This is a genomic window from Rhodococcus sp. PvR099, assembly GCF_017833315.1.
Lineage (GTDB): Bacteria > Actinomycetota > Actinomycetes > Mycobacteriales > Mycobacteriaceae > Rhodococcus_G > Rhodococcus_G oryzae.
Genome location: NZ_JAFIBV010000001.1, coordinates 2,613,931 through 2,725,398, shown reverse-complemented (window position 1 = coordinate 2,725,398; position 111,468 = coordinate 2,613,931). Strand labels below are relative to the sequence as shown.

Here is a 111,468-nt window from a genome sequence, read left to right as displayed (position 1 = left end):
CTGATCGTGCTCGTGCACGCCCCGGACCCGGACCACATCGACCGGACCCTGCGGTGGGCCCTTGTCACCGACGAGGAACTGCGGCACGAGTCCGACTGGGGGAACTGGCCGGACCCGTTCGGGGAATGGCACGAGGACCCCTGCGGGGACGGGGACACCGACGGCGGGCCAGGACAGCAGGCAATCGACTCGCTACCCGGCGAGACCAACAGAGAGGATCGCGCATGAAGAACGGCATCCACCCCGACTACCACCCGGTGGTCTTCCAGGACTCGGCCACGGGGTCGACCTTCCTGACCAGGTCCACCGTCGTCAGCGACCGCAGCATCGACTGGGAGGACGGCAACCGCTACCCCCTCGTCGTGGTCGACGTGACCAACGAGTCGCACCCGTTCTGGACCGGAGCCGCCCGGCTGATGGACACCGCGGGCCGCGTCGAGAAGTTCGAGCGCCGATACGGCAAGCGCGCTCGCTGACGGCCTCACCTGACACAACAGAAGGAGCGAACAGGAAATGGCAGTCCCGAAGCGACGCATGTCGCGCTCGAACACCCGCAACCGCCGAGCCCAGTGGAAGGCCACCGCACCGGACCTGGTCGAGGTGACCGTCGGTGGGGTGTCCCACCGGGTGCCGCGGCGACTGGTCCGTGCGGTGCGGCTCGGAGTCTACGAACCCGGCGCGCGCTGACCCGATGGCCGTCGGCCGGTCCCGGACCGGCTGACGGCTGACCGCCCGCCGCCGTGGCACCCTGGACCGGTGCTGCTCAAGGTGCTGGAGTTGATCGGCGTCGTGGCGTTCGCCGCCTCCGGCGCCCTCGTCGGTGTCAGCAAGCGCCTCGACATCTTCGGGGTCTGTCTGCTCGGGGTGTTCACCGCCATCGGCGGCGGTGTCATCCGCGACGTGCTCCTCGGCATCCACCCGCCGACCGCGCTGAACACCTGGCCGAACTTCACCACCGCGTTGGTCACGTCCGTGATCGTGTTCTTCCTGCACCCGGCGGTCTCGAAACTGCGCCGCGAGATCCTGGTGCTCGACGCCATCGGCATGGGGCTGTTCGCCAGCAGCGGCGCGGTCATCGCGCTCGCCGTGGGCGCCAGCAATCAGGCCGCGTGCCTGATCGGGGCGACCACCGCGATCGGCGGCGGCGTGCTGCGCGACATGCTCGTCAACGAGATGCCGCTGCTGCTGCACCGCGATCTGTACGCGGTGCCCGCGCTGATCGGGTCCACCGTCACGGTGGCGTGCCTGGAGTTCGGGCTCACGCCGAACCTCGGGCTCGTGGTGGGCACGGTGTCGGCCTCGACGGTACGACTGCTCGCGCTGTGGCGGCACTGGAACCTGCCCGGCCCCCGGGTGTCCGAGAGCTGAGGGGTCACAATTGACCGCCGCCGCTCAGACCCCTCTCAGCGTGATCTCAGTTCGTGGGGTCAAACTGTGACCATGCGCATCCTGGTGGTCGACGACGACCGTGCCGTGCGGGAATCCCTCCGCCGATCCCTGACCTTCAACAGCTACACCGTCGACCTCGCCGTCGACGGCGTCGACGCGCTCGAGAAGGTCGCGGCGGCGCGACCCGACGCGCTGGTGCTGGACGTGATGATGCCGCGCCTCGACGGGCTCGAGGTGTGCCGGCGGCTGCGCAGCACGGGTGACGACCTGCCGATCCTCGTTCTGACGGCGCGGGACTCGGTGTCGGAGCGCGTCGCGGGCCTCGACGCGGGTGCAGACGACTACCTGCCCAAGCCATTCGCGCTCGAGGAGTTGCTCGCCCGGCTGCGCGCGCTGCTGCGCCGTGCCACGCCCGACGTGGGGGCCGAATCGGAGGCGATGACCTTCGAGGACCTCACCCTCGACCCGGTCACCCGCGAGGTCACCAGGGCGGGCCGCTCGATCAGCCTCACTCGCACCGAGTTCTCACTGCTCGAGATGTTGATGGCGAATCCGCGCCGGGTGCTCACCCGCAGCCGCATCCTCGAGGAGGTATGGGGCTACGACTTCCCGACCTCGGGCAACGCACTGGAGGTGTATGTGGGCTATCTGCGGCGAAAGACCGAGGCGGAGGGGGAATCCCGCCTCATCCACACCGTGCGCGGTGTGGGCTACGTGCTCCGGGAGACGCCCCCGTGATGGTTGCCCCCTTCGGTCGGAACGGCACGGCCACGAACGGCACTGGCGTCAACGGCGAGCAGGCACCGATGCCCGAGATGCGGCCACCGATGCCGCTGACGCGGTCGGTGTCGCTGCGCTGGCGCGTCACCCTGCTCGCGGCCTCGGTGGTGGCGATCGCGGTCGCGGTCATGGCCATCGCCGCGTACGCGGTGGTCTCCCGCGCGCTCTACGCCGAGGTCGACTCGCAGCTGCGTACCCGCTCGGCCACCCTCATCGACAACAACCTCGACGCGATGGACTTCCGGTACATCTCGCTGGCCACCTTCTACTCGGACGACATCAGCGTCGCGCTGATCTTCCCGGACCAGAACGTGTACATGCCGCCCGGCTCCAACGCGCCGATCGGGAACGCCGAGATGTCGGTGGCCAAGGGCGAACACGACAGCTCGCTGCGCACCGTCGACGGCCAGCGCGTGCTCACCCAGCGGACGAATCTCGGCAGCACCCTGGTGATCGCGCAACGCCTGGCCACGACGGGGGAGGTGCTCGATCGGCTCGCGTGGGTGCTGTTCACCGTCGGCGGTTGCGGAGTCGGACTCGCCGCCCTGGCCGGAATGGCAGTGGGACGAACAGGATTACGACCGATCGCGCGTCTCACCGCGGCCGCCGAGCGGGTCGCCAAAACCGACGACCTCACCCCGATCCCGGTTACCGGCAACGACGAGTTGGCGCGGCTGACCGTGTCGTTCAACACGATGCTGCGGGCGCTCGCCGAGTCGCGAGACCGGCAGAGCCGGCTGGTCGCGGACGCGGGCCACGAACTGCGTACACCTCTGACCTCGCTCCGCACCAACATGGAATTGCTCATCGCGGCGGGACGCCCTGGGGCGCCGCAGATTCCGGACGAGGACATGGCGGAACTGCGCGAGGACGTGGTCGCGCAGATCGAGGAGCTCTCCACCCTGGTGGGCGATCTCGTCGATCTGGCCCGGGAGGATGCGCCCGAGACCGTGCACGAGCGGATCGATCTCAGCGACACCGTGGAACGCTCGCTCGAACGGGTCCGTAGGCGGCGCAACGAGGTCGACTTCGAGGCACACACGACGCCGTGGTTCGTCTACGGCGACGGTGCAGGCCTCGCGAGGGCCGTGCTGAACGTGCTCGACAACGCGGCCAAGTGGAGTCCGCCCGGCCAGGCAGTCCAGGTCCGGATGCAGCAGCTCGACGGCGGCCACCTCGCGCTGACCGTCGCCGACGCGGGCCCCGGCATCCCGGAGGAGGACCGACAGCTGGTGTTCGAGCGGTTCCACCGGTCGACCGCCGCCCGGTCGATGCCCGGATCCGGGCTGGGGCTGGCCATCGTCCGGCAGGTCGTGGTCAAGCACGGCGGCACCGTCGAGGCGGGCCCGTCCGAGCTCGGGGGCGCGCTCATCACGATCGTGCTGCCGGGAGAGGCCGAGTTCGTGCCGGGCGGACAGGCGACAGGAAGGGTCTCGGCAAACTGACAGCCTGATCTCAGCGCCCTCTCAGACCGCTCGTGCAGAGTCGTGAGTAACGAGATCGAACACAGTGCGCCGAGGGCGCGCAGGGGAGAAACGGATACCAAACGCGATGACCGACGACCGCAGCAGTCAGCCGAACCAGCCGCAGCCGGGCCATGAGCCGGCGCAGCCCAGCCACCAGTCGACCCCGCCGACCGTCGGAATGCCGCAGGCGGGCCACGAGCAGGCGTCGGCCGAGCCGACCGCGGCGTACCCGCAGTACCAGCAGCCCTATCAGCAGCAGGGGTACGCGCAGGCGCCGTATGGCGCCTACCGGCCGACCGAGCAGTACCCGACCGCGGGGGCAGGCGCCACCGCCCCGACCGCGGACGCGGCCACCGCTCTCGGTGCGTCCACGACCACCAAGCCCCGGCCCTCCCGCGTCGCCCTCGCCACCGGTGCGATCGCGCTGGCCCTGGTCAGCGGCGGTATCGGCGGCCTCGCGGGCGCCTGGGCCGCGGGCGACAGCTCCGGGCCGGTCACGAACTCGCTGAACGCCCCGCAGGCCAACGCCAAGCCGGCGGCGAACGCGCCCGCGGGCTCCGTGCAGGCGGTGGCGCAGAAGGTGCTGCCGAGCGTGGTGCAGATCCAGGTCGCGGGCAGGCAGGCCGAGGGCGAGGGCTCGGGCGTCATCCTGTCCTCGGACGGGCTGATCCTGACCAACAATCACGTCGCGGCGGGCGCAGGGCCGGACGGCAAGATCATGGTCGCGTTCTCCGATGGATCCACCGCCTCCGCCAAGCTGGTCGGCACGGACCCGATGTCGGACCTCGCGGTGATCAAGGTCGACGGCAAGAACGACCTGACCCCGATCGAGCTGGGCAACTCCGCCGACCTCCAGGTCGGTCAGGGCGTCGTGGCGATCGGCTCGCCGCTCGGTTTGGCCGGCACCGTCACCAGCGGCATCATCTCCTCGCTGAACCGGCCGGTGTCCACCAGCGGGGAGGCCGCGAACCAGAGCACGGTCATCGACGCCATCCAGACCGACGCGGCGATCAACCCCGGCAACTCCGGTGGGGCGCTCGTCGACATGGAGGGCAAGCTGATCGGCATCAACACGGCGATCGCCACGCTCGGCGGCGCCCAGGCGGGCGGCCAGCAGGGCGGCTCGATCGGCCTCGGATTCGCGATCCCGGTCGACCAGGCCCGGCGCATCGCCGACGAGCTGAGCAAGACCGGCAAGGCCTCGCAGGCGATCATCGGTGTCACGGTTCCCTCCAAGGATGATTCGCACGGGGCAGGCGTCAAGGACGTCTCGCCCGGTGGTCCCGCCGAGCAGGCCGGGATCCCAGGGGGCGCGGTGATCACCCGGGTCGACGATCGAGTCATCGACAGCGGTGACGCCCTGATCGCGGCGGTCCGCTCGCACGCGCCGGGGGACAAGGTGAAGATCACCTACACCGACGCCAAGGGACTCGGCGAAAAGACCGTCGAGGTCACCCTCGGCACCGCGCCGACGCAGGGCGGTCGCTGATGTACCCGACGAACGGCCGTGCCGACAGGCACGGCCGTTCGTCCGTCGCGGTCCGGCGGATTCACGGGCGGTCGGGGCCGGCCGTGGTGCCGGGCACTACCGTAGGAGTCATGGACATCGAAGCCACACTTGCCGGGCGGGCCCTCGTCGTGATCGTCGACGACCGCGCTGCCCACGGTGCAGAGGTCGACGCGATCGGACCGCTGGTCACGGAACTGCTCGGAGAGGCGGGCTTCCTCGTCGACGCGACCGTCGCGGTGTCGGCGGACGAGGTGGAGATCCGCAACGCACTCAACACCGCGGTGATCGGTGGTGTGGATCTGGTCATCTCCGTTGGCGGAACCGGGGTCTCGCCCCGCGACGTCACCCCGGACGCCACCGCGGCGGTGCTCGACCGTGAGATCCCGGGCATCAGCGAGGCGCTGCGCTCGTCGGGCCTGGCGGCGGGAGCGCTCGACGCCGGGCTGTCCAGGGGACTCGTCGGGGTCTCCGGCAGTACCCTCGTGGTGAACCTGGCATCGTCCCGAGCGGCCATCCGCGACGGGATGGCCACACTCAGCCCGCTCGCCGGTCACGTGATCGGGGAGCTCTCCGGGATAGAGGACTAGTCATCGCCGACCGCGCCGAGAACGCACCCAGCCGGGACCCGATCGATCGGGCCCGGCTGGCGCGCGTTTTCGGCGATGTCCTGCCCGAGACCACCCGGGACGAACGTTCCGAGGGCTCGGCCGATGACTCCTCGTCGGCCGACGATTGGCTGCGGCGACAGGTTCCCCCTCACCACGGCTGATCCCGTTTTGTCCGATTGCGAAAATCGGCCGAGGAAGCCGCGACATTGACGGCGATGAAACGCCGGGTGAACACCTTCCCCCGCGAAATTGTCAACCCTTCCGTCGCACGTTTCGCCGAATGGCGAAACACAACCTTGACGAAGTGGTGCGGCTCACCGGGTTCTGCGGTTCTCCAAACGTTGCCATGCTGGTCAGGCGTGGTTAATCTCCTCCGCGAGTCAGTACAGGAACAGGGTCGGCGGAGCTCAGAAATGCGCGTCTGCCGGGAGCTTTTCCCCCGAATTCGGGGGAAATATCTCCGGCGAATCTCAGCCCCGCATTGATCACCTCGAGTTCACCTCGTGGTCACCATTGTTGGCAATACTTCGCCGGGCCGTATGGACCACTCATCAGCCTCGGCGGTCGAGGTTGAGAAGTAGCAGAACCTTTGAGGGGAACGAATGAGCGAGAACCGCAAGTCCGGCCTGCGCCGTGGCGCCCGCATCGCAGGCGCAGGCGCCGCTGCGGCGGTGGCGATCGGCCTGATGTCCACCGGTGCGGCGCAGGCCGACACCCTGGTGCCGCTGCCCGACGGGCAGAAGGCCGGACCGGGAGCGGTCGTCTCCCGCACCGGAGAGAGCGCCCTGATCTCTCCGTCGCTGGCCGCCAATGGCGCCGGCCGCACCGCGTGGGTCTCGGGCACCGTCACGGCGGACGTCAAGGGCATCACCAAGGAAGGCGAGGTGGGGCCGTTCAACGGTGCCACCAACGACAAGGGCACCAACAACTCCTCGACGCACGGGGTCTCGCGGATCAGCACCGGCTACATCGTCGGGTGCCAGGTCGACATCACCGGCCTCGGCGGCTCCATCGGCGCAGGCATCGACCTCTCCGGTCCCTCGATCTCCGGTTCGCTGACCGTTCCGGTCTCGGCCGGCCAGGTCAAGTTCGTGAATGTCGCGGGCAAGGACATCAAGAAGAACGGCAAGTACTCGGTCCAGTACCAGGACACCCAGCTCGAGATCCAGAACTGCGGCGGCTTCGCCCAGGCTCGTTCTTACACGGTGGTCGAGATCGTCGGCGACAACTACTCCAAGACCACCCTGTACGGCCAGCCGTTCAGCATCGGCTGACCTGACCTTCTTCGCCCACACACTTTCTCGCATTCGCGAACCCAGACCCTCAGAGGGGAACAATGAACGCCAGTAAGAACGGCCTGCGCCGCGGGCTGCAGACCGCCGCCGTCGGTGCCACCGCCGCGATCGCCCTCGGCTTCCTGTCCGCAGGCGCGGCAAACGCCGACACCTTCGTCCCGCTGCCCGACGGCTCGATCACCGAGACCCTCGTCGACGGCACCGTCGTCACCGTTACCCGCACCGGCGAGTCCGCCAACATCTCCCCGGCGATGGGATCGACCCCGCTGCACCGCAACGTGTGGGTCTCCGGCTCCACCAAGGTCGAACTCTCCGGCGCCAACGCCGACGGCGGCAAGATCGAGCCCGGCTACGTGGTGGCCTGCCAGCTGACCCTCGGCGGCAAGGGCGGCGCCGACACTGGCATGTCCTCCAACTGGGAGGGCGAGAGCGTCAAGCAGACCGCCAAGAGCGCGGGCAACCTGTCCATCGCCCCCGGCCAGGCCAAGAACGTCAAACTCCTCGACCTGGAGAAGGCCGACGACTTCGGCGGCGAGTCGCACTCCGGCGCCAACAGCTTCAAGGGCAAGAGCGGCAGCGTCACCTGGGCCGACTCCACCCTCGGCGTCGAGGGCTGCGCCGGCTACGCGCAGGCCCGCTCCTACGTGAAGGTCACCGCCAACACCAAGAACGTCAGCAGCACCATCACCCTGTGGGGACAGCCGTTCAGCCTCGGCTGATCTCAGACCCAACGAACCATCGGTGAGATGAATCACAAAACAGTCAAGGCCCAATCACGAACGGGATGAGACCTAATCACGCTCGTGTGATCGGCCGGCAGAAGCCGGGGACGAAACGGACATTTCCGTCGTCCCCGGCTTTTTGCTGTTACCTGGGTCACCCCCTCAGTTAATGATGTGTAAAAGTGAGGTTTCCGATCTATTCGTGGGGTGTTCAACCATTTAGCTTTGCGGGGCAACCGTGCTCACCGCCTGGTCAGGCGAGAGGTGAGCGCTAGACCTGTGAGGGGATTCAATGAGCGAGATCCGTAAGCGCGGCATCCGTATTGCTGGCGTCGGTGCTGCCGCGGCCGTGGCGATCGGCCTGATGTCGACCGGTGCGGCGCATGCCGACACGTTTGTGCCGCTGCCGGACGGGCAGAAGGCCGGGCCGGGTGCGGTGGTCTCCCGTACCGGTGAGAGTGTCCTGATCTCGCCGTCGCTGGCCGCCAATGGTGCCGGCCGCACCGCGTGGGTCTCGGGCACCGTCAGCGCCGATGTCACCGGTGTCTCCGGTGAGGGCGAGGCGGGTCCGTGGAACGGTGCGACGAACGACAAGGGCACCAACAACTCCTCGACGCACGGGGTCTCGCGGATCAGCACCGGCTACATCGTGGGCTGCCAGGTCGACATCACCGGTCTCGGTGGGTCGATCGGGATGGGCGTGAGCATGGACGGCCCGTCGATCTCCGGGTCGCTGACGGTCCCGGTCTCGGCCGGCCAGGTGAAGTTCGTGGGTGTCGCGGGCAAGGACATCAAGAAGAACGGCAAGTACGCCGTGCAGTACCAGGACACCCAGATCGAGATCCAGAACTGCGGCGGCTACGCGCAGGCCCGCTCATACACGGTGGTCGAGATCGTCGGCAACGACTACTCCAAGACCACCCTGTACGGCCAGCCCTTCAGCATCGGCTGACACGCGCCGTCCACTCTTCCTTTCGTCCATCCCTTTGCTCGCGGTGACGCGAGCTGACCGACCCTGAACAGGGGAAACATGAACGTCTCCAGCATCGGCCTGCGTCGCGGGCTCAAGACCGCCGCGCTCGGCAGCGCCGCCGCCATCGCTCTCGGCTTCTTCTCCGCGGGTGCGGCGAACGCCGACACCTTCGTGCCGCTGCCCGGCGGCACCATCACCAAGACGCTCGCCGATGGCACCGTCGTCACCGTCACCATGTCCGGCGAGTCCGCGAACATCTCCGGCTCGATGGGCGCGACCCCGCTGCACCGCAACGTGTGGGTGTCGGGCTCGGCGAAGGTCGAGATCTCCGGCGGCTCCGGCGCCGAGGGCGGCGACATCGAGCCCGGCTACATCGTGGCCTGCCAGCTCACCCTCGGCGGCGAGACCGGCCACAACGTCGGCGGCGGCACCACATGGGCCAACGAGGACGGCGACGCCGAGATGACCGCCGACAGCGCAGGCAACATCTCCATCGGACCCGGCGAGGCCGCCAGCTTCGCGGTCCTCGACCTCGAGTCCGCCGACGACTTCGGCGGCGAGTCGCACTCCGGCGAGCACTCCTTCGAGGGCGCCACCGGCAGCGTCACCTGGGCCGACTCCACCATGGGCGTCGAGGGCTGCGCCGGCTACGCGCAGGCCCGCTCCTACGTCAACGTCACCGTCGACACCGAGAACGTCAAGGGCACCGTCACCCTCTGGGGACAGCCCTTCAGCATCGGCTGATCAGACGCCGCTAGCGACTGCTTGCATGTCGCTCGAAACTACGCCGCTAGCGACTGCTTGCATGTCGCTCGAAACTACGCCGCTAGCGACTGCTTGCAGGTCGCTCGAAACTACGCCGCTAGCGACTGCTTGCAGGTCGCTCGAAACTACGCCGCTAGCGACTGCTTGCAGGTCGCTCGAAACTACACCGACCTGATCTGGAAACGTTGGGCCCGTACCGAATTCGGTACGGGCCCAACGTGTGTCCGCCTCCTCAGCTCCGATGTCTTGCGGTGTCGCTGCCCAGCAGGTCGCGGATCTCGGTGAGCAACTCGATGTCCGTTGCCTCCTTCTCCTCCTGCCTCATGTACCGCTCCTTGGTGTGGTTGTAGGGAACGATGAGGATGAAGTACACGACGGCCGCGATGATGATGAAGTTGATCGCCGCGGTGATCACGGCGCCGATGTTCACGAACGTCTCCGGGCTGTCGGTGATCTGGAAGCCGAAGCCCATTTCGTTCGAGCCGCCGAGAGCGGCGATGAGGGGTTCGACGATATTTGTGGTGAATGCGGTGACGATGGCGGTGAAGGCCGCACCGACGATCACCGCGACGGCCAGGTCGAGCACGTTTCCCTTGAGCAGGAAGTCCTTGAAGCCCTTCAACATGAGTTGGGTCTCCGTTCCGTCGGCTGGTGATGCTCTCGGACAGGGAAATGCTATGGACACCGGACCTCGCGGGGCAACCGGACGACCGTCCGGGCGTCAGTGGAACGTGACCGTCAGCGCTGTCGACAACGAGGCCGCGGCGACCGTGGTCGCCTCGCCTGCGGGCAGCGCGAGCATCACAACCCGCTCGCGTGCACCTCGGGCGGAATCATTGGGGGACACCAGGATCACCGTCGCGGCGGAGGCCAGTACCCGGGCGTCGGGCTCGGGCCCCTCGGTGTCGGAGTTCACGGTCAGCACGTCCACCCGGTCGCCCTCGCGTAACAGGTCGGTCACTTCGGGGTCGGCGAGTCGGATCGGAACCACGCGGGAGTCGGGCGAGTTGGTGGCCGCGTCGGCCAGACGGGGACCGAGCATGCGGAGGTCGGTCAGGGTCTCGCCCGCCCTGGCGGGGCCGGTCAGGGTGTGGCCAATGGCGTCCTCGATGCCGCGCAGGGCGCCCGTGGGCACCGTCGCGGCGCCCAACTGCACGAGCCGCACGTCGTCGGCGCGCAGGACCAGGCCGGGCGTCAGGTCGCGTGCGGCCGTGACGACGGCCACCTGATCGTCTGACGGGTCGCCGCGCAGCAGCAGGATCACGGCGGTCAGGGCCAGTGCGCCGGCGAGCACCCGGCGGGCGACGGCGACGCGGGCCGATCCCGGCCGGGTCAGTCGGGAGAGCCGGTCGGCCCATGTCGGGTCGAGCCGGTCGGCGCGACGGCTGCCGGGGATCGGTGCGCGGTCCATGGGGCCACGCTAGGGGCCGTGGCCGGCCGTCGGAGTCGCCGCAGGGCGCGCCTGTGGAGGGATCGGATGGCTGTGGAGAACCTAGGGGGCTAGGTGGCAGACGAGGTCGCGCTCGCGGTGGACGTCGACGTGCTGGTCGACGGGCTGCTCGCGGGGGTCGAGGACGCCGACGAATCGGACTTGGCGGGCTCGCTGGCTGTGCCGCCGCTACCGCGGCTGTCGGTGCGGTAGAAACCGCTGCCCTTGAAGACGATGCCGACGGAGTTGAACAGCTTGCGCAGCTTGCCGGAGCACTCGGAGCACACGGTCAGGGTGTCGTCGGTGAAGGACTGGACGATGTCGAACCGGTTGCTGCATTCGGTGCAGGCATACGAGTAGGTGGGCACTGAAGGATCCTCCGCACGGGGTACTCAGGCCTGGGTGGTGATACGGCAGGCGTTAGCACTTTACAGTCAGGAGTGCCAACGCCGGTAATCAGCTTCCTATTCCCAGTGCACGAAGCCCGCCGACCGGGGTGAGGACCCAGCCGACCCGGATGTCGTGTGACTCGTCGGGCAGCTCGCCGACTACTTCGTCGTCGCGGACCACCGCGATCAGGCGGGCGGCCGGATCGGCGAGGTCGAGGGTCCGGTCGTAGAAACCCGCGCCCCGACCGAGACGGACCCCCCGTTCGTCGACCGCGAGCGCCGGGATCAAGATCGCCTTCGCCTCCGAGATCGCCGAGGGCGGTAAGTGCGGCTGCCCGGGTTCGCGCAGGCCGAACGGTGCGCTGACCAGGGCCTCGGTGCCGTGATACTCCGCCCAGTACAGCGGGCCGGGATCCCTGGCCACGGGCAGCAGGACCCGTCCGACCCGAGGCAGGAGGGCGTCGAGGAGCGCCGTCGATCCCGGTTCGACCCCGACCGGCACATATGCGCAGACCGTGGCGTCGGGTCCGAGCGTGTCGCCGAGCGCCGTCGCTGCAGCGGCGAGGGCGCGGTCTTCCGCCTCCCTGGTCACGGCGTCGCGTGAACGACGCGCGGCGAGCACCCTGGCCCGCCACTGCGCTTTCGTCGTCACCTCGGTCACCGATGCCACCCTGTTCCCCTGATCCGCGTTCCCATCGTGCTCACCCTAGAATCCGGTGCGCACGGACGAGATGGATAGGGTGTGCTCATGACACAGGCCGGCACCAACAAGAACAGGCACTTCCGCACGGCGGTGGTGCCCGCGGCGGGTCTGGGCACCAGGTTCCTGCCCGCGACCAAGACGGTGCCGAAGGAATTGCTGCCGGTGGTGGACACGCCGGGTATCGAGCTGGTCGCCGGTGAGGCCGCCGATTCCGGTGCCAGCAGGCTGGTGATCGTCACCTCGGAGGGCAAGGACGGGGTCGTCGCGCACTTCGTCGAGGACCTGGTGCTCGAGAGCAAGCTCGAGGCCAGCGGCAAGTCGCACCTGCTCGAGAAGGTCCGCAAGGCGCAGGGCCTGCTCGAGGTGGAGTCGGTGATCCAGGAGGAGCCGCTCGGGCTCGGTCACGCCGTCGGGTGCGTGGAGTGCGTGCTCGACGACGACGAGGATGCGATCGCGGTCCTGTTGCCCGATGACCTGGTGATGCCGCGTGGGGTGCTCGAGACGATGGTCCGGGTCCGGGAGAAGCGCGGCGGCAGCGTGTTGTGCGCGATCGATGTGCCCAAGGATCAGGTCAGTGCGTACGGCGTCTTCGATGTCGAGGAGGTGCCGGACGCTACGAATCCGGACGTCCTCAAGGTCGTCGGGATGGTGGAGAAGCCGAAGCCGGAGGATGCGCCGTCGACGTTCGCGGCGGCGGGCCGGTACCTGTTGGACCGGGCCATCTTCGATGCGTTGCGCCGGATCACCCCGGGTCAGGGTGGCGAGTTGCAGTTGACCGATGCGATCGCGTTGCTGATCTCGGAGGGACACCCGGTGCACGTGGTGGTGCACCGTGGGTCGAGACACGACCTCGGAAATCCCGGAGGCTACCTGCGGGCTGCGGTTGACTTTGCCCTGGACAGTGACGAATACGGTCCTTCACTGCGCGACTGGCTCACCCAGAGACTGCGGCAGACGGGACATTAGTGGGGTCGGGAGGCAGTGACTACATGCGCTCGGTTGAGGAGCAGCAGACGAGAGTGACGGCCGCCGCGGTCGCACCCCGGCCGGTCCGGGTGGCGATCTCGGAGGCTCAGGGTCTGCTGTGTGCCGAAGAGGTGGTCACCGAGCGCCCGCTGCCGGGATTCGATCAGGCCGCGATCGACGGTTACGCGGTGCGCAGCGTCGATGTCGCCGGTGCAGGCGGGGAGAACCGGGGCGAGGACGACGAGCCCGTCGAGGTGACCCTGCCCGTGGTCGGCGAGGTCGCCGCGGGTTCGCGCCAACCGATCCGGCTGCAGCCGCGTCAGGCGGTGCGCGTGGACACCGGGGCGCCGCTGCCGACCCTCGCCGATGCGGTCCTGCCGCTCGACCGCACCGATGGCGGCCTGAACCGCGTGAAGGTGCTCTGGCCGGTCCGTTCCGGTGACTACGTCCGGCGCATCGGCGACGATGTGCAGCCCGGCGACGTCGCGGTGCGCGCGGGCACCATCATCGGCGCCGCCCAGGTCGGTCTGCTCGCCGCGGTGGGGCGCGACAAGGTGCTGGTGCATCCCCGACCGCGGCTGTCGGTCATCTCCGTCGGCGGCGAGCTGGTCGACATCGACCGCACCCCCGGTCCCGGCCAGGTCTATGACGTGAACTCGTACGCGCTCGCCGCGGCCGCGCGTGACGCAGGCGCCGACGTGAACCGGGTGGGCATCGCCGGCACCGATCCCCGTCGCCTGCGCGAGGTGGTCGAGGGTCAGCTGATCCGTTCGGAGATCGTCGTCATCGCGGGCGCGGTCGGCGGAGGGGCCTCCGATCAGGTCCGGGAGGCGCTGCGCGACCTCGGCGACCTCGAGGTGGAGCGGGTGGCGATGCACCCGGGATCGGTGCAGGGGTTCGGTCAGCTCGGCCGCGACGAGGTGCCGACGTTCCTGTTGCCGTCCAACCCGGTCAGTGCGCTGGTCGTGTTCGAGGTGATGGTCCGGCCGCTGATCCGGATCGCCCTCGGCCGTAGGCAGCCGATGCGCCGGGTGGTGACCGCGCGCACGGTGGCACCGATCACCTCGATCGAGAACCGCAAGGGCTTCCTGCGTGGGCAGCTGATGCGCGACGAGTCGACGGGGGAGTACCTGGTGCAGGCCCTCGGTGGGGCGCCAGGCGCCTCCTCGCACCTCCTGGCGACGCTGGCGGAGGCGAACTGCCTCGTCCTGGTCGCTCCGGAGGTCACCGAGGTCCGGACCGGCGACGAGGTCGACGTGGCCTTCCTTGCGCAGCGAGGCTGAGGGTTGGGCACATCGCTGCGCAAGTACTCGATTCACCCGGGTTGGCCGGCGCATCTGGGTCCGCTGACGGTGGGCGCCGGACGGGTGACGTTGCGCCCGATCCGGCTGCGTGACGCCGCGGCCTGGAGCCGTATCCGAATTCGCGACCAGGAGCATCTCGAACCGTGGGAGCCGACCGGTGAGGGCCCGTGGGAGGACCGCCATCACATGGGGAACTGGCCCGGGCTGTGTGCCTCGCTGCGCTCGGAGGCGCGCAAGGGCCGGATGGTGCCACTGGTCATCGAACTCGACGGAAAGTTCTGTGGGCAGCTGACGATCGGAAACGTCGTGCGCGGGGCGCTGCGGTCCGCGTGGATCGGCTACTGGGTGACCAGGGAGGTGGGTGGTCAGGGGGTGGCCACCGCCGCGGTGGCGCTCGGGCTCGACCACAGCTTCGGCGCGCTCGGGTTGCACCGGGTCGAGGCCACCGTCCGCCCGGAGAACCTGGCCAGTCAGGCGGTGCTGCGCAACGTCGGGTTCCGCGAGGAGGGACTGTTGCGCCGGTACCTGGACGTGGACGGTGCGTGGCGCGATCACCTGCTGGTGGCGATGACGATCGAGGAGGTCGAGGGCACCGTCAGCGACCGGTTGGTCCGGGCGGGCAAGGCCGCCTGGGGGTGACCGCCTGACCCGGGCGGATCCGCTTGGTGACGGGTAGTGCAAAACACCACTGGAGCGAGTGACTATTGTGACAGTTGGGAAAGTTGAGTCGGCGCGTCTGCGGGGAACTGCGCGCCGTGGCAATTAGCCTGAATGGGCTGATTGAGTCATATGTGCTGGTAGACGACTGGGAGGGAGGTCGCCGGTATGCCGAACTCGATCCTGTGGATCGCCTTGGTCGGGATGTGGCTGTTCGTCCTGCTGCCCATGCAGGTGAAACGTCGCCCCAGAATCCGTCAGACCACCGATGCAGCACTGGCGACCCGTGTGCTCGACCGCGACCAGCTCGCGCGTCAGCAGCACCGCGGACCCGCCTCAGGACACCGCAGCGACCCGAACTGGCGCCGCGAACCCACTCGCCCCAGGTATGCGGAGGACCGCATGGACACCCAGGTAGAAGTCGACGAGTTGGACGACGAGCGGGCTGCGGCTCGTGAGTACGTCCCACAGCGCCGCGGTCGCGGCGGGTTCGACCCCGAGGCCGATGCCCTCGCGCGGGCCGCGCGGTACGGATTCCGGCAGCGTGCCGTCCTCGGTCTGATCCTGCTGACGATCATGTCGGCGGCGCTCGCGCTCATTGTGACGCCGATGCTGTGGTGGGTCGCTGCGGCCGCCTTTGTCGGCCTCGGCGGGTACCTGGCCTACATGCGCAGGCAGGTCCAGTTCGAGCAGGAGATCCGACGTCGCCGCATGGCACGCCTGAGCCGCTCCCGGCTCGGGGTGGAGTCCCGCGAGGACGACGAGCTGCGGTTGATCCCGTCGCGGCTGCGCAGGCCTGGGGCGGTGGTGCTCGAGGTGGACGACGAGGACCCGGTGTTCGAGCACCTCGAGCACTACGACATCCGGTTCGAGGAGGAGGCGGCTCCTCAGGAGATGCGCCGAGTCGTCGGTCAGTAGCCTGACGCGGATGGCGGACGGAGCCGTGCAGGAGAGGATCGTGCTGCTCCGGCACGGCGAGTCCGAGGCGAACATCGATCCGGGGATCTACGAGCGGGTGCCCGACTACCGGATCCCGTTGACCGCGCGCGGCGTGGAGCAGTCCAGGGTCGCGGGGGAGCGACTGCGCGAACAGTTCGACGGGCAGAAGGTCTGTGTGTACGTCTCGCCGTACCTGCGGGCCTACCAGACCCTCGAGGCGCTCGGCATCGACGATCTGATCGAGCGTCGGATCGAGGAACCGCGCCTGCGCGAGCAGGACTGGGCTAACTACCAGGACCCGGACGAGATCGCCCGGCAGACCGGGCTGCGCAACACCTACGGGCACTTCTTCTATCGGTTCAACGAGGGTGAATCGGGCGCCGACGTCTTCGATCGCGTGAGCACCTTCATGGAGACGCTGTACCGGCATCGCGCCAAGCCCGGGTTCCCGCCGAACACTCTCGTGGTGACGCACGGGCTGACCATGCGGCTGTTCTGCATGCGCTGGTTCCACTGGTCGGTCGAATACTTCGAGTCGTTGAACAACCCGGGCAACGCCGAGACCCGGACGCTGGTACGGCAGGCCGACGGCCGGTTCGCACTGGAGCAGCCGTTCGATCAGTGGCGGGCCGTCCCGGAGGGACAGACCATCCTGGACACCACTCGGGCGGGCGTCGCCTGCCCCGAGTGACCCGCGTTCGGCAGGGTCGGAAACGCCGCCGTTGCGAGGTGAATCCCCTCCGGACCGGGCGATTTTTTCTGTGGCGGGCCGGGCTGCTACAGTTGCCGAGCGTTCCTACGGGAGCGTGGTTCGGGGCTGTGGCGCAGTTGGTAGCGCGCTTCGTTCGCATCGAAGAGGTCAGGGGTTCGATTCCCCTCAGCTCCACCAGTCGAAAGGCGCTTCTCCTCCGGGAGGGGCGCCTTTTGCGTTGCCGGCCCACCCCGCGGGGAAGCGCTCGGCCGACAGGCTATCGGACAGCTGTCCATGTCATTCACGAAAGAGACATTCGGCGCATGTTGAATGTGATCTACTTCATCTCGCCTCAGCGGCCCGGGACGTCATCGCCGGTGCGACGGAGGGGCGCTGGTCATTTACAAAATCTGGACGGCCTGGACGTCTTTCTGTGTCCGCGGTCTGCCGCATAGAGGGGAAATGTATGTCTGACAAGAGCATTCGTCGCGTGGTTGGCGGGGCCGGCGTGCTGGCGTTGTCGGCCGGGTTCGCGGCAACGGTGGGCGCGGGTGTCGCGGGCGCGGCGCCTGCGAGCGTGACGTGGGACGACGGCAGCGAGCGGATCACCCGCACGATCAGCGACACCACCCCCGCCGAGGGCGACATCATCACCTCGACCACCCAGTTCGACAGGACCGGCGGCGTCGTCGAGTACATCTACGAGGTCAAGGACGTCCACCCGACCTGCCTGACCTACGTGGACGGTTCGGCGAAGGTGGACGGCTCGCCGCGCGGCCTGGACAGCCAGGGCGCGGACTTCGCGAAGGTGAAGGGCAGCAGCGTCGAGTGGCCGCTGTACCCGCACATCAGCCCCAACCTGCGGACGTTCGAGTTCTCCTACAAGGTCGGCGCGAACTGTGACCGCACCGTCCCGCTGATGACGACGGTGCATTACGGCGGCTCGCTCGGTTCCGGCACCTACCAGGACAAGGGACCCACGGTCTCGGTGCGGATCAACACCTCCACGACCGCTCTGGCCACGCCGCCCAACGTGCAGGTCGGCCAGTCGGTTCCGCTGAAGGCGACCGTGACCGGTGGTGCCGAGGGCAATCCCGTCGAGTTCTTCGACGGAGCGGTGAAGATCGGTCAGGCCGCGCTCAACGGTGCAGGCGAGGCAACGTTCAACTGGACGCCCGCCACCCGGGGCGCGCACGGCCTGTCCGCGAAGTTCCTGGCGACCCCGCGGGCCGAGGGCTCGCAGTCGCCGGTGCAGACCGTGCAGGTCTCGCAGGCAGATGCGGTGTCCTCGACCGTGCTCGCCCCGATCTCGGGCGCTGAGGTCGGTCGGTCCACCGTGCTGAAGGCGACCGTGTCGCCCACGGGCGCAGGCGGCACCGTGGCGTTCAAGGACGGCGCGGCGACGCTGGCTGACGTGCCGGTCGATACCAATGGCGTGGCCACCTACACGTGGGTGCCGTCCACCGCGGGCAGCCACTCGATCGCCGCGACGTTCTCCGGGCGCTCCGGCGTCACGGGGTCGACCGCCAACGCGACGGTGACCGTCGCGGAGGCGCCTGCGGGTAACACCAACTCGACCACGGTGCTCACCCTGGGTGGCGCTCCCAAGGTCGGCGCGGCGCAGACGATCTCGGCGCAGGTCACTCCCGGCGACGCGGGTGGCACGGTCACGTTCAAGGACGGCGACATCGTCATCGGCACCGCGCCGGTGAACGCGGGCGGCCAGGCCGGCCTCTCGTGGACTCCCGCGAACGAGGGTCAGCGCGTCATCACCGCCGAGTATTCCGGTTCGGGCACCGTGAACGCATCCGCCGACCAGGAATCCGTCGTGGTGACGGGCACCGGCGGTGGCACCCCCGGCGGCGCAGGCAGCCTTGGATCGATCTTCGGATCCTGATCGGGTTCCGCCGGGCTGTCCCCGGCGGAGCGAGCTGAACACCGGAAGTGGCCCCCGACGATTCGTCGTCGGGGGCCACACCCGTATGGAGCCCCGTCGGCGTCGACCTTCAAACCCCGAGCATCCTGTGCATCAGCTTGATCGTCCGGTCGGTGTAGGGCGGGTAGAAGAACCGGGGATCGGGTTTGAACGGCTTGAGCAGCACAGCCTTTCGGTGGCTGAGGGTCTCGAACCCCCACCTACCGTGGTATCGCCCCATCCCGCTGGCGCCGACGCCGCCGAACGGGAGCTGGGGCACCACCTCCTGGAGGGTGAGGTGATTGACCACCGCCCCGCCCGAGCTGACTTCGGACAGCACCCGACGGCGAGTCCGCGCCGACCTCGTGAAGACATAAGCGGCCAGGGGTTTCGGCCGCGCGTTGACGAATGCGGTCGCCTCGTCCAACGAGTCGACGGCAAGCACCGGCAGGATCGGGCCGAAGACCTCCTCGCGCATGACCGGATCCTCGGGGCTCGGGTCCACCAGCACGGTGGGCTCGACCGTCAGTGTGGCCCGATTGGTACCGCCGCCGAACGCGACCGTGGCCCCGGTGCTCGCGAGGTACCCGGCCAACCTGTCGAACTGGCGCTCGTTGACGATGCGAACGCCCCGCGTAGTTGCCGCAGACCGGAACTCGGTGAGACTGCGGACTATTCGATCGACCAGCTCGTCCCGGACGGCGCGCTCGACCAGCACGTAGTCGGCCGCGATGCAGGACTGGCCCGAGATGAACACCTTCGTCCAGGCGATCCGGCGGGCGGTGACGGCGAGGTTCGCGTCCCGCATGACGATCGCCGGGTTCCTGCCGCCGAGCTCGAGGGTCACCGGGGTCAGGTGCGGCGCGGCCCCGGCCAGGATCTTCCGGCCGATCTCGGTGCCGCCGGTGAAGAACACATGATCGAAGCCCTGGGCGAGCAGGGTCTGGGTGGTACGCCCGTCGCCCTCGACCACGGCGATGGCCTCGGCGTCGAGGTACTTCGGGAGCAGCCGGGCCAGCAGGCGAGACGTCGCCGGGGTCAGCTCCGACGGCTTGACGACAGCGCAGTTCCCCGCCGACACGGCACCGACCAACGGTCCGAGGGTTACCGTCAGCGGAACGTTCCAGGACCCGATGACGAGCACCACCCCCAGCGGCTCGTACTGCACCCATCCCAGCGCGGGCATCTGGTTCAGCGGCAGCGGCCGCGGCCGGGGGCGCATCCACCGGCGCACCCGTTTGCGTGCGTAGGCGGCCTCGCTCTTGGCGGTGAGGATGTCGGACATCCACGTCTCGAAGGCGTCGCGCCCGAGATCCTCGGCGAGGGCCTGTGCGATCTCGCCCTCACGCTCGTCCAGCAATCGCTCGATGCCGCGCAGTTGCTCGATCCGCCACGCCGCGGGCCTGGTGCGGCCCGAGGCGTAGGTCGCGCGCAGCGCCGCGACCACCTCGGGAATCGGGACCGGCGAATGGGTGACTTCGGGTGCTGCGTGCAGATCGCTCTTCATGGCTGCCTCTTCCTTGCGTGCGAAGAAGGCCGGACTCACCACATCGGTTGCGGGAGCGCGGGCGAAACGGCGGAGGCCGCGGTCGAGGCGGGTGCGGACTGCGCGGGAGCCGGTGGTCTCCACGCTGGTCAAGGGGTGCCCGCACGAGCCGTGGCGCGGTTCGTACGTATGCGACTTCGCGAATGTCCTCGCGACCCTTCCATCGGGGCGCGAGGCCCCCGAATACATGTGATCAACACTCGTCGCGTGCGGCGTGAGCGTCAAGGCTCGCCATCGCGCATCGTGCCGGATTCAGCACTGGCCTCGAGTCGCCGAGCCGGGCACACTTGGTGATATGGATCACAGGATGACCGACAACGAATTGCGCAAGGCGATCAGGACGTTGCGGGATCGCGCGGACGAGGCTCGCCGCCATGGGGATCCGGAGGATGCCGACACCATCGAGAAGACGATCCGGGACTACCAGGACGAGATGTCCACCAGGCTGTGACGCCTGTGACGGGCGGGACGCGCGCGCCGTAGCTGCGCAGATGCGTTCCGTTCGAGCGCCCGTTCGCGGCCGCTCGGCGCCGTGCGCGACCGGGTCGCGATGACTTGCACAACCGTCCACTTTCTTATGCCAAAACGACGTCGGGCGCGGGACCGGCGTGGTCTACTTCTGCTCGATTCTGTGCACGCCGACGGCTCCGCTGCGGGTGAGTCGGATTCCGTGACGACACAACGTGACGACACAACAGGGCAACCCCAACACGTGTGGGAGCCCTCGTCTTTGGGAGGAAATGCATGTCGGGGAGGTCTGTGCGCCGCACCATTGCGATGGGAGGCGCTTTCGCGGTCATCGCGGGGTTCGCGGTGACGCTGGGAGCGGGTGGCGCGAGCGCCGCGCCCGCGACGATCACATGGGCGGACGGGGGTAAGAACTTCACCCGCACGATCAGCAACGTCGCACCGGCCGAGGGTGAGGTGGTCACGGTGTCCACCACGATCGCCGGGACCGACACCGTCAACTGGTTCGAGGATCACCGCAACACCTGCCTTACCTACAAGAAGGACTCGGCGAAGGTCGCCGGCCTCCCCGTGCCGCTGGCGAGCAACGGTGCGGGCCTGCTCCGGGTCGCGGGCAGCTGGGATGCGTCCACCTCGCCGACCTTCGAGTTCCAGTACGTGATCGGGGCCAACTGCGCCAGGGAGGTGGCTCTGAACACCGGCATCAAGTACGGCGCCGTCGCGTCCTCGGGGGAGAACCTCACCCTCGGTCCGGCGTACGTGGTGACCAAGAACGTCAGCACCACCGTGCTCGAGCCGGTCGGTCCGCTGAAGGCGGGCGTCGAGTCGACGCTGAAGTCCAAGGTGCTCGGCGGCCGCGCGGGCGACCTCGTGAAGTTCTTCTCGGGCACGAACGAGATCGGCTCAGGCGCGCTTGATGCCGCGGGGGCTGCCTCGTTCAAGTGGAAGCCTGCCGCCAACCAGGCCGGTCCGCACGATCTGACCGCGAAGTTCCTCGCGACGCCGTTCGCGACCGAGTCGGTGTCGGCCGTGCAGTCGGTCACCGTCGACCCGGGCGATCAGACGACGCAGACGACGCTCATCATGCCCGCCTCGTCCCCGATCAATGTCGACGTGATCATCGAGGCGCAGGTTTCCCCGTTCCCCGGTGCAGGCACGCTCACCTTCAAGAACGGCCTCACCGTGCTGGGGACCGCGCCGGTCGGTGCCGACGGCAAGGCCAGCGTGACCCAGAACTTCACGGTGCCCGGCAACAAGACGATCACCGCGGTGTTCTCCGGTGCCCCCGGGTTCGCCGGCTCCACCTCCGTCGCCCAGACCCTGAACATCACGGATCCGGGTGCGGCTGACGTCGCGACCACGACCACTCTGAATGTCCCGGCGGTCGCGCAGAAGGGTGTGTACGTGTTCCTGCGGGCCAACGTCGCCCCGAGGGCGAACGGCGGCACCGTCCAGTTCTTCAGCGGCGCGGAGCCGCTCGGCAACCCCGCTGGGGTGAAGGACGGGCAGGCCAGCGTGAGCTACCTGTTCACCACCAGCGGCGTGCGTGACGTCCGCGCGGTGTACTCGGGTGCGCCGGGATACCTCGGTTCGGAGGCGTCCACGACGGTCACCGTCCAGGACGAGCCGGTTCCCGGTGACGGTGGCGGCTCGCTCCCGGCCTTCGGTTCCTGATCGCTGACAGCTGACGGCGCCCCGCCCCGGATCTCCCTGGGCGGGGCGCCGTTGTCGTTAGACTCCGCGTGAGCGACCGGGACGACGTGAGGGAAGGCCATCGTGAAGGACCTGCGGGGGAAGAAATGCCTGATCACCGGGGCTGGTAGCGGGATCGGCCGGGCGACGGCCCTTGCCTCCGCGGCGGAGGGGGCCGAGCTGTTCCTCACCGACATCAACGCGGTCGGCCTGGCCGAGACGGTGGCCATGGCAGGAAGCGCGGTGACCGCCTCGAAGGCGCTGGACGTGTCCGACTACGACGCCGTCACCGTGTGGGCGACGGAGATCGACGATGCGCACGGCGCCATGGACGTGGTGATGAACGTCGCGGGAATCTCCGCCTGGGGCACCGTGGAGAACCTCGAACACCGGCACTGGAAGTCGATGGTCGACGTCAACCTGATGGGGCCCATCCACATCATCGAGAACTTCGTGCCGCCGATGGTGCGCGCCGGCCGCGGCGGGCACCTGGTCAACGTCTCCTCCGCTGCAGGCCTGCTCGCGTTGCCGTGGCACGCCGCCTACAGCGCAAGCAAGTTCGGCCTGCGCGGCGTTTCCGAGGTCCTGCGCTTCGATCTCAAGCGGCACGGCATCGGCGTCAGCCTCGTGGTGCCGGGGGGAGTGAAGACCCCGCTGGTCGGAACCGTACAGATCGCCGGGGTGGACCGGGATGATCCGCGGATTCGAAAGCTGGTGCACCGCTTCGAGAAGCGTGCGGTCTCGCCGGAGAGGGTCGCGGAGTGCATCGTCCGCGGCATCAAGAAGAACCGCTATCTGGTCTACACCTCGAACGACATCCGGTTCGGCTACTGGTGGGCGCGCAAGTTCGCCCCGCCGTACGAGTTCGTGATGCAGAAGGCCAACGACCAGTTCAGCAAGCTCCTGCCGCCGGTCTGAATCCGGCGGTCAACTGATCGCGTTCGAAGCATCCGCTCGGTCCTCGGGGTGGGTGGCGGTGAACCTTGGGTGCCTATCTGGACGGCGGGTGGTGCCGGAGGCTGGTTGTAGGAGCCCACCAGCTCCCCGACACCCAGGAGGCACTCCATCACTCGCAACATCACTTCCCGCAACACGCTCGCCGCACTCGCCGTGGCGGGGTTCGCGCTCGCCGGTATCGCCACACTGTCGGCGTGCGGCAGCAGCACCGGCGGTGCGCCCGTACCGGGTCAGGGGCAGAGCGCGCCGCGGCAGGTTGAGCAGGGAAACGTGGTGAACCGCGACGGTGGTCAGGAAGAATCGGGCGGCTCCGTCCCCGATGCCGACGCCGCCGGGAACCCGGGCTCGTACAACACTGATCCCGGCCCCGTCTTCGCTCCGCCGGTCGCGGCTCCCGCCGCTCCTCTCGCGCACCAGCCGGTCGTCGAGCCGCCGGTCGTCGAGCCGCCCCGCGGTCCCAAGGGCCCGTTCGAGGGTCCGGGCAAGGTCGGCGATACGGATGTTCTCGATCCCGGCCAGGCCGAGCCGCCGGTCGGTCCGAAGGGCCCGTTCGAGGGTCCGGGCCACGTCGTCGATTCGGATGTTCTCGAACCGGGCCAGGCCCAGCCGCCGGTCGTTCCGAACCCGCCCAGTGGTCCCGCCGGGCCTGTCATCGGTCCCGCCGGTCCTGTCATCGGCCCCTGAGATCAGACGGATCAGGTCACCGCGCTTCGGCGCAGCAGATGAGCCCCCGCCCACGCGGGGGCTCATTCGCGTGCAGCTATGCAGGCACTGTCGCCGTCGTCAGCATCCCGCTGTGCATCTCGTAGACGCCGTCGACCAGGTCGAGCTGGCTGAGGTCGTGGGTGACCATCACGGTCGCAACGTTGCGTTCGTGGCTGAGGGTGGCCAGCAGCGCGACGATCTCGCGGCTGCGGTCCTCGTCCAGCGCCGAGGTCGGCTCGTCGACGAGCAACACCGACGGATCGTTCATCAGGCTGCGCGCGATCGCGACCCGCTGCCGTTGTCCGCCGGAGAGCTGGTGCGGTCGCCGGTCCAGCTGCTTCTCGAGCCCCAACGTGGACAGCAGGTCCCTGGCCCTGGCGCGCTGGCCGCGAACGCTGCCGCCGCCGAGATGGGTGATCATCAGCAGCTGCTCCGTTGCGGTCAGCGAGGCCATCAGGTTGGCCTGCTGAAAGACGAATCCGAGCTGCTTGCGGCGCACGGTCGTGCGGGCCGTCCGGTCCAGGCCGGTGACGTCGGTGCCGTCGATGGTGACGGTGCCCGAGTCGGGGGTGATCAGCAGGCCCGCGACGGCGAGCAGGCTGGATTTGCCCGAGCCGGACGGCCCGGTGATCGCGGCGAGTTGGCCGCGCTCGACCGTGAGGGACACGTCGTCGAGGGCGCGCAGCCGGGTGTCGCCGTCGGGGTAGGTGAGGACCGTGTTCTTCAGTGTGATGCTCATGGATACTCCTGGAGGCGTGGGGTTTACGTGTGCCTGCGGTGCGGTCGGCGGTTACCTGGCCGCGCCGAGCGCGGTCAGCGGGTCGACCTTGACGATGCGGGTCAGGGCCGCCGCGGCGCCGAGCATGCCCAGCGCGATCAGCGCGAAGAACGGGACGAGTGTGCCGGTCACCGTGAGGGTGAACGGGACCGCACTCGCGGCCACCGAGCCGAGCCCGATCGCGGCGAGGGTGCCGAGGCCCGCGCCGAGGGTGAGAACGATCAGCCCCTGACCGAGTGCGTCGACGAGCAGGTACCGGGTGGAGGCGCCGACGGCCTTGAGGACCGCCAGGTCCTGGCCGCGCTGGATCGTCCAGATGGTGAAGAAGGCACCGACGACCAACGCGCTGATCGCCAGGAGCATGCCCTGCATCAGCAGCAGCGAGCCGCGCTCGGAGGAGTATGCGCCGATGGCGTTGAGGGCGCCCTTCTCGTCGGTGATGGCGGTACCGGTGAGGGATTCGGCGGCCGCCGCGTCGAAGTCGGAGGAGGTGCGCAATGCGATCGTCGTGCCCTCGCTGTCACCCGCGGTCGGCAGCAGGCGCCAGTCGGCGAGGTCGAGCCACACCACCGACTGGTGGCTGTAGTACGAGTCGTCGACGAGCGTTCCGATCGTGAGCGGGTGTCCTGCGATGTCGACGGTGGTGCCGACGGCCCAGCCGTTCTCGTCCGCGAGCTTCCTGTCGACCGCGATCTCGCCGGTGTGCAGCGGGACGGGCGCGGCGAAGGAGTCGCCCGCGACGCCGAAGCCGCTGGCGCTGACATCGCGACCGTCGGCGGTGATCCGGAGGGGTGCGATGCCGAGAATCGAGGCCTCGTCCACGCCGGGCGTGGAGGCGAGCTGTGCCCGCTGGGCCTCGGTGACCTGGGAGTCGGTGAACGCGACCTTCTGACCCTCGGCGGGCTCGCCGAACGCGAACCGATCGGCGCCCACGTTCTGGATCGCCGCGATCGACTGGTTCCCGAGCCCGGCCGTGAGGCCGGAGAGCATCACGACCATCAGCGAGATGAGGAAGAGGACCGCGCTCATCAGAGCGAAGCGGCCCTTGGCGAATCGGAGGTCACGAATACTGAGGAACATGGCTTCCAGCCTCGCGAATGAGGGTTCGGTCCGGCATCGCGCAACGGATGGGTACCCGGATCAATCGAAAGTTGGACTTCCCGGATCGCGGCCGGTCAGAGCCCCGGGTGGTGTTAGCGTGGATGAAATGCTGTTGCCCGAATACCGCCACGCACGCGGCACGACGCCGGTGCTGCGCATCATGCAGGTCGGCGCGCACGGGCTGTTCCTCGTCCTGCTGGCCGTCGGGACCGCCAGGGCGGCCGTCGATGAGCCGAATCCGCTGCCCGCATTCGTGCTCGCCGCGGCGGTGCTGGCCTGGTACCTGCTCGGAGTGTGGTTCGCCCGTCGCGCCGCCGAGACGACGGGCCGCGACTGGTACGGACCGCTGTGGCTGGGCGTCCTGGTGCTCGGCTGGCTCGGGCTGTCCGTGCTCGGTGCCGGCTTCGTGTGGGTGGCGTTCCCGCTGTTCTTCCTGTGCTTCCATCTGCTCTCGACCAGGGTGGCGCTGGCGGCGACGGTCGCGATCACCGCGGTGGTCATCGCCGCCACGCTCTTGCACGGCACCAGCAACACCGTCGCGTCCTTCCTCGGTCCGATCTTCGGTGCGACCGCCGCTGCGGGGATGGCGCTGATCTACCAGCAGTTGCTGCGCGACACCCAGCAACGTCAGCGCCTGTTGGACGAACTGACCCGATCCCACGACGAATTGCTCAGCGCGCAGGACGAATTGAACGCGTTGCAACGCGAGGCGGGCGCGGTGGCGGAGCGCGCACGGCTGGCGAGGGACATCCACGACACCCTGGCGCAGGGCTTCTCGTCCATCGTGCTGTTGGCTCGTGCGGGTCAGCGCGGCGATGACCCCAAGGCGGTCCTCGCGCAGATCGCGGAGACCGCCCAGGACAACCTCGCCGAGGCACGCCGGGTGGTCGGGGCGCTGACGCCGTCGGCGCTCGAGGACGCCTCGCTGGAGTCCGCGTTAGGCCGCCAGTTGACGCAGCTGGGCACGCACACCGGGATCGTCGGCCTGCTGCATGTCGAGGGGGATCCGCTGCCGCTGCCGATGGACTTCGATGTGGCGTTGTTGCGCGTGGCGCAGAGCGCGCTGGCCAACGTCCGGCTGCATTCGCAGGCCGAGAACGTCCGGGTGACGCTGAGCTACGACCAGGACGAGGTGCGTCTCGATGTCGTGGACGACGGGGTGGGGTTCGATCCCGCTTCCGTTGTCGATCCGGCCTCGTTCGGACTGCGCGCGATGCGCGACCGGCTCGAGACGCTGGGCGGCTCGCTGGTCGTCGAGTCGGCGCCGGGCGACGGAACTGCCCTGGCGGCAACGCTTCCCGTCTCAGGGGCACAGTCGTGACCGGCCCGCGGCTGCGGCTGTTGCTGGTCGACGATCATCCGGTGGTCCGGGCTGGGTTGCGGGCCCTGCTGTCCTCGCACGAGGGCCTGGACGTGGTGGCGGAGGCGGCCTCGGGCGAGCAGGCGCTCGAATTGGTCGAGACGACACGGCCGGACGTGGTGCTGATGGACCTGCGACTCGGCGCGGGAATGGACGGCGCGCAGTCCACCGAGGCGATCATGGCCCGACCCGATCCGCCGCGGGTGGTGGTGCTCACCACCTATGACACCGACGCCGACATCCTGCGCGCGGTCGAGGCCGGTGCGGCCGGGTACCTGCTCAAGGACAGCGATCCGCAGGTGCTGCTGGACGCGGTGTGGGCCGCGTCCAGGGGCGAGACGGTACTCAATCCGGATGTGGCGCAACGGCTGTACCGGCGGATCCGTGAGCCCCGGGTCGACCTGAGCGCCCGCGAGACGGAGATCGTCCGGCTGGTGGCGGACGGGCTGTCGAACCGGGCCATCGCCAAGCAACTGTTCGTCACCGAGGCGACCGTGAAGTCGCATCTGGTGCATGTGTTCTCGAAGCTCGGCGTGGACAGCAGGACGGCCGCCGTTGCCGCGGCGCGCGAGCGCGGCCTGCTGCGCTGAGGCCGTGCGCCGAGCCCGGGTGATCAGCGGCGGAGTCGAACGTCCAGTACCCGGGCACCGGGGCCCGCGGTGGCGAGCCGGTCGTGCGGGTTGGCGAGCGCGCAGCTGTTCATGGACAGGCATCCGCAGCCGATGCAGCCGGTGAGGTTGTCCCGGAGTCGGGTCAGCTGCTCGATGCGCCGGTCCAGGTCGGCGTGCCAGCTCGTCGAGAGCCGTTCCCAGTCGGCCCGGGTCGGGGTCCGTCCCTCGGGCAGCGTGTCGAGCGCCTCCCGGATCTCCGCGAGCGGGATGCCTACCTGCTGGGAGATCCGGATGAAGGCCACCCGGCGCAGGGTGTCGCGTGCATAGCGGCGCTGGTTCCCACTTGTCCGGCGGCTCTCTATGAGCCCCTCACGCTCATAGAAATGCAACGCGGACACCGCCACCCCGCTGCGCTCGGACAGCTGCCCCGGGGTGAGTTCCTTGGCCTTCCAGTCCGGCATCTCCACCGGCGCCTCCCCTCGTCGACCTCGACCTTAGTTGAGGGAATCGGGTCAGGCCCCTGATTCGAAGCCCTCGCGGCGCGGCCTGGCGCGCACTACCGTCTAGCCATGGAGCGCAGCGCAGTGGGAAACGAGGGGCCGTCCGTGTTGGGGGCCAACTCCGAGGTGGGCACCCTGCGCACCGTGCTCCTGCACCGCCCCGGTGACGAGCTCAAGCGGCTGACCCCGCGCAACAACGACCAACTGCTGTTCGACGGGTTGCCCTGGGTGGACCGGGCGCAGGAGGAGCACGACGCGTTCGCCGCGCTGCTGCGCTCGCGTGGGGTCGAGGTGCTGCTGTTGCCAGAGGTGCTCACCGAGACCCTGACCGTGAGCGGAGCGGCCCGCATGCAGGGCATCTCGGCGGCAGTCGACCCCCGCCGGCTCGGCCACCCGCTCGCCCAGGAACTCGCCGCGCACCTGCGGTCCGTCGAGCCCGCGGCCCTGGCCACCATCCTGACCGCGGGTATGACGTTCGACGAGCTCCCGCTCGGGCCCGGCGGCGCATCGCTGGTGCGGCGGATGCACCACGGCGGCGACTTCGTGATCGAGCCGCTGCCGAACCTGCTGTTCACCAGGGACTCCTCCTTCTGGATCGGGGACAGGGTCGCGATCACCGCGCTGGCCCTGCCTGCCCGGGTGCGCGAGGCCTCGCTGACCGACCTGATCTACGCGCACCACCCCCGCTTTCTCGGGGTGCGGCGGGCCTATGAGTCGCATACCGCGCCGGTCGAGGGCGGCGACGTATTGCTGCTCGCGCCGGGTGTGGTGGCCGTGGGGGTGGGAGAGCGGACCACCCCGGCCGGGGCGGAGGCGTTGGCGCGCAGCGTTTTCGAGGACGGCCTCGCACACTCGGTGCTGGTGGTCCCGATCGCCCAGTCGCGAGCGTCGATGCACCTCGACACGGTGTGCACGATGGTCGACGTCGACGCCGTGGTGATGTATCCCGCCATTCAGGACAGTCTGTCCGCGTTCACCATTCACCGTGAGGACGTGGGGGTGAGCATTCGAGGCGCCGAACCGTTCCTGAAGGCCGCGGCCGACGCGATGGGCATCGGCAAGCTCCGGGTGATCGACACCGGGCTCGACAACGTCACTGCCGAACGCGAGCAGTGGGACGACGGCAACAACACTCTCGCACTGGAGCCGGGGGTGGTCGTCGCCTACGAGCGGAACGTCGTGACGAACTCGCGGCTGGAGGCATCGGGGATCGAGGTGCTGCGCATATCCGGGTCCGAGCTCGGCTCGGGCCGGGGCGGCCCGCGGTGCATGTCCTGCCCGGTGTCGCGCGATCTGCTCTGAACCGCCAAAGGTCCGATGCGGCAGGCGAAACCGTCGCCGCCGCACCCCTTCTGTGACCCGCGTCACCAATGCGGGATTCGTCGTGTGATCACCCCGATTGTGGCTACCTTCTCGCTTGGACAATTGTCCAACTTGGACTAAGTGTGGAAGGAAGTTATGCGCAAGCTGGTTTCGATGTCGATCGCATCCGTGGCGGTTGCGGGAGGCGTTCTCGCGGGCGCGGGCGTCGCCTTTGCCGGCACCCCGGTAATCACCCACGACGGTGGGTTCCAGGTGGGTACCGCCGGGCTCGCGCCGGGCACCTACGAGTCGACGGGGCCGACAACGCTCGGCGCACCGTGCACCTGGACGCGGCTCTCGCTCACGAACGGGCAGCCGACGGTCATCGAGTACATGCAGACCAACGGCCCGTCGGCGGTCACGCTGCAGGCCACCGACAGCACCTTCGTCACCTACAACTGCGGCGTCTGGACGCCGGAGGAGGTCGCGGTGCCCGAGACCCCGGTCGTCACGGAGCCGGAGCCGGTGGAGACCGAGGAGGAGGACGCGTCGGGCTCGCTCGATCTCGGCTCTATGGATCTGGGATCGGTCGATTTCGGTTCGGTGGGATCGTAGGAATCCAGAAGTGAACGCAGCACGGCCCCGTCGGCGTGAGCCGGCGGGGCCGTGTTCGGATCGGTGTGGCTACAGGATCGTGGCGACCCGCTCGGCCGGCCGGGCGAGCACGGTGCCCTTGGCCGTCACCACGATGGGCCGCTCGATGAGGATCGGGTTCTCCACCATGGCCTCGAGCAGTTCGTCCTCGCTCGCCTCGGCCAGGCCGAGTTCCTTGTAGACCGCTTCCTTCTTGCGGATCGCCTCGCTCGGCTTGAGCCCGGCGTCGTCGAGGAGCTTCCGCAGTCCGTCGCGCGAGGGCGGCGTCTCCAGGTACTTGACGATCGTCGGCTCGATGCCGGCCTCCTCGATCAGCTTCAGAACGGTGCGCGAGGTGCTGCAGCGCTGGTTGTGATAGATAGTCGCGTCGGCCATGACGTCATTGTCCCCGAACCGTTCACCGGCCCTCCAGTGACCGGCGCATCCGGGTGGAGTCGGCGGCGATGGTTCGGGTGGCCAGGTAGATGAACACGGCCGTGAGGACCAACATCAGCGGGATCAGGTACATGGCCGAGTTCAACCCCTGGCCCGAATACTGTGCAAGCGTGCCGGTGCCGGCCGCGTCGAGGGCCCGCTGAGCGAACCAGTCGGAGATGGCGCCGACCACGACCGGGCCCGAGAATCCACCGAGCAGGTACATGGCCGCGAAGAACAGCGCGGTCGCGGTGGCGCGCAGTCGCGGGACCACCACGTCGTGGATCGCGGGGTAGACGCTGATGTAGAAGCCATAGGCGAGCAGCCAGCCGGCGGCGAAGAGCGCGGTGAACGCCACGACGCTCCCGCCGTTCTGCATCAGCGCGAGGGCGGTCAGCGGCGCGGCCACCGCGCAGCTGACGACTCCGATGGTGAGCCGCGCGTTCGGTGAGGTGGTCGCCGCGCGGTCCGCCAGTCGCGCGCCCGCCAGCAGGCCGATCAGCCCGGTCAAGCCGACGATGATCCCGGTGACCGCGGCGGCAGGTGTCAGCTTCAGTTCGTACTGGCGCATCAGCAGCGGAACCACGAACGAGTTCACCGCGTACGCGGCGAAGTTGAACGTCAAGCCCGCGAGGATCAGCCAGCGCAGGGTCGGGATCGACAGCAGTCGGCGGATCGGCCGGGTGATCGCGGCGTCGTCCGTGAGCACGGCGCCCGCCGCGGTGTGCTCCGAGCCGCCGCGTTCGGGGTCGCGCATCCGGAACATGACAAGGGCGAGCAGCACACCGGGCACGGCCGCCACGAAGAACGGCGCCCGCCAGGAACCGAAGGCCTCCGTGATCTTGCCGACGGTGAAGTACGCCAGCATGAGTCCGACCGGGAGTCCGAGCATGAAGACGCCGAGCGCCCGTGAGCGTCGCTCCGCCGGATACATGTCGCCGATCATCGAATTCGCGGCCGGGGTGAAGCTGGCCTCGCCGACGCCGACACCGAGCCGGGCCAGGATGAAGAGCATGTAGTTGCCCGCGGCGCCGGTCGCCGCGGTCAGTCCGCTCCACAGCAGCAGCCCGGCGCCGATGATCTTCGGCCGGTTGCCGCGGTCTGCGAGTCGGCCGAGCGGCAGCCCCGCCACCGCGTACACCAACGTGAACGCCGACATGATGAGGCCGAGTTGCAAGTCGCTGAGCGAGAACTCGGCCTTGATGGGTTCGGCGACCACCGACGGGATCGCACGGTCGAAGAAGTTGACCAGATTCGCCAGGAACAGGGCGATCAGCGCCCCGCTGACGACCTTGGTCGTGGCGGCAGGCAGCGCCGATGGCGCAACCGTTGGTTCGTGCACGGACATGGGGCCTCGCTGGTTCGGTGAGGGTGGGGGACGGAAAGTGCACTGCTGCAGGCGGTGCGGTGGGATGGGGCGTGGCGCTCAGCGCAGCTCGCCGGCGACGTGTGCGCCGATCGCCTGCATGCCGAGCACCGTCGGGTGCAGCGGCACCGCGGGCTCCGACGGGACCAGACCCGCATAGTGGGCCTGGGTGGGGCCCGCGCAGATGTCGTGGCCGGAGGTGGCCTGCCTGATGTCGATGAATCGGATGTCGCGTCGGGCCGCCTCGGCCGCCATCGCCTCGTTCGCGTCCGCCATCACGCTCTGCAGGTAGTCGGCGTCTTGCGGCCAGATCGGCTGCTGCGCAGGGCATCCGCCCGGTCGGAGGTAGGTGCCGTACCCGACCACCGCGATCTCGGCGTGGGGTGCGCGTTCGCGGATCTTGTCGAGCATCGCGCCCCAGGTCGGGGCCCAGTCGCGGATCAGGTCCCGCTGCTGGTTGCGCCCACCCGCGGTGAACTTGTCGCGGCAGGAGGTGCCGGTCGGTTGCGGCAGCGGGTTGGTGCAGCTGAGGGCAGTGCTGAAGAGGTTGAAGTCGTTCGCTCCGATGGTGACCGTGACGAGGTCGGTGTCGGGACCGAGCGCATCGAGCTGCGGGGGCACGGCACCGGCGAACGTGCCCTGCCGCGTGTCGGTGATGTGTGCCGTCCTGGCGGACGAGCAGGTGACGTCGGTGAGGGTGGCGCCGAGGGCCGCGGCGACCACCGCGGGGTAGTTGTCCCGTGACCGCAGGCATCCGGGTGCGCTCATGTCCTGGTCGGGGAGCAGCGGCCCGGCGGCGGCGGAGTCGCCGAGCGCGACGTAGTCGATCGCGCCGGGTTGCGGCGGCGCAGCGCCGGCGTCGCCCGCGCCCGCGGCCGCGGCCGCCAGCAGACACAGTGTGGCGGCGGCCGTGGCTCCCGACCGGGTGGCGCGACGGATCATGTTGGTCACCGAGACTCCTTCTCTCATAGCCCGCCCCCGTGTGATGCGCCCTTTGTGCATCTGAGAGTGGCGTGGATTACATAGTGATCGGAAAACTGCTGGTCGCGGTTGTAGATTGCGATCAACTATTCGGAGGTTTTTGTGTCTGGAATCAAAAGTGACCCGGACGGGCCCATCACGATCGGCGGTCGGTCGCTGGCGGACCAGCTGGCCCAGCGGACGCACGCGCTGGTCGCGGAGACGGTGCACGCGGTGCGGACCGATGTGCCCTTCTACCGGTCGCTACCCGAGGAAGCCATCCGCATCGACGTCACCGCCATCGTGCGCCGGAACCTGGAACTGTTCATCGCGATGCTGAGGACCGCGGGTGAGCCGACCCCGGGGGAGGTTGCGGAGCTGCGTGATTCCGCCGGCCGCCGTGCGGAGGAACTGGTACCGCTCGCCGAGGTGCTGCACGCGTACCACCTCGGGATCCAGCACTGGTGGGCGGCGATCGCGGAGCTGGCCACCGACGGGGACGGTCCGGCCCTGGCGCGGGCCGGGCGGCAGCTGCACACCTACCTGCTGGCCGCGACGTCCGCGGTGGTGGCCGGATACGGGTCGGACCATGCGACCGCGGGGGAGGACGACGCCGCCAGGCGCGCCCTGCTGATGGCGTTGTCCGCGGGAACCGACCCGGCCGGGACCGCGGATCGGGTCGGTCTGACGCTCGCCCGGCTCTACTGGATCGTCGCGATCCACGTCGATCCGCACCCCGACGAATCCGCGGCGGAGGTGGACACCGCGGTGGCCGAGCGCCGCAAGGTGCGGCGGCTGCAGCGCGAACTCGACAACGTCGGCAGGGACAAGGCGCTGTGCGCGGTGACCAGCAGCGGCGGGACGGCGCTGATCCCCATCGTCGATTCCGATCCCGCCGAGGACAACTGGGAGGACAGCACCCAGTTCGCGCAGCTGCGGCGCAATCTGCTCGATCTCGAACGGGCGATCGGCGCCGCGGTCGTCATCGCGGTCTCCGCCGCGGTGCCGTCCCGGGTACCCGGCGCGTTGCAGGAGGCTCGCGAGGTACTCGAGGTGGCGCGGTGTCACGGGCACCGCGGCGGGCTCTTCCGGCTGCGGGATGTCCCGGTCGAGTATCAGCTGACCAGGGCGAGCGCAGCGCACGCGGTGCTGGCGAATCTGTTGTCCCCGTTGGATGCCCACGAGCCGATCCTGCGCACCCTCGAAGCCTTCGTTGACGCCGGCTACGACCGGGCGGCCGCGGCCGTGGCCCTACACGTCCATCCGAACACGGTGCTCTACCGGCTTCGCAAGCTCTCGACGTTGACCGGGCTGGACGTGTCGTCGCCGCGGGATCTGGTCCGCGTCACCGCGGCGCTCGCGGCGAGGCGCACGGGCGCCGGGCGGACCTGAACGGCAGTCGTTGGCGCATTCGGCGGCGCGACGGGCCGCCGGTGCGTTTGTATGTCGGCATGGACCTGCAGACGATCTCCGACCGCATCGAGATACAGGATCTGTTCACCCGCTATGCGCACGCCGTGGACAGCAAGGACTGGGATCTCTATCGCACCGTGTTCACCCCGGACGCGCACATCGACTACTCCACCGCGGGAGGGCCGGTCGGTGACCTGGAGTTCGTCGTCGCGCAGCTCGCGACGATGCTCGACCTGTTCGCGCAGACGCAGCACTTCGTCTCGAACATCGACGTGGAACTCGACGGTGACCGGGCCCGGGTCCGGGCCATGTTCTTCAATCCGATGATCGTCAAGAAGGACAGGCAGTTCTTCTGCGGCGGCTGGTACAACCACGAGCTCGTTCGCACGCCCGAGGGCTGGCGCAGTCGCAGCCTTGTCGAGGAGTCGGCGTGGTTCGACGGTGTGGCGGAGGCGTTCGCGGACTGACCGCGGCGTCGCGGGGTTAGCGTTGATCATGCGCATCGACATCGACCCACACTCGTCCACGGCGCCGTATGAGCAGCTGCGGCTGCAGATCCTCGATCGCGTCCGGCGCGGCGAGCTGATCGCGGGCACCAAGCTGCCGACCGTGCGGGCCCTCGCCGAGGAGCTGGGGCTGGCCGCGAACACCGTGGCCCGCGCGTATCGAGAGCTCGAACAGCTCGGGGCGATCGAGACGAGGGGGCGGCTGGGGTCCTTCGTGGCCGCGGTCGGAGACGCCTCGATGGCCGCCGCGCAGCGCGCCGCCACCGACTACGTCGCCACCGTCCGCGGACTCGGCCTCGGCGACGAGACCGCCGAGCGTTTGTTCAAGGCGGCGCTGCGGGGGGCCTGAACGGGTCCCGCGACCGGCGTAATGGTTGACGCTTCAACCATGGTGTGTCAGAGTTGGTGCCGTTCCCGTCCGTCGCGCCGCACACCGAAAAGGACTCCATCATGAAATCCGCCGCATTCCGTGACCTCGCCATCCTCATCGCCCGGGTCGGCATCGGCGTCATCTTCGTCGCCCACGGCTGGCAGAAGTTCTTCACCATGGGGATCGACAAGACGCAGATCGCGTTCGAGGGCATGGGCGCGCCCATGCCGGACCTCTCCGCGATCGTGGCCGCGACCATCGAACTGGTGGGTGGCTTCGCCCTCATCGCGGGGGTCGCCACGCCGATCGCCGGGATCCTGTTGTTCCTCAACATGGTCGGGGCGTTCGCCATCGTGCACTACGACAAGGGCATCTTCGTCGGCGAAGGCGGATACGAGCTGGTACTGGCGCTCGGCGTGGGATCGCTGCTGCTCGCCGCGACCGGCGCCGGACGGTTCAGCGTCGACGGGATTCTCGGCCGTAAATCGTCGGCACGGTCGAGGGCGTAGCGGGACGGAGCCGCTCGGGTAGGTCGTCGTTCCACGCCTGTCGCGCTTGCTTTTGCCGGAGCGGGCAAGCAACGTAGGAGCACATGGCGTCGAATTCCGATCTATCCGAGCAGGATTCCGACCGCACCGACGACGAGATCATCGGTCATGTCTTGACGCGCACGAGCGGTGTCCGGACCGACCATGTGGTATTCGGGGTCACCGCCGCGATCGTCGCTGCGATCGTGGTCTGGGGCCTGGTCGGTCCGGACAGCCTCGATTCCGTCACCGGCACCGTGCTCGATTGGCTGGTCACCAACCTGGGCTGGCTGTTCATTCTGGCCGCCACCGGATTCGTGTTGTTCGCCCTGTGGCTGGCACTGAGCAAGTACGGCCGGATCCCGCTCGGGAAGGACGGCGAGAAGCCGGAGTTCAACACCGTCAGTTGGATCGCCATGATGTTCAGTGCGGGAATGGGCATCGGGCTCATGTACTTCGGTGTCGCCGAGCCGCTCGCACATTTCGTGAACCCGCCGCCGGGGACCGACGGGGGCGTCGGCACAGCGATGGCGACCACGATGTTCCACTGGAGCCTGCATCCGTGGTCCACCTACGCGGTGGTGGGGTTGGCGCTCGCCTACGGCACCTACCGGCGCGGTCGCAAGCAGCTCTTCAGCTCCGCGTTCGTCGCGCTGCTCGGGCGTCGCGCGGAGGGGCCGATCGGCAAGGTCATCGATATCCTGGCCATCTTCGCGACCATGTTCGGAACCGCCGCGTCCCTCGGGTTGGGCGCGCTGCAGATCGGCTCGGGCTTCGAGGTCGCGGGCTGGTTGGACGAGGCGGGCACGCTGCTGCTTGTCGCCATCGTCGCCGTGTTGACGCTGGTGTTCGTCGCGTCCGCGGTCTCGGGAGTAGCCAAGGGCATTCAGTGGTTGTCGAACATCAACATGGTGCTGGCGCTGGTGCTCGCGCTGTTCGTATTCGTGCTCGGGCCGACGGTGCTGATCCTCAATCTGATACCCACCGCCCTTGGCGCCTACGCCGCCGAGATCGCGGAGATGTCCGCCCGCACAGCGGCATCGAGCAATCCGGAGACCGCCGAGTGGCTGTCCTCGTGGACGATCTTCTACTGGGCCTGGTGGATCTCGTGGACCCCGTTCGTCGGCATGTTCCTGGCCCGCATCAGCCGCGGCCGCACCATCCGCGAGTTCGTGATCGGCGTGATCTTGGTCCCGAGTCTGGTCAGCCTGTTCTGGTTCTCGGTGTTCGGCGGCGCGGCCATCGGCGAGCAGCGCAGCGGCATCGACCTGGCGGGGCGCGGTAGCTCCGAATCCCAGCTCTTCGGCATGCTGGACAATCTGCCGCTGGCCGGCATCTCGACCGTCCTGGTGATGCTCCTGGTCTCGATCTTCTTCGTCTCCGGCGCGGACGCCGCGTCGATGGTGATGGGAACGCTCTCGCAGCGCGGCACCCTCGACCCCAGCCGCTGGGTCGTGATCTTCTGGGGTCTGGCCACCGGCGGGGTCGCGGCGTTGCTGCTGTGGACGGGCGGCGAGGACGCGCTGCACGGTCTGCAGACGATGACGATCATCGCGGCGGCGCCGTTCGTCCTGGTGATGATCGGCTTGTGTGTCTCGCTCTACCGGGACCTGTGTCACGACCCGATGATCCTGGAGGCGAAGCGGGAGCGGCGGCGGACGCCGCGCCCCCGACGCGGTCCGAGTAGGTCTGTCGGTAACGGTTCCTCGGCCTGATGGGACGGAAACCCGTGAGCAGCACGGGTTTCCGTCTCATCGGACTGCTCAGCGGCTCAAGCCGGCCCTGAGTTCATGCTTGCGGGCCTTGCCGGTCGCAGTCTTGGGCAATTCGTCGACGACGATCACTCGCTTGGGCACCTGGAAACCGGCGAGGTGTTGCTTGGCGTGGGCGATCACCTGGGCTTCGAGCTCGCCGGGTGCGACGGTGGCGTCAGTGGCGACGACCACCGCGCAGACCGCCTCGCCCCAGCGCTCGTCCGGCAGACCGACGACGGAGCACTCCTGGACCCCCGGCGCCGCCGAGACGACACGCTCGACATCCACGGACGAGACGTTCTCGCCGCCGCTCTTGATGATGTCCTTGAGTCGATCGGTGAACCAGACGACCCCGTCCTCGTCGAGATGGCCGACGTCGCCGCTGTGGAACCAGCCGTGCGCGAAGGCCGCCCGATTGGCGTCGGCGTTGTTCCAGTAGCCGCTGCTGACATGCGGTCCCCGGTAGACGATCTCGCCGGTCTCGCCCGCGGGCAGCAGCGCGCCGTCGTTGTCCATGATCTGCACCTCGACGGTCGGGACCGGCGGACCCCACGAGTTCGCCTTGGTGTGGCGGTGCTCCGGCCACTGCAGCACGGTCGCGGGGACCACCTCGGTCTGACCGGACCCGAGGATCACCGCCGCGTTCGGGAACGCCTCGTCGACCTGATCCAGGAGTGCGTCGGGCATGGGGGCCATCGCGTAGATGCACAGCTTGACCGAGGAGAGGTCCCGCGCCGCGGCGGCCTGCGTGCCCACCAGTGCGCGGTACATGATCGGCAGGAACATCACGTGGGTCGCCCGGTGCGCCTCGATGGCGTCGAGCACGGCGCCCGGGTCGAACGGTCCGGGCAGCACCACCGTGCCGCCGATCATCAGGGTCGGCAGGACCAGCGTGTTCAGGCCCGTGGTGTGGAACATCGGCAGCACGTTGACCAGGGTCGCGTGCTCGCCACCCCAGGATGCGCCCTGCATCAACGCGTTGGTCAGGCCCGCCACGAAGACCGCGGTGTGGCTGACCAGAACACCCTTGGGGCGGGACGTGGTGCCGGAGGTGTACAGGCACTGCACCACGTCGCGGTCCTCGACGAGCACCTCGAGCGGACCGGCGGCCGCACGTGACGCGAGATCCTCCCAGGATCGGGTCGCGAGCCCGCCCACCGCAGTGGCCGGTTCCGCGCCGACGAGGACAACGGACTTCACCCCGGTCAGCTCGGGCAGGATCTTCTCGAGGAGCGGGGCGAAGGCGGCATCGGCGACGACGGTGGTGGTGCCGGAGTCGTTCAGGATCCACGCGATGTCCTCGGGCGCGAGCACGACGTTCACCGGCATCGCCACCAGGCCCGCCTTGGCGCAGGCGAAGTAGGTCGCGACGAACTGCCACGAATTGCCCATCAGCATCGCGACCGGTTGCTGGTGGGACAGCCCCGACTCGAGGAGCGAGCGCCCGAAGGACTCCGCTGCGGCGTCGAGTTCGCGGTAGGTGACCGAGCGGCCGCGGTCCGCGATCGCGGTGCGGGAGCCGAGCATTCGGGCCGACCGGGTGAGGGCGTCGCCCAGCGAGGTGCGGGTGGCCAGATTGACCTCGAGCGCGGTCAGACCGGACAGATCGGCTTGCATACGTGGCCTCCACTGGACGTCAAGGGACGCGCCACCCGAACGGCTGGGCGCCCACGAGGTTGGTGACTGGGGTCACATTCGGCCCCTTGGGAGGCGACTGTAGGCGCGAACGGAAAAACAATCAAGCATGCTTGATTGAATTCAGCGGGGGCAACCCGAAGTCCGGGTCAGCGCCAGCTCGGCAGCCACAGCTGCTGCTGCCAGGCCTCCGGCGTGATCGGGATCGCGGTGAGAACCGGCCAGAGCCAGATGAAGTTCGCGATCACCAGGCCGAGGTAGAGGCAGACCGCGAGCAGGCCGGTGCCGCGTCGTTCCGCGGAGGCACGGGCCCTGCCGATGATCTCGCCGAGCGCCAGCGCCAGTCCCATCACGAGGAACGGGGCAAGGGCGACGGCGTAGAAGAAGTACATCTGGCGGTCCATGGTGACGAACCACGGCAGCAGTCCGGCGCCGTAGCCGGTGAGCACGGCCGCGTAGCGCCAGTCCTTCGACACCACCGTGCGCCACAGCGCCCACGCGAGCATCGGCAGCGCCAGCCACCAGATAGCCGGGGTGCCGATCAGCATGACCGCCTTGACGCAGCTCGATGCGCCGCACCCGGAGATCTGCTCGCCGTCGGCGAAGTAGTACAGCATCGGGCGCAGCCCCATCGGCCACGACCACGGCTTCGACTCCCACGGGTGATGGTTGCCCGCGGAATTGGTGAGCCCGGAGTGGAATTCGAGCACGTTTCCGCTGTAGTACCAGAGCGAGCGCAGCGCGTCCGGGACGAACGCGAAGTTCCCGCCGAGGCCCACCTTGGTGCCGACGGCGTTCCGGTCGACGCCGGTCTCCGAGGCGAACCACGACCAGTAGCTCGCCAGGTACACCAGCAGCGGGATCACGACCAGCGCGTAGAGCGCCGGCCCCACGTCACGCAGCCCGGCGCCGATCCACGGTCTGCGGACGCCGTAGGCGCGCCGGGCGGCAACGTCGAACGCGACGCTCAGGAGACCGAAGAAGACGATGAAGTACACGCCCGACCACTTGGTGCCGCACGCCAGCCCGAGCAGCACGCCCGCGCCGAATCGCCACCAGCGCACGCCGAGTCGTGGCCCGTACGGGGAGTCGTGGATGCGGCCCTCGACCCACACCAGGGCCATTCGTTCGCGCACCTGGTCCCGGTCGACCACGAGACAGCCGAACGCCGCGACCACGAACACGGCCATGAAGATGTCCAGCATCCCGATCCGCGAGGACACGAACGTGACGCCGTCGGCGATGATCAGCAGCCCGGCGATCGCCCCGACGAGGGTGGAGCGGGCCATTCGGCGGACGATCCGCACCACGAGCAGCACCAGGATGGTGCCCGCGACCGCGGACGCGAACCGCCAGCCCCAGCCGTTGTAGCCGAAGATCGCCTCGCCGACGGCGATCAACTGCTTGCCGATCGGCGGGTGCACCACGAGGCCATAGCCGGGGTTGTCCTCGAGCCAGCCGCCGGTGAGCACCTGCCAGCCCTGGGGCGCATAGTGCTTCTCGTCGAACACCGGGGTGCCCGCGTCGGTGGGGTAGCCGAGCATGACGAAGCGGGTGATCGCCGCCAGCGTGGTGAGGAAGATGGTGACCGCCCAGCCGCGCATCCGGTCGGTGGGGCCGGGATCGAGGGCAGGCGCCGTCGGCGCCGGGCTGACGATCAAGGTGTCGACTGCGGGCGTCGCGCGCTCGTCGGTCAACTGGGTCACGTGCTCGATCGTAGGCTGTGGGACATGAACGGTCGTCTTGTCCTAGCCGCGACACCGATGGGTGAGGTCCGTGACGCCTCCGAACGCCTCAAGGAGGCCCTCGCCACCGCGGACGTCGTCGCGGCGGAGGACACCCGCCGCACCAAGCATCTGGCGTCCGCGCTCGGGGTGGTGATCACCGGCAAGGTGGTCAGTTTCTACGACCAGGTGGAGACGACCCGGCTGCCGGCGTTGGTCGCCGATGTCTCCGAGGGCAAGACGGTGTTGCTGGTGACCGACGCGGGGATGCCGTCGGTCAGCGACCCCGGCTACCGGTTGGTGGCGGCGTGTGTCGAGAAGGACCTGCCGGTGACCTGCCTGCCGGGCCCGTCGGCCGTGACGACCGCGCTGGCGCTGTCCGGACTGCCGGTCGAGCGCTTCTGCTTCGACGGGTTCCCGCCGCGCAAGCAGGGTCAGCGCCGAACCTGGTTGGAGTCGCTTCGCACCGAGCAGCGGGCGTGCGTGTTCTTCGAGGCGCCGCACCGGCTGGCCGCGTGCCTCGCCGACGCGGTCGAGGTGCTCGGCGGGGACCGCCGCGCTGCGGTGTGCCGGGAGCTGACCAAGACCTACGAAGAGGTGCGCCGCGGCACCCTGGCCGAGCTGGCGGAGTGGGCGATCGAGGGGGCACGCGGGGAGATCACCGTCGTGCTGGAGGCCGCGCGACTGGTCGCCGCGGAGCCCGAGGATCTGGTCGGGGAGGTGGAGCGGCTCGTGGAGTCCGGGGCGCGGCTCAAGGACGCATGCGCGATGGTCGCGACCGCCGGGGTGTCCAAGCGTGAAGTCTACGAGGCGGTGCTGGCGGCCCGTCAGGACTGAGTGGGTCCGGCATCGCCGAAGCGTCAGTTCGGCGGTGCGCCCATCAACATGATGAGGCCGACCGCGGCGGCGAGGATGAGTGCTGCGGCGAGAGTCGGTGGAACCGTGGACGCGATCTTGGCGGCGATTCTGCTCATGGTCACTCCGTCGTGTGTGGTCGGCCACGTGCACACCGGCGGGAACAACCCCCCCTCGGGCTGAACAGTTCCCGCCGGTGTGGCGCGGTGATGCAGGGCCCCCCGTGCGTCGAGATCAACTCTTGTCGGTGGCTGGGACCCAACCAAACCCCGCGTCCCGGTACCCGGGTATCGTCCCAGTTCGCAGTGGGTGAGGAACTTTTCCGCAGCGGAATTTCCATGGCAGGAACTGGGGTGATCGACGATGTCCGGTGGCGATTCGGCTGATGCGGTGGACAGTGCCTCAGGGAGGGACCGGGATGCACAGGCGCGGAGCCCGCGGAGTGACCCGGATGCACAGGAGCGGAGCCCGCGGAGCGACCCGGACGCACAGGCGCGGAGCCCGCGGAGTGACCCGGACGCACAAGCGCGCCTGCACTTCGCAGATCAGTTACGCCTGCTGTTCGCGACGGCGGGCGGGCCCGCTCTGAAGAAGGTCGTCTCCGAGGCGTCTGCGGTCGGCCGAACCATCGGCACGGACCGGCAGATCTCGGTCCAGCGACTGAGCGACTGGCGTTCGGGCAAGCGGGTCCCCGCGACGTTCGACTCCGTCCGCCCGGTTCTGGTGGTCCTCATCCGAGCGGCCCAGGCGCTACACGGCACCCAGCCGCCGGTGGCCGGCCTGTACTCGATGAAGCAATGGCTGGCGTGGTGGACGAGTGCCCGCGACGCGAACGCCACGCGCGGCCGTGGCGAGCCGGCCGATCAGGTGGTGGCCGTCCCGGTGACCGGCGTTCGTCCGTATCGGGGGCTCGAGCCGTACCGGGCCGAGGACGCGCGGCTGTTCTTCGGGCGCGGCGCCAGCCTGCCCGGTCTGGTCGAGACGGTCACCTCCGCGCAGGGGCACGGACTGGTGATCGTGACCGGTGCCTCGGGAGTGGGGAAGTCCTCGTTGGTCCAGGCCGGTCTCGTCGCGGAACTGGCGGGCCCGGGATCCGACGCCGGTGGCAGGCCGGTCGTGCTCACGCCGGGACCGCGTCCGTTGCAGTCGCTGGGCGAGGCGCTCCCGGAGCTGCGGGAGGCGGCCTCGGATCCTCGGCCGGAGATCGTGCGCCGCGCGGTCCGCGCGGTCGCCGCCCGGCTGGAGCCGAACCCGCTGTTGATCGTCGTGGACCAGATCGAGGAGCTGTTCACCCAATGTGACGATCCCGAGGAGCGCGACCGCTTCCTCACCCTCCTCGATCTCGCGGCCACGACGGTCGGTGCCGAGGAGACGCCCGATGCCGCGCCCGTCGTCGTCGCGACGATGCGCTCGGACTTCTACGAGCAGGCGCTGTCCCAGCCGGTGCTCGCCCGCGCGTTCGAACGTCACAGCAAGGTCCTCGCGCCGCTGACGCGGGAGGACATGGTGGAGGTGATCACCCAGCCCGCCCGGATGATCGGTCTCAAACTCGAGGCGGGGCTGGTCGACCTCATCCTGCACGATCTCGGGGTGCTCACCTCGGACGAAGGCGCGGGCACCGTCCTGCCGCTGCTCTCACATCTGCTCGACACGATGTGGGAGCGCAGACGCGGAGGAGTGCTCACCGTGGCGAGCTACCGCGCCACCGGCGGCGTGCGTGGGTCGGTCGCAGCGACGGCCGAGCGCACCTGGGCGGCGTTGGACGAGCGGGGCCAGGTGCTGGCCCGAGCGATGCTGGTGCACCTGGTGTACGTCACGGACACCGGCACCGACGTGAAGATCCGTCGTTCGCTGCCGCAGTTGCTGGCCTTCGCAGGCGAGGACACGGCCACCGGCAGGCAGGTGGTGGACCAGTTCATCGCGGCCCGGGTCCTGGTCGCGGACACCGAGAGCGTGGAGCTCATCCACGACGCGGTGATCGATGCCTGGCCGCGGCTGAAACAGTGGATCCAGGAGGATCGCCGATATACCGCGCTGCGCCAGCAGATCGAGGCGGACGCCGCGAACTGGGAACAGGCGGACCACAACAGCAGCCTGCTCTATCAGCGCGGCCGCCTCGACATGGTCGCCGAGCACGATGCGTCGAGGGTCGCCGTCGAGGGGCTGGGCGCGACGAAGGTGGCCGCCTCCCTGACCCCGACGGCCTCGGAGTTCCTCGCCACCTCGACCGGGCACGTGCGCCGGGACACCTGGATCCAGCGGGCCGTGATGGCGGCGCTGGTGGTGTCCACGGTGATCGCGTTGGTCGCGGTGTCGATGGCATGGACGGCGAAGCAGCGCGCCGAATCGGAACGCTCGGCCGCTCAGTTCCGCCAGCTGATCGCGCTGACGGATTCGCTGCGGGACTCCGACCCGACGACCTCCGCGCGGCTGGCCATCGAGGCCTGGCAGATGAAGCCGGGCAACGATGCCGCGTACTCACGCCTGATCGCGACCGAATCGACCCCGGTGGGCCGCGTCCTGACCGGCCATCAGGGCCCGGTCTACGGGGTGGCGGTCTCGCGCGACGGCTCGACGATCGCCTCGGCCAGCGACGACCGCACAGTTCGACTGTGGGACCTCACCGACCGCACCGACCCACGACCGATCGGCGCCCCTCTCGGCGGGGCCGAGAAGTACATGGCGTCGGTGTCCTTCAGCCCGGACGGCAGGATCCTGGCCGCGGGCAGCGGCGATGGCCTCGTGTTCATCTGGGACATCACCGACAGGTCCGCGCCGCGTCCGCTGCTCGAGGGGACCAAGGTGGGGACCCGGGCGGTCCACAACCTCCGGTTCAGCCCGGACGGCCGGATCCTGGCCGTGCCGAACGACGACGGCACCGTGACGATGTTCGACACCTCGGATCCGTTCTCCGGTCACTTCGGGTCAACGGTGCTGCCCGCCCATCAGGGCGCGGTCCGGACGGTGTCGTTCCGCGGGGACTCGGCGGTGCTGGCGACCGCGAGCGATGACCGGAGCATCCGGCTGTGGGACATCGCCGGGGTGGGCGCGGGAGTCGCGCCGGTCCCGCTGCCGTCGGTGCTGACCGGTTTCGGCGACGTGGTGCACTCGGTGGCGTTCGCGCCCGACGGGCGGACCCTCGCCGCCAGCAGCGATGACGGGTTCCTCCGGGTGTTCGACACCACCGACGTGCGGGCGGTCGGCGAGATCGGGGCCCCGATCCAGGCCCACACCGGTGGGGTGTGGACGATCGCCTTCGCGCCGGACGGCGCGACGCTTGCGAGCGCATCGTGGGACGGCACGGTGAAGACCTGGTCCCTCGACCCCGCCTCGCGGACCCTGCGCGAGCTGCGTCCGGCGTTGACCGGCAACGGCGGGGGAGTCCCCGCACTCGCCCTGGTGCCCGACGGTTCCGCCATCGTGACCGGGGGACAGGACTCGACGGTGCGGGTGTGGACCCTGCCGACGACCGCGATTCACGTCTCGGGGTCGGGGCTCACCCAGCCCGCGCCGAGCCGCGACGGATCGTTGGTGGTGACCGGTGGATACGACTCGGTGATCCGGTTGTGGCGGGTCGACGGTGACCGACGGTTGTCCCTGGCGAGTGCGCTCGCCCTGCCGCGCCCGCTCGGCGGAGCCCATGTGGTGGCGCTGGCTCCCGACGGCGGGACGATGGCGACCGCACCGACCTCCGGCGGTCAGGTGCAGCTCTGGGACGTGCACGACCCGGCCCACCCGCGTGCTCTCGGTGGACCGATCCTGACGCAGACGAGATTCACCTGGGAGTTGGCCTTCAGTCCGGACGGGTCGACCCTCGCCATCGGTGCGGATGACGTCAGCGTCCGGCTGTGGAACCTGGCGGATCCGGAAAGGCCGGTGCCGTGGGGTGAACCGCTCGCCGGTCCGACCAATCTCGTTCGCACGGTGGCCTTCAGCCCGGACGGGCGCAACCTGGTGGCGGCAGACGCGGACGGCGGGATGCACGCCTGGGACGTGCGGGACGCGGCGAGCCCGCGCGAGGTCGCGGTTCCGGACGGCGGTCAGGCGGACGGGATCAACTCGATCTCGTTCAGCCCGGACGGGACGATGCTGGCGACCGGGGGCGACGAGCAGTCGATCGTGCTGTGGGACCGGGCAGCCGACGGTTCTCTCGCCATGAGGGGTTCGCCGCTGCGCGGACACACCGGCACCGTGTACTCGGTGTCGTTCGACCCCGACGGCCGCCACGTGATCAGCGGCAGCGACGACGGCACGGTGCGGCTGTGGGACGTCGCCGACGCGGGGTCGATGCGCAATGTCGGCGGGCCGCTCACCACCGCCGGTACCGGTCGATGGCAGGTGGCCTTCCTGCCCGGCAGTCACGCCGCCCTCTCCGGGGACGGTGAGGGCGTGCTGCGGATCTGGGAGCTGGACGCGCCGTCGATCATCCGCCGAATCTGCTCGTCGACGGCGCCGCTGTCGGCGGACCGCGCGGCGGACTTCGAGCTGTCCGGTTCGGGCGAGCAGGCCTGCGCGCAGGCGTGAGGACGACTATCCGAGCGACATGATGCTCGAGGCCTTGTCGAGGCATTCCTGCCATTCGGCATCCGGGTCGGAGTCGATGGTGATGCCGCCGCCGACGCCGAGCACCGTGTTCCCGTCCGGGTCGAATTCGACGGTGCGGATCGCCACGTTCAGTTCGGTGCCTGCGAGCGGGGACGCGAACCCGACTGCGCCGCAGTACACCCCGCGATGGTTCGGCTCCCATTGGGAGAGGAGTTGGCGGGCGCGGTGTTTCGGGCAGCCGGTGACCGAGGCGGGCGGGAAGGAGGCCTCCAATAGGGTCGCGGTGGTGGTGCCGGGCGCGGCGGTCGCGGCGACGGTGGAGACCAGATGCCAGACCCCAGGGGCGGGGTAGACACCGAGCAGATCGGTGACCGTGACCGATCCGGGCACCGCGACCCGGCCGAGGTCGTTGCGCACCAGGTCGACGATCATCACGTTCTCCGCGACGTCCTTGATCGAGGCACGCAGGCGGTCCGGATCGTCGGCGATCGGCAGCGTGCCCTTGATCGGGCTCGAGCGGAGCGAGTCCCCGTGGCGGGAGAGGAACAGTTCGGGGGAGAGCGATGCCACCGCACCCCACTCGCCCTGCACGAAGGCGGCGCGGGCGGGACGGGTCGCGGCCACGGCGTCGGCGAAGAAATGCAGCGGATCGCCGTCCGCGCGGCCGCGGAACTGGGTGCACACGCAGGCCTGGTACACCTCACCCTGCCGGATGGCCTCCAGGCACTGCAGCACACCGTTACGGTGCGCCTCCCGGTCGGGGGCGGTCCACTCGATCCACCAGGGCTGCGCCGGGGCGGCGGCCGCGGTGACCGCGTCCGACCACGCCGCCGGGCAGGGGTCGTCGGTTAGGCTTTCGTACCACCAGCAGCCGTCGGCGTCCTGCCGCAACACCGAGTCCGTCCAGCCGCCGGCCGCGGCGGGGAGCGCGGCGGTGGCCCCGCTTGCCGGGGTGTCCGGGTAGGCGAGATAGCCGATCCAGCCGCCGCCGATCACCGGGCCGCCGTCCGCGCGCGGTCCCGTGTCGCCGACGGTTTCCTGGTCCGAGAGGTCGAAGGTGCTCGCCTGGCCGGCGGGGAGCGTGTGCACCGTCGGGGCCAGTACCGCCCGGGATCCGAACCAGTCACCGATCAGCGCCGCGGGAGCGGGTGCGCCGCGGTCGACGGCCAGGCTCGCGAGAGCGCGCAACACGTCGGTCGGGTCGCCGCCGTCACCAATCCGCTCGATCCGCACCCGACAAGCGTGACACGGCCCCACCCGCACACCCGAATCGTGCGGGTCGACAGACCTTCGTCGCGGTCGAAATGGTGCGGGAGGGGCGAACCTCAGCCGGCGGTCGAGGGTCTCCTCAGGCTGAGACGCCGCCGTCGATCACCAGATCGGCGCCGACCACGGAGCCGGCCTCGGTCGACGCGAGGTACAGGGCTGCGGCCGCGACCTCGCCGGTGGCGGTCATCCGTCCGAGTGGAGACTGCTGCCGGATGCGAACTTCGCGCTCAGCCTCCGTCTCGCCCGGTCGTAGCGACATCGTGGTATCGGAGGCGCCCGGGCTGACCGCGTTGATCCGGATGCCGTCCCCGATGTGGTCGAGTGCGGCGGCCCGGGTGAGGGCGGAGACGGCGGCCTTGGACACGATGTACCCGGCGACACCCGGGATTCGTTGGTGTGCACCGAGATTGGAGGCGATGTTGACGATCGCGCCGCCTCCGCTCGTGCGCATGTGCCTGATCTCGGCCTGCATGGCGAGCAGGACACCGGTGACGTTGACGTCGAGAAGATTCCGAAAGTCTTCCTCGGGCAGGTCGGCGACAGGCTGTCCGCCGCGGAAGATACCCGCGTTGTTGACGGCGACGTCGAGGCCGCCGAAGCGGTCGACGCTGCCCCGCACCAGGGCGTCCATCGAATCGGATCGGGTGACGTCGGCAGTGATTGCGGCGGCGGTGCCGCCCTGCTCACAGATCAACGCGACGGTGTCCGCGAGGGGTGCGGCGGTGCGGCCCGCGGCGACCACGGCCGCGCCCTCCCCTGCGAAGGCGAGGGCGATGGCGCGGCCGAGGCCGGAACCGGCTCCGGTCACGAGGACGGTCTTACCGGCGAAACGTGCGGTCATGGTTGGAGCTCCTCTGGGTTGACAGCTGGTTGACTACTGGGTGGTCGGGCAGTGGGCGCGGAGGTGCGGGAGGGCGGCCAGGGTGAACGCCGCTGCGGTGGCGGCAAGCGACGAGGCGTCACTGCCGAGGGTGAGCAGGAGCGCGAACACGACGGCGCGTGGCGCCCGCAGGCGGGAGCAGCAGGCCGGGAACCAGGCCGAACCAGGACAGCAGCCCCGCAGACCGGCGAAGGTCAGCAAGTATCCGGCGCTGAGCAAGATCAGGTCGGCCAGGACGGTGCCTAGGAGGGGGAAGGCGGGCGCGGTGGCCTTTGCCTGCGCCTGGGCCGGTGCCGATTTGCGGCTTCGTAGCTGTCATGATTCCCGGTATTTTTGAACTGATCGTTCCATTATGTGGACATGCGAAGGGCAGGCTTCTGCTCGGATGATCGGTCAGTCCAGCAGGGTCAGTGCCTGCTCGGCCGCGGTGTGTACCCGCACGGGATCGCTCGAGGCCTTACCGACCACCCGCATGCCTTGCATCAGTACGAGCAGCATGCGGGCCAGTCCGCGCGGATCGCGATTGGCGGGCAGTTCACCCTGGGTCTGAGCCCGGACGAGGGCGGAGTAGAGCAGGGTCTCGATATGCTCCCAGCTCACCTCGACCCGACGGGCAGCGTCGGTGTCGTGTGGGCCCAGTTCGGCTGCCGTGTTGGTGATGAAACAGCCGTTCAGGCGCTGGTTGGAGGAGGCCTCGTCGGCGAAGCGACGCACCACCGCGCGGACGGCGGGCAGGGCTGGGCCAGGCTGTGAGAGTTCGCTGAACAGTCGCGGGTCGCGGGTTTCTCCATACCGGTCCATCGCCTTCAGGTAGAGGTCGTGCTTGTTCCCGAAGGTGGCGTAGAGGCTTGCTCGGCCGACGCCGAGGTGCTCGACGAGGTCGGTCATGGACGTGGCCTCGTAGCCGTGGCGCCAGAACAACTCCAGCGCCGACTGGAGTGCGACATCGGGGTCGAACGCTTTTGTCCTCGCCATGGCTGGGACGGTACTCTTTATTGGAATGATTGGTCAAGTATGGACGGTGGTGGTGTCAGCGGGTGTCGCCGCCGGTCGAGGCGGCTGGGCTTGCTGGAGGGTAGTCGCGCATCCCAATCAGGTTGGGGTAGTGGAGAAAACCGCTTTCGCGACGGGTGCGTGGGCCGTCGTGAAGCGGGAACCTTGCGGTCATTCCCGCGGCTCACCCCGCGATCATCTGTCCGTCCTTGCTCATCGGCCTGGTCGTCTGGATGAGCGGCGAGGTGAACAGCATCTCGACCTGTTCGAGATTGACAGGGGCGCCGCCCATTCGTGGCGGTGGACATTCGCGAATTATGCAGGGTCCGAACATGATTGGCATGGCCGATCGAGGTGAGCGGCAAGGCCTTCTGCTTGGCGTACGGGTTGTCGAGATGGACTCGCCTGCTGTGCACGGTGACGCTGAGGTCTGGCTCCCCACCCGCGCACCCGAATCGAGCCGTCACCGGGCCGTCAGTGCGGGCCGCGACGCCAGCGGTACGCCCCGCGAGTCGCCTGCTTCGTCATCCAGCGCACCGTCGTGAGGCAGACCTGCTCCTTCACGAGTGCTCCCACGCGGCCGGTGATCGCAGGCCAGGCGGGGGAGTCGTCCGCGTGGGTCGGTTGGAAGGCTCCGCGCCGCCGGCCGAGACTGATGCACTGGCCAACGAATCCGAGCGAGAGCTGCGTCGGTTCGGCGCCGCCGAGACGGGCGAGGACGGTGTCGGCGGCGTGCGCGCCCATCGGGAGGGCCGCCTGGCAGCTCATCCGGAGGTGGCCGAGTTCGTCCGCGGGTCCGGCGACCGCGTCACCGGCTCCTACGACCGACGGGGCGCTCCGGCTGGTCAACGTCGCGTCGACCAGCAGTCGGCCGTCGACATCGACCTCGAGTCCACTCCTGCGCGCCAGGTCGGGCACCGCGAAGGCGGTCGCGAGCACCGTGCAGTCGCTCCGCAGGATCCGCCCGTCCGCGAGAGTGACCTTGCCCTCGGCGATTTCGGCCACCCGGTCCCCGTCGATCGCCTCGACGCCGAGCGTGGTCAGCGTATCGAGGATCTTGCGTCGCGTCCGTGGCGGCAGGGCGTGCGCCACAGGGGAGTCGGACACCAGGGACACGGCGATCTCGGGATCGTTTTCGGCGAACTCGGCCGCCGCCTCGATACCGGTCAGTCCGCCCCCGATCACGGTGACGGCGAGCGGTCGCGGAAGAGCCCGCAATCGGAGCCGGAGCAGGTGGGCCTGTTCGAACTCGGACAGGGAGAAGGCGTGTTCGGAAGCCCCCGGGATGTGGTCGCGTCGGTCGGTGCTGCCGACCGCGTAGATCAGGTGGTCGTAGGCCAGGAGCTCGCCATCGCTCAATACGATCGAGCCGTCCCGCGCGTCGATCCGCTCGACGGTCCCCACGCGCAGCTCCACCCCAGGGTGGAGTATCTGCTCGAATGAGATTGTGGCGTCGGAGCTTCCGGTGACGAGCTGATGAAGCCGGATGCGTTCGACGAACACCGGCCGGGGATTGACGACGATCACCTGCGTGTCCTCGCTCCGTGATTTCAGCCGGTTCGCCGTCATCACCCCGGCGTATCCCGCTCCCACGACCACGACACTTGCGCTCATCGGCGCACCCCCTTCGACAGTTTCAGTTCGGCCGCCACGGAGGTGGCCGCGCGTAGCGCGCTGTTGATCGCGATCTCCCCGCGCATCCCGGGGGCAGCGACCATGTCCCCGACGAGGTACACCCCCGAGCCCCGGTCGATCGCGGGGCGGTCGCGCCAGGTCTGGCCGGGCAGGTCGATGGCACCGGTCCTGCCCCTCGCCGTCGCGGTCCGCTGCCAGGTGACGCGGTCGCGCCAGCCCGGAACCGTGAGGTCGGTGAACCTGTGTAGACGGGTGCGCGCCTGGTCGACCGACTCGCCCGCGCGCACCGGCATGTCGATCTGGAACAGGGACTCGCTCGGCGGCGCGACGGAGCGGTCCTGCATCGAGTAGCACTCGTGGAAGCCGCCCTCATCGAGGTCGGCGGCGGTGAACAGGTCGCGCCGTCCCTCGCGGACGGCGAGGTCGAGCATCACGCAGTGTCCGCTCTGCCAGCTCAGCGCCGAGTCGCCGAGGAGGGTTCGCGCGGAGGACAGTTCGGTCGCGACGATCGTCGGTGTGGCGGGGATCGTGTCCACTCGGGAGCCCAGCTCGATCCGGACCCCGAGGTCGCGTGCGCGGACCGCCATCCGGTCGGTGACCGCCTGCCAGCCGCCTGCCACGTAGCGCACGCCGGGCACCCTCGGCCCGTAGATCCGTTGAAACAGATCCCACACGAACGCGGCCGAGAGCCTCCCGGTGTCCGCGTCGTAGGTGGCGACGCCGACGGAGTTCGCCATCGCGGTCGCGGCGTCGTGCCCGAAACGCTGTGCGGCCCATGAATGGAAGTCCGTGTCGATGGGTGCGGTGGCCCAGGGCGTGAGCTGGGCGCGCAGCATTCCCCTCGGCGGCCGCCTGCGAAATCTGCCGCGCGACCGGAAGCCGAGCAGCCCGATGCTGCGGATCGGGGGCAGGCACAGGCCATCGACGAATCCGCGTCGCTTGAGCCACTGCCAGTGCGGGCCGTCCGCGTAGAACACGTGCGCGCCCTCGTGGGCGATGTACGGGCCGGCCGTGGCGCGGGCTCGGCCGCCGAGCGTGCCGTGTGCCTCGTGCAGGGTGACCCGGGCGCCCGCCTCCGCGCAGGCGATCGCAGCGGTGAGTCCGGCCAGGCCGCCGCCGATCACAGAAACCGAATCTGTCATGCCTGTGACGGTAAGGAGCGGGTGATGATTACTCCAATGCATTGTTTGGGTCGTCTCGATGCACTAGACGTATAGATATGACCCTGACGCAGCTCGCCTGTTTCCTCGCCGTCGCGCGCACCGGGCATTTCACCAAGGCGGCCCGCGAGGTGCACTTGGCCCAACCGTCGCTGAGCAGACAGATCCTCGCGCTGGAGAAGAGCCTGGGCGCCAGCCTGTTTCACCGCGCGCGGGGAAACATCGCGCTGACCGCGGCGGGCGAGGCGTTGTTGCCGTTGGCGACCAGGATGCTCGCGGACGAGGAGCTCGCGTACCGCGAAATCGCCGAGCTGACCGGGTTGCGGCGCGGCCGGGTGCGCTTGGGTGCGCCGCCGAGCCTGTGCGTCAGCCTCGTCGCAGATCTTCTCGAGCGCTATCTCGCGGCGTACCCGGGGATCACGTTGAACGTGAACGAGAGTGGATCGCGCGGGCTGGTCGACGCGTTGACCGGCGGACTGGTCGACATGGCGTTGATCGTCTCGAACGAGGACCGCGGCGAGGCGGCCCTCGAGGTCACGCCGCTGCTGCGGGAGGACCTCGTCGTGGTGTCCTCGGCCGCCGCCGATCCGCTCACCGCGCGAGGTGCGCTGACGCTCGACGAACTCGCGAGCTCCCCCCTGGTGATGTTCCACCGTGGGTACGACCTGCGCGCGGCCACCGACGCCGCGTTTCAGCGGGCCGGATTGACGCCGCGGGTCGCGGTGGAGGGCGCGGAGATGGAGGGGGTGCTGCGGTTCGTCGAGCGCGGTCTCGGTGTGGCCGTGGTGCCGTCGCTGGTGGCGGCCCACCGGCCCGGCCTGCGTCCGGCGCGGCTGAAAGCGCCCGAGCTCAGCCGCACCATTTCCCTGGCCCGCCGGGCCGATGTGCAACCGACCCACGCCGCGCGCGCGATGCAGGACATGCTGATTGCGGTGGTCGACGACATGGTCGCGGAAGGGGCGCATGGGCTCACGCGCCTCTGATCCGCTTCACCCCGCGATCGCCTGCCCGCCCGCCGACAGCGTCGCCGCGTCGGCCGCCGACCGTCCGGCCAGCACGCCCCGCGGATCGACCGCGGAATGCTGCCATGTCTTCGTGGGACCGAACAGGCGGTCCACCTCGGCCTTCACCGCCGCCGCACGGCCGGCGAGGAGGGGTAGCAGGTCCCCGAACCGGACCTCGGCGTCGACAACCACCCGCGCTGTCGCGGCCTTGTCCGCCTCGGTCAGTCGTTGACCGATCCGGATGGCGAAACCGAACAGGAAGGCCTTGCGGAACGATGTGGACCGCGAACCGTCCTCGCCCGCTTTGCTCATTGCCCTCGTTGCCTGGATGAGCAACGAGGTGAACAGCATCTCGACCTGTTCGAGATCGACGGCAGCGCCGACCATCGTGGCGGTGGCCATTCGCGAGTTGTAGAGGGTACGAACATGATTGGCATGGCCGATCATGGTGAGCAGCAGGGCCTTCTGCTTGACGTAAGGGTTGTCGAGGTGGACCCGCCTGCTGAGCACGGTGACGCCGACGCCGACGCCGGGCTCACCGGACTCGAGCAGCGCGGAGTTGATCGCATATCGGGTCATCAGCTCCTGGGCCTTGGCAGTGAGGGTCTCTGCCTCTTCTGTGAACTCGGTGCTCTCGGCCTTCGCGAGCAGTCCGCGAATCTTGTTCAACACCTTCAGATCTGCCGGGCTAGAGGGCTGAGTCGTCGTTTCGTTGCGCTGCCGTGGCCAGGCGGAGGGCGGTGGGCACAGTGCCGTCCAGGGGCCCAGGTGCTGCCACAAGAACCCGAGCGATCGGGTGTGCGCCTGGTCCACCGCCGCGATCTCCTGCGCTTCGGGATGCGTGTCCGCGATCGCCTGTAGCTGGTCCAGCCATTGCCGGGGAGCCCTCGACCATGCGCGGCTTCGTCGCGATTCTTCCAGGACCAGCGCCGCCGCGGTGGGGGTCACCGTGGCGTCGATTGCGCGTCTGGTGACGTGCATGACATCGGCGGGCTGCCAGCCACGCTCGTACGCCTGGGCGAGCGCGTCGACTGCGGACATCTGTCGAATGTGTGTTCGATTATCGCTCATGGCGACAGTCTGCACCGGGGGTCCGACACGTATTCCCGGTGCAGGTGGGGGGCGGGTTCGGCGCTACTTGCGTCTGATGGCGCGCTCACCCTTGGCCAGCGATGCGTTGTCCGCCGCGGCCCGCCCGGCATGCCAGCCCCTGGCGTCCACCGACCGGGCCCTCGCCTTGGTGGTGCCGGGGAACAGCCGGGTGAACTCCGCGTCGACCGCCGCGGAGGTGGTGGCGAGGACCGGCAGCAGATCGCCCAACGGGATGGACTCCTCGGCGGCCGCCGCCTCGGTCGCCGTGGCGTCGGCATCGTGCAGTCGCTGTCCGATCCGGCTGGCGAACCCGGCGAGGAAGGCCTTCCGGAACCCCGTGGTGCGCGCACCGCTGCGGCCCTCCGCGGCGCCGGACTGCAGGGCGCGGGCCGACTGGACGAGCAGCGAGGTGAACAGCAGGTCGACCTGCTGTAGATCGACCGGTGTCCCGACCGCGGTGGCGATGTCGAGGTCGCCGAACAGGACGGTACGAACCCGGTTCGCGTCGCCGATCGCGGTCAGCAGGTGCACCTTCTCCTTCAGGTACGGGTTCTCGAAATGGAACCGGCGGCTGTGCACAACGGTTCCGCCCGCGTGGGCGCGTGAACGCAGCAGGGCGGCGCTGATCGCGTACCGCGTCATGAGTTCCTGTGCCTTCGCGGTGAAGGCCTCCGCCTCTTCCGCGAACTCGGTGCGCTCCGCCTTGGCGAGCAGCCCCCGGATCCGGCCCAGCACCTTGGGATCCGCGGTGGTCGCGGGTTCCGCGGCTACCGCCTCGGGTTCCGCCGCGCCTTCGGGCGGCCACTGCGACGGCGGGGGCAGGAGGAACATCCAGTCCGACAGCCGGTTCCACTCCGCGGCCAGCTCGGACAGCTGGTATCCCAGGAAGCCAGACCGTCCGGCCGTCAGGGCGCCGGCGAGGTGCCCGCCACGTGGACCGGTGACCGGCGTCCGGTCGGCCAGGCGAGCCTGGTCCGGGTACACCTCGCCGACTGTGTGCAGCTGATCGGACCACTCCGTTGGCGCCCGATCCGCCGCACCGCTCAGCCGCGCCTCGTACAGCAGCACGGCCGCGGCGAGTCCGGGCGGCGACTCGGCTGCCCTGCGGGTCAGGTGCAGCAGGTCCGCGGGTTGCCAACCTCGCTCGTAGGCGCCCGAGAGCGCGTCGAGGAGCGCCGCTGCCTCGGCCGACGGCCGGCCGTCGTCGGGCACGCCCTCGTTCGTCATATCAGGCGGTTTCGGGCTCCACGTACCGGGGGAACACCGGCGACGGTGCAGGCAGCGGGTTGCCCGCCACGATCCGCACGCCGAGGCTCGCGAAGTCGCGGCCGTCCTCGTCCTGCCCGAGCAGGTCCAGGATCTTCGCCCCGGAGTCCGGCATCACCGGCTGGACCAGGATCCCGACGATGCGCACGACCTCGAGGGTCACGTAGAGCACCGTCGCCATCCGGGCCGGGTCGGTCTTGCGGAGCACCCACGGCTCCTGCTGCGAGAAGTATCGGTTGGTCTCGCCGAGCACGTGCCAGATCGCCTCGAGCGCCTGGTGCAGCGCCTGCTTGTCGAAGTCGGCGCGCACCGCCTCGAGGAGGGCGTCGGCCTTGGCCAGCAGCGCGCTGTCGTCCTCGGTGAGATCGCCGGGGGTGGGGACCTGGGCGTCGCAGTTCTTGGCGACCATCGTCAGCGAGCGCTGCGCGAGGTTGCCCAGCTCGTTCGCCAGGTCGGCGTTCATCCGGGTGACGATGGACTCGTGGCTGTAGCTGCCGTCCTGGCCGAACGAGATCTCCCGCAGCAGGAAGAAGCGCAATGCATCGAGGCCGTACTGCTCGACCATCTGGAGCGGGTCGACGACATTGCCGACCGACTTCGACATCTTCTCGCCCTTGTTGTAGAGGAAGCCGTGCACGAAGACGCGCTTCGGCAACTCCAGGCCCGCGGACATCAGGAACGCCGGCCAGTACACCGCGTGGAAGCGGCTGATGTCCTTGCCGATGATGTGCAGATCCGCAGGCCAGAACTTGGTGAACGCCTCCGACTCGACGTCGGGGTAGCCGAGGCCGGTGAGGTAGTTGGTGAGGGCGTCGACCCACACGTACATGACGTGCTCGGGGTTGCCCGGCACCGGAACGCCCCAGTCGAAGGTGGTGCGCGAGATCGACAGGTCCTTGAGGCCGCCCTTGACGAAGCTGACGATCTCGTTGCGCCGGGTGTCGGGCGCGATGAACTCGGGCTGCGACTCGTACAGCGCGAGGAGCTTGTCCTGGTACGCGGAGAGCCGGAAGAGGTAGTTGGACTCCTCCGTCCACACCACGGGGGTGCCCGTCAGCGTCGAGATGCGTGAGCCGTCGTCGAGCAGGGTGGTCTCGGCCTCGGTGTGGAACGCCTCGTCGCGCACCGAGTACCAGCCCGCGTAGGTGTCGAGGTAGATGTCGCCGGCCTCGACCATGCGCTCCCAGATCGCCTGGCACGCGACCTGATGATCCTCATCCGTGGTGCGGATGAACCGGTCGTAGGAGATGCCAAGGGTCTTGTCCATCGCCTGGAACACGTCGGAGTTCCTGGTCGCGAGCTCTTGGACGCTGATGTCCTCTTTGGCCGCGGTCTGCTGCATCTTCTGGCCGTGCTCGTCCGTGCCGGTCATGAAGAACACGTCGAACCCGTCGAGACGCTTGAAGCGCGCGATGGCGTCCGAGGCGATGTACTCGTACGCGTGGCCGACGTGCGGGGCGCCGTTCGGGTACGCGATCGCCGTGGTCATGTAGAACGGCGGTCGGGTGGCTTCGGGGCGGCTGGGTGCGGGTGACACAGTCATGGTGCGCCTACTCTATCTGCGTGCCAAGAGACCGTCCGGCCCCGGACCTGCCAGAGCCGCTCGAGCCCCTGATCGACTCACACACCCACCTCGACGCGTGCGGCGCCACCGACGCCGCGTCGGTGGCCGAGATCGTCGACCGCGCGGAGCGGGTCGGCGTCGGTCGCGTCGTCACGGTGGCCGACGATCTGGCCGCCGCACGGTTCGCGGTGGACGCCGCGAACTGGGACCCGCGGGTGTACGCGGCGACCGCCATCCATCCGACCAGGGCGAACGTGCTCGACGACACGACCAAGGCCGAGATCGAGCGCCTCGCGGGCGATCCGCGAACCGTCGCGGTGGGGGAGACCGGGCTCGACTACTACTGGCCGGGCAAGCTCGAGGGCTGCGCCACCGTCGAGGAGCAGGTCGAGGGATTCCGCTGGCACATCGACCTCGCCAAGCGGCTGCGCAAGCCGCTGATGATCCACAACCGGGAGGCGGACCACGATCTGCTGGCGGTGCTGATCGACGAGGGCGCGCCGGAGACGGTCATCTTCCACTGCTTCTCCTCCGACGCGAACATGGCGCTGGCTTGCGTGGAGGCGGGCTACGTGCTCAGCTTCTCCGGCACCGTCAGCTTCCGGAACGCGCGCGAGCTGCACGAGGCCGCGAAGCTGGTGCCCGACGATCAGCTGATCGTCGAGACCGACGCGCCGTTCCTCACTCCGCACCCGTTCCGGGGCGCACCGAACGAGCCGTACTGCCTGCCGTACACGGTCCGGGCGCTGGCCAACACGCGCGGCCAGGACCCGATCGAGCTGGCGCGGGCCTCGACCGCGACCGCCCGCCGCGTGTACCGGATCTAGCCCCCGCCGAGAGTGCAGTGGGGGTACCTCCCTGCACGAAGTGCTTGGGGGATGGTCGCATCGACCGAGAGCGAGCGACGGCAACTGCTCACTCGGCGAGTAAATTGGGCCGCACGGGTAGGCGACGAATGCACGGGTTCACGAATGCGACTCCCGTCGACCGCGGCGTCGACATCATCGACGTGTACATCGCGGCGTGGGAGATCGAGTGCTGCGCCCCACCGCCCGAGGTGGGCCGCGAGGCGACGTGGGTGCTCGCCTACACCGCAGACGACACCGAGCCGGAGGTCATCCGCCGACCCGTCCGCTGGGATCGGATCAGCCGCAAGCTCAGCGCCGGCGGCGTCAGCGCCTACTGGCGAGACGCTCCTGACGACCTGTCCGACCATCCCGCCGGGCTACGCGGGCGGCTGTGGGGGACGGTGCACGGCGCGGACGTCCCGGATGGATTCGACAGCACCACCGGCTCGGTTCTGGGCGTGTACCTGCTCGACGAGCTGTACCGCGAGAACGAAATCGGCGCGTGGTGCCCAATCCAGGGGACCGCGGTGCGGACCTCGGTATCGAAGAGCCCCGGGTGGTTCGGCGGCAGCGGGACCTTCGTGTCCGGCATGGACTGCCGCAAGCAGACCGGGGTGGTGATGGAGCTGGCGGTCCGGGGCTGACGCCGAGTGTGCAGTTGTCGGGGCATCGCCCGAGAGCAATGGACGATAGCTGCACACTCGGCGAGCGGCGCGTGCTCGGCCTACAGGACCTTCTTGAGGAAGTCCTGGGTGCGCGGTTGCTGCGGGTTCCCGAACAGCTCCGCGGGGGTGCCCTCCTCGACGACGAACCCGTCGGCCATGAAGATCACCCGGTCGGCCACCTCGCGGGCGAAGCCCATCTCGTGGGTCACCACGACCATCGTCATGCCCTGATCGGCGAGGTCGCGCAGCACCTGCAGCACCTCGCCGACCATCTCCGGGTCGAGCGCGCTGGTGGCCTCGTCGAACAGCATGATGTCCGGGTTCATGGCCAGCGCCCTTGCGATCGCCACGCGCTGCTTCTGCCCACCGGACAGGTTGGCGGGCTTGGCGTTCGCCTTCTCGCCGAGACCCACCTGCTCGAGCAGTCTCTGCCCGGTCGCCCTCGCCTCCTCCTTGGTGGCGCGCTTGGTCTGCACCGGCGCCAGCATCACGTTCTCCAGCGCGGTCATGTGCGGGAAGAGGTTGAAGTGCTGGAACACCATGCCGATGTGCTGGCGCACCTTGTCGATGTCGACCTTCTTGTCGGTCAGGTCGTAGCCATCGACGATCACGGTGCCGTCGGTGATGTCCTCGAGCTTGTTCAGGCAGCGCAGGAAGGTGCTCTTGCCGGACCCGGAGGGACCGATCACGCAGACCACTTCGCCGTTCGCGATGTCCACGTCGATGCCCTTGAGCACCTCGTTGTCCCCGTACGCCTTCTTGAGGCCGGAGACCTGAATCTTGGTGGTGGGCGACGCAACCGGCGCCGCTGACGACTCGGTCATGCGTTGATCCTCTTTTCGAGCCGGTCGGACAGTTTGGTCAGCGCCATGATGATGACGAAGTAGAAGATGCCGACGATCAGCCACATGTTGAAGGACTCGAAGTTCCTCGCGATGATGATCTTGCCGGTCTGGGTGAGCTCGGCGATGCCGATCACCGACAGGATCGAGGTGTCCTTGAGCGTGATGACCGCCTGGTTGACGAACGACGGCATCATGGTGCGCACCGCCTGCGGCAGCACCACCTTGCGCATCGAGGCCATGTAGTTCATGCCGAGGCTGCGGGAGGCCTCCATCTGGCCCTTGTCGACGGACTGGATGCCGCCACGGATGATCTCGGTGATGTAGGCGCCCGCGTTCAGGCTCAATGTGATCACGCCCGCGGTGAACGCCGGCATCTGGAAGCCGAGCGCGGCCGGGATGCCGAAGTAGATGAAGAACGCCTGCACCAGCAGCGGGGTGCCGCGGAAGATGTCCACATAGGTGACGCCGATGGCGCGCAGGACCTTGCGGTGCGAGACCCGCAGGAACCCGAAGATCAGGCCGAGCACCAGCGCGATCGCCAGCGAGACCACGGTCAGCACGATGGTCATCCACAGGCCCTTGAGCAGCTGCGGGTAGGTGTCCTTGAGGAGCGAGAAGAAGTTGTTCCCGCCCTGGGCCTCCTGCGCACCCTCGCCGAGGTAGGTGTCGAGGATCTTGTCGTACTGCCCGCTGGCGCGCAGGTTCGCGAGCCCGGCGTTGAACTTCTGGATCAGCTCGGCGTTCTGGCCCTTGGAGACCGCGAACCCGTAGGAGTTGCCCGCCTCCTTCTCGCCGACCGCCTTGAGGCCGTTGCCCTGCGCGATGCCGTACAGCAGCACCGGGTAGTCGTCGAAGACCGCGACCGAGTTACCGGTCTTGACGTCGTCGTACATGCTGGCGGAGTCATCGAAGGTGACCGTGGTGAAGCCGTACTTGTCCTTGATGGACTCGGCGAACATCGCGCCCTCGGTGCCGGTCTTGATCGCGACCCGCTTGCCCCTGAGGTCCTCGTAGGACTCGATGTCGTCGTTCGACTTCGCGACCGCCATCTGGACGCCGGAGTCGAAGTACGGATCGGAGAAGTCGAAGACCAGTTTGCGCTCGTCGGTGATCGACATGCCGGCGATGACACCGTCGACCTGACGCGACTGCAGCGCCTGGACGGCGGCGTTGAAGCCGAGCGGCTTGACCTGGTACCGGAAGCCCTGGTCCTCGGAGATGGCCTTGAGCAGGTCCATGTCGATGCCGACGAAGTCGCCCTGCTCGTTCTGGAACTCGAACGGAGCGAAGGTCACGTCGGTGGCGATGACGTAGGTCTTGTCGGGGTCGGATTGTGCGTTGGCGGTCCCGACTCCGAGGACGAGGGCGAGCAGGGCGAGGAGGCCGATCACGACGGGTAGTCGGTCGAGTCTTCGGCGCGATTGTGTACGCATCCGCGTGAGCATTCCTGGTCACGATTCCATGAGCAAACGACTCGGCGCTGTGTACCGTTCTGAGACCTTTATTTGCGCTGGTCAGGGACTCGCGGTTGCCAGGAGTCTGCATGCTCGTTACCGTACTGTGATCGAACCGCGTCGGGAATACCCCCGATGACCGTCGGCCCTCAGGACTCCTCGTGTCACCTTTTGCTCGGATCAACAACGCCAACTCCCCGCTCCTGCGCGTGGTCGTCGGGGCCCTGCTCCTCACCCTGATCGCGGGTGGACTGCTCGCGGTGTTCCGCCACAAGACGGTCACCGTGGACGTCGACGGGGAGACGATCGCGTTGAGCACGATGAGCACCGAGGTGGTCGACGTCCTCGCCGACGCCGGCTACTCGGTCGGTGACAAGGATGTGGTGGCGCCCGCCGCCGATTCCGCCGTCGCCGACGGCTCGACGGTGGTGCTGCGTCGCGCCCGCGAGCTCGCGCTCACCGTCGACGGCGAGCCGCGCACCATCTGGACCACTGCGCTGACGGTGGACGAGGCCCTGCAGCAGCAGCGGCTCGAGGCGGACGTGCACGTCTCCGCCTCCCGCTCGCAGCGACTCCCGCTCGACGGCGCCGCCCTCGACGTGGTGAGCCCCAAGCTGGTCAGCCTGGTCGACGGCGCCGCCCCCGCGGCCGAGGTCCGGTTGGCCGCGCCGACGGTGGGCGAACTGCTGGCCGCCAAGGGCGTGCCGCTCGAGCCGACCGACACCGTGGCGCCCGCGGCCGACGCCAAGATCACGGACGGCATGCAGATCGCGGTCACCCGCACGCGCACCGAGAACGTGACCGAGACGCTGCCGCTCCTGCCGCCGGAGCAGCGCATCGAGGACCCGACGATGAACATGAGTAAGACCATCGTGGAGAACCCCGGCGCCCCCGGCGTGCACGACGTCACCTTTGCGGTCACCAAGGTCAACGGCGCCGAGACCGGCCGCCAGCAGCTCGATGCCGTCGTCACCACCCCCGCCCAGCCGAAGGTGGTCCGCGTCGGCGCCAAGCCGGGCACCGAGGTTCCGCCGGTGAGCAACGGCGCAACCTGGGACGCGCTCGCGCAGTGCGAGGCGACCGGGAACTGGGCGATCAACACCGGTAACGGCTTCTACGGCGGCGTGCAGTTCGACCAGAACACCTGGGAGCGGCAGGGTGGACTGCGGTACGCGCCGCGCGCCGACCTGGCCACCCGCGAGGAGCAGATCGCCATCGCGAGCAGGACGCAGGCGACCCAGGGCTGGGGCGCGTGGCCGGCCTGCACGTCCCGCCTCGGCATGCGCTGAGTGTCGGATTTCGCGGCAGCTCGGCAGAGGCGATAGGTTCATCTCGTGACAAACCCCGAGGTGAACCCCCTGTGACCAGCCCCGAGGTGAACCCCGCCGAGGGGAACCCGCGCGGCAAGGCAGCTCTGCTCGGCCCCGTCGAGGTGCGTGCGCTCGCCGCCGAGCTTGGCGTGCGACCCACCAAGCAGCTCGGCCAGAACTTCGTGCACGACGCCAACACGGTGCGCCGCATCGTGACCACGGCCGGTGTCGGCCGCGAGGACATCGTGCTCGAGGTCGGCCCCGGGCTCGGCTCGCTGACGCTGGCCCTGCTCGACGCCGTCGACTCGGTCATCGCCGTCGAGATCGACCCGGTGCTCGCCGCCAGGCTCCCTGACACCGCGTCGAAGCGGGCTCCCGAGCTGGCCGACCGGTTGACGGTCGTGGGCGCCGACGCCATGAAGGTGATGCCCGCAGACCTGCCCGCCGCGCCGACCGCGCTGGTCGCGAACCTGCCCTACAACGTCGCCGTGCCGGTGTTGCTGCACCTGTTCTCCGAGTTCCCCAGCCTGCGCACCGCCCTGGTGATGGTGCAGGCGGAGGTCGCGGACCGGCTCGCCGCGGTGCCCGGCAACAAGATCTACGGGGTGCCCAGCGTCAAGGCCCGGTTCTTCGGTGACGTCCGGCGCGCGGGTGCCGTCGGCCGTCAGGTCTTCTGGCCGGTTCCGAAGGTGGAGTCCGGGCTGGTGCGGGTGGACCGCTACGCCGAGCCGCCGTGGCCGATCGACGAGGAGCATCGGCAGCGGGTGTGGGCCGTGGTCAATGCGGCCTTCGCGCAGCGGCGCAAGACACTGCGTGCCGCGCTCGCGACCTGGGCGGGTTCGCCCGTCGAGGCCGAGCGCCGACTGGTGGCGGCGGGGATCGACCCGTCCGCGCGCGGCGAGACGCTCGACGCGGCTGCCTATGTGCGGCTGGCGGGGGTCGGGCCGTCCGACTCGATCGGCTGACACGGCACTTACGTCTTAGCTCCATTGGGAGCATGTTGCGTTTAACGAATCACCAAGGGCAGCAACAGTATGCGGATTTCTACGCCGGACTGTCTTGTTGACTGTACGTTGACGCGAAGCGTGCTCGGCGCCAGTGCGGTTCTACGCCGCCGATGCGTGACCTAATCTTTGCTACTGATTGGAGTCTGTCCATGCCTCGTCCCATGATGCGTCGACTCGCGGCCACCGTTGTCGCCTCGGCAGTGCTGGCCGGTGGCCTCGCCGCCGGAGCGGGCGCTGCCTGCGCCGTCCCGGCCAATTCCCTCCCCGGCGGATCCCTCGCCGACGTCACCGGATCCTCTGACCTTGAGATTCCGAGCCCCTTCGGCGAGATTCTCAACGCGGTCGGTCGTTTCGTGGCGATGGACATTCTCGGGAGTTCTGAGCCCGGACCCAAGCCGGGCATGTAGGCGCTGACGCGCCTGTGCGCGTGTTGCACCCCAACTGAGGTGCAACACGCGCACAAGCGGCGTAGCCGCTGCTACTTGAACCGGCGCAGCCGCAGGCTGTTGCTCACCACGAAGACGCTGGAGAACGCCATCGCGGCACCGGCGAGCATCGGGTTGAGCAGGCCGGCCGCGGCGAGCGGGATCGCCGCCGCGTTGTAGGCGAACGCCCAGAACAGGTTGCCGCGGATGGTGCCGAGTGTCCTGCGGGACAACCGGATCGCGTCGGCGGCCGAGCGCAGGTCGCCGCGGACCAGGGTGATGTCGCTGGCCTCGATCGCCGCGTCGGTGCCGGTGCCCATCGCCAGACCCAGGTCCGCCTGGGCCAGGGCGGCGGCATCGTTGACGCCGTCGCCCACCATCGCGACCACCTTCCCGCGGGCCTGCAGCTCCTTGACCGCGTCGACCTTGTCTGCGGGCATGACCTCCGCCAGCACCGTGTCGATGCCGACCTGATCGGCCACGTTCCTGGCGGCCGCCGCGTTGTCGCCGGTCAGCAGCACCGGTTCGAGGCCGAGTCGCTTGAACTGCGCGATCGCTTCGGCGCTGGTGTCCTTCACCGCGTCGGCGACCACCAGCACGGCCCGCGCCGCGCCGTTCCAGCCGACCGCGATGGCGGTCTTGCCCGCGTTCTCGGCGGCCGCCTTCGCCTCGCTCAACGCCACCGGCAGGTGCAGCGACCAGTCCTCGAGCAGGGACGTCCGGCCCGCGACCACGGCGTGCCCGTCGACGATGCCCTGGACCCCACGGCCCTCGACGTTCTCGAACCCCTCCACCGACGGCAGGGGACCGGTCGTGTCGGCCGCGGCGGCGGTCGCGATCGCCTTGGCGATCGGGTGCTCGGAGGCGTGCTCCAGGGCGCCTGCCAGGCGCAGCGCCTCGGCGCGGTCGGTGCCCTCGGCCACGATCACGTCCTGCAGCGTCATCTTGCCGGTGGTTACCGTGCCGGTCTTGTCCAGCACGATGGTGTCCACCTTGCGGGTGGACTCGAGCACCTCGGGTCCCTTGATCAGGATGCCCATCTGGGCGCCGCGCCCGGTGCCGACGAGCAGGGCCGTCGGGGTGGCGAGCCCGAGCGCGCAAGGGCAGGCGATGATGAGCACCGCGACCGCGGCCGTGAACGCGACCGACAGCGGGTTGCCCGTTCCGATCCAGTAGCCCAGCGCGGCAACGGCAATCGCGATGGCGATCGGCACGAAGACCCCGGCGATGGTGTCGGCCAGGCGCTGCACATGGGCCTTCCCGTTCTGCGCGTCCTCCACCAGGGCGGCCATCTGGGCCAGCTGGGTGTCGGCGCCGACCCTGGTCGCCCGGACGACGAGCCTGCCGCCTGCGTTGACGGTCGCACCGACCACCGCGTCGCCCTCGGCCACCTCGATCGGGACGGATTCACCGGTCAGCATCGACATGTCCACCGCTGATCGGCCCTCGACGACCTGGCCGTCGGTGGCGATCTTCTCTCCCGGTCGCACCACGAACAGGTCATCGACCGCGAGTTCTGTTGCCGGAATGCGGGTCTCGACGCCGCTGCGGAGCACCGAGACCTCCTTGGCCCCGAGCTCGAACAGCGCGCGCATGGCGGCCCCGGCCCGCCGCTTGGAACGCTGCTCGAAGTAGCGGCCCGCGAGCACGAATGTGATGACGCCCGCGGCGACCTCGAGGTAGATGTTGGCGGCGCCGTCGGTGCGCCCGATGGTGAGCGAGAACGGGTGCGTCATCCCGGGTTCTCCCGCGGTACCGAAGAACAGCGCGTACAGCGACCAGAGGAACGCCGAGCCGGTGCCGATGGTGATCAGGGTGTCCATCGTGGCGGCGGCGTGCTTGAGGTTCGCCCAGGTGGCCTTGTGGAACGGCAGCCCTGCCCACACGATGACCGGTGCGGCCAGCGTGAGTGACAGCCACTGCCAGTTGGTGAACTGCAGCGCCGGGATCATCGCCATGGCGATGACGGGGAAGGACAGGATCGCCGAGACGATCAGCCGGGTGCGCAGGGCGGTGAGTGCCCTCGACTGCTCGTCCTCGGGCTCGGCGTCGGCGTCGCCCTCGCGGTCGGTCGAGGGCGGCTGGGGAACGGTGGCCGAGTAGCCCGCCTTCTCGACCTCGGCGATGAGGTCGGCCGAGGTGACCGCGGGGTCGAAGACGACCTTGGCCTTCTCGGTGGCGTAGTTGACGGTGGCGGTCACGCCCTCCATCTTGTTGAGCCGCTTCTCGATCCTGGCCGCGCAGGAGGCGCAGGTCATCCCGCCGATGGCGAGCTCGATGCTGGCGGTGTCGGTGGTCTCGGGAGCGAGGTACTCGGTGGTCATGTCAGTGGCCTTCGTGGGTGGAGACCGTGAATTCCGCTGTGCGGACTACGTTCTCGTGCTGGAAGTCGAGGAACAGGCGGTAGGTGCCGTCGGACGGCGCCTGCGCGTGGAATCTGACGCCCGGTCCGGGCGCGGTGACGCCGTCGCCGGGTTCGCCTTGCGGGTGCACGTGCAGGTAGGCGAGGTCGCCGGTGCGCAGCGCGACCAGGTGCCCGAACGCGCCGAGGTACGGCTGCAGGTCGGTCACCGCCTTGCCGTCGCGGGCCACGGTCACGGCCAGCTCTCCGCCTGCGGTGCTGAGGTCGCCGGACAGGGTGACCTGGTAGCCGTCCACTTCGGCGACCCGTGTTTCCCGGGGCAGGGTGGCCGGGGCGAAGTCGCCCGCGACGTCGACGTTGCGGCCGAGTGTCAGCTGCGGACCGCCGGTCGGCTGGAAGTCGGCGAACACGCGGTAGGTGCCGCCCCTCGGCCAGCTCCAGTCGAGGGACCAGGTGCCGTCCGTTGCCCGGACCGGGTGGACGTGGCGGAATTCGCTGGTGTCGCTGCGGACCACGATCAGGTGCAGCTGCTTCTCGTGTAGCTCGTCGTACTCGGTGACCGCGGCGCCGGACGGGCCGAGGATCCGGAAGTTCAGTGCGCCGGGGTTGTTGGCTTCGGTGGGTGCGGTGACCTCGGACAGGGTGTAGCCCTGCTCGGAGACCTGAAGGCCCGCGGGGGCGGTGGCGACGGCGGTGCCCGCGTCAGTGTGTCCGCCGTGGGTGGTGGTGTCGTGGGTGTTCGACATGTCGATCGGGCTTCCTGTTGCCGCACCCAGCCCGAGGGCCGCCGCGAAGATCACGGCGAGCCCTCCGGCGTAGGCGGCGAGTTTGATCGGGGTGTTCATGGCCGTCCCTATGCGGGAGTGGCCGAGTAGCCGGCCTCGTCGACAGCGCCGAGCACGGCCGATTCGTCGAGCGGCGCGGCGCTGGTGATGGTGAGCCGGCCGGTGGGGACGTCGACCGCGATGTCGGTGACCCCGCCGAGCTTGCCGACCTCGGCGCGGACCGAGCCCGCGCAGTGGCCGCAGGTCATGCCGGTGACGGTGTAGTTCGCGATGGTCATGTCGTTCTCCCTCTGTGTGCGTCCATACCGATGGGGGGTACGGGCTCTTGCACGAATGAAGGTACCCCCAGGGGGTAATTGTGCGCAAGTGCCGTTCGGGTGTTGCGTGTCATACCCCTAGGGGGTATAAACCACACCACGGCTTTCGCCGCGACAGTCACCCGGAGTTTCAGAAGGAGTGAACGAGATGAATCGGACACAGGACCCCGCCCAGACCCGAAAATGGTTGGCGCTGGGTTTGATTGCGCTCGCGCAGTTTGTGGTGATCATGGACACGTCGATCATCGGCGTCGCCCTGCCGGAGATGCGCGAGGATCTCGGCTTCACCCAGGGGAATCTCACCTGGGTGTTCAACGCGTACGTGGTGATGTTCGGGGGGATGCTGCTCCTCGGCGGGCGGCTGTCCGACCTGTACGGCGCGCGCCGGATGTTCGGCCTCGGCTGGCTCGTCCTGCTGGCGGGGTCGGCGGCCGCGGGTCTGGCGGGCAACGTGCCCACCGAACTCATCGGGCGGGCCGTGCAGGGCGTGGGCGCCGCGCTGATCGCGCCCGCCGCGCTGACCCTGCTGATGATGCTGTTCGGGTCCACCCCGCGGGAGCTGACCAGGGCGCTGGCCATCTACGGCGCGGCTGCGCCTGCCGGTGGAACCGCGGGCGTGTTCCTTGGCGGACTGCTCACCGAGTACGCCTCGTGGCCGTGGGTGTTCTTCATCAACATCCCGATCGCGGTGATCGCGCTCGTCGCGGCGCCCGCTCTGCTGCCCGGCGGCCGCGGCGGCGCGACCGGCGGCGTCGACCTGCTCGGCGCGCTCACCGTCACCCTCGGCATCGGGGCGGCGGTCTTCGGCATCGTCCGCGCGCCTGAGGTTGGCTGGGCCGCCGCGCAGACGTGGGGGACCCTGGTCGCCGCCGCGGCGCTGATCGCGGGGTTCGTGGTGATCCAGTCCCGGCGGCGCGAACCGCTGGTCCGGCTCGCGATCTTCCGGACCCCCAACCTGGGCGCCGCCAACCTCGCGCAGTTCCTGCTCGGGGCCGCGTGGATCCCGATGTGGTTCTTCCTGAACCTGTATCTGCAGCAGGTGCTCGGCTACTCGGCGTTCCCCAGCGGCGCCGCCCTCATCCCGATGACGGCGCTGATCATGATCGGCATGATCGTGCTCGCGCCACGGCTGATCGCGAGGTTCGGGCCGAAGCCGATGGTGGTGTCCGGCCTGGTCCTGCTGTCGGTGGGCCTGGCCTGGCTGTCGCTGGTTCGCCCGGACGGCAACTTCTGGGTCGACGTGCTGCCCGCGTCGCTGGTCTCGGCGCTCGGCATGGCACTGGCCTTCATCCCCTCGCTGGGCACCGCGATCTCCAGCGCCCGGTCGGAGGAGGGCGGACTGGCGTCGGGCATCGTCAACACCAGCTATCAGCTCGGCTCCGCGCTGGGTCTGGCCGCCGCGACGGCGGTCGGTGCCGCGCTCGGGGCGAACGAGCTCGGGGATCGCGGCGCCCTGACGGACGGGTTCTCGGCGGCGTTCCTGGTCGCGGCGGGCGTGGCCTTGGCCGGCGCCGTTCTGGCCGGTCTGACGCTGCGGGGTTCGCGGGCGTCCGCGCCGGATGCCGAGTCGGTGACGGTCTGATGGCGGGGGGAGCGGTCCGGCTGGACGCCCCGAGGGTCAGGGCCGTGCTGCGCTGCGCGGCGGGCTGCCTGCTGGCCGCGCTGCGGGTCCGGCTGGATCCGCGCTCCCGCGACGGCGAGCGCTGAGCATCGGTGGGTCATGGGGCGCCGGCGCTCCGCCGTGGGCGAGTTTCCACGCGGCGCGTCGGCGCCCCGCAGCATCACCGGCGATCTCGGGCCCGTGCCGCGGGGGCCCAACGCGGATCGCGACCGAGGAGTGCGACCAGTTGGTCGAGGACGGGGGCGTCCGGGTCGAGGGGCCGGACCGGGGCGAACAGCGCGCCCGGCCCGCGCATGTCGGGTGAGTCGGGGTAGCCGGCGGCGAACCGCACCGCGGTGGCCACCCGACGATCCGCGGGACGGTAGTCGATGCCGGCCGCCCGACTCAGGTCCCATCCGTGGGTGAGGACGTCGACGAAGTGGACACCGATGGCGATCGAGCCGGGCACCGTCCCGGAGCCCGCGACGGCGACGCTCCGGCTCAGGACGGCATCGTCGGTCAGGACCGAGTCGAGTTCGCGTGCGGCCGTTTCGAAGTCGGCGCGGGGGTTCGGTGTCCGTGGTGCGTCACCGGTGAGTTCCGCATGCGTGCTGTCGGCGGTGCCGGACAGGTGCGAGCGCATCGCCAGGGTGTTGGCGGTCAGGTGGCAGATCATCGCCCGGACGTCCCACTCGTCGCAGGGTGTCGGGAGATCGAGTTGATGCTCGCCCAGGTCGGCGACGAGGGCTCCCGTCAGTCCGAGTACCTCCCGATAGTGCTCGCGCAGGTCCATCGATACCTCCCTTAATATGTACGAACGATCGTACGTTTATTTGACCATTCGGAGGGCTTGCGAAGCAAGGGGGTTCCGCCCGCCGGGCGGCGAGCAGTGAACCGTCGCGCTCAGCTCCGGCGGTAGCGCTCGCTGAGCATCGCGTGGTGTTCGGCTCGCTGAAGACACTCCTCGCGGAGCTCCGGTGGGTCGAGCACCGTGAAGTCGACGCCGAAGGCGGTGAGCCATCCGGCGATGCCTGCGGCCGACTCGCCGCGCAGCTCGATCACGCAGCGGTCGCCGTCGGCCGACTCGAGCGCACCCCAGTACTCGTCGACCATCGGGGCGATCTGCTCGATCGGGGCGTCCAGCAGTACCCGCGCCGTGACCTGGCTGAGGGCTCGACTGATGCCGCTGGAGACGAACGCGGCGGCGTCGCCGGTCGGCAGCTCGCGCGGGGTGAACCGGGGTCCGCTGGGTGTCTTCGGGGTCATCCGGTCCACCCGGAACGACCGCCAGTCCTCGCGGGTCAGGTCCCAGGCGACCAGGTACCACCGCGCCCCGGCCCGGACCAGTCGGTGCGGTTCGACCTCTCGCCTGCTCTCGGTGCCGTCGTTGGTGCGGTAGTCGAAGCGCAGCCGCTCGTGCACGTGGCAGAGCGAGGCGATCGCGGAGAGCACCTTCGCGTCGACCGCGGACCGGGGCGCACCCTGCGGCACCACGTCGATCCGCAGCGCGTCGAGGCGGTGCCGCAGCCGCGAGGGCATCACCTGTCGCAGCTTGGTCAGCGCGCGCAGCGAGGAATCGCCGAGGCCCTCGACCGATCCGGTGGCGCCGGACTGCAGCCCGAAGGCGACGGCCAGCGCCTCTTCGTCGTCCAGCAGCAACGGCGGCATCTCCGCGCCTGCGCCGAGCTGATACCCGCCCCCGACGCCCACGCTCGCGTTGACCGGATAGCCCAGGTCGCGCAGCTTGTCCACGTCGCGGCGCACCGTTCGCGGCGTCACGTCGAGCCGTTCCGCCAGGTCCGCGCCCGACCACTCCCGCCGCATCTGCAGCAGCGACAGCAGTCGGAGCAGTCTCGCCGAGGTTTCCCGCATGGCTACACCCTGCCAGCCAATGCGGACAGTTGTGGTCCGCATTAGCAGGCTGACGCCAGCTCGAGGGGGACGTTCTCGGGTCGACTCACCGAGGGTGCCCCCGACAACCTCCCCCTCGGTCGAGTGGATCACTAGCGGTGTGCCTGACGTGGCCGTGTGGTCTGCGTGACTCGTTGCGTATTACGAATCATGTTGTGTCGCAGTGGAATGAATTCGCGATCGCGGGTGCGGAGCGCAGGGTACGGTGACCCCCAATCACGACCGCGTCTGCCGATCCCGTCGGAGTCTCGTCCGGTTCGATCCGTCTCATCGAGTAGCTGTATTTCTCGACCGGGGGCGGGTGGGCTAGGTCGGTCCCGCGTGCAGCCACCACGGCGGAGCCTCATCCGAGGTCCTGCCCCTTTCACACAGGAGGATCTTGATGACACATCATTCCGGGCGCCGAATCATCTCGACAGTCGTCGTTGCTGCTGCCCTGGTAGGGGGTCTGGCGTGCGGTGCTGGAACCGCGGCGGCAGATTCCTCGGACCCGTCGGCGAACCCCGTCTACTCGGGGTCGGAGGCGATATTGGGGACTGCCGACGCGATCGGGTCGTCGGACGTGCTCTTCACGGTTACCAACGAGATCATGAGCCCTCTGAATGTGGGAAGCTCGGCGCTCGGCTCTGTCTGCGCTGCCGCGCGGAACCTCCTGCTGGGCCAGAACTACTGCTTGGCTCGTCCCGGAATGGGCGGTTGGGGCTGACCCCTCGCGAGTGCAGTCACAGCAGTGGGCGCCGCCGGAACGACTTACGGCGGCGCCCACTGTGCTGTCAGTCGGTCCTTACACGGTGTTCAGAGCCTTGCCCATGCCCCGCTCCACCGCGTCGACCAGGCGCGGACGCAGCTCGGCCGCCGGCACGATCGCGTGCACCGAGCCGACCTCGCGGGCCCGCTCGATGTTGTGGATCGCCTCGAACTCGGCGGCCACCTCGCCCAGCTTGGCCGACCGGACCGCGGAGCGCTCGGCGGCGAGCTCGACACGCAGGCGGGTGCGTTCGGCGTTGTCCTCGGTCTCGGCCAGGCGAGCCTCGAGGTCCCGGACCGCGGGATCCGCCGCGGTGCGGGCGTTGACGTCGCGGGTGAACACCACGGCCGCGGCGGGCGCCCCGCCGAGCACGGAGGCGAAGGAGCCCTCGACCGCGAGCACCTCCATGTTCTCGTTCAGCGCACCGGAGAACACCACGAACGCGCCGCCGTGGTAGCGCGAGACCACCACGAACACGATCGGCCCGTCGAAGTTCACGATGGCACGGCCGATCTCGGCGCCGTACTCGAGCTGCAGGTTCCGCAGCGACTCCGGGGAGCCGTCGAAGCCGGACAGGTTCGCCAGCACCACTACCGGGCGGTTGCCGCTGGCCGCGTTGATCGCGCGGGCCGTCTTCTTCGACGAGCGCGGGAACAGCGTGCCGGAGGTCCACTGGTCGGGGCCGTCGGTCGGGAACCAGCCCTTACGGGCGATGGCGCGCGACTCGATGCCGATCACCGTCACCGCGTTGCCACCGAGGTGGGCGTCGAACACCACGGAGGTGTCGGCGTCGGCCATGTCGGCCCACCGTTCCAGCACCGCGTGGTCCTGATCGACCACGGAGCGCATCACGGTCCGGATGTCGAAGGGCTTCTTGCGGTCCGGGTTCGTCTCCCGCGAGAAGATCTCGCCGACCGTGGTGAACTCGCTCGACGGATGCACGTGCGGGAAAGTGCGGACGTCGCGGTCGATCGGGTCCGTGGAGTCGGCCTTGCGCGGGAAGCGTTCGCCCGCAGCGAGGTACGAGTGCTCGTAGTGCGTGAACAGGACGCCGATGGCCGCCGTCAGGTTCGGCGCCCAGTACTGCGCCTGGCCGTTCGGGCCCATCACCCGGTCGTAGCCGCCGATGCCGAAGTTGTCCTCCGCGGAGACGCCGCCCGAGTAGTCGAGTGACTGCTTGCCGGTCAGCACCATCGCGCTGTCCGGGGTCATCACCAGGATGCCCTTCGTGTGCATCAACATCGTGGCCTCGGCGTTCCAGTAGGGCTGGGCGCCGACGTTGATCCCGGCGACGAGGACGTTGATCTCGCCGCCGTTCTGGGTGAACGTGATGATCCTGCGCAGCCCGCGCGAGACCCAGTCCATGTTCTCGGTGCCGGATTCCATCGAGATGGTGGCGCCGGAGGAGAGGGCGAACCACTCGACGGGCACGCCGAGCCGCTCCGCAATGTCGATGGCCGCGACCACGCGGGAGCACTCGGCCTCGGCCACGGTGCCCAGCGCCTTCGTCGGATCACCGAACAGTGCGACGCGGGTCATGCCTTCGGGGTGCCGCTTGGTGGGTGTGGTCACCAGGCCGACGATGATGCCTGCGGTGTTCCGCCCGTAGGCGCGCTCGACCGGGACCAACGCGCCGGACTCGTCGAGGTCGTACTCGACGAACGTGCCACCCGCCGACAGGGCCGGGATCAGCTCGTAGGGGTAGACCGTGCCGCGGGCCTTGGAACGCTGCACCTTCTGGGTGTACGCGTCCAACGGCTTGAGCGGCTCGGTCGGCGGCTCGGTGACCGCGACCTGCAGGCCCGCGCCCGAGCGGTACGAGAACCGAACCGCCACCTGTCGCGGCGCCTCTTTGGGGGTCTCCTGCAGGCGGCCGATGATGGTGAGCTGCTCGAGTCCGGCGCCCACGGTCAGCGGTGCGACGTGCTGGGCGATCCGGGCGATCCGGTCGGCCGACACCTCGAACTTCGGCCACACGTAGAGCACAACGCGGTTGTTCTCGATGCGCTTGCTGCCGCGCTCGGCCTGGACCCGGCGGATGCCGTCGAGGCAGGCCACGACGGCCCGCTCGATGGCGGGCGCGGCGGCGATCTCGCCGTCCGCGTCCATCTGCAGCGTCAGGTCCCGCACCTGCGCCATCGCGATCAGCCGCTCGTCGGTCTGGTTCTCCTTGGCGACGAGGCGATACAGGAAGGTGTCGGCAGGGGCGGGCAGGCGGGTGCCGTCGAAATTCTTGAGCCGCCACATGTTCAGGCGCTGAGCGGTCAGCGGGTGCATGTCGCGGATGATCTTGTCCTCGACCAGCCCCGAATCCGGCTCGGCCGCGGGCCGGAACGTCACGACGCGCTGCACCGTGATGTCGCCGGGGGTCGCCACCGTGACGGTGACACGGCGCCATGACACCGCTCCGCCGTGCTCCTGCAACGCCGTCCGCAGCGACTCGGCGAGGGTGTCGCCATTCGTGGGGGCGTCCGGCCAGGCGAGGTAGAGGTCGATGACCTGGTTGACCGGGGCGGGACCGACCGCCGCGTCGACGACGGCAAGCGCCTCGTCGAGGCGGGCCCGCTCGGCTGCGACCGAGACCAGGTTCAGCTGCTCACCCGCGAGCTCGAAAGTGCCGGTGACGCAGGGCAAGCCGTGACCGTCGAGGGCCTTGACGTCGTGCAGGCCGCGGATCTTGTAGTACTGCCGGGTGACCACCTCCAGCAGGTCGCCGGGCAGCGACAGCGGGTCGGCGAGGAGGCCGACCAGCGGCTCGGGGGTGTCCACCAGCGCGTCGATCCGCTCCGCACGGTCGACCGCTCCCGGACGCTCCGCGAGGTACTGCAGGCTGCCACGAACGCCGTCGTAGACCTGCTCGCGGGCCTTGCGGATCGCAGGCTCGTCGAAGATCCGGAACTGCAGGTTGCGGGCGACGTCGCCGACGACCGGGTAGCGCAGCTGGGTGGCGAGGACGAGGCGGTCGAGGACCTCCGCAAGGGCGGGGTAGTTGTCCGTGCAGACGCGGCCGTCGTGCAGCCACTGCGCGAGCAGGCCGGCGACGATCGGAACCTGGGTCTCCATCCGCTGCTGCGCGACGAAGATCCGGTAGACGGCCTCCTCCAGTTCCTTGGTGCGCTCGAGGTCGTTGACGTCGTAGTGACGCAGCGATCGGGAGAGCTTGGCGCGGAAGGAGTCCGGCATCCCGTGCACGTCCACGTCGAGGGACTGCAGGAAGGAGTGGAAATGCTCGCGCGGGCTGTGCACCCGCTCGACGGTGTCCTCCTCGTCGACGGTCGGCCGGTTGCGGGAGAGCTCGCAGAGGTCGGCGAACGTGGTCAGCAGGTTCAGCTCGGCGGCGACGAGGGTGGTGTCGGACTCGGGGAGCGACTCGCGCAGGGCGAGGTACTCGGCCAGCAGCGCGCGCGAGCGGGCGGCGTCGACGTCGAAGCCGGTGATCATCGCGCTCAGGGCGTCGAGCCGGGCCAGTGCCTCGGTGAGGTCGTCGCGGTCGCGGGTCTCGGGGGCGACGAACTCGACCCGCGGGGCCTGGGTGGTCACCGTCTCCTCGGCGACCTGGTCGACGCGCAGCAGCGGCGCGCCCGCATCCACCTGGGCGTTGACCACGGCGAGCACCTCGCGGACGGTGCCCGCGTAGGGCGCCCGGATCGCGGTCTCCATCTTCATCGCCTCGAGCACCACGAGAGTGTCGCCTGCTTCCACCTCGTCGCCGACGGCGACCGGGAGGGCGACCACCACGGCGGGAGAGGGGGCGCGCACGACGCCCGCCTCGTCCTGGCTGATCTGGTGGCTGATGCCGTCGACCTCGACGAGGTGATGGGCGGGGCCGGTGACGGAGACGATGTGGAACCGGCGGCCGCCGACCACGATCCGGCTCTCGAACTCACTGAGCCGGTCGACGTCGACCTCGACCTCGCCGCTGTCGCCGTCGATCCGGTAGCGGTGCGGACCGATCTGACCGACCACGAACTGGTAGGCCTGGCCCTGGTAGCTGAGTTCGACGGGCCGGCCGACACCGTGCTTGGCGCGCGGCCTGCCGCCACGGGCGGCGGCGAGGAACGCGCCCCGCTCGTGGGCCTCTTCCGCGTCGTACACGCCGACCGCGGTCGCCAGCAACGCCACGGCGGCGGCAGGCGTCGGGCCGTTCGCGCTGCCCGCGCCGGTGCGGTCGAGCCATCCGGTGTCAGCGCTGGCGGTGATCACCTCTTCGCGGTCCAGCAGGTCCAGCAGGAACGACTTGGTGGTGGTGCCGCCGTCGAGGACGACGGTGGTCTCGCGCAGCGCGGTACGCAGCCGGGCGAGGGCCTCGGACCGATCCCGGCCCCAGGCGATGACCTTGGCGACCATGGAGTCGTAGTCGGGCGGGATGACATCGCCCTGGGCGATGCCGGTGTCCACGCGCAGCCCGGATCCGAGCGGGAACTTGAGCAGGCGCACGGTGCCGGGGGCCGGAGCGAACCCGTTGTCGGCGTCCTCCGCGTTGAGCCGGGCCTCGACGGCGTGGCCGAATTCGGGCGGGCAGTCGCCGACCAGCGGGTCGCCGCCCGCGACCTGGATCTGCAGCTTGACCAGGTCGATGCCGGTGGTGGCCTCGGTGATCGGGTGCTCGACCTGCAGGCGGGTGTTGACCTCGAGGAAGGTGAAGACCTGCTGGGAGGGCTGGTACAGGTACTCGACAGTGGCGGCGCCGCAGTAGCCGGCCGCGCGCACCAGGTCGGCGGAGACGCCGCGCAGGTGGTCGGCCTGCTCCTTGCTCAGCAGCGGAGAGGCCGACTCCTCGATCACCTTCTGGTTCTTGCGCTGGATGGAGCAGTCCCGCACGCCGGGGGCCCAGACGTTGCCGTGCGCGTCGGCGATGACCTGCACCTCGACGTGCCGGGCCTCGGTGACCAGGCGCTCGATGAACACGACCGGGTCGCCGAAGGAACGCTCCGCCTCGCCCTGGGTGCGCTCGAGGGCGAGCTCGAGTTCGTCCTCGGCGAAGACCTTGCGGATGCCACGGCCACCGCCGCCGGAGCGGGCCTTGATGATCAGCGGGTACCCGATGGCCTGTGCGTGCCTGCGGGCGTCCGCGCGGGTCTCGACGGGACCGCCGGACCATGGCGCGACCGGGACGCCGACCTTCTCGGCGAGCAGCTTGGCCTCGACCTTGTCGCCGAGCAGGCGCATGGCGTCGCCCGAGGGGCCGATGAAGGTGATGTTCAGGCGGGCGCAGAGGTCCGCGAATGCCGGGTCCTCGGCGACGAAGCCCCAGCCGACCCAGACGGCGTCGGCCCTTGCCTCGATCAGGGCGCGCTCGAGCTCGGCGTGGTCGAGGTAGGGGGTGGCGGCCGTGGTGGACGGCCGCAGGGTGACACCCTCATCCGCCTGCCGGACGAACATCGCCCGCCGCTCGGCGTCCGTGTGCAGCGCGATCGTCGTGATGCCGTACGGGTGCTCGGCATTGAGCTCGCGCACCGCCCGGATCAGGCGTACCGCCGCCTCACCCCGATTGACCACCGCTACACGTTTGAACATCCTCGCCCACCGTTCTCGAAATGTGTGTGTCGACTGCGCCGCGCCTACGCGACCGTCCGCCGTCCCGAACCCCCGAAGGGGCCGGAGCCGGTGTGCAGTCCGGACCGGTTGGCCTGGGACATGCCCGACCGAGTGCGGTTGGGACCCGAAACCTCGTATGGAAACGAAGTCGAGGCGCGAGCGAATTGATCCGGTCACGCGTAATCCTCGCCCGGCCTGGCGTCCCAAGTCGACCCTGCCGGTACGCAAGCATGCAGTATTTCGTCGACATTGTCATGTCGCGTCGGCCGGGGGCAAAGGATCGACTAATGTCGTTGCAGTGCAGTCTAATTCGATCGCATCCCGACGGGGTTCGGAGAGTGAATCGGTACTACCAACCGGTAATAAGTTTGATACTGGCGAGTAGGTATAACGCGTACTCGTGAGTAGGAATTGATTTACTCACGAGTAGGGTTACCGGCAGGCGAAGTTTTCATATTGAGAAAGATGCTGTTACGCGGAGTATCAATTTCCTGGCGAGAACACTTGATCTTGATATCTGCAGGTGAATGGATTGTGCCTCCGCGTGCCAAATCAAGTTGATCTTGCCGGGGCTCTGGCAGGCCCCGGACCTGGACATTTGCTCAAGTGGATTCGGTTTTCCGAATGATGTAGAACAGGTCTCAAGCGCAACTGGCTCGTGATCTTTCTCACAGAATCTCTGCGGGAATGCGACACGGCCGGAGCGCGGAAAGACAGGTCCCCGGGGGACCGGAGCCGCTCACGGTTCCGGGCACGGGATTTCAGGAAAGGCGCGCAATGCTGCTGCCGATGTCACCGACCGACTCGATGTTCCTGCTGGGGGAGTCCCGAGACCATCCGATGCACGTCGGGGGTCTGGCGCTCTTCACGCCGCCGGAGGGTGCAGGGGCGCGGGACGTGCGGGCGATGCTCGACGCAGCCTTTGCCAGGGGTGAGGTCTCGCCGCTGCTGCGCAAGCGGGCGCGGCGATCTGTGACCTCGCTCGGACAGTGGGGCTGGGAGACCGACACCGACATCGACCTCGGCCACCACGTCAGCCACGAGGCGCTCCCGGCGCCCGGCGGGATCACGGAATTGCTCGAACTGGTCTCCCGCCTGCACGGCGGCCTGCTCGACCGCAGCCGCCCGCTCTGGGAGATGCACCTGATCGAGGGCCTCGAGGACGGCCGGTTCGCGGTCTACACGAAGATCCACCACGCACTGGCCGACGGCGTGTCCGCGATGAAACTACTGCGCAGCGCGCTCAGCGAGGATCCGGAGGCGCGCGAGATGCCCGCCCCGTGGGAGCCGCTCGTGCGGGAGCGTCCCGCGCTCGCGCTCGTCCCGGACGTCTCCGACGACGGTTCCGTCGAGCCCGCCCGTGGTGGTCCTCTCGACCTGGCGTCCGCGGTGCTGCGCGTCGCGCGTGGCGCAGTCGGCGAGGCGGTCGGCCTCCTGCCCGCGCTCGCGGGCACGGTCGACCGGGCCAGGCACGACCGCGGCGGGTCACTCTCCTTCGCCGCGCCCAGCAGCATCTTCAACGTGCCGATCGGGGGTGCCCGGCGGTTCGCGGCACAGTCCTGGCCGATCGAGCGGCTGCGGTTGGTCGCGAAATGCGGTGACGCCACGATCAACGACGTGGTGCTGGCGATGTGCGCGGGCGCGCTGCGCGCCTACATGGACGAACTCGACGCGCTCCCGGCCGACCCGCTGATCGCGATGGTGCCGGTCTCGCTGCGACGTGAACCGCATGAGGTCAAGGCGGGCAACGAGATCGGGCTGCTGATGTGCAATCTCGCCACGCACCTCGACGATCCGGCGGCCCGCCTCGACACGGTGCGCACCGCCATGCGCGAGGGGAAGGACTCGATGCGCACCATGAGCACGGCGCAGGTCCTGGCCACCAGCGCGCTCGGCGTCGCCCCGCTGGCGCTGGGCATGTTCGGCCTCGGTGGGCCGGTCCGCCCCGCGAATGTGATGGTCTCCAACGTGCCGGGTCCCGGGACGCCGCTCTACTGGAACGGTGCCCGGCTGAGCGCGCTCTACCCGCTGTCGATCCCGGTCGACGGGCAGGCCCTCAACATCACCTGCACCAGCACCGACGACGAGATCGCGTTCGGACTGACCGGCTGCCGCCGCAGCGTGCCGCCGCTGCAGCCACTACTCGGATATCTCGACGACGAGCTCGCCGCGCTCGAGCGGGCCGTCGGATTGTGACACCGGAGAGGGAGAGGACGATTCAATGCAGCTCACCGCACATGACCAGTCCCTGTTTCGAGATGAGCCCGCGCCACACCGGGTCCGCTCTGCCGTGGCCATCGCGCTGGCCGCATCCGTCCCCTCCGCCGCGCCAGCGCTCCTGGTCACCGGGTCCGCCCTCGCGGGGGTTCTGATCGCCGCATTCACCAGCATCTGCGTCGGCCTGGCCGCCGTGATGATCTGACAGCGGACTCGATCAGCCGATCGGCCCCGCGAGCATCCAACGGTGGCCGAACGGGTCCAGCAGGGTGGCGCCGCGATGGCTGTTCTCGTTCGCCGGTTCGCGTTCGACGGCCGCGCCCGTCGCGCGCGCCCGCTCCAGGGTGGCGTCGGTGTCGGCGACCGGCAGCATCAGGCTCACTCCGGAACGGCCGGGGGCGGGCGCGGTGAAACCGATCTCGGGGAACTCGTCGGCCAGGTACAGCGTGCCGTCGCCGATCGCCAGCTCACAGTGACCGATCCGGCCGTCGGGCATCATCACCGGCTCGCCGTCGACCCGGGCGCCGAAGGCCTCGGCGTACCACTCGATCGCGCGGCGGGCGTCGGGCACGGACAGGTAGGGCAGGGCGGCGGGCCGCGGCACCACGGTCCGCTGCTGGTCGGGGTCGCGGGGGTCGGTCATGACGGCTCCTTGGTGGGTTGGTGGCGTCCACCTCCATGGTCGTCCCCTCGGCGCGGTCATCGGACCGCATTTGTTCCACTACGCTGGTGCCTTGTGCTGTCCGCTGTTCCTCGCCCGGTGATCGTCCGGGCACCGTCGAAGGTCAATCTGCACCTCGGCGTCGGTGACCTGCGCGAAGACGGCTATCACGAGCTCACCTCGGTCTTCCAGGCGCTCTCGCTGCACGACGACGTCGAGGTCCGCGACGCGGACGAGCTCTCGGTCGTGGTGCAGGGCGAGAGCGCGCGGGTGGTGCCGACGGACCACCGCAACCTGGTCTGGCAGGCGGCCGAGCTGCTCGCCGAGCGGGCGGGCAGGGACCCCGCGGTCGCGATCGCGATCGCCAAGGGCATCCCGGTCGCGGGTGGCATGGCAGGCGGCAGCGCCGACGCCGCGGCGACCCTGGTCGCCCTCGACGAGCTCTGGGAGCTCGGCCTCGAGCGCGCCGATCTGGACGAATACGCGGCCCGGCTCGGCAGCGACGTGCCGTTCTCGCTGCGCGGCGGCACCGCGATCGGTACCGGTCGCGGGGAGAAATTGCTGCCGGTGCTGTCCCGCAACACCTTTCACTGGGTCCTCGCGCTCGCCAAGGGTGGGCTGCGGACCCCGGACGTGTTCCGCGAGCTGGACCGGTTGCGCGCCGAGGGCGACCCGCCCCGGCTCGGTGACCCCGACGAGCTGATGCACGCGCTGGCCGTCGGGGATCCCCATCAGCTCGCCCCCCTGCTCGGCAACGACCTGCAGCCCGCGGCGCTGTCCCTCAAGCCGGAGCTGCGCCGCACCCTGCGGGCGGGCACCGCCGCGGGTGCCCTGGCCGGCATCGTCTCGGGCTCGGGGCCCACCTGTGCCTTTCTCTGCGCGGACGCCGACGCGGCCGTGGCGGTCAGCGCGGAACTGGCGGGCGCGGGCGTCTGCCGGACCGTGCGAACAGCCCACGGCCCGGTGCCCGGTGCCCGCGTGATCGACGACAAGACGGAGCACTGATGGCGAATCTGATCAATCTGGAGCAGGTCTCGAAGTCATTCGGGATCAAACCGCTGCTCGACTCGGTGTCGCTCGGCGTCCAGGAGGGCGAGCGGATCGGTGTCGTCGGCCTCAACGGCGGCGGCAAGACCACCATGCTCGAGGTGCTCGCCGGCATCGAACCGCCGGACTCCGGCCGGGTGAGCCGGGTCGGCGGACTGCGGATGGCGGTGGTCACCCAGCGCGGCGTGCTGCCCGCGGGCTCGAGCGTCGCCGACGTGGTCCTCGCCCCGCTCGGGGTCGACGAACACGAATGGGCGGGCAACGCCCGGATCCGGTCGATCCTGACCGGAATCGGGATCGACGCCGTCGGCCTCGATCGCATGGTCGAGGGGCTGTCCGGTGGCGAACGGCGCCGGGTGGCTCTGGCCGCCGCGCTGGTGCAGGACCTGGACCTGCTGGTGCTCGACGAGCCGACCAACCACCTCGACGTCGAGGGCGTGCAGTGGCTGGCCGAGCACCTCGTCGACCGGCGCAGCGCGCTGGTGGTCGTCACGCACGACCGGTGGTTCCTCGACACCGTCGCCAACCGCACGTGGGAGGTCGTCGGCGGAAAGGTCGAGGCCTACGAGGGCGGCTACAACGACTGGATCTTCGCCCGCGCCGAGCGCTCCCGGCAGGCCGACGCCTCCGAGGAGCGCCGCAGGAACCTGGCCCGCAAGGAACTCGCCTGGCTGCGGCGCGGTGCGCCCGCCCGCACCTCCAAGCCCAAGTACCGGATCGAGGCGGCCGAGGCGCTGATCGCCGACGTGCCCCCGCCCAGGGACAAGGTCGCGCTGGCGTCGTTCGCGAACAGCCGACTCGGCAAGGTGGTCATCGAACTCGAGGACGCCACGATCGCCGCGCCGGACGGCCGGGAACTCGTGAACGATCTGACCTGGCGCTTGGCACCCGGCGAGCGCATCGGCCTGGTCGGCGTCAACGGCTCCGGCAAGACCACGCTGCTGCGCACCCTCGCGGGCGAACTCGAGCCCGCGACGGGCCGACGGAAGCAGGGTCAGACCGTCAAGATCGGTTGGCTCCGCCAGGAACTCGACGACCTGCCGACCGATCTGCGCGTGCTCGAGGCGGTCAAGGATGTCGCCGAGCGGATCGTGTTGGGCGACAAGGAAATATCCGCCGGTCAGCTGGCCGAGCGACTGGGCTTCACGCCGGCCCGTCAGCGCACCCGAGTGGGCGATCTGTCCGGTGGCGAGCGGCGACGGCTCCAGCTGACCCGGGTCCTGATGTCGGAGCCGAACGTGCTGCTGCTCGACGAGCCGACCAACGACCTGGACATCGACACCCTCCAGCAGCTCGAGGACATCCTCGACGGCTGGGCGGGCACGATGGTGGTGATCAGTCACGATCGCTACCTGATCGAGCGGATCTGTGACTCCACCTGGGCGCTGTTCGGTGACGGCAAGCTCACCAACCTGCCCGGCGGCATCGTCGACTACCTGCGCAGGCGTCGGGCCGCGGTCGAGGCCGCCGGTACCACCAGTCAGGCGCTGTCGGGTTCGTCCGCGCCCGCACCGCTGAGGGACGGCGCCGCGGACCGGGCGGCCCGCAAGGAGCTGAGCAAGCTCGAGCGCCAGATCGTCAAGCTCGACGAGCGCGAGACGAAGCTGCACGCGGCGTTGGCGGAGGCCGCGACCGATCCGGCGAAGCTGCAGTCGCTGGACGCGGAGCTCCGGCAGGTCGTGATGGACAAGGACGGCGCCGAGGAGCGCTGGATGGAGCTCGCCGCCGAGCTGGAGTGAACCGGCGCTCACCCATTCCGGTCTCCTTCGCAGGCGAAGAAGACTAGTCTGCGAGCAGGTCAGTATCTGTGCATGAGTCCCGTCATGGAAGGCGTGCATCATGGATCTGGAGGCCGTCGCCGAGATCTGCAGACTCAAATACCGGTACACCCGCGCGCTGGACACCAAGGACTGGGCCACGTTCCGCGACACCCTGTTGCCCGACGCGACGGCGACCTACGGCGAGCATCTCCGGTTCGAGGATCGTGATGCGCTCGTCTCCTTCATGGAGATCACGCTGGCCCCGCACGTGCTGACCGAGCACCTGACCGGGCAGCCCGAGATCGACGTGGACGGTGACAGCGCGTCCGGGGTCTGGGTGCTCTCGGACACGGTGATCATTCCGGAGGACGGGATGATGCTGCGCGGTGCGGCCTACTATCACGATCGGTATGCCAAGGGCGCCGACGGACGATGGCGCATCTCGCACACGGGCTACGAGCGCACCTACGAGGTGGTCATCTCCCTCGCCGACATCCCGAGCTTCCAGGTCACCTCGAGCCGCTGGGCGCTCTCGGTGACCCCGGCCGCCACCCAGGCCTCCGCCTGACGGAGATCGGGCAGAGTCGAATCGTGCTCGGCCCGAGGCGCTCTCGGTCTGCGCGCGTCCTCGCGGTGCGCGAACCCGTGGCCGGGGCCTAGGGTTCGATCGTGCCCGACATCGCGCCCCGGTCCTCGTTCGCCGACACCCGCGCGTGGCTGCGCGCCCTGCCCGCCATGACGGCCGCGGCGGCGCCCGCCGACGTCCTGGACCCGACTCACACCCCGTCGCCGCTGTTCCTGCGCTGGCTGGAGGATGCGGTCGCGGCAGGCGTGCCGGAACCCCAGGCGGCCGTGCTGTCCACGACGGAGGACGGCGGCCGGGTCGACGCCCGGGTGCTCACCCTCAAAGACGTCGACGAGCGGGGCTGGTGGTTCTCGGGCTCGGTGGACTCCCCGAAGGGGCGTCAGCTGGCGGCGAACCCCTCGGCGGCGCTGACCTTCTACTGGGCCGGGGTGGGCAGGCAGGTCCGGGTCCGCGGCCACGCCGAGCCGGGGGAGGCGCGGGTGAGCGCGCGGGACTATCTCGAACGGTCGGTGACCGCCCGCGCGGTGGCCGCCGCCAGCCGACAGAGCGAGGTCCTGGCCGATCCGGTCGAGTACGACCGCGCGGTCGCCGAGGCGGTCTCCCGGATCGAGGCCGACCCGGGCCTCGTCGCGCCGGCCTGGCAGGCTTGGTGCCTGGTCCCGGACAGCGTCGAGTTCTGGCTCGCCGACCCGGGGCGCAGACACCAACGGTTGCGGTACGGGCGGCCCGAGCCGTCCGCGAGTTGGTCGACCACTGGGTGGATTACCGACGTCCTGTGGCCGTGACCAGAACATCTGAACGGGAGTGTGCATGAGCTTCATCCGGACCAACGTCGCAGGCGGCGTCGGCGAGATCGTGCTGGACCGACCGAAGGCGCTCAACGCCCTCGATCCGAGCATGATCCGCGATCTGTACGAGCCGCTGCTGCGCTGGCGCGACGACCCCGCGGTCGAGACGGTCCTGGTGACCAGCGGTTCCGAGCGGGCGTTCTGCGCGGGCGGCGACATCAAGGCCGTGCGCGAGGCGGTGCTGCGCGGCGACCGCGAGTTCGTGCACGGGTTCTTCGCCGACGAGTACCGGCTCAACCTGCTGATCGGCGAGTACCCGAAGCCCTACATCTCGCTGATCGACGGCGCCGCGATGGGCGGCGGGCTCGGCATCTCGGTGCACGGCTCGGTCCTGGTGGTGACCGAGCGGGCGGTGCTGGCCATGCCGGAGACCGCGATCGGGTTCTTCCCGGACGTGGGCGCGAGCCACTTCCTGCCGCGGCTGACCGGCGCGGCAGGCATGTACCTCGGGCTCACCGGCGCCAGGGCCTCGGCGGGCGACGCGGTCGCGTTCGGACTGGCGACGCATTTCGTGCCGAGCGAGCGGTTGGCGGAGTTGGCCGACGCGATCCGCGGTGGCTCGGCCGCCGAGGCGCTCGAGAAGTTCGGCGAGCAGGCCCCCGAGGCGCCGCTGGCCGCGCGGCAAGCGGAGATCGACGAGGTGTTCGCGCAGGGCACCCCCGCGGACATGCTGGCCCGGCTGACCGGGGACGACGAGTGGACGACGCAGGCGCGGACCGCGCTGACCGCGGTGTCGCCGACCGCCGCCTTCGTCACCGCGGAGCTGATCCGGCGCGGCGCGGACGACGAGCTGTCGCGGTGCCTCGATCGTGAGCTGGCGCTGACCGCCGCGGTGACCACCGGGCCCGACTTCGCCGAGGGCGTGCGCGCGGTGCTGGTCGACAAGGACCGCAACCCGTCCTGGTCGCCGTCGAGCCTCGCCGAGGTGGACCGGGACGCGATCGCCGCCCTGTTCGCCTAGCCCCGTCCGCCCCGCCGAGTGTGCAGCTACTGTCGCCCCTTCCCGGGCGATGCCCCGGTAGCTGCACACTCGGCCGGGTTCGGGGGCGCGCGGATAGCATCGAATCCGCCATCCCTACCGGAGGAGCCAGCAATCGTGATCACCGAGATCCTCGCCCGCGCGGCGCTGAGCCCGATCCCGTCCGCCCGGGCGATCGCCGCGAAGTTCCTGCCGATCCGCGAGCACCGGATCGAGGGCAAGCGGATCCTGCTGACCGGGGCCTCGTCCGGGGTCGGGGAGGCGGCCGCGCGGCGACTCGCCGCCGAGGGCGCCGAGCTGATCCTCGTCGCGCGGGGCGCGGAGGCGCTCGAGGCCGTGCGCGACGAGATCGTGGGCGGGGGCGGGACCGCGCACGCCGTGCCATGCGACCTCACCGATCCGGATGATGTGGACCGGCTGCGGATCCTCGTCCGCGACGAACTCGGTCCCGTCGACGTGCTCGTCAACAACGCGGGCCGGTCGATCCGCCGCCCGGTCGAGGATTCGCTCGACCGGTTCCACGACTTCGAACGCACGATGGCCCTGAACTACTTCGGCCCGGTACGGCTCACCCTCGCGCTGTTGCCGGAGATGCTCGAGCGACGGCAGGGGCACGTGGTCAACGTGGCCACCTGGGGCGTGCCGGGCGGCGTCATGCCCAAGTTCGCGGCCTACCACGCGTCGAAGTCCGCGGTCAGCGCGTTCGGGCGCGACCTCGGCGCCGAGCTCGACGGACGCGGGGTGTCCGTGACGACCGTGCACTTCCCGCTGATCCGCACCCCGATGATCGCGCCGACCAAGGACTACGACGCGATGCCGGCGCTGACCCCCGAGGACGCGGCGTCCTGGCTGGTCACCGCGATCCGGACCCGGCCGGTCGAACTGCTCCCGACCTACGCGGAGCTGCTGCGGTTCCTCGACAACTTCGCCCCGACGGTCACCGACGCCCTCGTGCGGCGCGCCGGGATCTGACCGCTGCCGGTCGAGTGTGCAGCTACCGGGGCATCGCCCGAGTGGCGGCGGCGGTAGGTGCACACTCGGCGGGGCGCTGGGGGAGCCGCAGGACAAGCCGGACGCCGCCGAGCGGGCTGTCCACCAATTCCACGGTGCCGCCGTGCAGTTCGGCCTGCTGAGCGACCAGCGCGAGGCCAAGCCCGGACCCGGCGGAGTCGGAGCCGGTGCCGCGGACGAAGCGCGCGAACACCGACGCCCGCTCGGCCTCCGGCACGCCACTCCCGTCGTCGTCGACGGTGATGACGGCGGCGCCGTCGGCGTCGGCACGGACGGTGACGAGCACCCGCCCGGCCCCGCCGTGCCGGACCGAGTTGGTGATGGCGTTGTCGAGCACCAGTCGTAGCCCGGTCGGAATGCCGCGCACGACAACGGGTTCGGGGGCGGAGACGGAGATATCCAGGTCGGGATGGATGCGCTCGGCTGCCTGCACACAGCGGTCGACCAGCTCGGCCAGGTCCAGCTGCTCGTGGTCCGCGACGTCGGAGAGCTCGCCGACCGCGAGCCGCTCGAGGTCGGTCAGGGTCGTCTCGACCTGACGCTGCGTGCCGAGCAGGTCACGCAGGATCTCCTCGCGCTGCTCGCCGGTGAGCCGCATCGTCGAGAGCACCTCGAGGTCGGTCCGCATCGAGGTCAGCGGGGTGCGCAGCTCGTGCGCGGACACCGCGGCGAAGTCGCGTGCCGAACCGAGAGCTTCCTCGGTCCGCTTCTGGGCCGCGGCGATCCGGTCGAGCATGTGCCCGATCGCCTCCGACAGGTCCTCGGCCTCCCTGGCCCCGCGCACGCTCGGGCGAGCAGCCCCGGGATCGTCGCCGATGTCGTGGGTGGCATCGGCCAGCAGCCGCAGCGGGCGGACGGCCCGCCCGGCCAGCAGCCAGCCCAGCCCGCCCGCCGCCGCGATCGCCACCACGGCCGCGATCGCGACCGCCACCTGCTGCTGCCGGATGGCCTGGGTCAACGGGTCCTCCGGGACGGTCAACGCCAGGAAGGCGCCCGGTTCTCCGGGGACCGCGACGTCGCGAACCCGGACCGCGGTACCGGCCATCAACTCCGTTCTGGTCGCGTCCTCGGCCACGGCGGCCTCCGCGGACCCACCGGATACGACGGCGGGTAACGGGAGAGCCGGTGCCATGTCGACTGTGTCGGCGGCGGTTGTGTCGGCCGGCATCGCCAATGTCACCGAGTCGAGCGTCCGGTCGATCTGCTCGGAGCCGTTCACCCGCAGGAACACCGCGATGGCCGCGCCGATGGCGACGATGACGACGGCCGCGGACAGCGCCGACACGATGGCGACCCGCGTTCGCAGCGACAGCGACCGCCTCACGGTTGCGCCCGCAGGACGAAGCCGACGCCGCGGACCGTGTGCAGGACTCGTGGCATCGAGTTCGCCTCCAGTTTCTTGCGTAGATAGGTGACGAAGACGTCGACCACGTTGGTGTCGGCGTCGAAGTCGTAGCCCCACACCAGGCGCAGCAGCTGGGGGCGGCTGAGCACGACGCCCGCGTTCTCCGCCAGCGCGCCGAGCAGGTCGAATTCGCGCTTGGTCAGGTCGAGTCTGCGGCCCGCGACGTGGGCGCGCCGCCCCGGCAGGTCCACCTCCAGGGCCCCGACCGTGACGGTCCCGGCGGGCGTCGCGGCCAGGGGCGCCCGCCGCAGCAGCGCCCGCAGCCGGGCCACCAGTTCGCCGAGCTCGAACGGCTTGGTCAGGTAGTCGTCCGCGCCGGCCTCCAGACCCGCGATTCGGTCACCGACGGAGCTGCGCGCACTGAGCACGCAGATCGGCACCTCGTTGCCCATCGCCCGCAGCGCGGTGACCACGCCAACGCCGTCGAGGCCCGGCATGTTCACATCGAGGACGATCGCGGCGGGGCATTCGTCGGACACGGCCCGCAGGGCGGAGGCGCCGTCCGTCGCGGTCTCGGTGTGAAAACCGGACAGACGGAGCCCCCGTTCCAGCGAGGCCAGGACCTTGGGGTCGTCGTCGACGACGAGGATGCGGGCGGTATCGGTCACCGCATCCATGGTGCCAGGGCCGCGAGGGTGTCCTAGCAGGCCCGAGCCACGGTCACGGCGCCTGCCGGGGCGTTCTCGTCCATCTGGATGGTCAGCACCTGCGCCAACTCCGCGGGCAGATCTGCCGGACCGGGGATGCGAATGACGGTGGGGGCCGCCATCCCCTCGGCTTCGGCCGGGATCGGCACCTGGATCTCGGCCGGTGCGGCCTCGACGGCCTCCGTGGCCGGGACGGTCGGGGTGGCCGGCACCGCGGTGCCGGCCTCGATCATCTTCTGCAGCGTCTCCGGGCTGAGTTCGATGGCCGCCGCCGCGCAGGTCGCCTCGTCCAGCGGCGCGCCGAGCACCGCGGGGGCCGACTCGCCGACGGCGACCGCCGGGCCCTGCGGGATGGCGTCGTTCGCCCACGCCACGCCGGGCACCGTGATCGCGGCGGCGACCGCCAGTCCGGCGGCCGCGATCCCGGCGCGCTTGCGGACGACGACGGTGTTGAGGGACTTACGCATTGGGGTCTCCTTCGGTCTTGTCGGAGCCGGAGGTGGCCTCGACACGACCCAAGGTAGGGACGAAAAACTCGGCGCCCGTTAGCGAATCATTAGGGGTTCGTTAGACCCGCACCGGCATCGTCCGGCGCTGGATCCGCAGCCACACCGCGAAGCCCCAGACCACGAAGCCCGCGTACACCAGGTACAGGATCGCCGACGGGTAGTAGCCGGCCTCGAGCAGCAGCGGGACGCCGACGACGTCGACGGCGATCCAGATCAACCAGAACTCGGTCCAGCCGCGGGCCATCCCGTAGGTGGCGAGCATCGAGCCCATGAAGATCCACGCCTCCGCCCACGGGCCGTAGGACCCGAGCCGGGCGAAGATCTGCGCGAACGCCACGGTGCCCGCGCCCATCGCGAGCACCAGCAGGAGCCGGTCCCGCGGCGGCGCCCACCGGGGCAGCACCGCCTGGCCGGACTCGTGCCGCGAACGCACCCACTGCGTCCAGCCGTACACGCTCACGCTGATGAACATCAGCTGGCGGCCTGCCTGGCCGTACAGGTTCAGCTCCTGTGGGGTGTGGAACAGCGCGCCCATGAACACGGTGAACAGCAACGCATTTCCGGCGATGCCGACCGGCCACGCCCACACCACGCGCTTCATCCCGCCGATCGCGGACGCGATGCCGAAGGTGTTGCCGACGATCGCGCCACAGGATCGTGGCCCCGCCGATGTGCAGTTCCGCATCGAACAGGGCGAGCAGCGGGTTCACGGAGCTAGTCGGCGGTCGCGACGAGCGGCTCGAGGGTCAGCTCCGGAAGCTCCTTCTGCAGGTACTGCAGCCGCCACTTGTCGCTGATCAGGGCGAGCATCACACCGTCGGACCTGGTGAAGACCTCGACCCCGCGCTGGCGGCCCAGCTCGGTGGCCGACTCGGCGTCCGTGCGGCGAGCCAGCGCGTACGGCAGGCCCTCCATCCGGGCCTCCACCGAGAACTCCGCCTTCATCCGCGCGGCCACCACCTCGAACTGCATCGGGCCGACGGCCGCCATCACCGGAGCCGCGTCGCCGCGAATGTCGTTGCGCAGCACCTGGACCACGCCCTCGGAGTCGAGCTGCTCCACGGCGCGGCGGAACTGCTTGTACTTGCTCGCGCTCTCCGCGCGCAGCACCGAGAAGTGCTCGGGCGCGAACGAGGGGATCGGCGGGAACTCCACCTTCTTGTCCGTGAACAGGGTGTGGCCGGGGGCAAGGGCGGTCGCGTTCACCAGGCCGACCACGTCGCCCGGGTACGCCGATTCGACGGTGGAGCGCTCGCGGCCGAACACGGTCTGCGCGTACTTGGTGGTGAAGGGCTTGCCGGTCTGGGCATGCGTGACGACCATCCCGCGCTCGAAGACACCGGAGACGATCCGCATGAACGCCAAGCGATCTCGGTGGCTCGTGTCCATGCCCGCCTGCACCTTGAACACCACCGCGCTGAACGGATCGGTGACCTCGCGCGAGGCGCCCTTGATGTCGTCGCGCGGGCCGGGGGCTGGCGCGAGCGCCACCAGGGTGTCGAGGATCTGCCGGACGCCGAAGTTCAGCATCGCGGAGGCGAAGATGACAGGGGAGGTCTGTCCGGCCAGGAACATCTCCTGGTCGTGGTCCTGCCCGCTGGCGGAGAGCAGCTCGCTCTCCTCGACCGCGGTCTCCCAGTCGGAGCCGTCACGGGCCGCGGCCGCGTCCGCGTCGAGGATCTCCTCGGGTGCGATCGTGGCGCCGCCCGCGGTGCGGGTGAACCGGATGTACTCCTGCGGGGCGCCGTCCTCGCCGCGCCGCAGCAGGCCGCGGAAGTCGCCCGCGATGCCCACCGGCCAGTACAGGGGAGTCGGGGTCAGGCCGATCCGCTCGTGGATCTCGTCGAGCAGCTCCAGCGGGGTCTGGCCCGGGCGGTCCCACTTGTTGATCACGGTGATGACCGGGATGCCGCGGTGGCGACACACCTGGAACAGCTTGAGGGTCTGCGGCTCGAGGCCCTTGGCGGCGTCGATGAGCATGACCGCGGCGTCGACCGCGGTGAGCACCCGATAGGTGTCCTCCGAGAAGTCGGAGTGACCTGGGGTGTCGACGAGGTTGATGACGCTGATCGGATCGTTCGGCTCGGACTCGCCGGACTTGTAGTTGAACTGCAGCGCGGTCGAGCTGACCGAGATGCCGCGGGCCTTCTCCATCTCCATCCAGTCCGAGACGGTGGACCGGCGACCGGCCTTGCCGTGCACGGCGCCCGCCTCCGAGATCATCTTCGCGTGCAGCGCGAGGGCCTCGGTCAGTGTGGACTTACCGGCGTCCGGGTGCGAGATGACCGCGAAGGTCCGTCGCCGGGTGGCCTCGGCGGCCAGGCCCTTCGGCGTCGCGGGGGTCCCGGCCGAGGCGACCTCCGCGGGGGCGTCGGGGGAGGTGGAGGCAGACGCCGGCGCGGGCTCGGTGGTCACCGGGATTCCTAACTGATATGAGACGGACAAGATGGCGAAACGCCAATATGCCAGGCTACCCGTGCGGGTGACGCCTATGCTCGAGTGCACCCCGAACCAGGCCGTGGCCCCCGGGAGTAACGGCCGAATTGCGTTTCCGGAAGTACCAGTGAGGGCTCTGGGGCCCTCGGTGCGGCGTCCTCCGCGCCCGACCGCCTCGTCCCTCCATCGTGCGGAGGAGGGCGTCATGAGCCGGTTCACCGAAGAGATGTATGCCAACGCTGCGGACAGTGTCCATGGGCTCGTGACCGGGGAACCGGACAGTCCGCACCGCCAGGTCTGGAGCGAGATCCATGCGGTCGCCCGCGCGATGGCAGGCGCGCTCGCGGCCGCGGGCATCGGACACGGCGACGCGATCGGGATCCTCGCCGGTCAGCCGGTGGACATTGCCCCGTCCGTGCAGGCCATCTGGATGCGCGGTGCCTCCGTGACCATGCTGCACCAGCCGACTCCGCGCACCGACCTGACCGTCTGGGCGGAGGACACCGAGACGGTCATCGGCATGATCTCGGCCAAGGCTGTCGTCCTCGGCGCACCCTTCGACGCGGCGGCGCCGCTGCTCGAGGAGCGCGGCATCAGGGTCGTCACGATCGGGGACCTGCGCGCGGGACCGGACATCGATCCGGTGCGGACCGCCGAGTCCGACATCGCCCTGCAGCAGCTCACGTCAGGGTCGACGGGGTCACCCAAGGCCGTGCAGATCACGCACGGGAACTTCTACACGAACTCCTGGGCGATGCTGTCCCGGATCAAGTTCTCGGTCGACGACGACGTGATGGTGAGCTGGCTGCCGCTGTTCCACGACATGGGCATGGTCGGTTTCCTCACCCTGCCGATGCAGATCGGTGCCGAGATCGTCAGCATCACGCCGATGGACTTCCTCACCTCGCCGCTGTTGTGGGCGGAGCTGATGGGCAAGTACCGGGGCACGGTCACCGCCGCGCCGAACTTCGCGTACTCCCTGCTCGCCAGGCGGCTCGCGCAGGCCGAGGACGGCATCGTGGACCTGTCGACGGTGCGCTGCCTGCTCAACGGTGCGGAGCCGGTGGACGCCGAAACGATGCTCGCGCTCGCGGAGGCGGGGGCACGATTCGGGCTTGACCCGTCGGCGCTGGCGCCGACGTACGGGATGGCGGAGGTGACCCTCGCGGTCTCCCTGCCCCAGCCGGGGCAGGGATTGGTGCTGGACCTGGTGGATCCGGACCTGTTCGAGGCGGGCGGCCTGGCGGTGCCGACCGACCGTGCCAATGCCCGCCGGCTCCCGACCCTCGGCCCGTTGGTGTCCGGCCTGGAGGGGCGCATCGTCGGTGAGGACGGACGGGTGCTCCCACGCCGAGCGGTCGGCATCATCGAGCTGCGGGGTGGGTCCGTCACCCCCGGCTACCTCACTGTGGACGGGCACAGGCCCGCGCAGGACTCGGACGGGTGGTTCAACACCGGCGACGTCGGGTATTTCACCGAAGAGGGCCTGATGGTGGTGTGCGGGCGCGTCAAGGACGTGATCATCATGGGCGGGCGCAACGTCTACCCGACCGACATCGAGCGGGCCGCGTGCACCGTCAGGGGGGTGCGGCCCGGCAATGCCGTCGCGGTGCGGCTCGATGCCGGGCAGAAGCGGGAGTCGTTCGCGGTCGCGGTGGAGACCAACGACCACGAGGACCCCGAGGAGGTCAAGCGGATCGAGCACGAGGTGGTGCACGCGGTGGTCTCGGAGGTCGGCGTCCGACCGAGGACGGTGGCCGTGCTCGGTCCTGGCAGCATCCCGAAGACGTCCTCCGGCAAGCTGCGGCGCGGTCGGTCGGCGTCGCTGGTGAGCGGGGCGTGATCCGGCGGAGCGTCGGCGGGCCGGCTATTCGCGGATGCTGGCCTCGGCGGTCGAGCCGTCGAAAGTGAACGATCCGGCCGGCCCTCGGCAGGACATGGACTTGCCGTCGAGGGCGGTACACGACAGCTCTCCGACCGTGAGCGTCGAGCCGGGCGGCAGCAATTGGCCCGTGATGAAGGCCCCGGCGACGTTGACGACCTTGCTGACCCCGTCGGGCTCGATGACGATCGCGTCGGCGGGCGCCCGCACGCCGGTCTGGGGGTCGACGATCGGCGGATCCGACTTCGGCAGGGGGAGGTCACACAGCATGTGCGGCGCCTGGTTGTCAGCCTGGTTGGGGTTGAACCAGCAGCCCGCGACCCCGGAGACGAGGTGGAACACATGTTTCCCGTCGCCGATCGAATACTCGGCGGGATCGACCTGGACCGCCTCGGCGGCGGTGGCCACCCCTGGGGTATCCGAATTCGCGCAGCCGCCCACCAGTATCCCGGTCACCAGCACGAGCCCGGCACCTGCTGCGCCACCCCACCGAACCACTACGCCCCCTGCGTCATTCTCGATCTCCACACGATCGCGACGTCCGCCGCATAGCCCAGATAGTAGCCAGCCCGGTTCGATCAGTGCAGTTGGTTCTGCGCGGCCTCGAGCCCGACGCGGAGCAGCAACTCGACGGCGTCCGCTGCCTCCTCGCAGACCAGGTCCAGTTCTTTGCGCTCGACCGATGAGAACGGCTTGAGCACGTAGTCCGCGGGATCCATCCGGCCGGGCGGCCGACCGATGCCGACGCGGGCGCGCAGGTAGTCCTTGGTGCCGATCGCGCCGGAGATCGAGCGGAGGCCGTTGTGCCCGCCCTCGCCGCCACCGAGCTTGAGCCGGAGCGTGCCGAAGTCCAGGTCCAGCTCGTCGTGCACGACCACGAGATTCGCGGGTTCGACCGAGAAGAACCGGGCGAGCGCGGCCACCGGCTTGCCGGACAGGTTCATGTACGAGCGCGGCTTCGCCACGATCACCTGACGGCCCGCGATGCGCAGCGTGACCGCGTCCGAGCCGCTTTTCTTGTGTGCGGTGAACCGGGCCCGCTCGCGGGCGGCCAGGGCGTCGACCACCATGAACCCGACGTTGTGCCTGGTGCGTTCGTACTGCGGTCCTGGATTTCCCAGCCCGACGACGAGGGCAGTTGATTCGGATGGCTGGGTCAACGCGGTCGGCTCTCGGTCGTAGGGGTGGGGCCGCGAACGGCAACGGCGCGCCGTCCCTCGCGGGATGGCGCGCCGTTGACGTTAGCGCTGCACTGATGTGTGCGGTGGAGCGACTCAGCCCTCGGCGGACTCGGCCTCGGCGGCGGTCTCCTCGGCGGGGGCCTCGGCACCCTCGACGCCCGCACCCTCGGCCTCCATGGCCTCGGCGGACGGGGCGGCGACGATGTTGACGACCAACACCTCGGGGTCACCCTGGAGGGTGGCGCCCGCGGGCAGGGTCAGGGCGGATGCCAGGATCTGGCTGCCGACCTCGAGGCCCTCGACCGAGACCTCGATGGACTCGGGCAGGTTCATGGCGTCGGCCTCGACGGAGACGGTGGCGGCGTCCTGGGCGACCAGGCTGCCGGCTGCGGCCTCACCGATGACGACGACGGGCACCTCGACGGTGACCTTCTCGCCCTTCTTGATGACCAGCAGGTCGGCGTGCTCGATGTAGTTGCGGATCGGGTGGACGACGACCGACTTGGTGAGCGCGATCTGCTCCGTGCCCTCGATGTCGAGGGTGAGGACGGCGTTGGTGCCGTGCGCGCGCAGGACCTTGGCGAACTCGCGGGCGTTCAGCGCGAGGTGGCGCGGCTCTTCCTGGTGGCCGTAGAGGACCGCGGGGACCTGGCCGTCGCGGCGGGCGCGGCGTGCGGCACCCTTGCCGAACTCGGTGCGGACGGCGGCTTCGAGGCGATTGGCATCGGTCGACATGGGGAAACAGCTCCTATGGCTCACATCAGATTTGATTCGGTGGCATTGCGGTGATCTCGACGGGGGCGGATGAACGCGCACGGCCCGGAGCGCAAACTGCTCGAAAGGTAGCCGTAGCCGCGTCGATCACGGTGAGCCAACGAAGTGGTTCACCCTCGCCGAGACAACGCAGGCCAGCATACCGGAGATGCCTGACCCCCCGCGAATCGGCCTCGACACGCGTCCGGTGCGCAATCGAGCGGGGGTCGGGGGTGGCCGTTAGGTTTGGACGGAGATCGAAGGACACCACAACTCCAGGGAGCATCGATGACTGACGTAACCGCCGCGCTGGCGCCGCTGGGCGTGCTCGCCCCGTTCGCCGGCCACTGGGCGGGCTCCGGCGAGGGGCACTACCCGACGATCGAGGATTTCGCATACGACGAGCAGGTCAACCTGACGCCGATCGGGAAGCCCTTCCTGACCTACCTGTCCCGGACCCGCAAGCCGGGCGGCGGGCCGCCGATGCACACCGAGAACGGTTACCTGCGGCTCACCGGCGGGGACAGCGTCGAGCTGCTGGTCAGCCAGCCAACGGGATTCGTCGAGATCCATCAGGGTGAGGTCCGCGACGGCGTGCTCGAGATGACGGCGCTGACGCTCAGTCGGTCCCCGAACGCGAAGCCCGTGCACGAGATCCGCCGACGCTGGGTGGTCGCGGGAGATCTGCTCACCTACGACCTGTGGATGGCGCACGACGCGACGCCGCTCACCCACCACCTGCACGCCGAGCTGCGCAGGCAGGACCAGACCGGCTAGAGCGCCGCGACCGCCTCGACGAGCCGCTCGAGGTCCTCGAACGAGTTGAAGCAGTGCGGCGACGCCCGCACCACCGCCTCCAGGTCCCGGTTGCTCATGTCCACCAGCGTCGAGCCGCGGCCGCTGACGGTCACCGTGATGTCCTTGGCGGCCAACGCTTCCCGCACGGCCGCCGGGGCCACCCCGTCGACGGTGAAGGAGACGATGCCGCTGCGGGTGTGGCCGAGATCGCGCACCGTCGCGCCGGGGACCGTGGCCAGCCCGGCACGCGCGGCCTCGGCACGCTCCGACACCGCGGCGCTCACCTCGTCGATCCCCAGTTCGAGCAGATAGCGGACCGCCGCGCCCAGGCCGAGCCGGCCCGCGACGCTGCACTCCCAGAACTCGAACCGCGACGCGTCGCCGGCCATCCGGTAGCCGTCGGTCGCCGTCCACTGCGCGCCGTGCAGGTCAAGCGCGGCGGGTTCGAGGGTGCCTGCCAGCTCGGGGCGCACGTAGAGGAATCCGGTGCCCCGTGGGGCCCGCAGCCACTTGCGGCCCGTCGCCGAGAGCGCATCGACGCCGAGCGTGGCGACGTCCACCGGGATCTGGCCGACCGACTGACAGGCGTCGAGAAGAACCAGCGCGCCGACGCCGTGCGCCAGGTCCACCACCTCACGGACGGGATTGATCAGCCCGCCGTTGGTCGGCGCGTGCACCAGCGACACCAGGCGCACCCGCTCGTCGAGCATCCGGGAGAGGGCGTCGAGGTCGATCTCCCCGGTCGGCGTGGACGGGACCACCTCGACGACCGCGCCGGTCGCACGGGCGCGCTGCAGGGCCGCGATGGCGTTGCTGGCGTACTCGACCTCGGTGATCAGGACTCGATCGCCCGGGGCGAGCGGCACCGCGTAGAAGAAGTCGGTCCACGCCCTGGTCGCGCTCTCCACCAGCGCGAAGTCTCCTGCCTGGGCGCCGAGCAGCTCGCCGAGCGCGGTCTTCACGTCGGCCAGGTCGGCGGCGCGCTCCCCGGCGGCGAGGTAGCCGCCGATCTCGGCTTCCCGTCGCAGGTGGGCGATGACCGCCTCGAGCACCGGCTCGGGGGACAGCGACGAGCCGGCACTGTCGAGGAAGACCTTGTCGAGGCAGCCGGGCGTATCGCGGCGTAGGCGTTGCTGATCGAGCATCTTCACGGCCCTCCGGACTGACTGAGCTGGCGTTGTCTGTCGGACAGTACCGTCGCCGCAGTCGGCGCGACGGGTGCGCGATCGGCGATCGCGGTTTAGTGTCGGTGACGGTCTCTATTGTCGAATTCGTACTTGCCGAACACGCGCCGCCGACGATCGGAGCAGCTGATGGCGATGGCAGTGGATTCGCGCCGGCTCACCACCCGAGCCGCCGCGGAGGCGTACGTCGGTGGTGTCTGTTTCAAGCTCGGCCCACCCCGGCTCATCGGTGCCGAACTGGAATGGCTGACCGCTCGTGATGACCCCGCGCGGAGCAGGCCGGACCTCGGCGACATCGCCGCTGCGCTGGGGCCGCACGCACCGACATCGATTGCCCCCTCTTCACCCGCTCTGAGTCTGCCGAGCGGAAGCGCCGTCACCATCGAACCCGGCGGCCAGATAGAACTCTCCAGTGCGCCCCTGTCCTCGGCCGAGGACCTGTGTGTCGCGCTCGCCGCCGATGAGGCCGTCCTTCGTCGCCTGCTGAGGGCGGCGGGAATCACCGTCCGTTCCCATGCCGCCGACCGGTCCCGCCAGGCCGAGCGGTTGCTGCGACTGCCCCGGTACCGGGCCATGGAGGAGCGGTTCGACGGGATCGGTCCGTTCGGCAGGCTGATGATGTGCAACACCGCGGCCACCCAGGTGAGCGTCGACGCGGGGGCGGACCCGCCCGAGGTGGCCGCCCGCTGGCGGTTGCTGCACGACGCCGGGCCCGCGTTGCTCGCGGCCTTCGCCTGCTCGCCCCGGCTGCGCGGGACGCCGGACGGCGGGTGGGCCTCGCAGCGGATGCGGACCTGGCTCGAGCTCGATCCGGACCGGACCCGGCCGCTGCACACCGCCGATCCGATCGCCGACTACGGCCGCTGGGCGCTCGACGTGCCGCTGCTCTGCGTGACCGGTGGACGGGGCGCGGATTCCGACGGCGACTGGTCGGCGCCGCCGGGTGCCACTTTCGCGGACTGGATCGCTGGGGCGCTCGACGCCGAGATCGACAGGCGCCCGGACCTCGCCGACCTCGACTACCACCTGACCACGCTGTTCCCTCCCATCCGGGCCGCGGGCCACCTGGAGGTGCGGTACCTGGACGCACAGCCGGGCGACCTGTGGCGGGTGCCCATCGCGGCGCTGGCCGCGCTGCTCGGCGACCGGGACACCGTCGCGGAGGCCACCGCGATCGCGGCGTCGACCGCGGGACGGTGGCGCGACGGCGCCGAGTTCGGGCTCCGTGACGGCGAACTGCGCCGCGCCGCAAGCGAATTGCTGTTCCTGGCCGCGGCGCGGTCGCCCCGGTTCGAGGAGGAGCTCGCGTCCGCCGCCGAGCGATGTTGCCGCGGAATGACCCCAGCAGAGGAGTACCACCGATGACCGCCGGCCCCTCGACCCGCCCGCCGGCACCCGAAACCCCGACACCCGAGGCGCTGCGCGCCCAACTCGCGACGGTGCTGGCCCGCGCCCGCGCCCGCAGCGCGGCCCTCACCGACTGCGTCGACGAGTCGGAACTGATCGCGCAGCACTCGCCGCTGATGAGCCCGCTGGTGTGGGACCTCGCGCACATCGGCAACCAGGAGGAGCTGTGGCTGGTTCGCGACGTGGGCGGCCGCGAACCGGTTCGCCGCGACATCGACGAGATCTACGACGCCTTCAAGCATGCTCGCGCGGACCGGCCCGCATTGCCGTTGCTGAACCCGGCGGAGGCGCGCGGCTACGTCGCCGAGGTCCGGGACAAGGTGTGGGACATCCTCGACCGTTCGCCGCTGGCTGGCAGACCGGTCGAGCGGGACGGTTTCGCGTTCGCGATGATCGCCCAGCACGAGCAGCAGCACGACGAGACGATGCTGGCCACCCACCAGTTGCGCAGCGGCCCAGCGGTCTTGCGCGCCGTCCCGGCGCCGGACCCCGTGCGCGCGGTGACACCGGACGAGGTGGTGATCCCCGGCGGGGAGTTCACCATGGGCACCTCAACGGATCCCTGGGCGCTGGACAACGAGCGGCCCGCGCACGCGGTGAACGTCGCGACCTTCGCGCTCGACGTCGCCCCGGTCACCAACGGGCAGTACCGGGAGTTCATCGCGGACGGTGGGTACGAGCGCGCCGAGTTGTGGAGCGAACGCGGCTGGGCGCACCGCCGGTCGGCAGGCCTGACGGCGCCGCAGTTCTGGGAGCGCGACGCGGCGGGGGACTGGTGGCGGAGGTCGTTCGGGACGCTCGCGCCGCTGAACCCGAACCAGCCGGTGGTGCACGTCTGCTATTTCGAGGCGCAGGCGTACGCCCGGTGGGCGGGCAAGCGGCTGCCCACCGAGAGCGAGTGGGAGAAGGCCGCCCGGTGGGACCCAGCGACCCGGCGATCTCGCCGATACCCCTGGGGCGATGAGGAACCCGGCTCCGGGCACGCGAACCTCGGGCAGCGGCACCTCGAGCCCGCCGGTGTCGGCGCGTACCCGCGCGGCCGGTCCCCGCACGGCGTGGACCAGCTGATCGGCGACGTCTGGGAATGGACCTCGTCGGACTTCCTGCCCTATCCGGGTTTCGCGGCGTTCCCCTACCGGGAGTACTCGGAGGTCTTCCACGGCGGCGACTACAAGGTGCTTCGCGGCGGCTCGTTCGGCACCGACCCGGTGGCCTGCCGCGGTACCTTCCGCAACTGGGACCATCCCGTGCGGCGGCAGATCTTTGCTGGATTCCGCTGTGCGCGCGACGTGCAGGAGAGCGCGTAGATGTGCAGGCATCTGGGTTATCTGGGCCCACCGCGCGCGGTGGGTGAACTGATCACCGCCGGATCGCACAGTCTGCGTGACCAGTCCTGGGCGCCGCGGGACATGCGCAGGGGCGGCACGATCAACGCGGACGGATTCGGTGCGGCGTGGTGGCAGGGTGATCCGGGATCGCCGGACGGGGTGCAGGCGTACCGGAATCCGGTGCCGATGTGGGCGGACCCCGCGGTCGACGGGGTGCTCGGTCAGGTCCGGTCGGGTGCCGTGGTCGCGGCGGTCCGCTCGGCGACGGTCGGCATGGCGCTCGAGCGCGCAGCGTGCGCCCCGTTCACCGGCGACGGGTGGGCACTGAGCCACAACGGCCGGATCGTGGGCTGGCCGGATTCGATGGCCGGGCTCGCCGAGTGGTTGCCTGCCGTGGAGCTGCTGCGGATGCCGGCGCTGACGGACTCGGCCCTGCTGTGGACCCTGGTGCGGCGCCGCCTGGATGCGGGCAAGCCGGCCGCCGCGCTGGCGTCGGTGATCGCCGACGTCCTCGAGGCCGCCCCCGAATCGCGGCTGAACCTGTTGTTGGGCAACGGGACGACGCTGTGGGCGACCACCGTCTACCACTCGCTGTCGGTGAAGGTGGACGAGCTCAGCGCGATGATCTCGTCGGAGCCGATCGACGACGACCCGGGCTGGCAGCCCGTACCGGATGGGCACCTCGTCGAGGCGCGACCGGGACACCTGAACATCACCGAGTTGGGAGATCACCTATGAGCGAACCGACCCTGGAGATCCACTTGGCGCCGGAGCAGCTGCTCGGCTCCCTGCGCGAGGACGCCCTGATCGGGCTCACGTCGACACCGAAGTGGCTGCCGCCCAAGTGGTTCTATGACGCCAGGGGCAGCGAACTGTTCGAGGAGATCACCAGGCTGCCCGAGTACTTCCCGACCCGAACCGAGCGGGAGCTGCTGCGGGCGAGCGCCGCGGACATCGCGGAGGCCACCTCCGCGCAGATCCTCGTCGAGCTGGGCTCTGGTTCCTCGGAGAAGACCCGGTTGCTCCTGGGCGCGCTGACCGAGCACGGAACGCTGGAGCGCTATGTGCCGCAGGATGTGTCGGAGGCGGCGCTGGCGTCCGCAGTCGGGCAGCTCGCCGACGAGTTCCCGTCGCTGGCCGTGCACGGAATCGTCAGCGACTTCACCGACACCCTGCACAACCTGCCGCGGGGCGGCACGAGGATGATCGCGTTTCTCGGCGGCACCCTCGGCAACCTGGTGCCAGACGAGAGGGCCGAGTTCCTGGCGTCGATCGCCGAGGTGCTGGACGAGGGGGAGCAGCTGCTGCTGGGCGTCGGGCTGGTCACCGACCCGGCGGTGCTGGTTCCGGCCTACGACGACGCGGCGGGGGTGACCGCACAGTTCAACCGGAACGTCCTGTCGGTGCTCAACGAGCAACTCGGCGCCGACTTCGATGTGGATCGGTTCCGGCACCTGGCGCTCTGGGACGAAACGAACGAGTGGATCGAGATGCGGCTGGAGGCCGCCGAGGCGATGAGCGTGTGTCTGCCGGGCATCGGCCTGGACGTGCGGTTCGGCGCGGGCGAGCAGATGCGCACCGAGATCTCGGCGAAGTTCCGGGTCGAGGGCATCGGCAAGGAACTCGACGCCGCGGGGTTCGGCAGCGATCGGGTGTGGACCGATCCGGACGAGCGATTCGCGCTGATCCTGGCGGACAAGAAATAGACCAGAGCCGGGCCCGCACGGTGTTCGTGCGGGCCCGGCGCGCCGCGGGCGTGCCCGCGCAGGCCTTCGCGTCGAGCTACTTGCAGGCCGCCATCTCAGCGGAGGTGTCTGCATCGGCCATGCAGTCGCTGTAGCTGCTCCAGTCGTCGCCGATCTTGTCCATGTCGTTGCCGAAGTCCTCGACGGCTGTGAAGAACATGACGATGCCGGCAATGCCCCCGGCGATCGCCAGTCCGCCCAGGACGGCACCGGTGATGGCCGTCTTCACGTTGGTGGCCTTGTTCTTGCGGACCCGGCCCCATCCGGCCAGGCCGAAAATCAACGCGATCACGCCGAGAATGAACCCGATGAATCCGGTGATCGGCATCAGGCAGAAGAGCAGGCCGATGATCGCGGTGATGATCGCGGTGATGCCGAAGCCGTTCTTCTCCGGATTCTGCGGCACCGGCTGCCATCCGGGGGGCGGCGTTGTGAACTGTGGCTGCTGTTCGGTCATGATGTGATTCCTTCCGGTCGTGCGTTGTGAACTATTGGCGCTAGATCAGGCCGCGGCGTCGGCAAAGACGGTGGCGACGATGTTGTCGGTGATGGCTGCCCTGGTCTCCGCGGCGACGTTGAACTCGTGGTTGCGTCGGGTCGCGACGGCGAGCCGGTGCGCAGCCTCGTTGAGGCGGTGGCCCGAATGCCCCCTGACCCAACTGAAACGGACCCGCCGCCCGGCGGACAGTTCGTGGATGCGGGTGACCGCGGCCATGACGGCGCCGCTCCGACGCTCGATCAGGTCGGATCTCGTCATCGACAGGCTGGCGAGCGCAGCGCGGCTGTCGGTCAGCACGTGGAGATCGCGATGTGGGAACCGCGTGAGGGCGTGCTTGATCGCGAGCAGCTCGCCTTCGAGAACCGATCGTGCGTCCGGGTACATCTTCTGGCACAGGTCGGCGTCCTCGCTGATGCAGGCCACCCCGACCCCGCGTCGAGCCGATGACTTCGACGCGTCGGTGGCGACCGTGAGCTCGGGCTGCGGCTCGGAGGGGCGCTGATCCTGGGGTGTCCTGAGCTGGACCATGTGTGTGGAGAGAGAGTCGGCGGCGGTATGCAGCAGCGCGGGCATCTGCCCGCGCGGTGTTCGAACCAGCGCGACGGCGGGGAAGGAGGCTGCCACGCGCTCCAGCTCGCCGCGCACCTCGGGCTCGCTGATGTGCAGGGAAAGCGGCCGAGCATCCGGCACGGACACGGCCAGTCGGTAGACGGCCTCGAACGCGTCGAGCAGAGCGGCGCGCCGGGCAGCGGCATCGGTACCGGGCCGGGAGAAGATCAGGCGTTCGCTTGATGCGTCCACACCGATGACTGCGGCGGCGAGGGCAAGCTGATGGTCGTCTTCGTCGATCTGTCGGAAGTGGATTACTGCGAGGGTCATCTGTCGGCTCCTGCCTGCTCGGGTGGGATGTCTGGTCCGGGCGCTCGTCGTGGGCCCGCTAGGCCGATCCGGTGACCTCGATGATGTTCACCTGGAGCTTGGGCACCGTGGTGCTGCCGCCAGCCTGGGTGTCGTAGGTGTAGGAACCGAGCACCTCGGTGTACATGGTCACCAGGTCGTCCTCGACGACGTTGGCGATCAGCGCCGCTGTGTCGCCGACGACAAACGTGTTCTGGTCGTAGTCGTACTTGTCTCCCGCGAAAGGCGCGGTGCGAGCGAGGAACTGGGTGGTGCCCGTGGCGGCGTCGAACTGCGTGACGCGGCCGTAGACGACGACCTTGCGTCCGGTCGCCGAACCGGGGTTCTTCGCGATGAGTGCGAAGTCCCGTTCGGAAAGCTGCTCGTAGGTGGCGGGGTCCTTCTTGGCGGCCTCGAGAGCCTGGACTCGCGCGGCCTCCGCGGCCGCGGCCTCCTGACGTGCCTTGGCGGCGGCGGCATCCGCCTGCCTCTTGGCCTCGGCTTCCTGCGGTGAGACGGTCTTCCGTGCCTCGGTGGTCGACGTCGCGGCTGAGGCGGCACCCTCGGTGGTCGGGGTGCCGCAGCCCGTGAGGGCGATCGCCACAGCGATGGCGGCGACCGCCAGCGTTGACTTCTGATTGATCTTCAGGCTCATGGGATTCCCTCCGGGGGAGTCGATCTGTGGGGTGACGTTCGTGGAACCGAGGCCCCGCACTCGCGCTCGGGCGAGTGCGGGCCACCTCGATTCCTGGCGGTTTGCCGGTGTCAGAGACCGGCTGAGCCGGCCACGAGGAGCGGGAGCACCGCGCTTCCAACCACCGCGCTCCCGACCACCGCGGATCCGATGGCGGCACCGGTCATGTCCGGGGCAGGGGCATCGGCGACGCGCTTCCAGGTGCCGCACCCGAACGAGGAGAAGGCGTGGTCGCTGTACTGGATCGTCACCCGAACAGTGCTCGCCATGGTCCGCTGATCGTCGATCTCTGCCCACTTGTCCGAGTAACGGGTCCAGTTGCAGCTCGTGTAGCCACTGGGATGGGCCTCGTAGACGCCGGAAGCGATGTCGTCGCCCACGAACCAGAGCCCAGAACCAAAGGTGGTGTCCGCCGCGTTCGCGATACCCGACGCCCCCAGAACCAGGCCGGCCGCCGCGAACGAAACCCCTACAGCACTGACGAACTTGCGCATTCTTTGTCCTCCTGTTGGATCGCGTTGCCGCGAATGAACCGCCTCGACCCCTCGTCGAGGCGGTGTCAACAGACTTGACCACTGGGAAGACTTCTCACACTGATCCGGCGATAACCGGGGATATCAACATCTTTGCGAATGTTGTCTGCCGCGTGGGATAGGTTGTCTGGGCTATCAACCAGCGGTGCAAGAGCAGACAGTAATGGAGGGGTGTGACACGGTGCGTGACATCGACCGGACCTCGACCCTGCTGCTCACCAAGCCCGATATCGCAGCCCTCGCGAAGGTGCAGCGGCCGGTCGTGTCGATGTGGGCCAAGCGCTACCGCGATGGCGACCGCCCGTTCCCCAGGCCCGTGTCCACCGAGGGCAGGCAGGAGAAGTTCAGTGGCACCGAGGTGGTGGACTGGATTCGGTCACGGAACCTCGGGAACAGCGACACCCTCGTCGAGGACCTCGCTCTGCACGCGGCCTTGGACCACGGGTCGGCGCTGAGTCGCGATATCGTGTTCAACGGCATCAGCGCGCTGCTCTGCATGAAGGCAATGCTGGGGGAGTCGCTGGCGGACCTCGATGCGCGGGATCTGCTGGACGAGGCCGATGAGCTCGACCCCGATGACGAGTTTCTCTATGGCGAGATCGAGTCGCTCGGCGGCGAGCTCGGCGCGTTCGCATCGTTCGCGGACCAGATGGCCGACGCCGCCTACACACCGGCGCAGGCCTTCGAATCGATGATGGCGCAGCGCTTTCGGCTGCAACGAGCAGACCTGGTGGACAGTGCCCTCGCCGCCCCGGCGCTCGAACTCTGCGCTCGGGTCTGTGCAGCGTTGACCGCGGACGACCGTGCGGTCTTCGTTGATCCTTCTGCCGCAGGCAGTGACCTGTTGGTCGCGCTCCGCAACGTGCTGCCGGAGTACGGCGAGCCGATGGCGATGACCGGTGAAGCCACGACCGCGGCGTCGCGGTTGGCCCGTCGTCGACTCGCGGTCCACCACTGGCGCAGGCGCCGGGCGCCGGAGGGTGGGTTCGGTGGCGGCTTCGTCCTCGACGAGCCGGCGATGTTCCTCACCCAGTACCCGTCGCCCTGCGGCGTCGGCATGACCGATACGCAGGTCCTCGCCGACATCGACAACATCGTGCTGCAGATGGGCCCCGAACATCGGGCGGTGATCATCGCGCCTGCCAGCGCGCTCGTCGATGAGCTCGGGGATCGTCAGGCGGACGGTATCCGGTCGGGGCTGGTCCGCTCGGACCGCCTACGTGCCGTGTTCCGGCTGCCCGAGGGTTTGCTCCCGGCACGTCCCGGCCTGTCGATGGCGCTATGGGTACTCGGCGCGGCCGACCCCGCTGTCAAACCAGCGGACCGATGGACGGTGCTGGCGGACTTGAGCGCCGTCGAGTTGGACGATGCCGCGGTCGTCGGCGTGATCGCCGACGTGACCGCATCCATGGGTACGTACAAATCGGTGCGGGCCCGCGCGTTTCGGCACGGCGCGGTCTACGAGACGGCCGCGTTGCTCGCCACCGGCGCGCTGACCCCGCCGCAGCCGAAGCGTGTGCGTCGACCTCGCTTCGACGGTGCGGAGGCTGCGGGCCGGATCGTCGAATTGGTCGACGCCACCAATCTGCGCGCGGGTGGACTGCTCGACGGGAACCTGAATCTGCGGGTGGAGTACAGGGAGGCCGGTGGCGGTCCGATGCCCACCGCTGGGCAGCTGGCGGAGTCAAAGGACTTGAAGGTGCTGCCCGGCAATCGGATCGACGAATCTGACATCGAGATAGGTGAAGGTGTCCGGGTCATCGGCGCCGAGGAGGTGTTGGGCGGTCGACGGGTCGGTGAGCGCGTCATCGACCGGCTGACCCTCACCACGAGGTACCCCAGCGGCCGGTACACGGAACCGGGCGACCTCGTGTTCTGCACCAGCCCCGGGTTCGGTGTGGTCGTCGACGTCGAGGGGATGTCGGTGGTGGTCTCGCCCGCGCGGATCATGCGGATCGCGGACCCGGCGAGCTCGGGCCTGGTTCCCGAGCTCATCGCCCGGCATCTGCTGGCAAAGGGTGTCGGTGCCAGGCCCTCGGGTGCCATCCGCTCCGGCCACGCGTGGAAGGGCTGGGAGATACCGCGCATCTCACCCGACCGGGTGCCGGCCGTGACCGGGGTGCTGCACGACCTTCGGGAACGCCGCAGGGCCGCAACCGAACTGCTCGACAACTTGGACCGACTGACGAACACCCTGATCGATGGTGTGGCGCATGGGGCGCTCACCGTGGCCGGGGATACCGAGACCCACCCAGAGAGAGGCTGACCATGCCACCGAAGAAGAAGGCTGCGGTCACGGCGCCGTCGACCATGAAGGAACTCAAGGACACGCTGTGGAAGGCAGCCGACAAGCTGCGCGGTTCCATGGACGCGTCCCAGTACAAGGACGTGATCCTCGGCCTGGTGTTCCTCAAGTACGTCTCGGATGCATTCGCCGAGCGGCGGGAGCAGATCCGGGAGGAGCTGCTGGCCGACGGCATGAACGACGATCAGATCGCGAACCTGATCGACGACCAGGACGAGTACCTGGGGCACAGCGTCTTCTGGGTGCCGGAGTCGGCGCGCTGGACGTACCTGGCCGAGCACGCCAAGGGCATTCAGGACGCGCCAGGGGTGGAGGGCAAGACCGCGGGTGAGCTGGTCGACGACGCGATGCGCGCGATCATGGCGGCGAACGCGAATCTCTATGGGACGCTCCCGACGATCTTCAACAAGGACAGTGTCGACCAGCGCCGCCTCGGCGAGCTGATCGACCTCTTCAACGACACCCGGTTCACGGGGCACGGTGCGACCAAGGCAAGGGACCTGCTCGGCGAGGTCTACGAGTACTTCCTGGAGAAGTTCGCCCGCGCGGAGGGCAAGCGGGGCGGCGAGTTCTACACGCCTGCAGGGGTTGTGCGGGTGCTGGTGGAGGTGCTCGAACCGTACAGCGGCCGGGTGTACGACCCGTGCTGCGGCTCGGGCGGCATGTTCGTACAGACCGAGAAGTTCATCGAGCAGCACGGCGGCAACCCGACCGAGGTGTCGGTGTACGGCCAGGAACAGAACCAGCGCACCTGGCAGATGGCGAAGATGAACCTCGCGATCCACGGCGTCACCGGCAACCTCGGCGACCGGTGGGAGGACACCTTCGCGCAGGACAAGCACCCGGACCTGCTGGCGGACTATGTGCTCGCGAACCCGCCGTTCAACATCAAGGACTGGACGCGCAAGGAGGACGACAAGCGCTGGAAGTATGGTGTGCCGCCTGCCGGTAACGCGAACTACGCGTGGATTCAGCACATCATCTCCAAGCTCGGCGAGCGGGGCACCGCGGGTGTGGTGATGGCGAACGGCTCGATGTCCTCGAATTCCGGTGGTGAGGGCGAGATCCGGGCGCAGCTTGTCGAGGCGGACCTGGTGTCCTGCATGATCGCGCTGCCGACACAGCTGTTCCGAAGCACCGGCATTCCGGTGTGCGTGTGGTTCTTCGCGAAGGACAAGGCGAAAGGCCCGAAGGGCTCGATCGATAGGCAGGGCCAGGTGCTGTTTATCGACGCACGCAACCTCGGCTACATGGTCGACCGCGCTGAGCGGGCGCTGAGCGACGACGACATCGCGAAGATCGCCGGCACATTCCACGCCTGGCGCGGAACGGAGTCAGCTTCCCAAGCTGAATACGCGGACGAACCGGGCTTCTGCTATACGGCGACGCTTGCTGAGGTCAAGGAGAACGACTACGCGCTGACCCCAGGTCGGTACGTGGGTGCGGCGCCCATCGAGGACGATGGTGAGCCGATCGAGGAGAAGATTGCTCGATTGACCGGGGAGCTGTACGCGCAGTTCGACGAGTCGGCGAGGCTGCAGGCGGTCGTGCGCGAGCAGTTGGGGAGGGTTCTGTGAGCGAGTTGCCCGTCGGATGGAATCCTCGGAGGCTTGGTGATCTCGGGACGTGGAAGTCTGGAGGCACCCCGCGAACATCTGAACCGGCCTATTGGGGCGGTGAAATTCCATGGATTAGCTCTGGGAGCCTCACGGAGTTCCATATAACTGATTCGGATCGCCGGATCACCGTACACGGATCCGAGAATGGCACGACGATGGTCGGTCGTGATGCGATTCTAATGGTTGTTCGGGGCATGAGTTTGAAGACCGAATTTAGGATGGGGATCACCGACCGCGTTCTGGCCTTTGGGCAAGACTGCAAGGCGCTTGAGCCAAGCGATGGGATTGACCCACTCTTCTTGGCCTATGCTATTAAGTCGCGCACGCCGATGATTCTGGGATTGGTCGACGAAGCTGGCCACGGAACGGGCCGGTTGAATACCAGTCAACTGTTTGACGTCATGATATGCCTTCCTCCTCCTTCTGAGCAGATTGAGATTGCCGAGGTCCTCGGTGCCCTCGATGACAAGATTGCTGCAAACCGCAAGCTCGCGACTACAGCGGACAGCCTCGCTGAAGCGGTCTTCATCAAATCGGTGAACGGGCTCAGTAAAGCTGCGAGGGGTGGTGACTGCGAGGGTCAGGAGTTGACGATTCGAGAACTGGCAAGGCGTGGATGCCTTACATTTGGTGACGGGTACAGGACGAAGCGAAGCGAACTCGACGAGGACGGATTCCGCATCGTTCGAGTTGCCGACATTTCGGACGGTCAGGTCTCACTCAGCGGATCGGACTTTGTTACCTATGATCGGCGCTCCGCGATTGGCGTTAAGGCGGGGCAATCGGGTGACATCCTGCTGACCACGAAGGGGACGGTGGGAAGACTCGCCGTATTCGAGGGCGCGTCCGAGGACGTCGTGTACAGCCCGCAGGTGTGCTTCTTCCGTGTGCATGACAACGACACCATCGACAGAACTTATCTTCGTCGTTGGTTTGCCTCTGCTGATTTCGTTCGGCAGGCGTCATATCGGAAAGGCAATACCGACATGGCTGACTACATCAATCTTGCTGACATTGGATCGCTGACGCTGATGTTGCCTGACATTGCCGAGCAGAGGTCGATCGGAGAGGTCCTCGGACCATTGGATCGTTTGGTTTCCTCGCTTCGTGCCGAGTCTCGCACCCTCGCAGCCATCCGCGACGCCCTCCTCCCTCAACTCATGTCCGGCAAGCTCCGCGTCCGCGACGCTGAGCGTCAGGTCGAGGCGGTGCTGTGACGCGGAGCGGCGACGCGGGACCCGCGGATCCCTTCGCGGGCGTCGACCCGACCCCGCGGGCGGTGCTCGCATCGCTGACCCGCAGACGGCTGGGCGCAGTTGCGTTCGCTGGTGGAGAGGATCACTGAACAGACTGGGTCCTTCGGGGACTGGGTGGCGCCGGAACGAATCGGCGATAACAGCTTCTCGATGGGCCACAGCACGCACGGGCCAATCCTCAAGGATGCCTATGACTTTGCGTACGCACACGGGTTCGTGATGCCGGGTTTCAATTGGGTTGACTGGGAACTTGGCCGCGAGTTCGTCGCTGACCGCGATGAACGGGTGATCGAAGCTGCATCACCGGAGGTCACTCTCGGGCTGATCATGACGTTCATTCGTGGCGATCGATTCTCCGAGGGTGCATTGCTAGAAGCCTTCGATGACGGCACCATGCCAAAACTCTTTGCCCGACTTCTGGATTTTGCGCCATCGGACGGAACCTCGGGAACCGTTGCGAGGAGTTGCACGTGAAACAATTCGCCCCATATCTTCGGGTGCTCGCCGGGCTGTTCGCCGCCATCTGCACTTGGCTCGCGATCGTCGAGCTCATCAACGGGAACTTCGGGCAACTCGTGGTTCAGTTGCTCTTCGCCGCCGGCCTCTGGTATCTCGCGCTCGGCAAGCCGATCCGCGATCACCTCGCCAGGGTCAAGGTAGAACAGAGCGGACTCGCCGCCCGCGCGCAGGCCGGCCACGAGGCGTTCCTCGCCGGCGACCCGGCCGCGTTCGCACCGCCGCCCGAGGCGCCGAAGCCGCCTCCTGTTCGCAAGGGCGTGATCATCGCGTCCGCGGTCGCCGCGCTGCTCGTGGTGGTCGGGATCGTGAGCGACATCGGCGACGGTCTGGACAATGAGTCAAAGTCCGCGCCGACCAGCGCGACAGCGGCGCCCGCGCCCAAGCCTCCCCACACGACGGAAACCACAGCGCGACCCACCATCTCGGCCCAGCCGGTGCCCGTGGCCCCGCTGGTCGCACCGCCGGTTCAGGCAACGACGCCGGCCCCGGTGGCTCCTCCCGCCGCTGCGGCGGCGGCCGCCGCTCCCGTCGTCGCGGTCATGCCGCCCGTGGTGTGCATGAACCTGCAGGCCGCCCAGGATGCCATCCAGGCTGCCGGGGTGTTCTTCTCCCGGAGTCAGGACGACTCGGGCAAGGGCCGCGCGCAGGTGCTCGACCGCAATTGGGTGGTGGTCGGGCAGACCCCGCCCGCGGGATCCACTGTCACAGAGGGCGAAGCGGTGCTGTCAGTGGTCAAGGAAGGTGAAGCCGGGGACTGCTCCTGAGGTCGGGGGCGGCTCAGCCAGCGCACTGGGCACCGCGCCGACGCCTCCCATTTCGGGGTGGTGTCGGGCGGTGCCTGGTGGTTTCGCTTTAGGCGGCGAAGGTGAGTTGGTTGCGCCGGTTGTGTGCCGGCATGGGTTGTCGCCTGGGGTCGATCCATCGTGGTGGGGTGAACCAAGGATGGCCGTCGGTTTTGCTGATGTGCACGGTCCAGTCGCCGCGGTGGATGGTGGTGTGGTGGAAGCGGCAGAGCAGTACCAGGTTTGACAGGTTGGTGGGTCCGCCGTTGGACCAGTGCTGAATGTGGTGGCCTTCGGTCCAGGCGGCGGGTCGTCCGCAGCCGGGGAAGGCGCAGCCGCAGTCCCGAGCATTGAGGGCGCGGCGGAGTTTGCGGGGGATGAGGCGGGTGGTGCGTCCGACGTCGATGGGGTTGCCGTCGGCGTTCATGGTGATGGGGGTGATGTCGGCGTCGCAGGAGATCTGGGCGGCGAGGTCGAGTGAGATGGGCCCCAACCAGGGCATCCAAGCCGGTCCACGTCTACGCCCCCGGTGGCCGCGTTCATGGTGATGGTGTTGGTCGGTGGTGGCGGCGAGGTCGTCGGCGTCGACGAAGACGTTGATGTGGGGTCGTTCGCCGCCTTCGCTGGGTGCCTGCCCGGAGTCCAGATAGCTGCGGACGATGTGGGTGAGGGCATCGGCGCGGCGTTGGGCGGGGGTGCGTTGGTCTTTGCTGGTTTGTCCGTCGCGGTTGTCGGCCCCGGGGCGGGGCTTGGACAGGGCGGAGAGTGCGGTGAGGAGGGCTTCGCCGGAGGCGGCGTCGAGGTGTCCTTTGAGGTGGACGCGGCCGCCGAGTCCGGGTGAGGCGTGGAATTCGTTGAGTTCGGCGTTCTCGGAGTCGGGGTTCTTCTTGTCGCCGTTGAGGATCAGATCGAGAGCTTTGGCGCGGCGGGCGAGGGTGGTGGAGTCTTCGGTGCGGGCTGCGTAGAGGAGGTAGCGGGCGCAGGCCTGTGTTCGGGTGGCGTCAGTTCCGACGATGTCGAACACATTCTCGGTGTCACCGTCATCACCAATGTCACCG

General features: G+C 69.3%; 104 protein-coding genes, 1 tRNA gene and 2 pseudogenes (2 of these 107 cut by a window edge). 62 read left to right on the top strand and 45 right to left on the bottom strand.

Features of this window, described 5'->3' with window-relative positions; genetic code table 11:
* The 13 genes from mrf to JOE46_RS12320 all read left to right on the top strand — a co-directional run.
* A protein-coding gene (mrf, locus tag JOE46_RS12375; protein ID WP_209927387.1) for a ribosome hibernation factor-recruiting GTPase MRF crosses the window boundary here: on the top strand, positions 1–228 show its final stretch. It extends 1,086 nt beyond the left edge of the window; only the last 228 of its 1,314 coding nucleotides appear in the window; its start codon lies off the left edge, out of view; its stop codon occupies positions 226–228.
* Entirely contained in the window at positions 225–476 is a 252-nt protein-coding gene (locus JOE46_RS12370) for a type B 50S ribosomal protein L31 (protein ID WP_097213985.1), read from the top strand. The genes mrf and JOE46_RS12370 overlap by 4 nt, the downstream gene beginning before the upstream one ends.
* Positions 477–513: 37 nt before the next feature.
* Complete coding sequence (gene rpmF / locus JOE46_RS12365; RefSeq protein ID WP_097213986.1) at positions 514–687, top strand: 50S ribosomal protein L32; 174 nt, start codon at positions 514–516, stop codon at positions 685–687.
* Positions 688–756: 69 nt separating this feature from the next.
* A complete protein-coding gene (locus tag JOE46_RS12360; RefSeq protein WP_097213987.1) occupies positions 757–1,368 on the top strand; it encodes a trimeric intracellular cation channel family protein in 612 nt (203 codons plus the stop codon).
* Between the two features lie 72 nt (positions 1,369–1,440).
* On the top strand, positions 1,441–2,127 hold the full coding sequence (locus tag JOE46_RS12355; RefSeq protein WP_097214007.1) for a response regulator transcription factor: 687 nt from the start codon (positions 1,441–1,443) through the stop codon (positions 2,125–2,127).
* Complete coding sequence (locus tag JOE46_RS12350; RefSeq protein ID WP_209929093.1) at positions 2,127–3,614, top strand: HAMP domain-containing sensor histidine kinase; 1,488 nt, start codon at positions 2,127–2,129, stop codon at positions 3,612–3,614. The genes JOE46_RS12355 and JOE46_RS12350 overlap by 1 nt, the downstream gene beginning before the upstream one ends.
* Positions 3,615–3,720: 106 nt before the next feature.
* Positions 3,721–5,124 (top strand): S1C family serine protease, encoded by a 1,404-nt coding sequence (locus JOE46_RS12345; protein ID WP_097213989.1) that lies wholly within the window; start codon positions 3,721–3,723, stop codon positions 5,122–5,124.
* Positions 5,125–5,234: 110 nt separating this feature from the next.
* Positions 5,235–5,732 carry a molybdenum cofactor biosynthesis protein B gene (locus JOE46_RS12340; protein WP_037176160.1) on the top strand — a complete coding sequence of 166 codons (498 nt, stop codon included), beginning with the start codon at positions 5,235–5,237 and terminating at the stop codon, positions 5,730–5,732.
* A 2-nt stretch (positions 5,733–5,734) separates the two neighbouring features.
* Positions 5,735–5,914, top strand: a complete 180-nt coding sequence (locus JOE46_RS26970; protein WP_097214008.1) for a hypothetical protein — start codon at positions 5,735–5,737, stop codon at positions 5,912–5,914.
* Between the two features lie 441 nt (positions 5,915–6,355).
* Entirely contained in the window at positions 6,356–7,027 is a 672-nt protein-coding gene (locus JOE46_RS12335) for an MspA family porin (RefSeq protein ID WP_077042645.1), read from the top strand.
* A 62-nt stretch (positions 7,028–7,089) separates the two neighbouring features.
* Entirely contained in the window at positions 7,090–7,767 is a 678-nt protein-coding gene (locus JOE46_RS12330; RefSeq protein WP_097213990.1) for an MspA family porin, read from the top strand.
* Positions 7,768–8,062: 295 nt separating this feature from the next.
* Positions 8,063–8,722, top strand: coding sequence for an MspA family porin (locus JOE46_RS12325; protein WP_209927381.1), 660 nt, complete (start codon positions 8,063–8,065; stop codon positions 8,720–8,722).
* 78 nt (positions 8,723–8,800) lie between these two features.
* Positions 8,801–9,487, top strand: a complete 687-nt coding sequence (locus JOE46_RS12320; protein ID WP_209927379.1) for an MspA family porin — start codon at positions 8,801–8,803, stop codon at positions 9,485–9,487.
* 253 nt (positions 9,488–9,740) lie between these two features.
* Here JOE46_RS12320 and mscL read toward each other — a convergent pair whose 3' ends face one another.
* The 4 genes from mscL to JOE46_RS12300 form a co-directional block, all read right to left on the bottom strand.
* Positions 9,741–10,133, bottom strand: coding sequence for a large conductance mechanosensitive channel protein MscL (mscL, locus tag JOE46_RS12315; protein ID WP_209927377.1), 393 nt, complete (start codon positions 10,131–10,133; stop codon positions 9,741–9,743).
* A gap of 96 nt (positions 10,134–10,229) precedes the next feature.
* Positions 10,230–10,919: an SAF domain-containing protein gene (locus tag JOE46_RS12310; protein ID WP_209927374.1), complete on the bottom strand. Its 690-nt coding sequence runs from the start codon at positions 10,917–10,919 to the stop codon at positions 10,230–10,232.
* Between the two features lie 89 nt (positions 10,920–11,008).
* A complete protein-coding gene (locus JOE46_RS12305; protein ID WP_209927373.1) occupies positions 11,009–11,305 on the bottom strand; it encodes an FmdB family zinc ribbon protein in 297 nt (98 codons plus the stop codon).
* Between the two features lie 88 nt (positions 11,306–11,393).
* Positions 11,394–11,987: a 5-formyltetrahydrofolate cyclo-ligase gene (locus tag JOE46_RS12300; RefSeq protein WP_257017507.1), complete on the bottom strand. Its 594-nt coding sequence runs from the start codon at positions 11,985–11,987 to the stop codon at positions 11,394–11,396.
* An 87-nt stretch (positions 11,988–12,074) separates the two neighbouring features.
* On the opposite strand from JOE46_RS12300, the gene JOE46_RS12295 reads away from it, so the two are divergent.
* From JOE46_RS12295 to JOE46_RS12265, 7 genes are all read left to right on the top strand, one after another.
* Entirely contained in the window at positions 12,075–12,995 is a 921-nt protein-coding gene (locus JOE46_RS12295) for a UTP--glucose-1-phosphate uridylyltransferase (protein WP_097212237.1), read from the top strand.
* Positions 12,996–13,018: 23 nt separating this feature from the next.
* Complete coding sequence (gene glp, locus JOE46_RS12290; protein ID WP_077042639.1) at positions 13,019–14,278, top strand: gephyrin-like molybdotransferase Glp; 1,260 nt, start codon at positions 13,019–13,021, stop codon at positions 14,276–14,278.
* Between the two features lie 3 nt (positions 14,279–14,281).
* Positions 14,282–14,938 carry a GNAT family N-acetyltransferase gene (locus JOE46_RS12285; RefSeq protein ID WP_097212239.1) on the top strand — a complete coding sequence of 219 codons (657 nt, stop codon included), beginning with the start codon at positions 14,282–14,284 and terminating at the stop codon, positions 14,936–14,938.
* Between the two features lie 186 nt (positions 14,939–15,124).
* Entirely contained in the window at positions 15,125–15,874 is a 750-nt protein-coding gene (glpR, locus tag JOE46_RS12280) for a gephyrin-like molybdotransferase receptor GlpR (protein WP_097212240.1), read from the top strand.
* A 10-nt stretch (positions 15,875–15,884) separates the two neighbouring features.
* Entirely contained in the window at positions 15,885–16,586 is a 702-nt protein-coding gene (locus JOE46_RS12275) for a phosphoglycerate mutase family protein (protein ID WP_209927371.1), read from the top strand.
* 122 nt (positions 16,587–16,708) lie between these two features.
* A tRNA-Ala gene (locus JOE46_RS12270) sits at positions 16,709–16,784 on the top strand.
* Positions 16,785–17,052: 268 nt separating this feature from the next.
* Positions 17,053–18,483 (top strand): Ig-like domain-containing protein, encoded by a 1,431-nt coding sequence (locus JOE46_RS12265; RefSeq protein WP_209927369.1) that lies wholly within the window; start codon positions 17,053–17,055, stop codon positions 18,481–18,483.
* Between the two features lie 109 nt (positions 18,484–18,592).
* Here the strand turns inward: JOE46_RS12265 and JOE46_RS12260 are convergent, their stop codons facing one another.
* Positions 18,593–20,008, bottom strand: a complete 1,416-nt coding sequence (locus JOE46_RS12260; RefSeq protein ID WP_209929091.1) for an aldehyde dehydrogenase family protein — start codon at positions 20,006–20,008, stop codon at positions 18,593–18,595.
* A gap of 346 nt (positions 20,009–20,354) precedes the next feature.
* On the opposite strand from JOE46_RS12260, the gene JOE46_RS12255 reads away from it, so the two are divergent.
* From JOE46_RS12255 to JOE46_RS12240, 4 genes are all read left to right on the top strand, one after another.
* A complete protein-coding gene (locus JOE46_RS12255) occupies positions 20,355–20,498 on the top strand; it encodes a hypothetical protein (RefSeq protein WP_179800579.1) in 144 nt (47 codons plus the stop codon).
* Positions 20,499–20,806: 308 nt separating this feature from the next.
* Entirely contained in the window at positions 20,807–22,189 is a 1,383-nt protein-coding gene (locus tag JOE46_RS26965; RefSeq protein ID WP_209927368.1) for an Ig-like domain-containing protein, read from the top strand.
* Between the two features lie 102 nt (positions 22,190–22,291).
* Entirely contained in the window at positions 22,292–23,125 is an 834-nt protein-coding gene (locus tag JOE46_RS12245; protein WP_181320861.1) for an SDR family oxidoreductase, read from the top strand.
* A gap of 312 nt (positions 23,126–23,437) precedes the next feature.
* A complete protein-coding gene (locus JOE46_RS12240; protein WP_209927366.1) occupies positions 23,438–23,848 on the top strand; it encodes a hypothetical protein in 411 nt (136 codons plus the stop codon).
* 76 nt (positions 23,849–23,924) lie between these two features.
* Here JOE46_RS12240 and JOE46_RS12235 read toward each other — a convergent pair whose 3' ends face one another.
* Both JOE46_RS12235 and JOE46_RS12230 read right to left on the bottom strand, forming a co-directional pair.
* Positions 23,925–24,608: an ABC transporter ATP-binding protein gene (locus tag JOE46_RS12235; protein WP_209927364.1), complete on the bottom strand. Its 684-nt coding sequence runs from the start codon at positions 24,606–24,608 to the stop codon at positions 23,925–23,927.
* A gap of 51 nt (positions 24,609–24,659) precedes the next feature.
* Complete coding sequence (locus tag JOE46_RS12230) at positions 24,660–25,727, bottom strand: ABC transporter permease (RefSeq protein ID WP_209927362.1); 1,068 nt, start codon at positions 25,725–25,727, stop codon at positions 24,660–24,662.
* Between the two features lie 127 nt (positions 25,728–25,854).
* Between JOE46_RS12230 and JOE46_RS12225 the strand changes: the two genes are divergently transcribed.
* Both JOE46_RS12225 and JOE46_RS12220 read left to right on the top strand, forming a co-directional pair.
* A complete protein-coding gene (locus JOE46_RS12225) occupies positions 25,855–27,069 on the top strand; it encodes a sensor histidine kinase (RefSeq protein ID WP_245221035.1) in 1,215 nt (404 codons plus the stop codon).
* Complete coding sequence (locus tag JOE46_RS12220; protein WP_169310525.1) at positions 27,066–27,698, top strand: response regulator transcription factor; 633 nt, start codon at positions 27,066–27,068, stop codon at positions 27,696–27,698. Before JOE46_RS12225 ends, JOE46_RS12220 begins: the two co-directional genes overlap by 4 nt.
* A 23-nt stretch (positions 27,699–27,721) precedes the next feature.
* Here JOE46_RS12220 and soxR read toward each other — a convergent pair whose 3' ends face one another.
* Positions 27,722–28,186, bottom strand: coding sequence for a redox-sensitive transcriptional activator SoxR (soxR, locus tag JOE46_RS12215; protein ID WP_027501142.1), 465 nt, complete (start codon positions 28,184–28,186; stop codon positions 27,722–27,724).
* 102 nt (positions 28,187–28,288) lie between these two features.
* Here soxR and JOE46_RS12210 point away from each other — a divergent pair, with 102 nt between their 5' ends.
* Together JOE46_RS12210 and JOE46_RS12205 are read left to right on the top strand one after the other, a co-directional pair.
* A complete protein-coding gene (locus JOE46_RS12210; protein ID WP_209927358.1) occupies positions 28,289–29,521 on the top strand; it encodes an arginine deiminase in 1,233 nt (410 codons plus the stop codon).
* Between the two features lie 174 nt (positions 29,522–29,695).
* Positions 29,696–30,136, top strand: a complete 441-nt coding sequence (locus JOE46_RS12205) for a hypothetical protein (protein WP_209927357.1) — start codon at positions 29,696–29,698, stop codon at positions 30,134–30,136.
* Between the two features lie 69 nt (positions 30,137–30,205).
* Here JOE46_RS12205 and arsC read toward each other — a convergent pair whose 3' ends face one another.
* The 3 genes from arsC to JOE46_RS12190 all read right to left on the bottom strand — a co-directional run bounded on the left by arsC (position 30,206) and on the right by JOE46_RS12190 (position 32,897).
* Positions 30,206–30,550 carry an arsenate reductase (glutaredoxin) gene (gene arsC / locus JOE46_RS12200; RefSeq protein WP_097212250.1) on the bottom strand — a complete coding sequence of 115 codons (345 nt, stop codon included), beginning with the start codon at positions 30,548–30,550 and terminating at the stop codon, positions 30,206–30,208.
* A 22-nt stretch (positions 30,551–30,572) separates the two neighbouring features.
* Positions 30,573–31,937, bottom strand: a complete 1,365-nt coding sequence (locus tag JOE46_RS12195) for an MFS transporter (RefSeq protein ID WP_209927355.1) — start codon at positions 31,935–31,937, stop codon at positions 30,573–30,575.
* Between the two features lie 78 nt (positions 31,938–32,015).
* A complete protein-coding gene (locus JOE46_RS12190; RefSeq protein WP_209929089.1) occupies positions 32,016–32,897 on the bottom strand; it encodes an SGNH/GDSL hydrolase family protein in 882 nt (293 codons plus the stop codon).
* Positions 32,898–33,038: 141 nt separating this feature from the next.
* Here JOE46_RS12190 and JOE46_RS12185 point away from each other — a divergent pair, with 141 nt between their 5' ends.
* The 5 genes from JOE46_RS12185 (at position 33,039) to JOE46_RS12165 (ending at position 37,446) form a co-directional block, all read left to right on the top strand.
* On the top strand, positions 33,039–34,307 hold the full coding sequence (locus tag JOE46_RS12185) for a CdaR family transcriptional regulator (protein ID WP_209927353.1): 1,269 nt from the start codon (positions 33,039–33,041) through the stop codon (positions 34,305–34,307).
* A 59-nt stretch (positions 34,308–34,366) separates the two neighbouring features.
* Positions 34,367–34,795 (top strand): nuclear transport factor 2 family protein, encoded by a 429-nt coding sequence (locus tag JOE46_RS12180; protein ID WP_097212253.1) that lies wholly within the window; start codon positions 34,367–34,369, stop codon positions 34,793–34,795.
* A 28-nt stretch (positions 34,796–34,823) separates the two neighbouring features.
* On the top strand, positions 34,824–35,183 hold the full coding sequence (locus JOE46_RS12175) for a GntR family transcriptional regulator (RefSeq protein WP_097212254.1): 360 nt from the start codon (positions 34,824–34,826) through the stop codon (positions 35,181–35,183).
* Between the two features lie 101 nt (positions 35,184–35,284).
* The gene (locus JOE46_RS12170) at positions 35,285–35,713 is read left to right on the top strand and encodes a DoxX family protein (RefSeq protein WP_097212400.1); all 429 of its coding nucleotides are present in this window, start codon (positions 35,285–35,287) and stop codon (positions 35,711–35,713) included.
* An 83-nt stretch (positions 35,714–35,796) separates the two neighbouring features.
* The gene (locus JOE46_RS12165) at positions 35,797–37,446 is read left to right on the top strand and encodes a BCCT family transporter (RefSeq protein WP_097212255.1); all 1,650 of its coding nucleotides are present in this window, start codon (positions 35,797–35,799) and stop codon (positions 37,444–37,446) included.
* Between the two features lie 48 nt (positions 37,447–37,494).
* Here JOE46_RS12165 and JOE46_RS12160 read toward each other — a convergent pair whose 3' ends face one another.
* On the bottom strand, positions 37,495–39,102 hold the full coding sequence (locus JOE46_RS12160) for a class I adenylate-forming enzyme family protein (protein ID WP_209927352.1): 1,608 nt from the start codon (positions 39,100–39,102) through the stop codon (positions 37,495–37,497).
* Between the two features lie 167 nt (positions 39,103–39,269).
* Positions 39,270–40,778, bottom strand: coding sequence for a phospholipid carrier-dependent glycosyltransferase (locus tag JOE46_RS12155; protein WP_097212401.1), 1,509 nt, complete (start codon positions 40,776–40,778; stop codon positions 39,270–39,272).
* A 72-nt stretch (positions 40,779–40,850) separates the two neighbouring features.
* On the opposite strand from JOE46_RS12155, the gene rsmI reads away from it, so the two are divergent.
* Together rsmI and JOE46_RS12145 are read left to right on the top strand one after the other, a co-directional pair.
* Positions 40,851–41,681, top strand: a complete 831-nt coding sequence (gene rsmI / locus JOE46_RS12150) for a 16S rRNA (cytidine(1402)-2'-O)-methyltransferase (RefSeq protein ID WP_097212257.1) — start codon at positions 40,851–40,853, stop codon at positions 41,679–41,681.
* Between the two features lie 408 nt (positions 41,682–42,089).
* Entirely contained in the window at positions 42,090–46,223 is a 4,134-nt protein-coding gene (locus JOE46_RS12145; protein WP_307861283.1) for a WD40 repeat domain-containing protein, read from the top strand.
* A 6-nt stretch (positions 46,224–46,229) separates the two neighbouring features.
* On the opposite strand, the gene JOE46_RS12140 is transcribed toward JOE46_RS12145, so the two are convergent.
* From JOE46_RS12140 to JOE46_RS12115, 6 genes are all read right to left on the bottom strand, one after another.
* A complete protein-coding gene (locus JOE46_RS12140; RefSeq protein ID WP_209927348.1) occupies positions 46,230–47,477 on the bottom strand; it encodes an aminodeoxychorismate synthase component I in 1,248 nt (415 codons plus the stop codon).
* Between the two features lie 115 nt (positions 47,478–47,592).
* Complete coding sequence (locus JOE46_RS12135; protein ID WP_209927346.1) at positions 47,593–48,354, bottom strand: SDR family NAD(P)-dependent oxidoreductase; 762 nt, start codon at positions 48,352–48,354, stop codon at positions 47,593–47,595.
* Between the two features lie 33 nt (positions 48,355–48,387).
* Positions 48,388–48,612, bottom strand: coding sequence for a hypothetical protein (locus JOE46_RS12130; RefSeq protein WP_209927344.1), 225 nt, complete (start codon positions 48,610–48,612; stop codon positions 48,388–48,390).
* A 174-nt stretch (positions 48,613–48,786) separates the two neighbouring features.
* The gene (locus JOE46_RS12125; RefSeq protein ID WP_209927342.1) at positions 48,787–49,368 is read right to left on the bottom strand and encodes a TetR/AcrR family transcriptional regulator; all 582 of its coding nucleotides are present in this window, start codon (positions 49,366–49,368) and stop codon (positions 48,787–48,789) included.
* A 492-nt stretch (positions 49,369–49,860) separates the two neighbouring features.
* On the bottom strand, positions 49,861–51,000 hold the full coding sequence (locus tag JOE46_RS12120) for an NAD(P)/FAD-dependent oxidoreductase (RefSeq protein ID WP_209927341.1): 1,140 nt from the start codon (positions 50,998–51,000) through the stop codon (positions 49,861–49,863).
* Complete coding sequence (locus JOE46_RS12115) at positions 50,997–52,163, bottom strand: FAD-dependent oxidoreductase (protein ID WP_209927339.1); 1,167 nt, start codon at positions 52,161–52,163, stop codon at positions 50,997–50,999. Before JOE46_RS12115 ends, JOE46_RS12120 begins: the two co-directional genes overlap by 4 nt.
* A 77-nt stretch (positions 52,164–52,240) precedes the next feature.
* Between JOE46_RS12115 and JOE46_RS12110 the strand changes: the two genes are divergently transcribed.
* Positions 52,241–53,164, top strand: coding sequence for a LysR substrate-binding domain-containing protein (locus JOE46_RS12110; protein ID WP_097212266.1), 924 nt, complete (start codon positions 52,241–52,243; stop codon positions 53,162–53,164).
* Between the two features lie 6 nt (positions 53,165–53,170).
* Here JOE46_RS12110 and JOE46_RS12105 read toward each other — a convergent pair whose 3' ends face one another.
* The 3 genes from JOE46_RS12105 to metG form a co-directional block, all read right to left on the bottom strand.
* Complete coding sequence (locus tag JOE46_RS12105) at positions 53,171–54,226, bottom strand: DUF2786 domain-containing protein (RefSeq protein WP_245221034.1); 1,056 nt, start codon at positions 54,224–54,226, stop codon at positions 53,171–53,173.
* Positions 54,227–54,319: 93 nt separating this feature from the next.
* Positions 54,320–55,504 (bottom strand): DUF2786 domain-containing protein, encoded by a 1,185-nt coding sequence (locus JOE46_RS12100; protein WP_209927336.1) that lies wholly within the window; start codon positions 55,502–55,504, stop codon positions 54,320–54,322.
* A gap of 1 nt (position 55,505) precedes the next feature.
* Complete coding sequence (metG, locus tag JOE46_RS12095) at positions 55,506–57,086, bottom strand: methionine--tRNA ligase (RefSeq protein WP_097212269.1); 1,581 nt, start codon at positions 57,084–57,086, stop codon at positions 55,506–55,508.
* A gap of 20 nt (positions 57,087–57,106) precedes the next feature.
* Between metG and JOE46_RS12090 the strand changes: the two genes are divergently transcribed.
* Both JOE46_RS12090 and JOE46_RS12085 read left to right on the top strand, forming a co-directional pair.
* Positions 57,107–57,934 carry a TatD family hydrolase gene (locus JOE46_RS12090; RefSeq protein ID WP_097212270.1) on the top strand — a complete coding sequence of 276 codons (828 nt, stop codon included), beginning with the start codon at positions 57,107–57,109 and terminating at the stop codon, positions 57,932–57,934.
* Positions 57,935–58,062: 128 nt separating this feature from the next.
* Positions 58,063–58,599, top strand: a complete 537-nt coding sequence (locus tag JOE46_RS12085) for a DUF6578 domain-containing protein (protein WP_097212271.1) — start codon at positions 58,063–58,065, stop codon at positions 58,597–58,599.
* Positions 58,600–58,679: 80 nt separating this feature from the next.
* Here JOE46_RS12085 and JOE46_RS12080 read toward each other — a convergent pair whose 3' ends face one another.
* Both JOE46_RS12080 and JOE46_RS12075 read right to left on the bottom strand, forming a co-directional pair.
* On the bottom strand, positions 58,680–59,444 hold the full coding sequence (locus JOE46_RS12080) for an amino acid ABC transporter ATP-binding protein (protein WP_097212272.1): 765 nt from the start codon (positions 59,442–59,444) through the stop codon (positions 58,680–58,682).
* On the bottom strand, positions 59,441–60,898 hold the full coding sequence (locus JOE46_RS12075; RefSeq protein WP_179800582.1) for an amino acid ABC transporter substrate-binding protein/permease: 1,458 nt from the start codon (positions 60,896–60,898) through the stop codon (positions 59,441–59,443). The genes JOE46_RS12080 and JOE46_RS12075 overlap by 4 nt, the downstream gene beginning before the upstream one ends.
* A 182-nt stretch (positions 60,899–61,080) precedes the next feature.
* Between JOE46_RS12075 and JOE46_RS12070 the strand changes: the two genes are divergently transcribed.
* The 3 genes from JOE46_RS12070 to JOE46_RS12060 all read left to right on the top strand — a co-directional run bounded on the left by JOE46_RS12070 (position 61,081) and on the right by JOE46_RS12060 (position 63,643).
* On the top strand, positions 61,081–62,208 hold the full coding sequence (locus JOE46_RS12070) for a resuscitation-promoting factor (RefSeq protein WP_209927335.1): 1,128 nt from the start codon (positions 61,081–61,083) through the stop codon (positions 62,206–62,208).
* Positions 62,209–62,279: 71 nt separating this feature from the next.
* Positions 62,280–63,194 (top strand): 16S rRNA (adenine(1518)-N(6)/adenine(1519)-N(6))-dimethyltransferase RsmA, encoded by a 915-nt coding sequence (gene rsmA / locus JOE46_RS12065; RefSeq protein WP_179800583.1) that lies wholly within the window; start codon positions 62,280–62,282, stop codon positions 63,192–63,194.
* 191 nt (positions 63,195–63,385) lie between these two features.
* A complete protein-coding gene (locus JOE46_RS12060) occupies positions 63,386–63,643 on the top strand; it encodes a hypothetical protein (RefSeq protein ID WP_209927331.1) in 258 nt (85 codons plus the stop codon).
* 71 nt (positions 63,644–63,714) lie between these two features.
* On the opposite strand, the gene JOE46_RS12055 is transcribed toward JOE46_RS12060, so the two are convergent.
* From JOE46_RS12055 to JOE46_RS12045, 3 genes are read right to left on the bottom strand one after another with little or no spacing between them, the layout of a single operon-like run.
* On the bottom strand, positions 63,715–65,985 hold the full coding sequence (locus JOE46_RS12055) for a cation-translocating P-type ATPase (protein ID WP_209927329.1): 2,271 nt from the start codon (positions 65,983–65,985) through the stop codon (positions 63,715–63,717).
* Position 65,986: 1 nt separating this feature from the next.
* Entirely contained in the window at positions 65,987–66,868 is an 882-nt protein-coding gene (locus JOE46_RS12050; protein WP_209927327.1) for a hypothetical protein, read from the bottom strand.
* Positions 66,869–66,876: 8 nt separating this feature from the next.
* Complete coding sequence (locus tag JOE46_RS12045) at positions 66,877–67,086, bottom strand: heavy-metal-associated domain-containing protein (RefSeq protein ID WP_077042609.1); 210 nt, start codon at positions 67,084–67,086, stop codon at positions 66,877–66,879.
* Between the two features lie 187 nt (positions 67,087–67,273).
* Here JOE46_RS12045 and JOE46_RS12040 point away from each other — a divergent pair, with 187 nt between their 5' ends.
* Both JOE46_RS12040 and JOE46_RS26765 read left to right on the top strand, forming a co-directional pair.
* On the top strand, positions 67,274–68,707 hold the full coding sequence (locus JOE46_RS12040) for an MFS transporter (RefSeq protein ID WP_209927325.1): 1,434 nt from the start codon (positions 67,274–67,276) through the stop codon (positions 68,705–68,707).
* Complete coding sequence (locus JOE46_RS26765) at positions 68,707–68,832, top strand: hypothetical protein (protein ID WP_280923545.1); 126 nt, start codon at positions 68,707–68,709, stop codon at positions 68,830–68,832. Before JOE46_RS12040 ends, JOE46_RS26765 begins: the two co-directional genes overlap by 1 nt.
* A 74-nt stretch (positions 68,833–68,906) precedes the next feature.
* Here JOE46_RS26765 and JOE46_RS12035 read toward each other — a convergent pair whose 3' ends face one another.
* The 3 genes from JOE46_RS12035 to JOE46_RS12025 all read right to left on the bottom strand — a co-directional run bounded on the left by JOE46_RS12035 (position 68,907) and on the right by JOE46_RS12025 (position 76,901).
* Positions 68,907–69,518 (bottom strand): TIGR03086 family metal-binding protein, encoded by a 612-nt coding sequence (locus JOE46_RS12035; RefSeq protein WP_209927323.1) that lies wholly within the window; start codon positions 69,516–69,518, stop codon positions 68,907–68,909.
* 110 nt (positions 69,519–69,628) lie between these two features.
* A complete protein-coding gene (locus JOE46_RS12030) occupies positions 69,629–70,597 on the bottom strand; it encodes a YafY family protein (protein ID WP_097212279.1) in 969 nt (322 codons plus the stop codon).
* An 823-nt stretch (positions 70,598–71,420) separates the two neighbouring features.
* Entirely contained in the window at positions 71,421–76,901 is a 5,481-nt protein-coding gene (locus JOE46_RS12025) for a carboxyl transferase domain-containing protein (RefSeq protein WP_209927320.1), read from the bottom strand.
* A gap of 798 nt (positions 76,902–77,699) precedes the next feature.
* Here JOE46_RS12025 and JOE46_RS12020 point away from each other — a divergent pair.
* The gene (locus JOE46_RS12020) at positions 77,700–79,118 is read left to right on the top strand and encodes a wax ester/triacylglycerol synthase family O-acyltransferase (protein ID WP_097212282.1); all 1,419 of its coding nucleotides are present in this window, start codon (positions 77,700–77,702) and stop codon (positions 79,116–79,118) included.
* Positions 79,119–79,143: 25 nt separating this feature from the next.
* Positions 79,144–79,344, top strand: coding sequence for a hypothetical protein (locus tag JOE46_RS12015; RefSeq protein ID WP_143548467.1), 201 nt, complete (start codon positions 79,144–79,146; stop codon positions 79,342–79,344).
* A gap of 12 nt (positions 79,345–79,356) precedes the next feature.
* On the opposite strand, the gene JOE46_RS12010 is transcribed toward JOE46_RS12015, so the two are convergent.
* Complete coding sequence (locus JOE46_RS12010; protein ID WP_373560261.1) at positions 79,357–79,782, bottom strand: glyoxalase/bleomycin resistance/extradiol dioxygenase family protein; 426 nt, start codon at positions 79,780–79,782, stop codon at positions 79,357–79,359.
* A 93-nt stretch (positions 79,783–79,875) separates the two neighbouring features.
* Between JOE46_RS12010 and JOE46_RS12005 the strand changes: the two genes are divergently transcribed.
* From JOE46_RS12005 to JOE46_RS11980, 6 genes are all read left to right on the top strand, one after another.
* The gene (locus JOE46_RS12005; RefSeq protein WP_097212284.1) at positions 79,876–80,805 is read left to right on the top strand and encodes a 4-(cytidine 5'-diphospho)-2-C-methyl-D-erythritol kinase; all 930 of its coding nucleotides are present in this window, start codon (positions 79,876–79,878) and stop codon (positions 80,803–80,805) included.
* Positions 80,805–82,586, top strand: coding sequence for an ABC-F family ATP-binding cassette domain-containing protein (locus JOE46_RS12000; protein ID WP_097212285.1), 1,782 nt, complete (start codon positions 80,805–80,807; stop codon positions 82,584–82,586). The genes JOE46_RS12005 and JOE46_RS12000 overlap by 1 nt, the downstream gene beginning before the upstream one ends.
* A 100-nt stretch (positions 82,587–82,686) precedes the next feature.
* The gene (locus tag JOE46_RS11995; protein WP_097212286.1) at positions 82,687–83,175 is read left to right on the top strand and encodes a nuclear transport factor 2 family protein; all 489 of its coding nucleotides are present in this window, start codon (positions 82,687–82,689) and stop codon (positions 83,173–83,175) included.
* Positions 83,176–83,276: 101 nt separating this feature from the next.
* Complete coding sequence (locus JOE46_RS11990) at positions 83,277–83,978, top strand: pyridoxal 5'-phosphate synthase (RefSeq protein ID WP_257017511.1); 702 nt, start codon at positions 83,277–83,279, stop codon at positions 83,976–83,978.
* Positions 83,979–83,997: 19 nt separating this feature from the next.
* A complete protein-coding gene (locus JOE46_RS11985; protein WP_097212287.1) occupies positions 83,998–85,002 on the top strand; it encodes an enoyl-CoA hydratase/isomerase family protein in 1,005 nt (334 codons plus the stop codon).
* A gap of 132 nt (positions 85,003–85,134) precedes the next feature.
* Positions 85,135–85,992: an SDR family oxidoreductase gene (locus JOE46_RS11980; protein WP_374102919.1), complete on the top strand. Its 858-nt coding sequence runs from the start codon at positions 85,135–85,137 to the stop codon at positions 85,990–85,992.
* 22 nt (positions 85,993–86,014) lie between these two features.
* On the opposite strand, the gene JOE46_RS11975 is transcribed toward JOE46_RS11980, so the two are convergent.
* From JOE46_RS11975 to JOE46_RS11955, 5 genes and pseudogenes are all read right to left on the bottom strand, one after another.
* On the bottom strand, positions 86,015–87,355 hold the full coding sequence (locus tag JOE46_RS11975; RefSeq protein ID WP_209927316.1) for a HAMP domain-containing sensor histidine kinase: 1,341 nt from the start codon (positions 87,353–87,355) through the stop codon (positions 86,015–86,017).
* On the bottom strand, positions 87,352–88,053 hold the full coding sequence (locus JOE46_RS11970; protein ID WP_097212290.1) for a response regulator transcription factor: 702 nt from the start codon (positions 88,051–88,053) through the stop codon (positions 87,352–87,354). Before JOE46_RS11970 ends, JOE46_RS11975 begins: the two co-directional genes overlap by 4 nt.
* A gap of 23 nt (positions 88,054–88,076) precedes the next feature.
* Positions 88,077–88,550, bottom strand: coding sequence for a hypothetical protein (locus JOE46_RS11965; RefSeq protein WP_097212291.1), 474 nt, complete (start codon positions 88,548–88,550; stop codon positions 88,077–88,079).
* 100 nt (positions 88,551–88,650) lie between these two features.
* Positions 88,651–89,302 (bottom strand): annotated as a pseudogene (gene pnuC / locus JOE46_RS11960) (nicotinamide riboside transporter PnuC).
* 4 nt (positions 89,303–89,306) lie between these two features.
* The gene (locus JOE46_RS11955) at positions 89,307–91,007 is read right to left on the bottom strand and encodes a peptide chain release factor 3 (RefSeq protein ID WP_097212293.1); all 1,701 of its coding nucleotides are present in this window, start codon (positions 91,005–91,007) and stop codon (positions 89,307–89,309) included.
* Between the two features lie 226 nt (positions 91,008–91,233).
* On the opposite strand from JOE46_RS11955, the gene JOE46_RS11950 reads away from it, so the two are divergent.
* Positions 91,234–92,871 (top strand): fatty acyl-AMP ligase, encoded by a 1,638-nt coding sequence (locus JOE46_RS11950; RefSeq protein ID WP_097212294.1) that lies wholly within the window; start codon positions 91,234–91,236, stop codon positions 92,869–92,871.
* Positions 92,872–92,895: 24 nt separating this feature from the next.
* Here the strand turns inward: JOE46_RS11950 and JOE46_RS11945 are convergent, their stop codons facing one another.
* From JOE46_RS11945 to JOE46_RS11935, 3 genes are all read right to left on the bottom strand, one after another.
* Positions 92,896–93,408: a hypothetical protein gene (locus JOE46_RS11945; RefSeq protein ID WP_209927314.1), complete on the bottom strand. Its 513-nt coding sequence runs from the start codon at positions 93,406–93,408 to the stop codon at positions 92,896–92,898.
* Positions 93,409–93,488: 80 nt separating this feature from the next.
* Entirely contained in the window at positions 93,489–94,070 is a 582-nt protein-coding gene (pth, locus tag JOE46_RS11940) for an aminoacyl-tRNA hydrolase (protein WP_097212296.1), read from the bottom strand.
* 114 nt (positions 94,071–94,184) lie between these two features.
* The gene (locus tag JOE46_RS11935) at positions 94,185–94,826 is read right to left on the bottom strand and encodes a 50S ribosomal protein L25/general stress protein Ctc (RefSeq protein WP_097212297.1); all 642 of its coding nucleotides are present in this window, start codon (positions 94,824–94,826) and stop codon (positions 94,185–94,187) included.
* A gap of 306 nt (positions 94,827–95,132) precedes the next feature.
* Between JOE46_RS11935 and JOE46_RS11930 the strand changes: the two genes are divergently transcribed.
* Positions 95,133–95,621: an FABP family protein gene (locus tag JOE46_RS11930; RefSeq protein WP_097212298.1), complete on the top strand. Its 489-nt coding sequence runs from the start codon at positions 95,133–95,135 to the stop codon at positions 95,619–95,621.
* On the opposite strand, the gene JOE46_RS11925 is transcribed toward JOE46_RS11930, so the two are convergent.
* The gene (locus JOE46_RS11925) at positions 95,618–96,787 is read right to left on the bottom strand and encodes an aminotransferase class V-fold PLP-dependent enzyme (protein ID WP_209929084.1); all 1,170 of its coding nucleotides are present in this window, start codon (positions 96,785–96,787) and stop codon (positions 95,618–95,620) included. The genes JOE46_RS11930 and JOE46_RS11925 overlap by 4 nt on opposite strands.
* Positions 96,788–96,955: 168 nt before the next feature.
* Here JOE46_RS11925 and egtA point away from each other — a divergent pair, with 168 nt between their 5' ends.
* Genes egtA through egtD form a run of 4 tightly spaced genes read left to right on the top strand, consistent with a single transcriptional unit; the run spans position 96,956 to position 101,267 of the window.
* Positions 96,956–98,191, top strand: coding sequence for an ergothioneine biosynthesis glutamate--cysteine ligase EgtA (egtA, locus tag JOE46_RS11920; RefSeq protein WP_097212299.1), 1,236 nt, complete (start codon positions 96,956–96,958; stop codon positions 98,189–98,191).
* Positions 98,188–99,540, top strand: coding sequence for an ergothioneine biosynthesis protein EgtB (egtB, locus tag JOE46_RS11915; protein WP_209927312.1), 1,353 nt, complete (start codon positions 98,188–98,190; stop codon positions 99,538–99,540). Before egtA ends, egtB begins: the two co-directional genes overlap by 4 nt.
* Positions 99,541–100,299, top strand: a complete 759-nt coding sequence (egtC, locus tag JOE46_RS11910) for an ergothioneine biosynthesis protein EgtC (RefSeq protein WP_209927311.1) — start codon at positions 99,541–99,543, stop codon at positions 100,297–100,299.
* Complete coding sequence (gene egtD, locus JOE46_RS11905; RefSeq protein ID WP_209927309.1) at positions 100,296–101,267, top strand: L-histidine N(alpha)-methyltransferase; 972 nt, start codon at positions 100,296–100,298, stop codon at positions 101,265–101,267. Before egtC ends, egtD begins: the two co-directional genes overlap by 4 nt.
* A 76-nt stretch (positions 101,268–101,343) precedes the next feature.
* Here the strand turns inward: egtD and JOE46_RS11900 are convergent, their stop codons facing one another.
* The 4 genes from JOE46_RS11900 to JOE46_RS11885 form a co-directional block, all read right to left on the bottom strand.
* Positions 101,344–101,763, bottom strand: coding sequence for a DUF4190 domain-containing protein (locus JOE46_RS11900; RefSeq protein ID WP_209927307.1), 420 nt, complete (start codon positions 101,761–101,763; stop codon positions 101,344–101,346).
* 45 nt (positions 101,764–101,808) lie between these two features.
* Positions 101,809–102,684 (bottom strand): RNase H family protein, encoded by an 876-nt coding sequence (locus JOE46_RS11895; protein ID WP_209927305.1) that lies wholly within the window; start codon positions 102,682–102,684, stop codon positions 101,809–101,811.
* Positions 102,685–102,742: 58 nt separating this feature from the next.
* Entirely contained in the window at positions 102,743–103,357 is a 615-nt protein-coding gene (locus JOE46_RS11890; RefSeq protein WP_209927304.1) for a DUF2510 domain-containing protein, read from the bottom strand.
* Between the two features lie 110 nt (positions 103,358–103,467).
* Positions 103,468–103,890 (bottom strand): hypothetical protein, encoded by a 423-nt coding sequence (locus JOE46_RS11885; RefSeq protein ID WP_136910397.1) that lies wholly within the window; start codon positions 103,888–103,890, stop codon positions 103,468–103,470.
* 220 nt (positions 103,891–104,110) lie between these two features.
* Between JOE46_RS11885 and JOE46_RS11880 the strand changes: the two genes are divergently transcribed.
* The 5 genes and pseudogenes from JOE46_RS11880 (at position 104,111) to JOE46_RS11860 (ending at position 110,392) form a co-directional block, all read left to right on the top strand.
* Positions 104,111–106,195, top strand: coding sequence for a hypothetical protein (locus tag JOE46_RS11880; RefSeq protein ID WP_307861282.1), 2,085 nt, complete (start codon positions 104,111–104,113; stop codon positions 106,193–106,195).
* A gap of 2 nt (positions 106,196–106,197) precedes the next feature.
* Positions 106,198–107,811: a class I SAM-dependent DNA methyltransferase gene (locus tag JOE46_RS11875; RefSeq protein WP_209927302.1), complete on the top strand. Its 1,614-nt coding sequence runs from the start codon at positions 106,198–106,200 to the stop codon at positions 107,809–107,811.
* Entirely contained in the window at positions 107,808–109,070 is a 1,263-nt protein-coding gene (locus JOE46_RS11870) for a restriction endonuclease subunit S (RefSeq protein WP_209927301.1), read from the top strand. The genes JOE46_RS11875 and JOE46_RS11870 overlap by 4 nt, the downstream gene beginning before the upstream one ends.
* A 96-nt stretch (positions 109,071–109,166) precedes the next feature.
* Positions 109,167–109,583 (top strand): annotated as a pseudogene (locus tag JOE46_RS11865) (DUF6508 domain-containing protein); the annotation flags it as partial.
* A 23-nt stretch (positions 109,584–109,606) separates the two neighbouring features.
* A complete protein-coding gene (locus tag JOE46_RS11860) occupies positions 109,607–110,392 on the top strand; it encodes a PASTA domain-containing protein (protein ID WP_307861281.1) in 786 nt (261 codons plus the stop codon).
* Positions 110,393–110,480: 88 nt separating this feature from the next.
* Here the strand turns inward: JOE46_RS11860 and JOE46_RS11855 are convergent, their stop codons facing one another.
* Positions 110,481–111,468: the 3' portion of an HNH endonuclease signature motif containing protein gene (locus JOE46_RS11855; RefSeq protein WP_209927297.1), read on the bottom strand. The gene runs 422 nt beyond the window's last position; the window shows 988 of its 1,410 coding nt (coding positions 423–1,410); the start codon falls outside the window, past its right edge; its stop codon occupies positions 110,481–110,483.

What these genes read in the sequence shown, in the direction of transcription:
- JOE46_RS12370 (WP_097213985.1), top strand. Translation starts at nt 225, where the DNA reads ATGAAGAACGGCATCCACCCCGACTACCACCCGGTGGTCTTCCAGGAC.
- rpmF (WP_097213986.1), top strand. Translation starts at nt 514, where the DNA reads ATGGCAGTCCCGAAGCGACGCATGTCGCGCTCGAACACCCGCAACCGC.
- JOE46_RS12355 (WP_097214007.1), top strand. Translation starts at nt 1,441, where the DNA reads ATGCGCATCCTGGTGGTCGACGACGACCGTGCCGTGCGGGAATCCCTC.
- JOE46_RS12350 (WP_209929093.1), top strand. Translation starts at nt 2,127, where the DNA reads ATGGTTGCCCCCTTCGGTCGGAACGGCACGGCCACGAACGGCACTGGC.
- JOE46_RS12345 (WP_097213989.1), top strand. Translation starts at nt 3,721, where the DNA reads ATGACCGACGACCGCAGCAGTCAGCCGAACCAGCCGCAGCCGGGCCAT.
- JOE46_RS12340 (WP_037176160.1), top strand. Translation starts at nt 5,235, where the DNA reads ATGGACATCGAAGCCACACTTGCCGGGCGGGCCCTCGTCGTGATCGTC.
- JOE46_RS12335 (WP_077042645.1), top strand. Translation starts at nt 6,356, where the DNA reads ATGAGCGAGAACCGCAAGTCCGGCCTGCGCCGTGGCGCCCGCATCGCA.
- JOE46_RS12330 (WP_097213990.1), top strand. Translation starts at nt 7,090, where the DNA reads ATGAACGCCAGTAAGAACGGCCTGCGCCGCGGGCTGCAGACCGCCGCC.
- JOE46_RS12325 (WP_209927381.1), top strand. Translation starts at nt 8,063, where the DNA reads ATGAGCGAGATCCGTAAGCGCGGCATCCGTATTGCTGGCGTCGGTGCT.
- JOE46_RS12320 (WP_209927379.1), top strand. Translation starts at nt 8,801, where the DNA reads ATGAACGTCTCCAGCATCGGCCTGCGTCGCGGGCTCAAGACCGCCGCG.
- mscL (WP_209927377.1), bottom strand. Translation starts at nt 10,133, where the DNA reads ATGTTGAAGGGCTTCAAGGACTTCCTGCTCAAGGGAAACGTGCTCGAC.
- JOE46_RS12310 (WP_209927374.1), bottom strand. Translation starts at nt 10,919, where the DNA reads ATGGACCGCGCACCGATCCCCGGCAGCCGTCGCGCCGACCGGCTCGAC.
- JOE46_RS12295 (WP_097212237.1), top strand. Translation starts at nt 12,075, where the DNA reads ATGACACAGGCCGGCACCAACAAGAACAGGCACTTCCGCACGGCGGTG.
- glp (WP_077042639.1), top strand. Translation starts at nt 13,019, where the DNA reads ATGCGCTCGGTTGAGGAGCAGCAGACGAGAGTGACGGCCGCCGCGGTC.
- glpR (WP_097212240.1), top strand. Translation starts at nt 15,125, where the DNA reads ATGCCGAACTCGATCCTGTGGATCGCCTTGGTCGGGATGTGGCTGTTC.
- JOE46_RS12275 (WP_209927371.1), top strand. Translation starts at nt 15,885, where the DNA reads ATGGCGGACGGAGCCGTGCAGGAGAGGATCGTGCTGCTCCGGCACGGC.
- JOE46_RS12265 (WP_209927369.1), top strand. Translation starts at nt 17,053, where the DNA reads ATGTCTGACAAGAGCATTCGTCGCGTGGTTGGCGGGGCCGGCGTGCTG.
- JOE46_RS12260 (WP_209929091.1), bottom strand. Translation starts at nt 20,008, where the DNA reads ATGAAGAGCGATCTGCACGCAGCACCCGAAGTCACCCATTCGCCGGTC.
- JOE46_RS12255 (WP_179800579.1), top strand. Translation starts at nt 20,355, where the DNA reads ATGACCGACAACGAATTGCGCAAGGCGATCAGGACGTTGCGGGATCGC.
- JOE46_RS12235 (WP_209927364.1), bottom strand. Translation starts at nt 24,608, where the DNA reads ATGAGCATCACACTGAAGAACACGGTCCTCACCTACCCCGACGGCGAC.
- JOE46_RS12230 (WP_209927362.1), bottom strand. Translation starts at nt 25,727, where the DNA reads ATGTTCCTCAGTATTCGTGACCTCCGATTCGCCAAGGGCCGCTTCGCT.
- JOE46_RS12225 (WP_245221035.1), top strand. Translation starts at nt 25,855, where the DNA reads ATGCTGTTGCCCGAATACCGCCACGCACGCGGCACGACGCCGGTGCTG.
- JOE46_RS12210 (WP_209927358.1), top strand. Translation starts at nt 28,289, where the DNA reads ATGGAGCGCAGCGCAGTGGGAAACGAGGGGCCGTCCGTGTTGGGGGCC.
- JOE46_RS12205 (WP_209927357.1), top strand. Translation starts at nt 29,696, where the DNA reads ATGTCGATCGCATCCGTGGCGGTTGCGGGAGGCGTTCTCGCGGGCGCG.
- arsC (WP_097212250.1), bottom strand. Translation starts at nt 30,550, where the DNA reads ATGGCCGACGCGACTATCTATCACAACCAGCGCTGCAGCACCTCGCGC.
- JOE46_RS12195 (WP_209927355.1), bottom strand. Translation starts at nt 31,937, where the DNA reads ATGTCCGTGCACGAACCAACGGTTGCGCCATCGGCGCTGCCTGCCGCC.
- JOE46_RS12190 (WP_209929089.1), bottom strand. Translation starts at nt 32,897, where the DNA reads ATGATCCGTCGCGCCACCCGGTCGGGAGCCACGGCCGCCGCCACACTG.
- JOE46_RS12180 (WP_097212253.1), top strand. Translation starts at nt 34,367, where the DNA reads ATGGACCTGCAGACGATCTCCGACCGCATCGAGATACAGGATCTGTTC.
- JOE46_RS12175 (WP_097212254.1), top strand. Translation starts at nt 34,824, where the DNA reads ATGCGCATCGACATCGACCCACACTCGTCCACGGCGCCGTATGAGCAG.
- JOE46_RS12170 (WP_097212400.1), top strand. Translation starts at nt 35,285, where the DNA reads ATGAAATCCGCCGCATTCCGTGACCTCGCCATCCTCATCGCCCGGGTC.
- JOE46_RS12165 (WP_097212255.1), top strand. Translation starts at nt 35,797, where the DNA reads ATGGCGTCGAATTCCGATCTATCCGAGCAGGATTCCGACCGCACCGAC.
- JOE46_RS12160 (WP_209927352.1), bottom strand. Translation starts at nt 39,102, where the DNA reads ATGCAAGCCGATCTGTCCGGTCTGACCGCGCTCGAGGTCAATCTGGCC.
- rsmI (WP_097212257.1), top strand. Translation starts at nt 40,851, where the DNA reads ATGAACGGTCGTCTTGTCCTAGCCGCGACACCGATGGGTGAGGTCCGT.
- JOE46_RS12135 (WP_209927346.1), bottom strand. Translation starts at nt 48,354, where the DNA reads ATGACCGCACGTTTCGCCGGTAAGACCGTCCTCGTGACCGGAGCCGGT.
- JOE46_RS12125 (WP_209927342.1), bottom strand. Translation starts at nt 49,368, where the DNA reads ATGGCGAGGACAAAAGCGTTCGACCCCGATGTCGCACTCCAGTCGGCG.
- JOE46_RS12120 (WP_209927341.1), bottom strand. Translation starts at nt 51,000, where the DNA reads ATGAGCGCAAGTGTCGTGGTCGTGGGAGCGGGATACGCCGGGGTGATG.
- JOE46_RS12115 (WP_209927339.1), bottom strand. Translation starts at nt 52,163, where the DNA reads ATGACAGATTCGGTTTCTGTGATCGGCGGCGGCCTGGCCGGACTCACC.
- JOE46_RS12110 (WP_097212266.1), top strand. Translation starts at nt 52,241, where the DNA reads ATGACCCTGACGCAGCTCGCCTGTTTCCTCGCCGTCGCGCGCACCGGG.
- JOE46_RS12105 (WP_245221034.1), bottom strand. Translation starts at nt 54,226, where the DNA reads ATGTCCGCAGTCGACGCGCTCGCCCAGGCGTACGAGCGTGGCTGGCAG.
- JOE46_RS12100 (WP_209927336.1), bottom strand. Translation starts at nt 55,504, where the DNA reads ATGACGAACGAGGGCGTGCCCGACGACGGCCGGCCGTCGGCCGAGGCA.
- metG (WP_097212269.1), bottom strand. Translation starts at nt 57,086, where the DNA reads ATGACTGTGTCACCCGCACCCAGCCGCCCCGAAGCCACCCGACCGCCG.
- JOE46_RS12085 (WP_097212271.1), top strand. Translation starts at nt 58,063, where the DNA reads ATGCACGGGTTCACGAATGCGACTCCCGTCGACCGCGGCGTCGACATC.
- JOE46_RS12080 (WP_097212272.1), bottom strand. Translation starts at nt 59,444, where the DNA reads ATGACCGAGTCGTCAGCGGCGCCGGTTGCGTCGCCCACCACCAAGATT.
- JOE46_RS12075 (WP_179800582.1), bottom strand. Translation starts at nt 60,898, where the DNA reads ATGCGTACACAATCGCGCCGAAGACTCGACCGACTACCCGTCGTGATC.
- JOE46_RS12060 (WP_209927331.1), top strand. Translation starts at nt 63,386, where the DNA reads ATGCCTCGTCCCATGATGCGTCGACTCGCGGCCACCGTTGTCGCCTCG.
- JOE46_RS12055 (WP_209927329.1), bottom strand. Translation starts at nt 65,985, where the DNA reads ATGACCACCGAGTACCTCGCTCCCGAGACCACCGACACCGCCAGCATC.
- JOE46_RS12050 (WP_209927327.1), bottom strand. Translation starts at nt 66,868, where the DNA reads ATGAACACCCCGATCAAACTCGCCGCCTACGCCGGAGGGCTCGCCGTG.
- JOE46_RS12045 (WP_077042609.1), bottom strand. Translation starts at nt 67,086, where the DNA reads ATGACCATCGCGAACTACACCGTCACCGGCATGACCTGCGGCCACTGC.
- JOE46_RS12040 (WP_209927325.1), top strand. Translation starts at nt 67,274, where the DNA reads ATGAATCGGACACAGGACCCCGCCCAGACCCGAAAATGGTTGGCGCTG.
- JOE46_RS26765 (WP_280923545.1), top strand. Translation starts at nt 68,707, where the DNA reads ATGGCGGGGGGAGCGGTCCGGCTGGACGCCCCGAGGGTCAGGGCCGTG.
- JOE46_RS12035 (WP_209927323.1), bottom strand. Translation starts at nt 69,518, where the DNA reads ATGGACCTGCGCGAGCACTATCGGGAGGTACTCGGACTGACGGGAGCC.
- JOE46_RS12030 (WP_097212279.1), bottom strand. Translation starts at nt 70,597, where the DNA reads ATGCGGGAAACCTCGGCGAGACTGCTCCGACTGCTGTCGCTGCTGCAG.
- JOE46_RS12025 (WP_209927320.1), bottom strand. Translation starts at nt 76,901, where the DNA reads ATGTTCAAACGTGTAGCGGTGGTCAATCGGGGTGAGGCGGCGGTACGC.
- JOE46_RS12020 (WP_097212282.1), top strand. Translation starts at nt 77,700, where the DNA reads ATGCTGCTGCCGATGTCACCGACCGACTCGATGTTCCTGCTGGGGGAG.
- JOE46_RS12015 (WP_143548467.1), top strand. Translation starts at nt 79,144, where the DNA reads ATGCAGCTCACCGCACATGACCAGTCCCTGTTTCGAGATGAGCCCGCG.
- JOE46_RS12010 (WP_373560261.1), bottom strand. Translation starts at nt 79,782, where the DNA reads ATGACCGACCCCCGCGACCCCGACCAGCAGCGGACCGTGGTGCCGCGG.
- JOE46_RS12000 (WP_097212285.1), top strand. Translation starts at nt 80,805, where the DNA reads ATGGCGAATCTGATCAATCTGGAGCAGGTCTCGAAGTCATTCGGGATC.
- JOE46_RS11995 (WP_097212286.1), top strand. Translation starts at nt 82,687, where the DNA reads ATGGATCTGGAGGCCGTCGCCGAGATCTGCAGACTCAAATACCGGTAC.
- JOE46_RS11970 (WP_097212290.1), bottom strand. Translation starts at nt 88,053, where the DNA reads ATGGATGCGGTGACCGATACCGCCCGCATCCTCGTCGTCGACGACGAC.
- JOE46_RS11965 (WP_097212291.1), bottom strand. Translation starts at nt 88,550, where the DNA reads ATGCGTAAGTCCCTCAACACCGTCGTCGTCCGCAAGCGCGCCGGGATC.
- JOE46_RS11950 (WP_097212294.1), top strand. Translation starts at nt 91,234, where the DNA reads ATGAGCCGGTTCACCGAAGAGATGTATGCCAACGCTGCGGACAGTGTC.
- JOE46_RS11935 (WP_097212297.1), bottom strand. Translation starts at nt 94,826, where the DNA reads ATGTCGACCGATGCCAATCGCCTCGAAGCCGCCGTCCGCACCGAGTTC.
- JOE46_RS11930 (WP_097212298.1), top strand. Translation starts at nt 95,133, where the DNA reads ATGACTGACGTAACCGCCGCGCTGGCGCCGCTGGGCGTGCTCGCCCCG.
- JOE46_RS11925 (WP_209929084.1), bottom strand. Translation starts at nt 96,787, where the DNA reads ATGCTCGATCAGCAACGCCTACGCCGCGATACGCCCGGCTGCCTCGAC.
- egtA (WP_097212299.1), top strand. Translation starts at nt 96,956, where the DNA reads ATGGCGATGGCAGTGGATTCGCGCCGGCTCACCACCCGAGCCGCCGCG.
- egtB (WP_209927312.1), top strand. Translation starts at nt 98,188, where the DNA reads ATGACCGCCGGCCCCTCGACCCGCCCGCCGGCACCCGAAACCCCGACA.
- egtC (WP_209927311.1), top strand. Translation starts at nt 99,541, where the DNA reads ATGTGCAGGCATCTGGGTTATCTGGGCCCACCGCGCGCGGTGGGTGAA.
- egtD (WP_209927309.1), top strand. Translation starts at nt 100,296, where the DNA reads ATGAGCGAACCGACCCTGGAGATCCACTTGGCGCCGGAGCAGCTGCTC.
- JOE46_RS11900 (WP_209927307.1), bottom strand. Translation starts at nt 101,763, where the DNA reads ATGACCGAACAGCAGCCACAGTTCACAACGCCGCCCCCCGGATGGCAG.
- JOE46_RS11895 (WP_209927305.1), bottom strand. Translation starts at nt 102,684, where the DNA reads ATGACCCTCGCAGTAATCCACTTCCGACAGATCGACGAAGACGACCAT.
- JOE46_RS11890 (WP_209927304.1), bottom strand. Translation starts at nt 103,357, where the DNA reads ATGAGCCTGAAGATCAATCAGAAGTCAACGCTGGCGGTCGCCGCCATC.
- JOE46_RS11885 (WP_136910397.1), bottom strand. Translation starts at nt 103,890, where the DNA reads ATGCGCAAGTTCGTCAGTGCTGTAGGGGTTTCGTTCGCGGCGGCCGGC.
- JOE46_RS11875 (WP_209927302.1), top strand. Translation starts at nt 106,198, where the DNA reads ATGCCACCGAAGAAGAAGGCTGCGGTCACGGCGCCGTCGACCATGAAG.